The sequence below is a fragment of the Symbioplanes lichenis genome (assembly GCF_030709675.1).
Classification (GTDB): domain Bacteria; phylum Actinomycetota; class Actinomycetes; order Mycobacteriales; family Micromonosporaceae; genus Actinoplanes; species Actinoplanes lichenis.
The window spans coordinates 169,560-284,427 of record NZ_JAUZQD010000011.1 but is presented as its reverse complement, the minus strand read 5'-3'; the positions used below and the strand labels follow the sequence as shown (position 1 = coordinate 284,427).

Genomic DNA, 114,868 nt, shown 5'->3' with positions numbered 1-114,868 from the left:
GCGATGGCCCAGAACGGCCGCTTCTGCTCGAGCGACTTGACCAGCAGCTTGTCGTCGACGTCGGTGACGTTGCGGACGAAGGTGACCTCGTGGCCCGTGTGGGTCAGCCAGCGGCGCAGCACGTCATAGTTGACGGAGCTGCGCAGATGACCGATGTGGGGCACGGACTGCACGGTGAGCCCACAGAGGTAGACACCGACCTGACCGGGCGTCTTCGGGACGAAGTCCCGGACGGTTCGGGTCGCGGTGTCGTGCAGCCTCAGGGTCACCGTACAAGGGTACCGACCCCGGGAAGCGGAAAACCGCCCCGCCCGCACGAGCGGGTGAGACGGCTTTCCACAGGGTTGTCCACAGGCGCGGTCAGCGCCCGCCGACCGCCTTGTAGGCGTCGACGATGCCGTGCCCGTAGAAGCCGTTGAAGGACTTCGAGCCGGAGCAGTAGGCGTCGTACTCGGGGCCGTAGCCCTCCTGGGCATAGCTGCGCAGCCGGGGCGTCGGGCACGCCGTCTCCGCCGCGGTGCGGTAGAGCTGCGCCTCGACCAGCGCCGGGGTCATGGTGAGACCACCGCGCCACCAGTCGCGCCAGCCGTACTTGCTGACGATCAGCGCCGCGACGCCCGCCGCGTGGGGCGAGGCCATCGAGGTGCCGGCGAGGTAGACGTAGTAGCCGCACTTGCCGGCCGCCGTGCAGCTCTTGAACACGTTGGCCGCGGTCACGTTGCCGTCCGCGTCGACCCGGCCCTGCTCCTGCAGCACCTTGAGCGGGTAGGTGGACAGGATGTTGTTGGCCGTCTGGTTGTACTGCGGGGTGCCGAAGAAGTCCCGGGTGAAGCCGCCCGGCGCCGCCACACCGACCTGCTCGGTGCCGTAGTTGGAGTAGACGGCCTTCGCCTTCGACGGGCCCACCGACGAGACGCCGATGACGTGCGGGCCCTCGGCGGGCAGCGAGAAGCAGGTGTCGTTGTCGATCGGCCGGGTGTACGGGTCCGAGCCGTAGTCCGGGCTGGTGGTGTCCTCCTGCGGGTCGTTCAGGTTGTCGTACTGGTTGCCCAGCGCGCCGACCAGCGTCACCCCGCGGTGGTACGCGTAGTTGAGCGCCCGCTTCATGCCGGTGATGATGGCCCGCTGCTCCGCCTGCGCCTCGGGGGCGTCGGCCGGGTTCGCGGTGCAGTTGTAGAGCCACGGGTCGACATAGAACGACATGTTGACCACGTCGAGCCCGGCGTCGCCCGCGTACGTGAGCGCGTTGACGACCGGGTCGAGGAAGAAGTAGCCCGAGTCCTGGCCGCCCTTGAGCTCGACCAGGGTCACGTTCGGCGCGACGCCCGTGACGCCGGTGCCGTTGACCGACGCGGCGATCGTGCCCGCGACGTGCGTACCGTGGCCGCCGTCGTCCGTGCCGACCGGGTCGACGCAGCTCGCGACCTCGCAGGCACCGTCGATGTCGGCGATGTCGGGGGCGAAGTTGCGCGACAACTTGGTGCTGAAGTTGGGCGCCAGGTCGGGATGCGACGCGTCGAGGCCGGTGTCGAGGACGCCGACGGTGACGCCCCTCTCGCCCTTCTCGATCTTGTGCGCCTTGTCGGCCTTGACCATGGTCAGGCCCCAGAGCTTGTCGTCCAGAGGATCGGCCTTGACGGCGCCGTGCTTGACCGTGGCACTGCCGAGCCCGCCGACGACCGGCTCCTCCTTGGGCGCATGTCCGACGGGCTTGCGCGATGCGGCCCCGACGAGCTGGCCGGACCGAGCCGCCCGGGCCTTGAAGTCCGCGGCGGCCGACGACACCCGGTAGGTGCCGACGGCGGTGTTGCTGCTGATCACCGTGCCGCCGGCGGCCTTGATGGCGGCCACGGCGGCGGCATCGGACACGCCGTCGGCGGCGACCACTGTGTACTCAACGGTGGAACTGGCGGGAGCCGCGCCGGCCGACGTGGTCGGCAGGCCGGTCAAAAGCGCGAGACACGTCGCTGTGGCGACGGCCCCCGCCGTGAGGCGTCTTCTCATGCCCCGCATTCCATCGAACATCGTGATCATTCACAAGAGGTGATCAAGACATTACGAGGGGGCATTGTTCAGGGGCGCGTCATCCGAAGGACATCAAGTGCCGCATCCAGTTGCTCTTCGGTCAAAGTGCCGTTGGCGACATGTCCGCGTTCGATGACTACCGCCCGGATGGTCTTGTCTTCCTTGAGCGCCTGCTTGGCGATCGCGGCGGCCTCGTCGTAGCCGAGGTGCCGGTTGAGCGGCGTGACGATCGACGGCGAGCCCTCGGCATAGCCCCGGGCGACCTCCTCGTTGACCTCCAGCCCGTCGATGCACCGGTCGGCCAGCATGCGCGCGGCGGCGGCCACCAGCTTGATCGACTCGAGCAGGTTGCGGGCCAGCACCGGCAGCATGACGTTGAGCTCGAAGTCGCCCTGGGTGCCGGCGAAAGCCACGGCGGCGTCGTTACCGATGACCTGGGCGGCGACCTGGCGCACCGACTCGGGCACGACGGGGTTCACCTTGCCGGGCATGATCGACGAGCCCGGCTGCAGGTCGGGCAGGCGCAGCTCGCGCAGGCCGGCCCGGGGGCCCGAGCCCATCCAGCGGATGTCGTTGACGATCTTGTAGAGGCTGACCGCGACGACGCGCAGCTGCCCGGACGCCTCGACCAGGCCGTCGCGCGCGCCCTGGGCCTCGAAGTGGTTGCGCGCCTCGGACAGCGGCAGGCCGGTCATCTCGCGCAGCCGCTCGATCACCGCCGGGGCGAACCCGGGCGGCGTGTTGACGCCGGTGCCCACGGCCGTGCCGCCCAGCGGCAGCTCGGCCAGGCGCGGGATGACGCCGGTCACGCGGTCGATGCCGTAGCGGATCTGGGCCGCGTAACCGGAGAACTCCTGCCCGAGGGTCACCGGGGTCGCGTCCATGAGGTGCGTGCGGCCGGACTTCACGACCTCGGCCCACGCCTCCGCCTTGGCCTCGAGCGCCCCGGCGAGGTGGTCGAGGGCCGGGATGAGGTCGCCCGACACGGCCTCGGTCGCCGCGAGGTGGATCGAGGACGGGAAGACGTCGTTGCTGGACTGCGACGCGTTCACGTGGTCGTTGGGGTGCACCGGCCGGCCCAGCTCGCGCGCCGCCAGGGTGGCGATGACCTCGTTGGCGTTCATGTTGGACGACGTGCCCGAGCCGGTCTGGAAGACGTCGATCGGGAACTGGTCGTCGTAGCCGCCGTCGGCCACGTGCGCCGCGGCCGTCGCGATCGCTTTGGCCAGGTCGTCGTCCAGCACCCCGAGCGTCGCGTTGACCTGCGCCGCGGCGCCCTTGATCCGGGCCAGCGCCCGGATGTGGGCGGACTCGAGGCCCCGCCCCGAGATCGGAAAATTCTCCACAGCACGTTGCGTCTGCGCCCGCCACAGGGCATCGGCGGGAACCCGCACCTCGCCCATCGTGTCGCGCTCGATCCGGAAGCCGCTCTCGTCAGTCGTCGTCACGCCTCCATCCTGCCCCCGCTTCCGGTCAGGTGCAGTTGATCCGCGCCACTACGCCGTCGTGTTCGGGCGACTCGATCCCGGCGAAGATGGACACCGCCCGCTGCCAGTACCGGCGGGCCGCGGCGGGATCCCCGGCCGCCACGCAGTCACCGAGACCCCGCAACGCGCGAGCCTCCTCCCGCGCGAGCTCGCTCCGGCGGCTGATCTCCAGCGCCTTCGTGTGCAGCTCGAACGCCCCCGTCCCGTCCCCCATCGCGCGCAGCACGTCGCCGAGGCAGTTGGAGGCGGTCGCGATGACGGGCGCCATGCCGTCCCGGCGGGCCAGGTCGAGGCACGCCAGCAACCAGGGGACGGCCTCCTCGTGGCGTCCGCGGCGATGCTCGAGCAGCCCCAGGAGATAGAGAGCCTCGCCCTCGCTGCCGGAGAGGCGACGCGCCCGTAACAACGGCAGCGCGACTCGCAGGAGTCGTTCGGCCACGTCGAGCTGCCCCAGCTCGATGCGGCTCTGCGCGATCTCCGGCAGAGCCACGACGACGTACGTGTCCAGGCCCTCCTCCGCCGCGGTGATCATGCCGCGCCGGGCCCGTCGCAGCGCCTCCTCGTGCCGGCCGAGCGCCCGCAGATAGGTGCCGATCATGATGCTGCGCACCAGCAGCACCCGGGCCGGGGCGAAGCGCTGCTCCTCGCGGTAGGTCAGCTCCGCCTGGGCCAGCGCCTCGCCGACGCGGCCCAGCCGGAAGAGCACCGTGCACAGGTTGCCCCGGGCCCGGGCCGCCGCGGCGCGGTTGCCGGTGCGCTCCTGATAGTCGAGCATCACCGTCATGAGCCGGCGGGCCTCGTGCAGCCGGCCCGCGTGGACCATGCCCGAGGCCAGATAGTTGCTCATCAGAGCCTCGCCCCGGGCGTCGCCGGCGGCCCGGGCGGCGGTCAGGCCCGCGGTCTGCGCGGCGAGCAGCTCGTCGAGATAGTTGCCGTAGAAGAGGAACTGCCAGTTGACCCGGGCCAGCTGCCAGGCCTGCTCGGTGCGGCCCAGGTCGGCGGCGAGGCGGATCAGCGGGACGAGCAGCGGGCGTTGCTCCTCGCGCCACGCGGGGTCGGCGACGGCCACGGCCACCAGGTCGGGGCGTACGGGGGCGCCGTCCGGATAGTCCTCGGCCGCGCCGGAATCCTGCTCCCGGCCGAGCTCCGCGGAGGCGTGCAGGTGGACGTCGACCAGGGTGGTCAGGGCGGCCCGGCGCTCGGTCTCGGGGAGGGCGGCGGCGAGCGCGGCGGCGTACTGGCGGACCAGGTCGTGCAGCCGGTAGCGCTCGGGGTCCGGCTCCTCGATCAGGTGCACGTCGACGAGACTGTCCAGAATGTCCTGCGCCTCGGGCTCGGGCAGATCCGCGAGCGCCGCGGCGGACACGGCCCGGAACTGCTCGGCGGGGAAGAGCCCGAGCAGCCGGAACAGCCGTTGGGAGCGCTCCGGCAGCTGGCCGAAGGACAAGGCGAAAGCCCCGGCCACCGTACGGTCCTCCGCCGCGAGCTCCGGCAGCGCCGACTCGCGGAACCGGCGCACCAGGTCGCTCACCGCCCACCGCGGCCGGTGCACGAGCCGGGAGGCCGCCAGCCGGATCGCCAGGGGCAGCCGCCCGCAGGCCCGGACCAGCTCCCGGGCCGCCTCGGGTTCCGCCACCACCCGCTTGCCGACGATCCGCGTCAGCAGCGCGACGGCCTCCTCCTCGGTGAGCAGCTCGAGCACCTCGGCGTACGCGCCGTCGAGCCCGGCCAGCCGCCGCCGGCTCGTCACCAGGCACAGGCTCGTCGGCGAGGCCGGCAGCAGCCGGGTCACCTGGGCGCTGGAAGCGGCGTTGTCGAGGATCACCAGCGCCCGCCGCGACGCTGTCTCGGAACGCCAGAGCGCCGCCCGGCCCTCCTCGTCCTGCGGGATGCGGCCCGCCGGCACGCCCAGCTGCCGCAGGAGCAGCAGCAGCGCCGCCCCGGGGCCGAGCGGCTCCTGCTCGCTGTGCCCGTGCAGATCGAGGAAGATCTGAGCGTCCGGGTACGCCGCCCCGACCAGCGCCGCCATCCGCAGCGCCAGCGTGGTCTTCCCGCTGCCGGCCATGCCGTCGATCGTGAGGACCGACCACTCGGCCGCCGCCCCGGCGAGCCGCTGGACCGCCTCGTCCCGCCCGGTGAAGTCGCCGATCGTGCGCGGCAGGCTGCGGACGGGCGCGGCCGGCTCCCGGTCGTGGGCCGGCTCCGCCGCCTCGCCGGTCAGGATGGCCCGGTGCAGCTCGCGCAGCGGGCGGCCGGGCTCGACGCCCAGCTCGTCGCGGAGCAGCTCGTGGGTCCTGCGGTACTCCGCGAGGGCGTCGGCCTGGCGCCCGAGCCGGTGCAGGGCGAGCATCAGCTGGGCCCGCAGCCGCTCCCGCAGCGGGTGCCGCTCGACCAGCCCGACCAGCTCGGCCACGATCTCCTGCTCGTGCCCCGCGGCCAGCTCCAGGTCGATCCACTCCTCGGCGGCCGCGACGCGCTGCTCGTCCAGCACGGCCGCCTGCTGCCGGATCGGCGCGGGCTCCAGGCCGGCGAGGGCCGGGCCGCGCCACAGCTCGAGGGCCTGGCGGAACAGCTTCGCAGCCTCCGCGGGGGCGCTGCCGGCCGCGCGGGCCTCGCCGGTCAGCCGCAGGAAGGCCGTCAGGTCGAGGTCGTCCGTCAGCAGCGCGTAGCCGGCCGGGTCGGTGCGGATCACCTCGGCGGACAGCAGCCGCCGCAGCCGGGAGACGCAGGTCTGCAGCTGACCGCGCGCCGTCGCGGGCGGGCCGGCGCCCCAGACGGCGTCGACCAGGTCGTCCACGCCGACGACGCGGCCCGCGTGCAGGAGCAGCATCGCCAGGACGATCCGGTCGCGGCCCGCGGTGATGCGCAGCTCGCCGGCCGGGCCGGTCACCAGCAACGGCCCCAGGACGCCGAACCGCACCCCGCCACCCCGTCTCCGTCGCTGATCGACTTCCGACGATAACCGGTGAGAGTACTTCGAGAGCGGGACGAGAGCGGGCGGGCGCACAGTCCTTGACCAGGTTGTCCTCGCCCCGGTGGGCGAGGGCGGCCCAACGGGGGTGTTCAGCTCGTTCACGGCGCGGTGAGCGGGCTGTTCACATGTGCCCGGCCGGTACGGCTTCCGCACGGCGGCGGCCACGGGCGGGGCATGGCGGTTGGACGCTGTCCGGCTGCGGACGTATCGTCGCGGGGTTTGGACGTCCCCGACGAACAGGATCTTTGTCATGCGACGTGCCCTGGTTGCCGCCACGCTCGGTGGCCTGCTCCTGCTCGGAGCCGGCTGCTCCGGCGGCGATGAGTCGGACACCGCGAGCGAGACCCCGGTGGACACGCCCGCGACGGCGGCCACGACCACCAGCCCGCCGCCGGACTACTCGGCGAACACCAAGACGGTCTGCACCAAGCTCGACAAGATCTTCGACACCGAGATCAAGTCGCTGGGCAGCGAGCTGGGCAAGATGATCGCCTACAAGGAGGCCGATCAGGACGACAACGTCGAGACCGCCCGCAAGGCCGCCGCCAAGCAGCTCAAGGACATCGGCGCCCAGGTCCGTAAGGAGGCCGCGGCGGCCCAGGACCCGGACATCAAGCAGGCGGCGACGCAGTCGGCGAGCAAGTTCACGCAGAGCGCGGGCGACGAGAAGTTCTTCGCCAAGATCGAGACGATGAAGGACCTCGAGAAGGTGCTCAACACCCAGATGACCAACTGGCTCAACCCGGTGGTCGGGCTTTGCGCATAAGACAGCATATTTCGTAGCGGGGTGGGGCGTTCAGACCGTCGCTCCCGCCGAGGTGCCCGGCCCGGCATCGCTGGCCGCTGACGCGTCCAGACCGCGATGCCGCACCGGGCCACGTGCGTAAGTGGTTGCGCTCGAAAACCCGCGCGGGTCAGCCGCGGACGGCGGTGCCGGCGGTGACCGTGCCGACGCGGGTGCCCGAGAGGGTGCCACCGGTGTAGAGGCCGCCGCCGACAGCGGTGCCCGAGACCGTACCGCCGGTGTAGATCACGTAGGTCGTGCCCCGGGTGATGCCGGTGCCGGAGAAGACCACGCCCTTGAAGACCTTCGTGGGCTGGAACGACGCGATCTGGGTGCCCGCGCTGGTGGCGAGGTGGACCACCGTGCCGGCCGGCTGGTTGGCGGTGAAGGCGTACGAGATCCAGCCCTGGCCCGACGCCGGCAGCTGGCTGGTGCTGGCGCTCAGCCCGGTGGACAGGACCGTGCCGCCCGTGATGGTCAGAGCGCCGTTGGAGTCGAGACCGCCCTCGCCCCCGCCGCGCGTCGGCGAGCCGGCCACCACGACAGTGCCGCCGGAGAGCGCCAGGGTGCCGTTCGAGTCGAGCCCGTCAGTGCCCCCGCTGACGACCACCGTGCCGCCCGAGACCGCGATCGTGGCGTTCGGGGCGTTCTGCATCTCCGGCACGCCCTCCTCCGCCGCGTTGACGGCGTCGTCCGTGGCGGTGGCGTTGACCGTACCCCCACTGATCAGGACCTTGAGCCCCTCGAGACCCTCGTACGACTTGGTGACCGTGACCGTCCCCGCCGAGACCGCCAGGTTGCCCTCGGCGTGGACTCCGTCGTCCGCCGTGGCGACCGTCGTCGTGCCGCCGTCCACGGTCACCGTCGCGTTGGAGTGCACGCCGTCGTCGGAGGCGTCGACAGTCGTGCGTCCTTCACTGATGACCAGGGCGACGCCGGCCTTGAGTCCCTTGGTGGAGGCGTCGCCGGGAGTGACCGTGCTCCCGCCACCCGCCTTCGCCGTCAGCGTGCCGCCGGACACGATCACGTCGGTCTCCCCGGTCACCGCGTCGCCGGCCGCCGTGACTGATGCCGTCCCCGCCGCGAACGACACGTAGCCCCGCATGGCGTCCTCGGCGCTGTCCGACTTGAGGCCGTCGCCGCCCGCCGTCACCGTGGTGTTGCCGCCCTGCACCACGAGGTAGTCCTTGCCCCGGATCCCGTCGTCCGCGGCCGTCACCTGGATCGTGCCGCCGTTGACCACGAGCCCGTCGGCACTGGCGATCCCGTCGTACGCGTTCCCCGTAACGTTCAGCGTCCCGTTGCCCGTGATGGTCAGGTTGCTCGCGCTGTAGAGGGCGGCGTTGGCCGGGTCGGTGCTCGCATGCGTGGCGGCGTCGCTGATCCGGTTGGTGGTGCCGTCGGCCAGCACGATCATCACCTCGGGCGCGGCGACCACGTCGAGCGGCGCCGCGGTCGAGTTCGCGAGGGTGACGCCGTTGAGGATCAGGCGGACGATGCCGGTGCCGGTGCTGTTCACCACGATCCGGCCGTTGGTGAGCGAGCCGCTGAAGGAGTACGTGCCGGCCGCGCCGACGGTCACCGTGCTGCCCGCCACGGTGACGCCGGGCGCGGTGGTCGTCGCCGTGGAGCCGGTCAAGGTGACGGTTCGCACGTCGGCGCTGTTCCACACGTAGTCGGCGGCGTCGTCGTGATCGGGCGCGTTGGCCGCGAGGGCCTGGGCGGCGGCCGGTCCCGCGGCGAGCGCGGGTTGCGCGGGAACTGCGGCGAGCGCCAGAACAGCGGGAAGGAGAAGCGCGGATCGGTACACGGGTCAGTCCTGTCTGTTGTGGGTGGAGAGCCAGCTCGTTCCGGCCGGCGCGATGGGCGCCCCTGCGGCGGTGAAGTGGCGGCGCAACGTGCGGCGCCAAGGCGTACAGGGGAGGTCCGGTCGCAGGGCGGCCAGCCCGGTGGCGTACTTGGAGATCCGGACCGGGCGGTGACCCAGCGCCCACAGCAGGCGGTCCGCCGGGGACGGCACCGATCCGGTCTTCGTCTCGATCACGGCCAGGTGCGGCGTGCCGAGGCGGCGCCCGCCGGACTCCCAGGCCAGATCGACGTCGACGGTCACCCGGCTGCCGGTGGCGGGCAGGCAGAGCGTGGTCCGCCGATACCGGGTGACCAGCGTCGGCGCGAACGTCAGCTCGGTGTGCCCGGGTATCGCCAGCGGCTTGAGCCGGTCGTCCACGAAGGACCGGCCGGGCGCGACCGTGGCATGGTGATCCGTCCGGTACGGGCGCCGCTCCTTCACCGTGCCGCCGCGCGCGCCCTCCGTCTTCACTTCCAGCCAGCACGAGGCCGAGTCGAGGTAGGTCCGCGTCCGGATCTTGAACCGGCGCCGCCGCTGGTAGGCCGCCAGCCGATAGCTCGTCAGGTCGTCGGTGTCGAAGTACACCGAGTGGTAGCGGAACGACCGCAACCCGTCGATCTCCAGCACCCGCGCGGCGCCGGCCAGATGGTCGAGCAGGACGCCGACGGTGGCGCGCGGGACGGCGTACTTGCGGTCCACCCGGGTCTGCAGCTCGGCCAGCTCGATCAGCTCGGCCAGCCCGATCGCCGGCATCATCGCCGCACCCCGGCTCGTTCCGGCTCCCGCATGTGGGGGCGGCGCGCGAAGCGCACGTCCACCACGGTGGTGTCGTTGGCCAGATCGAGCCGTTCGACGTCCGCCTGGTGCACCCGGGCGCCGAGGACCCCTTCCAGGTACGCGACCAGCGCCACCTGGTCGGTGAACGCCCGGTCCAGCACGACGACCTGGTGCCGGTAGTCCCGGAACAGCCGCGGATGGTCGCCCGCGTAGACGACGAGAAGGATCAGCGCCATCAGGCTCGGGCCGAGCCACAGGACCGACTCGCTCAGCGGGCCCAGGATGCCAAGAGCGAGGGCGGAGAAGTAGTACGCGACCTCGTGCTGGCCCAGCTCCGTCGACCGCAGCCGGATGATCGACAGCACGCCGAAGAGCCCGAGCCCCAGCCCGGCGCCGACCGTGGCACTGCTCAGCGACCAGGTGACCGCGAGCACCCCGACGTTGACGCCCAGATAGGCCGCCACCAGGTCCCGCCGCCGGTGGCGGGGAAAATAGAGGCCGAAGACCAGGATCCCGGCCGCCAGCAGATCGGCACCGAACAACACGAGCCGCGCCATCACGTGCGGACCTCCCCGGGTGCCCGCCGGGTGTCGCCCGCGTGAACAGCGGCCGGCCCGGCGGTATCCAATCGATTAACGTCGATTAGTGACCCTAGAGCCCGGCGCCCGGCCTCAACCTCAAAGTTTCCTGTGAATCGATGCTCGTCGATGAATTATCGGGCGAGCGCCGCGACATCGCTGTCCTCGGGCAGCGTGGCGGCCAGAAGGGCGCCGCCGGCCTCCGCAGCCCGCAGCAGGTCGGCCGCCGCGCCGCCGTCGCTTGGCACGAGCTGCGTGACGCCTGGCCGGTGTCAGGAGGTGCGGACGTGGTCGACGATCAGCTCGGGGGTGGGGCCGGCCGGGCCGCGCTGCGGGAAGTCGAAGACGGCGAGCATGAGCTGCATCGGATAGTTGGGCGACTGGCCGATGCGTTTGACCACGCGGCCGTCGATCGTGAAGGTCGCCGTGCCGGGTTGCCAGTCGACGGCATAGACGTGGAAGTCGGCCGGGTCCAGCGGCTGCCGGTCGGCCACCCAGTCCTCGGTGAGGCCCGGGTCGCGGAAGCTGTGCAGGCCGACGCCGACTTCGCAGGTTGCCTCGCGTACGGATGATCCGAAGACCTCCATCACGCACAGCTCGCCGGAATGCTGGGGTTTGTCCTCGACCCCGGCCAGCCAGAACGCCGCCATCGACCGCGGCGACAGGATCGCGCGCAACCGGGCCTCGATCCGCCCGTAAAGCGGGGTGTGACCCCAAAAGCCGGGCTCCTCGGCGGTCACGAGCAGCCCCTCCTTGAAGGGCTGCCCGCCGATCGCGCTGCCCACCGGCCCGGACACGCAGGCGCTCTGCACCCCCGACACCCGCAGCGGCTCGGGATGCAGCCCCTCGCACCAGAGGCCCTGCTCGGGCGGGATGCTCAGCCGCAACTTCCCATCAGCGACGGCACACGTGGCAGCGGAGGCCGCCCGGGAGCTCCAGTGCGGCAGGTAGTGCGGCAACCACAGCTCGGTGTCCAGCTCGTCCCCGGCGAACGTGTCCTCCATGCCGAAAACGCTAGTAGCCGCGCGCCGGTACGCCTACCACCTCATGAAGCGGAAACCCGTCACTCGCGGGTGAGGCCGGGCGGGAGGGCGTCCTCGTCGGGCGTCACGCGGCGGGCGTTGAGCAGCGGCTCGCGGCGCAGGGCGTCGATCAGGTTCTCCGGGCCGCCGACGCAGGTCCAGGTGTCGTCCCACAGGGCTGAGGCGAGCCAGCTCCGGTCCTGCGGGAAGAACAGGTCCGGGAGGGCGCCGTCGCCGCGCATGTGGCCTCGGCGCCAGGTGAGGGCTTGGGCGGGGCCGGCTTCGACCAGGACGTAGGGCCAGCCGGCGTAGAGGGGGACGCGCGGGGCCTGGCTGAAGACGACGTCGTGGGCGCCGGTTTCCAGGTAGCCCAGCCACCACGGCTGGGCCTGGGGGTGGCGGGTCAGGGTGTCGATGACGGCGCGCTCGTGGGTGTCGATCGGCACGCTCTCGTCCCAGTGCAGGGTGGCGTACGCCGGGAAGACCGGCGGGATCGCGGACGTGACCGAGAAGCCGGCCCGGGTGCCGCCGGCGATCCAGGCCACGTCCGCTGCCGTGCCGAAGCGCGGGGTGTCCGTCAGAGGGCCTCTCCCGCGGCCTCGAGGAAGGTGTCGTTCTCCTCGGGGGTGCCGATGGTGACGCGGACGCCGTCGCCCTGGAAGGGGCGGACGATCACGCCGCGCTTCTCGCAGGCGGCGGCGAAGGCGGCGGAGCGGTCGGCGAGCGGGAGCCAGACGAAGTTGGCCTGGCTGGTGGGGACGTCGGCGCCCAGTTTGCGGAGCTCGGCGGTGACCCGGTCGCGTTCGGCGATGACGACGGCGCAGCGGCGGACGACCTCGGGCTCGGCGTCGAGGGCGGCGAGGGCGGCGGCCTGCGCGACCATGCTGGTCGAGAAGGGCGTGAGAACCTTGCGGATCGCGGCGGCGACGGCCGGCTGGGCGACCAAGTAGCCGACGCGGAGGCCGGCCAGGCCCCACGCCTTGCTCAGGGTGCGCAGGATGACGACGTTGGGCCGATCACCGTACGTGGCCAGGCCGTCCGGGACCTCGTCGTCCGTGACGAATTCGCGGTACGCCTCGTCGAGCACCACGAGCGTGTCGTCCGGCACGGCGTCGAGGAAGCGGTCGAGCTCGTCGCGGCGGACGCTCGTACCCGTGGGGTTGTTGGGGTTGCAGACGATGGCCAGGCGGGTCCGGTCCGTCACGGCGTCGGCCATCGCGCGCAGGTCGTGGCCGTGCTCCGGGGTGTTGGGGACCCGGATGCTGCTGGCGCCGACGCCGGTGGCGATGATCGGGTACGCCTCGAAGGAGCGCCACGAGTAGAGGATCTCGTCGCCCGGCAGGCAGGTCGCCTTGGCCAGGTGCTCGGCCAGCGCGACCGAGCCGCCGCCGGTGACGATGCGGCCGGGGTCGACGCCGAGCCGCTCGGCGAGCTTGGCCCGCAGCGCCAGCACCCCCATGTCGGGGTAGCGGTGCGACTGGGTGACCGCCTCCGCGATCGCCTCGGCCACGCCGGGCAGCGGCCCGAACGGCACCTCGTTGCTGGCCAGCTTGACCGCCTCGGCGATGCCGAGCTCGCGGGCCAGGTCGGCGACGTTGCGACCGGGCACGTACGCGGGCAGCGCGTCCAGGTCCGCGCGCGTCAGCCTGGTCATCGTCGTCCTCCTGAGATGTCGTTCTCACCGGCGGAGGGCTCCGCCGGCTGGAATTGCCGGGGCGGCACCGCGACCACGACGGTGCGCGCGGACTTGTCGTGCAGGGCCTGGTGCAGCTTCGGCTCGAAGAGCACCGAGCCCGCGTAGATCAGCTGGGCGATGAAGCCGATGTAGCAGCTCCACAGCGGCGTCCACATGCCCAGCCGGCTCCACCGGGCGAACGCGCGGCCGCCGCCGAGCGGGCCGGTGTCGTCGAGCTTCATGACCTTGATGCCCATGATCCGCTTGCCGAGGGTCTGCCCGCTCGCCGCGAGCGCCGGCACCTCGTACGCACACCAGAGCGCCGTGGCCACGACCAGCATCGCCAGGTAGATCCAGCTGGCCCGGGGCGACGCGGAGCCCGTCTCGGCGGTCAGCGGGTCGGCCATGATCGCGCGGTAGGTGGGCTCGATCTCGAGCCACAGCTGGTACGCGAGCCAGCCGTTGACGATGACGTTGAGCACGAGCACCACGGCGATGTCGATCAGCCGGGCGACCAGGCGGCGGCCGAGCCCGGCGAGCGCGAGGCCGTGCGGGCGGGCCTGCACCGGATAGGGGAACGGGAACGGCGGGTAGCCGGGCGGGGGCTGCCATCCGGGCGGCGGTCCCTGCCACCCCTGCGGCGGTGGTCCTTGCCAACCCTGCGGCGGCGGTCCCTGCCATCCCGGGGGCGGCGGCGGTTGCTGCCATCCGGGGGGCGGCGGTTGCCAGCCGGGCGGCGGCGCGCCCCAGCCCGGCGGCGGCCCCTGGATCGGGGGCGGGGCCTGCACGGGCGGCGCGCTCAGGACGGGCGGAGTGGCCGGCGTCACCGGCGCAACCGGTGCCGGTTCGGGCGCGGGCGCGGGCTCCTCGGCGGGCGGCGGGCCGTCGGGCGGTGTCTGGTCCGCCGGGAGCGGCTTGCCCAGCCAGCCCTCGCCGTCCCACCAGCGCTGGGTCGACGGGTCGGCCGGGTCCTTGTACCAACCGGCGGGTAGCGAACTCATGGCGAAACCTTTATCACGGCAGGCTGCGTGCCCTTCTCAGGCACGGTCGGGCGGCGGGACAAAACCGCAGCAACCGGGCCGACAGGCACGATTGCCACGGCTTCGCCCGCCGAGGTCACGGGGACAGTCTTACAGGTTCCCGCGCGCCTCCTGCTCCCGCTCGATGGCTTCGAAGAGCGCCTTGAAGTTGCCCTTGCCGAAACCGAGTGACCCGTGCCGCTCGATCAGCTCGAAGAAGACCGTCGGCCGGTCCTGCACGGGCTTGGTGAAGATCTGCAGCAGATAGCCGTCCTCGTCCCGGTCGACCAGGATGCCGCGCTTCTTGAGCTCCTCGATCGGCGCCCGGACCTCACCGATCCTCGCCCGCAGCTCAGGGTCGTCGTAGTACGAGTCCGGCGTCGTGAGGAACTCCAGGCCGGCCGCGCGCATGGCGTCGACCGACGCGATGATGTCGTTGGTCGCCACGGCCACGTGCTGGGCGCCCGGGCCGCCGTAGAACTCGAGGTACTCGTCGATCTGCGACTTGCGCTGCGAGACGGCCGGCTCGTTGAGCGGGAACTTGACCTTGCGCGTGCCGTCGGCGACGACTTTGCTCATCAGCGCCGAATAGTCGGTGGCGATGTCGTCCCCGATGAACTCGGCCATGTTGGTGAAGCCCATGACCCGGCGGTAGAACTCGACCCACTCGTCCATGCGGCCCAGCTCGACGTTGCCGACCACGTGGTCGACCGCCTGGAAGTAGCGCTTGGGCTGCAGGCCGGCCGCGACGGCGGCGCTCCGGTCGACGATCGGATCGCGGGTGACGAAGCCGGGCAGGAACGGCCCGTCGTACTGCGAGCGGTCGATGAGCGAGTGCAGCGTGTCCCCGTACGCCCCGATCGTCGCGATCCGGACCGTGCCGTGCTCGTCCTTCACGTCATGGGGATCGGTGACCGCGCGAGCACCGGCGGCAACGGCGTGCGCGTAGGCCTTGTCGACGTCCGGCACCTCGAGCGCGATGTCGGAGATGCCGTCGCTGTGCTTCGTCACGTGGTCGCTGCCCGGGGCGCCGGCGTGCACCGCACCCACGAGCACGAACCGGGCCGAGCCGCTGATCAGCACGTACTCGGCGTGGTCGCGGAAGCCCTGCTCGGGCCCGCGATAGGCCACGCAGCTCATGCCGAACGCGGTGGAGTAGTAGTGGGCGGCCTGCTTGGCGTTGCCCACGAGGAAGCGGAGGTGGTCGACGCCCTTGACGGGGAAGACGTCCCGGGTCGCCGTCGCTTGTGCCATCGTCTGCGTCATGCCGTGACGTTGACCTACGTCACACTGCTGGGCAACAGTCCAAATTTCAGCTGCGCACTCTGTGCATTTGGTAGAGTACGTACGCACTATGGCTGGACAAGATGCACACCTGGACGCACTCGACGGCCGGCTCCTCGCCCTGCTCGCGGAGGAGCCCCGGATCGGGGTGCTGGAGCTGAGCCGGCGACTGGCCGTGGCGCGCGGCACGGTGCAGGCCCGGCTCGACAAGCTGACAGCCCGCGGCACGATCCGGGGCTTCGGGCCCGACGTCGTGCCGGCCGCGATCGGCTTCACGGTGACCAGCTTCGTGACTCTGGAGATCTCCCAGCGCTACGGGCACACGGCCGTCACCGCGCACTTGGCGGAGATCCCCGAGGTGCTGGAGGCGCACACGATCACGGGCACGGGCGACCTCATGTGCCGCATCGTGGCCCGGTCCAATGCGGACCTGCAGCGGGTGATCGACCAGGTTCTCGCGTACGAGGGAATCCTGCGCGCCTCGACCATCATCGCCCTGGCCGAGCAGATCCCCTACCGGACGATGCCGTTGGTCCGCGCGGCGAGCGGGGCATAAACCATCGACACGGACGAATCGGGCTGATCTTGTGGACGGTCCGGCGTCGTTAAGTTGATCGTCGTGGCATCCAAGGCGGCGAAGGGTACGGCTCTCGCCGGCCTCGTGACCGTCATCGTGCTCGCCTCCACCGGGGTGTGGAACCCGTTCCCGCGGCTCTGGGCCTGGATCAGCGCCGGTGACCCGATCGCCGAGGGCGTGGCGACCTGGCAGACCGCGGCGGGCGGCTCGCCGGAGAGCATCACGATCACCGGCGGCTCGGCGGTCGTGGAGTACCGGACGTCCGTCGAGGCGTACGGGCTGACCGCCGGCGTGCGGCTCTGGAAGTCCGACGCCGACTGGGCCGGGGTCGCCGGCAAGGACGCCGACGCGGTCGTGGTCGTGGGGCGCCTGCTCACCAAGGGCTACGAGGTGCTCGATCCGGCCACCGGCGCCGTGCGGCGCAAGGACGACGGCGCCACGGCGGTGTGGACCTACTCCGACGCGATCCTCGACCTGCGCTGCGCCAAGGCGAGCTCGTGCCGGCTGAGCGCCTGGGAACCGCACGGCACCAAGCCGATGTGGACGGTCGAGACGCAGGGCATCGGCTTCGTGCTCGACGCGGCGAACCCCGATCTGCCCGACACCCAGCCGATCAGCTCACCGCGGGTGGACAAGCGCGCCGCCGGGCCCGTACGGCTGCCCGACCTCATCGGGCTGCCCGGCGACGGCAAGATCCAGATCGTCGACACGGCGCAGGGGCGGGCGGTCGAGACCCGGAAGCCCGCCGGGAACCAGCGCGTCGCCGTGGTCGGCAGCCGCGTGCTCACGGTCACCGGCGACGCCCGCGACGGCACCTGCTACTACGGCGTCACGGCGCACGATCCGCCGCACGCCCAGGCCGCGTGGCAACGCGACGGGCTCAACCTGCGCACGGCCGACAACGGCAACGACTGCGCCCAGGACAAGGATCCCGCCGGTGGCTCCGACGTGGTGCTCGGCGTCGACCCGTACGGCCGGCAGGAACTGATCGCCGCCCACGACGGCCGGACGCTCTGGCACGGCGACAAGGGGCAGAGCGTGCTGGCCGTCAACAACGCGTACGCGCTGATCCGCAGTGCCGATGGGGCAACTCTCAGTGCCCGCTCGTTCAGCCGGAGCGGGACGGCGTGGCGGCGGTCGATCGGGCGGGAGACGTCGGCGGCGCTGACCCCGTACGCGGGAATCATCGCCGACCCGGAACCCGGCCGCATCGTCGCGGTGAGCCCGCGCACCGGCAAGGTCCTGGTCGACGTGAAGACCGCGGCGAACGTCTTCGCGGCCGGTCCGGACGGGTTGATCCTGGTCGACGGCCGGGACCTCGCCTACGTCCCCTACGCCCCGTGATCGATCTTGGTGACGTGACTGTCACCATGGCGTGACCACGCTGGTTCGCACCGGCGGATGCCGCTGGCCTAAAGTTGCCCGTCATGAGCAGAGCCGCCGCTTTCTCGTACTCGCCGTTGTTGCCGACCGGCGAGGACACCACCGAGTACCGACTGCTCGCGGACGAGGGTGTCGACGTGGTGCACGGTCCCGGCGGCCGGCGCTTCCTGACCGTCGAGCCGGAGCTGCTCACCCTGCTCACGGCCGAGGCCATGCACGACATCGCGCACTTCCTGCGCCCGGCCCACCTCGCCCAGCTGCGCGCGATCATCGACGACCCCCGGGCCTCGCCCAACGACCGCTTCGTCGCCCTCGACCTGCTGCGCAACGCCAACATCGCGGCCGGCGGCGTGCTGCCGATGTGCCAGGACACCGGCACGGCGATCGTCATGGGCAAGCGCGGCCGTCACGTCCTGACCGACGGCACCGACGAGGAGGCCATCGCCCGGGGCGTCTACGAGGCGTACACCCGGTTGAACCTGCGCTACTCCCAGCTCGCGCCGCTGACGATGTGGGACGAGCGCAACACGGGGTCCAACCTCCCGGCCCAGATCGAGCTGTACGCCGAGGACCCGGGCGGGGCCCCGGACGCCTACAAGTTCCTCTTCATGGCCAAGGGCGGCGGCTCGGCCAACAAGTCGTACCTCTACCAGGAGACCAAGGCGCTGCTGAACCCGGCGCGCATGATGGAGTTCCTGGACGAGAAGCTCCGGCTCATCGGCACGTCCGCGTGCCCGCCCTACCACCTCGCCGTGGTCATCGGCGGCACGAGCGGCGAGCACGCCCTCAAGACCGCCAAGCTGGCCAGCGCGAAATACCTCGACAACCTCCCGCGCGCCGGCTCGATGACCGGCCACGGCTTCCGCGACGTCGAGCTCGAGGCCGCCGTGCTCGAGCTGACCCGCGACTTCGGCATCGGCGCCCAGTTCGGCGGCCGCTACTTCTGCCACGACGTCCGCGTCATCCGCCTGCCCCGGCACGGGGCCTCCTGCCCGGTCGCCATCGCCGTCTCCTGCTCGGCCGACCGCCAGGCCCTCGCCAAGATCACCCCCTCGGGCGTCTGGCTCGAGCGCCTCGAGCCCGACCCGGCCCGCTTCCTCCCCGACGTCGAGCTCACCGAGGGCGACGTCGTCCAGGTCGACCTCAACCGCCCGATGGCCGAGATCCGCGCCGAGCTGGCCAAATACCCGGTCAAGACGCGCCTGTCCCTGACCGGCCCGCTCGTCGTCGCCCGCGACATCGCCCACGCCAAGATCGCCGAACGCCTCGACGCCGGCGAGCCCATGCCGCAATATCTGCGCGACCACGCCGTCTATTACGCCGGCCCGGCCAAGACCCCGGAGGGCTACGCCTCGGGCTCCTTCGGCCCGACCACGGCCGGCCGCATGGACGCCTACGTCGAGAAGTTCCAGGCCGCCGGCGGCTCGCTGGTCATGCTGGCCAAGGGCAACCGCTCCGGCCAGGTCACCCGCGCGTGCCAAACCTACGGCGGCTTCTACCTGGGCTCCATCGGCGGCCCGGCGGCGCGGCTCGCCCAGGACTGCATCCGGCACGTCGAGGTGCTCGAATACCCCGAGTTGGGCATGGAAGCCGTCTGGCGCATCGAGGTCGAGGACTTCCCGGCCTTCATCGTCGTCGACGACAAGGGCAACGACTTCTTCGCCGAGGTCACCAAGCCGGTCCTGAGCATCGGCCGCCGCTGAGCCACCTCGACCGCGGCATGCTCCGCCAGCGACAGTGACTGGATGCCCGCGGTGCAGAGCAGGTGTGCCCACCCCGCCAGGCCGGCGCGCAGCCGCGTCTCGACGTCGGCGATGGCGACGGTGGGCAGGAACAGCTGGATCAGGCCCGCCTCGGCTTCGGCGAGCAGCGCTTCGACGCCGAGGTGGGCGAAGGGACATCTCGATCGCCGAGGCGTCGAAGACGTAGCGCGGCACCATCGTCAGGAGTAGAGCCGCTCGGCTGCCGCCTGGGCCTCGCGGTTGGCGCGCTCGTACTCCGCGCGCTGCTCGGCGGTCATGGCATGCCGGGTGATGCCGCGCTGTGCGTCGCGCAGGTCGAGCAGCGACACCCCTTGGCGCGCGAGAGCGGCCCGCACAGCGGCGCGGTCGAAGTCGGCGAGAGCGGCGACCAGAGCGGGAGCGGCAAGGTCAACTTGCTTGGTAGCAATGTCCATGGGTCAAGGCTGGTGCCGGGCACCTCCGGGAACACAACAGCGAGAAGGCACGATGTGAGCGGCTGGGCGCTACGGGGTGCGGTTCCAGGTCCAGGCGTAGCCCGTGTCCTCGACGGACAGTGCCGCCTCGCACAGGTCAAGGGGCCGGAACGTGTCGACCATCACGGCGAGTTCGTCGAAGGACGAGACGCCCAGGGAGCGTTCGACGGCGCCGGGCTGGGGGCCGTGGGTGAAGCCGGACGGGTGAAGGGACAGCGAGCCCTGTTCGATGCCCGAGCCGCGGCGGGCCTCGTAGTTGCCGCCGGTGTAGAACATCAGCTCGTCGGAGTCGACGTTGTGGTGGTTGTAGGGGACCGGCACGGCGAGCGGGTGGTAGTCGACCTTGCGGGGGACGAAGGAGCAGACGACGAAGTTCGGCCCCTCGAAGGTCTGGTGGACGGGCGGCGGCTGGTGGACGCGGCCGGTGATGGGCTCGAAGTCGTGGATCGAGAAGGCCCACGGGTAGAGGCAGCCGTCCCAGCCGGCCACGTCGAAGGGGTGGTGGGCGTACACGTGGCGGGTCCATCCGGCCCGATGCTTGACGTAGACCTCGACGTCCGTTTCGTCCCGGATGTCGGCAAAAGACGGCCCCCGCACGTCCCGCTCGCAGTAGGGGGCGTGCTCCAGGAACTGCCCCCGCACGGAAAGATAGCGGCGCGGCGGTCCAATGTGGCCGGTGGCCTCGATGGTCAGCAGCCGCACCGGCCCGGACGGCACGATGCGATGCACCACCGACGTCGGAATGATGACATAGTCGCCCGACGAAACGGACAGATTGCCGAACGTCGTCTCGATCGTCGCCGAGCCCTCCTCCACATAGAGGCACTCGTCGCCCACGGCGTCGCGGTAGAGCGGGGACGGCCGGTCCGCCACGACATAGCCGATGCGGACGTCGTTGTTGGCGAGCAACGGCTGGCGCCCCAGCACAGCGTCCGCCGGGCCGGCTGTCAGCTTGTGAGTGCGCAGGTGGCGGGGCACGAGCGGCAGGTTCGGGGTCCGGGCGACCACGGGTGGCTCATGCGTGGCGGCGGACACCAGCGCGGTCGGCGGATGCCGGTGATAGAGCAGGGACGAGTCGGAGGAGAAGCCCTCCTGGCCCATCAGCTCCTCGGCATAGAGGCCGCCGTCGGGCCGGCGGAACTGGGTGTGCCGCTTGCGGGGGATCTCCCCGGCAGTGCGGTAGTACGGCATCGTCGCCACCACCTAACAAGACATCACGGTCGGTGTTGTCCAGCTCTCGCAGCGTCCATTAGGTTCGGTGGCGTGTCAACGCTGGTGCCCCCGATCTTCCGCGGGCTCGTGGACGACGCGTCCGTGCTGCCGCCGGGCGCGCCGGGCTCCGATGCGGTCGGCTCCCACCGCAAGCACCGCGAGAGCTGGTACGCGCCCCTGCTCGGCGCGTTGCTCGTACCCTCGTCGGTTGCGGCCTTCAACATCTCCCCGCACGGCCTGAAGGTCGGCGTGGTGAGCGACACCGGCATCGCGGCGCTCCCGGCGACGGTCACGAAGCTGCGGGCCGGCGGCTCCCGGGTGGCGCAGGTGGAGGCGCTGGTCGCGCGGCGCGGCGAGGATCCCCAGCCCGGCGTGCGGGCCCTGCGCGAGTTCGCCGAGACCTTCTCCGACCTGCAGGTGTACGCCGAGATCCCGCTCAGCTGGGGCCTGCTCGCCGCCCTCGACTCCGTGGCCGCGACCCACTCGGGCGGAGGTCCCGCGCTGCGCCCGAAGTTCCGGGTGGGCGGGCTCGCGTCGGAGCTGTTCCCGACGCCGGTCGAGCTGGCCGCCGTGATCTGCGCCTGCCGCGACCGGGCCCTGCCGTTCAAGCTGGCCGCCGGGCTCCGCCACGCGCTGCGGCACACCGACCCGGAGACCGGCTTCACGCATCACGGCTTCCTCAACGTGCTGGTGGCGTCCGCGCTGGCGGCCGAGGGCGGCGAGGTGGCCGAGGTCGCGGAGGTGCTGGCGGCGACCCATCCGGTGCCGCTGGTCGAGCCGACCCGCGAACGCCGGGACGAGCCGCGCCCGCTCTGGGTCGGCTTCGGGACGGCCAACGTCCTCGAGCCCCTCACCGAGCTCGTCCGGCTGGGCCTGGTGAACGGCGGCTACGAGTGACGCTGTTCGGACCGGACAACCTGCCCTACGGCGTCTTCTCCGAGCCGGGCCACGAGCGTCGCATCGGAGTTCGGCTGGACGACGTCGTGCTCGATGTCTCCGAGCTTCTGCCGTGGCCGTCGCTCAACCCGTTCCTTGCCCTGGGCCGTCCGGAGTGGACACGCATTCGCGGCGAAATTCGCTCCGAACTCCGGCGATGGCGACAAATCGCCCTCGGCGCCGTCGAGCTGCACATGCCGTTCGAGGTGGCGGATTACACGGACTTCTACTCCTCCGAGCACCACGCCGTGAACGTCAGCCGCATCCTGCGCCCCGGCGAGCCCGGCCTCCCGCCGCAGTGGAAGCACCTGCCCATCGGCTACCACGGCCGCGCGGGCACGGTCGTCGTCTCCGGGACGCCGGTCCGCCGCCCGTACGGACAGCTGGGTCCCGGTCTCTTCGGCCCGGCGCAGCGCCTGGACATCGAGGCGGAGGTCGGCTTCGTCGTCGGGACGCCCGGCGCGAGGATCCCGACGACAGCCTGGCGAGATCACGTGTTCGGCGTGGTCCTCGTCAACGACTGGTCGGCGCGGGACATCCAGGCGTTCGAATACCGCCCGCTCGGCCCGTTCCTCGCCAAATCCTTCGCCACATCGATCTCGCCGTGGGTCACACCGCTCGAAGCGTTCGCCGACGGAAAGCCCCCGGAACAAGACCCGCAACCGCTGCCCTACTTGCTGCCGCCCGGCTCGGGGCTCGACGTCACGCTGCGCGTCGAGTGGAACGGCACCGAGGTGAGCCGGCCCTCCTACAACCACATGTACTGGACGGCCGCCCAGCAGCTCGCGCATCTCACCGTCAACGGGGCTGCCGTGCGTACCGGGGATCTCTTCGCGTCCGGGACGGTGTCCGGGCCCACCCAGACGGGGTCCTTCCTTGAGCTGACCGAGAACGGCACACGGCCGGTGCGGCTGGGCAACGGCGACGAGCGTGGCTTTCTCGAGGACGGCGACCAGGTGACGATCAGTGCCACGGCCGCGGGGGCGGAGGGCGGCACGATCGGCTTGGGACCGGTGTCGGGAACTGTCTGTCCCTGAGGGGCAACTTTCCGTACGGTGAGGGCATGTCCACGGTCGCGGTCACCCGCCTGGTCGAAGCGCCTGTCGCCGAGGTCTGGCGCGTCTTCACCGACCTGCCCCGGCGGCGCGACTGGCTCTCCACCGTCACGCGCGTCGACATGCTCACCCGCGGCCCCTTCGGCAAGGGCACGGTCTGGCGCGAGACCCGCGTAATGGTCGACGGCGGGGAGATCACCGAGGAGTTCCGCGTACGCGAATGCGCCGTCCCCGAGAAGTTCGTCGTCGCCTCGCCCGGGATCGGCGCCGACTACCGGATGACGTACACGTTCGTGCCCGTGATCGAGGGGCGGCACCGGGGCGGGACGATGGTGACCGTGATCCAGGACGGCAGCCCCACGGCCCCGGCCGGGCGGCTGCTGGCGCTCGTGTTCGGCGGGCTCGCGGCCCGTACGGTCGAGGGTGCTCTCCGTCGTGACCTCGACGATCTGGCCTCGGCCGCCTGAACTACTGTCGCGGGCGTGACCCGGAAACTGCTGCTCGCCCTCGCCGCGGTCGTCGTGCTCGCCGCGGCCGGCCTGACCGGGTGGCGGGTGCTCCGCCCGGCCGAGCTGTCCGAGCCGGCCACGACCCCCTACCCGGTGGCGCAGATCCGGCCGGCGGGTGTGACCGGCAAGCTGACCCAGGCGCCCCTGGTCGTCGACGGGACGATCCGCGTGTACGCCGGCCCGCGAGTGGTGAAGGCCGACGCGCCGGTCGGGGCGAAGACGATGTACACGCCCCGCTGGTCGTACCGGCGGTGGCCCCAGCAGCTGACCGGCATCGTCGCGGCCGGGACGACGGTCGTGAGCCGGTGGTCGGACGGGAAGCTGGTCGCGCTCGACGGGCGTACGGGGAAGGTGGTCTGGCGGTTCGACGGGCCCGCCGCGACGCCGGTCGAGGGGCGGACCGGGGCGGACGCGGTCTGGGCCCCCGCCGGTCTGTTCACACACGGAAACACGGTGATCATGTCGGACGGTCGCCGGGCCACCGCGGTCTCCGAAGGCACCGAACGGTGGAGCGCCGACTGTGCCGACGCCTTCGTCACCGCTGGCGGGGCTCTGGTCTGCAGCGGCGGGGCGTACGACGTGGCGACCGGGAAGAAGGTGGACTGGCCGGCGGGCCCCTACGCGGCGCTCGGCTGCGACGTGGCCCGCTCGGGCTGCGCGGGCCTGCGGGACAGCGCCGGACAGGGCTGGCTGGCGTCGGGCCGACTGGTCCGCGCCCCGGCGCTGGACTCCCCCACCGCCACGGCCGGCGGCGATCTCGTTCTCGACACCGCGGGCGGCATTGTGACCGCCTCCGGGGCCGCGACCTGGCGCTGGACCGGCACGGCGCAGGTGCTCGGCGTGCGCGCGGGCAAGGTCGTCCTGCTCACATCGGCCCAGCAGCTCGTCACCCTCGACGCGGCGACGGGCGCGGAGCTCACGGCCTTCCCGCTCTATGTCCGCGACGAGCGCAAGGAGCCCTGGAAGCCCCACCTGTGGCAGGTCACCGACTCCTTCGTCGCGATCGAGCGCCTGTGGCCGGAGGCGACCGGCGATCCGGACGAGGTGAAGCACTACTACGGCATCGACCCCGTCATCGCGGCCGCTTTCTAGACCAGCGTGGTGAGCAGTGCCGTCCAGGCCTCCTCGGCGGCACCAGCGAGCGGGCCGTCGTCGCCGAGGGCGGCGGCGAGGACCGGCGGCGGGTTCTCGCGGCGGAAGCCCATCAGGCCGGCGCGATAGGCCTCCTCGATCCGCTCCGGCGCGGCCAGCAGCAGGTCGAGGCCGAGACCGCCCAGTGTCACCAGGTCCGGGTCAAGCCCGTTGACCAGGCCCGCGATGCCCCGGCCGAGCGCGGTCGCGACGGTCGCCGTCGCGGCCGCCGGCTCGGGCTCGGGCGACGCGATGACGCGGCGGGCGTAGGAGATCGGGTCGCGGGGCGGCTCGTGGCCGAGCAGGCGGGCGAGCGCCGAGCCGTCGACGGCGGTTCCCCAGCATCCGTACGCCCCGCAGGGACACGCCACGGCCGGGTCCCCGAACGGCATGTGCCCGAACTCGCCCGCCGCGCCCACGGCCCCGACCAGCACCTTGCCCCCGTCGACCACGGCCCCGCCGAGCCCCGCCTCCACGCGCAGGTGGAGGGCGACCGAGGCGCCGACGGCCACGCCCCGATGGGACTCGGCGCTGGCCGCGAGGGTGGCGTCGTTGCCCGCCACGAAGATCTCCGCCTTGGGCCACACGGCGGCCAGGTCGACGCCCCGCCAGCCGAGGTTGCTGGCGTCGAGCAGGAGGTCGGGCGACACGATGCCCGGGGCGGCGAGGCCGATGCCGCGGATGCGGTCCCCGTACTGGCGGCGCAGCCCGGCCACCGCCGCACCGACCGCCGCGACCACCTCGTCGCCGCCGCGGCCGCCCAGCTCCTCGCGGACCGAGGCGAGCGTCCCGCCGCCGAGCTCGACCACGTCGGCCCGCCACTGCTCGTGCGTGATCGACGCGGCTGCGATCAGGGGCCCGCGCGGGTGCGGGATGAGCGCGGTGGTCGGCCGCCCGCGGGCCCCGCTCGGCGCGGCCGGCTCCTCGGCCAGCAGTCCGGCCTGCCCGAGCCGGCCGACCAGCTCGGTGGTGGCGCCGGTGCCGACCCCGATCAGCCGGGCCGCGTCCGCCCGGGTGACCCCGGGGCGGGCGTGCACCACCCGCAGCAGCTCGGTCGCACGCGTCGTCACACGTTCTCCTTCGGACGAGGATGTGAGGCTTTCGCCCTATCCTCGCCCCGACCCGCCCGATCCGCGTGCTGCCTCACGGCGTGTTTTGATCGACTACCTCTCCGTGGCGGTCATCCGATGTGGAAGCTGTCCCCGTAGACCGAGAAATCGAGCGGGGTGTTCAGGTCGAGGTTGCCGTTGCGCAGGAACACGCGCTGGGCGGTGTCGACCCGGGTGGTGTCGGAGTGGGCCTCCTCCTTCTTCATCTCGGCGACCCGCTCGTCGAGGAAGGCGTTCAGCCAGGCCGTCTCCGTCCCGCCCTGGGCCGGCGGCTTGGCCTTCCGCAGCGCGCGGGTGCGGATCGAGCGCATGCCCTCGTACCCGTGCATGACAGCGGCGTCGTAGTAGATGAACTGGCCGAGCGCACGTACGCCGTCGCTCTTGCCGTCGCGCACCGACGGGTTGAAGTAGACCCGGTCGCGCTCCGACTCCTGGGCGGCCTGGAAGACCGGGTCGGCCGCGGCCGTACGCCAATCGGCCGGGAAGTTGGGGTCGAGCCCGGCGTGCGAGTCGGTGCCGTCGACCGAGCGCAGCGCGGGCAGGTACTTGGCCAGCACGTTGCCGGGCTTGGTCGCCGTGTAGGCCTCGACCAGCTCCAGCATGTCGCCGGTGCCCGAGCAGAAGCCGATGATCCCGGCCGTGTAGCCGCGCCCGTCCTCGATGTCCTCGATGTAGCGGAACTGCGCCCGCCAGTCCAGCGACGAGTTCTCGGCGGCCGAGACGATCTGCATCGCCACGTCCTTCTTGGTGGGGTCGTCGAGGTTGACGGTGACGGCGGCGCCGGCCGGCAGCATGCCGTAGGCCGTAGCGGCCGTGGCGACCAGGACCGTGCTCAGGGCACAGAGCAGCCTTGTTCGAGCTCTCATGACGCTCCTCGTGAGGGGATCGAACGCCGGGGTGGGGGCCCCTTTGTTCGGAGATTGAAGGAAGCGAATGGAGACGATAGATCAGTTAAGGTACTTAATCAATAGCCTTGACTCCCGGGCGCCGCGGGCCTACCGTCGCGCTGACTGTTAAACACTTTGCCTATTGCCGAGGGGGCCCGGTGACTCGCCTGGCGGGGTCGTCCAAGCTGCTGCGGGCCATGAACGAGAGCGCCGCCCTGGCTCACCTGCTGGAGCCCGGCGGCCTCACCCGGGCCGATCTGCGCAAGCTCACCGAGCTCTCGACGCCGACCATCTCCGAGGTGCTGCGCCGGCTCACCGGGGCCGGGCTGGTGTCCGTGATCGGCCACGACAGCGGTCGCCCGGGGCCGAACGCCGAGATCTACGCGGCCAATCCCGACGCGGCGTACGCGGCCGCCGTCTCGATCCGCGACGTCGGCACCAGCCACGCGCCCGCGGTGACCGCCGCTCTCTGCGATCTGACCGGCACGGTTCGGGCCCGGCTGCAGACGCCCGTCGACTTCCTCGTGACCGACCCCGCGACGGCCGTGGTCGACGCGGTCGCCGCGCTCGTGGCCGAGGCCGGGGTGGCGACCGAGGCGGTGCGACACGTGCAGCTGGGCGTCGCGGGCTCGTACGACTCCCGGGCCGAGACGATCCGGCACGTCGACATCCCCGGATTCGCCCGCCCCGGCCTGGTCCCCGCGATCGCCGCCGCGCTGGGTACCCGGGTCGGCGTCGACAACGACGTCAACCTGGCCGCGGTGGCCGAGCGACGCCGGGGCGCCGGACGGGACGCGGACGGTTTCGCGCTGCTGTGGCTCGGGGCGGACGGCCTCGGTCTCGCCATCGACCTGGGCGGCACGCTGCTGCGCGGGGCCCGGGGCGGCGCGGGCGAGATCGGCTACATGCCGCTCTACGCGCCGGACTCCACCCATCGCAAGGTCGACCTGCAGGACCTCATCGGCGGCTCGGCCGTCCTGGCGCTCGGCCGCGAGCACGGGGTGCCGGGGGCCACGCCGGTCGAGGTGGCCACGGCGGGAGCCGCTTCCGCGGAGTTCCTGAGCGAGCTGGCCGACCGGATCTCGGTGGGTCTGGCCGCCGTGATCGCCGTGCTCGACCCCTCGCTCGTGGTGCTCGCGGGGCCGGTCGCCCAGGCCGCCGGCCGGCCGCTGCTCGACGCCGTCACCACCGCCCTGGGCCGGGCCGCGCCGCTCGAGAGCACGGTCGCCCTCACCACGCTGGACGACGACGCGGTGCTGCTGGGAGCGCTGGACGCCGGCCTCCACGCCGTCCGCGAGGCATTGATCGCCACCATCCGGGAGAGCCAGTGAAGATCGCAGTGGTCGGCGGCGGGTCGACCTACACGCCCGAGCTGGTGGACGGCTTCGCCCGGCTGCGCGACTCCGGGCTACGGGTCGACGAGCTGGTCCTCATCGACCCGGCCGCCGAGCGGCTGGAGATCGTGGGCGCCTTCGCCGCGCGGATCTTCGCCGCGTACGGGCACCCGGGCCGGGTGACGTGGACGACGGATCTGGACGCCGGGGTGACCGACGCCGACGTCGCCGTGATCCAGCTGCGGGTCGGCGGGCAGGCCGCGCGGATCGGGGACGAGACGTTCCCGCTGGACTGCGGCTGCGTGGGACAGGAGACCACCGGGGCGGGCGGGCTGGCCAAGGCGCTGCGTACGGTCCCCGTGGTCCTCGACGTCGCCGAGCGCGTCCGCCGCCGGGCCAAACCGGACGCGTGGATCGTCGACTTCACCAACCCGGTCGGCGTCGTCACCCGCGCCCTGCTCGACGCCGGCCACCGCGCGGTCGGGCTGTGCAACGTGGCCATCGGCTTCCAGCGGCGCTTCGCCCGGATGCTCGGCGTGGACCCGGCCGCGGTGGCGCTCGACCACGTCGGCCTCAACCACCTGACGTGGGAGCGGGCCGCCTGGGTGGACGGGGTGGACCGGCTGCCCGAGCTGCTCGACGGGCACCTGGCGGAGCTGGCGGCCGAGGTCGAGCTGGCGCCCGAGGTGCTCACGACGCTGGGCAACGTGCCGTCCTACTACTTGAGCTACTTCTACGCCCACGACGAGCACGTCCGGAACGCGCGCACTTCTCCGCCCCGGGGGCAGCGGGTGGCCGAGATCGAGGCGACGCTGCTTTCTCTTTACCAAGACCCGGCGTTGGACGAGAAGCCCGCGCTGCTCGGGGAGCGCGGCGGCGCGTTCTACTCCGAGGCCGCGGTCGGGCTCATCGCGGCGCTGCACGGGCTCGACCCCGAGGGCACGCACTCGGTCAACGTCCGCAACTACGGCACGCTGCCGTTCCTGAGCGACCAGGCCGTGATCGAGGTGTCGACCCGGGTCGGCGGGGACGGGCCGGTGCTGCAGCCGGTCGCGCCGCTGGCACCCGAGCTGGCCGGGCTGGTCGCGCACGTGTCGGCGTACGAGGAGCTCGCCCTGGAAGCCGCCCTGCGCGGCGGGCGGCAGCGGGTCTTCCGCGCGCTGCTCGCCCACCCCCTGGTCGGTCAGTACGAGCTCGCGGACCAGCTCACCGGCAAGCTGCTCGCCACGGGAGCGCAGCATCTCGCATGGGCTCGATGACAGCCCGGACACCCGCGCCGCGCGCGACGGCCCCGGCGACCTGGCTCGCCGTCGACGGGGGCAATTCCAAGACCGACCTCGTCTTCGGTACGGCCGATGGCCACGTCGCCGGCTACTTCCGCGGCCCGACCGTGTCGCCGCACGTCGTCGGGCTCGACGGCACAGTGCGCGGGCTCGGCGCGTTGATCGCCGCGGCGGGCCTCGGTCCGGTCGACGTCGCCGCCTTCTCCCTCGCCGGCGCCGACCTGCCCGCGGAGGTCGACCAGCTCCACGCCGCCCTCGGCGCGCAGGGCTGGGGCCGCAAGACGATCGTCGACAACGACTGCTTCGCCCTGCTTCGCGCGGGCACCGCCAGCCCCGACGCCGTCGCCGTGGTCTGCGGCGCGGGCACCAACTGCGTCGGGCGCCGGGCTGACGGGCAGACCGCGCGGTTCCTGGCCCTCGGCCCGATCTCCGGCGACTGGGGCGGGGGCCACGACCTCGCGGACCACACCTTGCGGCTGGCGGCTCGCGGCGAGGACGGCCGGGACGCGCCGACCGCGCTCTCGGCGGCTGTCGCGGCGCACTTCGGGCGGGCGACGGTCGAGGAGGTCAGCATCGGCCTCCACCTGGGCGACATCCCGGCTGACCGGCTCTTCTCGCTGCCGCCGGTGCTGTTCGCCACGGCGACGGCCGGGGACGAGGCCGCGCTTTCCCTGGTACGCCGGCAGGCCGACGAGATCCTCGCCCAGCACCGGGTGGCGGCCGGGCGGCTCGGGCTGCTCTCGCGGCCGCACGCGCTCGTGCTCGGCGGCGGCGTGCTGCACGCGCGACATCCGGTCCTGCACGACCTGATCGTGGCCGGTGCGGTCGCCCAGGCGCCCGCCGTCGAGATCACCGTCCTGGACACGCCGCCGGTGGTGGGTGCGGCCCTCCTGGCGGTGGACGCGCTGGGTGGAGACCCTTCCGCCGAGCCCTCGGTACGCACTCAGCTCGCCGCCGCCGGGCCCACCCCGGTCACGACCGCCGGTTCTTTGCCTCCGTCATGATCGCCGAGTCTTTGCTTCCGTCATGATCGCCGGGTCTTTCCCTTTGTCATGATCGCTGGGTCAGCACCAAGAGCTCGGCGACGGCGGCCAGGGCCAGGGCAATGATCAGCGGCACCACCCCGCCCACCGCGGCGAAGACGAGGAGCAGCGCCGGGGCGAGCAGGGTCGCGCCGAAGGCGAGCACCAGCCGCGGCCGCTCGCTCCGGACCCGTCCCAGCGCCGCGCCCAGTGGCTCGGGACGCACCTGCCGGCTGGTCCAGACCACGAGCGCCAGCAGCACCACGACGCCGATCATCGCGGCCCACGTGCGGGCGATGCCGGAGCTGGACAGCGTCATCACGGCGCTGAGCACCGCGGTGATCATGGTGCCGTTCGCGCCGTAGAGCACGGCCTGGCGCAGCGCCGCGGTCTCGACGGCCGAGTTGTCCAGCACCGGAACGCTCGGGCGGATGATGTCGAAGGCCGGCCCGGGCTCGGGGGCGGGGGCGGGCTCCCGGCTCTCGGTCTCGCCCGGGCTCGTCCCATCCGGGCTCGTCTCGCCCTCGCTCTGCTGGCCGGCTTCGAGCGTCGCCTCGTCCGCCAGGGCCTCGAGCGCCAGCGCCCAGCGGCGGCGCTCCAGCCGGACCACGCCGACGTCCTGCTGCGCGTCGGCGATCGTGGGCTCCAGGTCGAGGGCCTCGCTGTACGCCCGCTGGGCCAGGTCGAACAACCGCAGCCGCGCCGACACCACGGCCAGCACGAGATGCGCCTCGGCGTCGCGGGGCGCCATCCGCACCCCGTTCCAGGCGGCGTTGAGCGCCTCCTGTCCGTTACGGGACTCGCTGAGCAGGGCGGCCCCCGTACGCTGGGCGACCGCGTCCTGCGGCCACCGGGCCAGGATCTCGCCCGCCACCTGGGCCGCGTCGCCGTAGCGCCGCTCGTCGACGAGCGCCATCGCGCGGGCCACCAGCGGCTCGACCGTGCCGGGAGCCGAGGCCACGGCGCTGTCGGCGGCGGCCAGGGCGGCCCGGGGCTGAGCGGCGGCGACGTGCAGCCGGGCCAGGGTCGTGAGCAGGGCGGAATCAGCCGGCGCCGCGGCGAGCCCGGCCGCTATCTCGCCCGCGGCCTCGTCGTAGCGGCCGAGGTCGGCCAGGAGCAGGGCACGCTGCCGATACTCCTCGGGAGTGGTCTCGGGTTCGAACTGGGACGTGGGCTCGCTCGACACCCATCGAGAGTAGGCGCTGCGGGCCACTTCCACCCCACCCGCGGCCACAGCGGGTCACGCCCGAGTTGAAGCCCGAAGCACCACTATGGGCGACTGACCCGAAACGCCACGTTGCCCGGATGTCGCACCTTCGGACCGGCCGCACCAGCACAGCCCGTGATCGGGGCCGCCGTCACCAACCGTGGATCACGACCCCTATGTCCGATTTACGACCGCACGATCAAGGCCGTCGCGATGGCGGCGAGCCCCTCTCCCCGCCCCGTCAGACCCAGCCCGTCGGTGGTCGTGCCGGACACCGTGACGGGCGCGCCGACCGCCTCGGAAAGCACCTGCTGCGCCTCGTCCCGCCGCTTGCCGATCTTCGGCCGGTTGCCGATGACCTGAATCGCGACGTTCCCCACGCGCCAGCCCTCCGCCCGCACCCGCCGCACGGTCTCGGCCAGCAGGGCGACGCCGGCCGCCCCCGACCACTCCGGCTCGGCGGTGCCGAAATTGCTGCCCAGGTCCCCGAGCCCGGCCGCGCTGAACAGGGCGTCGCACGCGGCGTGGGCGGCGACGTCGGCGTCGGAGTGCCCGGCCAGCCCCGCCTCGCCCGGCCACATCAGCCCGGCGACCCAGCACACCCGATCCGGGTCGAAGGCATGCACATCAGTACCGATCCCGATCCGCTGATCCACGGCGCCAGGCTAGCGCGCCCATGATCCGCCGACGCCGGGCGGCTCACGGCCGAGCGGGCGCTGAGCTGCGGGGGTCGCGAGGTCAGCGAGGGCCGGACTGCTCGGCGGCGTGAGCCAGGAGAGCCTCGGCGAGCACCAGGTCGAGCGGGCGAGTGACCTTCAGCGCGAGGTCGGAGCCCGGGATGCAGACGACCGGCAGGCCCGCCTTCTCGACCATGCCGGCGTCGTCGGTGTGCGCGGCGACCGCTGCCGCGTGGACAGCGGCCAGCACGTCGCGCCGGAAGCCCTGCGGCGTCTGAACACTGCGCAGCACGGAACGATCAACCGTGCCCAGCACCCGCTCCGAGCCCACGTCGGCTCGGCCCGGGGGCGAGGATGCGGCGTCGACCTCTTTGATCGTGTCGACGACAGGCTGGGCGGGGATGACGGCGGGATGGCCGGAGCGGACCGCGGCGGCGACGGATTCGACCAGCTCGGGTGGCGTCAGGGCGCGCGCGGCGTCGTGGACCAGGACGATGCCGACGTCGGCGGGGACGGCGGCGAGGGCCGCGGCGACGGAGTCCTGCCGCTCGGCGCCGCCGGGGACCACGATCACCGGGGCGACGGGGGCGAGCAGCTCGCGGACGGCCTCGACCTCGGCGGCCGGCGCGGCGACCACGATGAGGCGGACCGAGGGGGCGGCGGCGACGCGGCGGATCGCGTGGACCAGCAGGGGCTCGCCGGCGAGGAGGCGCAGGGCCTTGGGCACACCCGGGCCGAGGCGGACCCCGGAGCCGGCGGCCGGAACAAGGACCGCGACGTCACCGCGAGCATGAAGCTGCGCGGTCACGTCGCGGTCCTCGGCCAGGTGATGAGGGTCATTCACGACCGGCCTCGCATCGCGCGCCGCGCGGGTGAGGCAGTCGATCGTCGCTGTCGTGAACGATTCTCATCGGTGCTGAGAGGTGGTGGTGTGTACGTCAGGCCTCGGTGAGCACCTTGTCGAGGAGAACCTCGGCCTCGTCCTTGGTGCTCTTCTCGGCGAGGGCCACCTCGCCGACGAGGATGTCGCGGGCCTTGGCGAGCATGCGCTTCTCCCCGGCCGAGAGACCACGCTCGCGCTCGCGACGCCACAGGTCACGAACAACCTCGGCGACCTTGAGCGGGTTGCCGGAGGCGAGCTTCTCGAGATTGGCCTTGTAACGCCGCGACCAGTTGGTCGGCTCCTCGGTGTGCGGAGCGCGGAGGACGTCGAAGACCTTGCCCAGGCCTTCCTCGCCGACCACTTCGCGCACGCCGACGATCTCGGCGTTCTCAGCGGGCACGCGGACCGTCAGGTCGCCCTGGGCGACCCGAAGGACGAGGTACTGCTTGTCCACGCCCTTGATAGTTCTAGTCTCGATTGCCTCGATGAGTGCGGCCCCGTGGTGGGGGTAAACAACGGTCTCGCCGACACTGAAAACCATAGGTTCGAAACCCCTTTCGCTGTGTCTAGGGTAACACGCTCAGCCGACGATGTCCCACCCTGGCCGTAACTGTTAGTGCAGCTCAGGGGGCATGTGAGGCGTCTTTCTACCGCTTGACATGCGGGCCGGAAACTGCCTCAGTAACCGAGAGTGATGAGGCCGTGACAACTGGACCCAGCGAGTCGGAAATTCCGGACGCGGTGGCTTTGTGAGGTCAAGCTTATCGCTAGTGACCGGAACGGCCCACCACTGGCGGCCGGTGGCCTGCTTGAGGGAGGCTGTGAACCAAGGTCCCCGCAGCACGTGAGACTCTGCGGCAGAGGGGAGGGTGGAGCATGGGCAACCGGAGCGACAACGGCAACGGCCTGCCGGGTGACAGCGGTTCCCCGGAGGGTCTGCCCGACCTCCCCGCGGAGTGGGGCGTCATCGTCGTCCCCGACGACCTGTCCGAGCTCGGCGACGAGGTCGACGAGGTCCGGGCCGAGCTGCGCCGCGAAGCCCAGCGCAGCCGCTGGGAGGGCCGGCCCGCTCTGCGTTTCCTCCACCGGCTGAGCGCCGCGGGCGTGCGCGCGCCCATGCTCATCATCTCGATGGCCGTGCTGGTCACCGTGGCCAGCCTCTTCGCCTCGGCCTGGCCCGGCCCGGCGCGCAATCCCGCGACCGAGCGCACGGCCAACGTCAGCGACGACGAGCCGCAGAGCTCGCTGCCCGCCCTGGAGCTGATCTCCCCGGACGGGGGAACGATGGCGCTGCGCGGGCATCTCCCGGCTGTGGTTCTCCTCACCGACCGCTGCGACTGCGACACGCTGGTCGCCGACACCGTCGCCGCCGTCCGCCCCGAGATCGCGGTCATCACGGTCACCACGGCCCCGCCGTCGCCGGCCGCCCAGACCCCGCCGACCAGCAACACCCCGCAGGCCCAGGGCAAGACGGTCCGGGCCCTGCGCGACCCCACCGGCGAGCTGCGCTCCAGCCTCGAGCTCGGCGCCCCCGACGGCACGGCCGCCGTCCTCCTCGTCAACCGCGACGGTGCCGTGGTCCGCCGCATCCCGCGCACCGCCTCGATCGACGACTACCAGCCCGACCTCGCCCGCCTCTGATAAAGCCGGCGTGAAGGCAGAGGCAGGTCAGAGCGGCCCGGCCCGGACCAGCCGCCACCGCAGCACGGTCTCCCCGTCGGCCTCCGACACCACCGACATGAAGAACATGCTGCCCAGCGCCGTGCCCAGCTCGACCGGCTCCGGGTCCTCGACGCACGGCACGGCCCGCCCCGAGTCCACGGTCGTCGTGCTGAGGCGGACCCGCACCTGGTCCTCGCCGGCGCCGGTGCAGGCCACCACCAGGACATAGGAGCCGCGGCTCACCGGCACGTTGCGCTCGGCCGTGGCGCCCCGGGCCAGGACGACGGTCTCGGCCTGGATCTGCCCGGCCACGTCGGGGACGACCAGTTCCAGCGCGCCGCGCCCCGCGACGGTCCGCGGGTCCTCGCCCATGCGCGGCGCGGACGCGAAGAACCACGCCGCGCCGGCGGCCGCGAGCACGGCCGTCAGCGCGTACAACGTGATCCCGCGCATCTGCCCCGGGTCACGCGTGAGGGGCGTCACCCGCTCAGGGTAGGACCCTTTCCAGCAGGACGCCGTAGAGCGTCAGGCCAGGACCGAAGGCCAACAGGGCGACCCGCTCGGGCGGCTCGGGCAGCTTGCGCAGCTCCTCCAGGACCAGCAGGACGGTGGGCGAGGAGCAGTTCCCGTACGCGGCGAGCACCTCCCGCGACGGCGCCATCGCCGCATCGTCCAGCCCGAGCTGCTCCTGCACCACGTCGAGGATCTTCGGGCCGCCCGGGTGCACCGCCCAGCCGTCCACGTCAGCCGTCGTGAGCCCGTTGCGTCCGAGCAGCTCCGACGTGAAGGACCGGACGTGCACCGACAGCACCTCGGGCACCTGCGGCGAGAGCCCCATGCGGAAGCCGAGATCCGTGACGTCCCACGTCATGTGACCCGCGGTGGTGCTGTCCGTGAGGGCGGCGACGTCGCGTACGGCGTACCCCGGCCGGTCGCCCGGCGTGACCACGACGGCGGCCGCGGCGTCCGAGAAGAGGGCGTGGGAGACGATCTGCTGGATGTCCGCGCGGGTGTCCGGCGGCTGGAGGTGCAGGCTGGTCAGCTCGGCGCAGAGCAGCAGCGCGGGGCGGCCGCGGGCGACGGCGAAGTCGGCGATCGTGCCCAGCCCGGGCAGCGCGGCATAACAGCCCATGTGCCCGATGAAGAGGCGCTGGACGCTCGGCGACATGCCCATGTCGCGCGCGAGCGTGATGTCGAGCCCCGGGGTGGCGTACCCGGTGCAGGAGCAGACGGCGAGCAATCCCAGCTCGTCCGCGTCGATCCCCGCGGCGGTGAGCGCGCGACCGACCGCCTCCTTGCCGAGCGGCACGGCCTCGACCTGGTAGCGCCGCATCCGCCGCTCGGTCGACCAGTCCGAGATGTCCTCGAGCAGCGGGCTGACCGCCGCCTGGCGGGTCGTGACGCCCGAGTTCGCGAAGATGCGCTTCGCGAGCCCGCGGCGGCCGCCCGCCGCGTAGTAGTCCGAGAAGTAGCCGTCCCACAGCTCCTGCTGAACCGCCGAGGGCGGCAGTGCCACACCGAGCCCGGCTATCACCGCCCGACCGTCTGCCCGCATGCGTGCCTCCTCTTGTCCGGCCTTCACCACCTCGGCCCGACGCCTTCGCTGTCCGGGTCGCCGCCGAGCGCCTCGACGCCGAGCCAGTCGGCACACACGTCGGAGGTGGCCGGCTGGAGCGACCCGGCGCGGGCGTCGCGGTAAAGACGTTCGAGGGGGTGGCCGCGGCGCATCGCGCTGGTGCCGGCGGCCTCCAGCATCGAGGCGGCGACCTCGGCGGCGGTCGTCCCGGCCAGCAGCTTCGCCCGCCACACCCAGCGGTTGGTCTCGGCGTCACCCGGCTCCTGGTCGACCCGGCGCGCGGCCTCCATGACGGCGAGGTGGGCGGCGGCCACGGCGGCGTCGGCCCGGCCGATCCTCGCGCGTACGGCCGGCAGGTGCCCGAGGTTGCGCGCGGTCACGTGCTCGACAGCCGCGTCCACGGCGGCCCGGGCCACGCCCACGTAGACGGCGGCATAGCTGGCGACCATCCAGTGCGGAGCGAGCTGGGCGATCAGCAGCGCCAGCCCCTCGACCCCGCCGAGCAGCGCTTCCTCCGGCACGACCACGTCCACGTGCACGTCGTGCGAGCCGGTCGCGCGCATGCCCAGCGCGTCCCAGGTCGGCTCGACGCTCAGACCCTCTCCCGCGGGCACCACGAACTGCGAGACCTGCGACGGGTCGTTCGCGCTGCGCGCCGCCACGAGGTACGCGTCCGCGTGTCCCGCCCCGGAACAGAACGTCTTCGCGCCCTTGATGTGCCAGCCACCGTCGACCTTCTCGTACGTGGTGGCCATCTTGGACAGTCGCGAGCCCGCACCGCGCTCGCTCATCGCCACGGCGTACCAGCTGCCGTCGGCCGCGGCGCGCAGCAGCCTGTCCCGGGCCTCGAGGGCCCTCGGCGGCAGTCCCAGGGCGTCGCCCAGCTCGTCGGTGACGCCGGCCAGGGCGCCGGTGACCGAGGCGTGCATGTTGAAGACGAGGGCGGTGGCGCCGTTGCCCCGGGCCAGCTCGTAGGCGACCGCGGCATAGTCCGCGAAGCCCGCACCCGCGCCGCCGAGCCGGGCCGGCGCCATCAGCCCGAAGAGCCCGGAGCGGCGCAGATCGGCGAAGTCGTCGACCGGGAAGGAGCCGCTGCGGTCGTGCTCCGCCGCGCGGGCCGCGAACCGGGGCGCCAGCCGCCGGGCCTCCTCGACGCTCATGCTGCCCCGTCCTCTCCCTTGCGCCCTCTGCCCTGATAGAGCACCTGCGTGGAGCGGGTCGGCAGCATCCGGCCGAGCGGCGCGCGCTTGCGCCCGGGCAGCACCAGCCACCGGACGAGCCCGATCACGCTCGGCCTGATCCCGCGCACTTCGAGGCGCACGCCGTGCTTGGCGCACAGCGTCGTGAGGTCACCGGGATCGACGAACAACTCCGGATCATGGATGCCCACGGGGGCCGCGCCAAACCTCTCGCCCAACGTGATCGACACAACACGACCGAGCCGGGTGGCATTGACGGTGTCGAGCACGAACAGGCCACCCGGCCGCAGCACCCGGCACAGCTCCGCCACCGCGGCGGGCAGGTCCGTCACGTGCTCGAGGATCTCCCCGGCCACCACCACGTCCGCGCTGGCCGAGGCGAGCGGCAGCGCCGTCACGTCCCCCGCGACCGGGGTCACACCGTGGCCGGCCGCCGTCGCCAGCCCGAGCCGCCCCAGATCCACACCGATGTGGACATATCCCAGCCCGGCGACGTGCGGCGCCAGCAGGCCGCCACCACAGCCCGCATCGACGAGTACGGCCCCCGGCCGCGACGCCCGGGGCACCAGCGCGCCCCGGGCCGCCGCCAGCCAGTGCAGCAGCTCGAAACCGCCGCCGGGACGCCACCACTCGGCGGCCAGGTCGTCGTACTGCCGCAGGTCGTTGCGCTCCAGCCGTCGCATGGGATCGAGCGTGGCATGGACGCGGTCCACCCGCCACACTGCTGGCATGCCCGATCCCCTCGCACTGCTCAAGGCGTCGCACCCCGAACCCGGTGGCGCTGTGACGCTCGCCATGGCCCTGCTCGCCGTCGGCGCCGGGCACAGCGCGTGGGGAGTGCTCGGGGTGGCCGCCGCGATCGGGGCCACGCAACTCTCGGTGGGCTGGGTCAACGACTGGCTCGACGCCGATCGCGACCGCGTCACCGGGCGTACGGACAAGCCTGTCGCCTCCGGTGCGGTCTCCCGGCGTACCGTGGGAATCGCGGGTCTGGTCGCCTCGCTGGCGGCGCCGCTCCTGGGTCTCCCCTTCGGCCCGGCCGCGACGGTCTGCATCACGTTGATCACCGTCTTCGCGCTCCTCTACGACTGGCCGCTCAAGTCGACGCCGCTGTCGGTGGTGCCCTATCTGGTGGCGTTCGGGCTGATGCCGGCGTTCGTGGTGATCGCGCTGCCCGGCCACCCCTGGCCGCCGGCCTGGCTCGTCGCGGCGGGAGCGCTGCTCGGCGGGGGCGCCCACTTCGCCAACGTGCTGCCCGACCTCGACGACGACGCGGCCACCGGCGTGGTCGGCCTGCCGCACCGGCTCGGCGCGACCGGTTCGCAGCTCGCCGCGGGCGCGTTGCTGCTGGCCGCAACGCTCACGCTGGTCCTCGGCCCGCCCGGGCCACCATCGTGGCCGGGCCTGAGCGCGGCCGGCGCGGCCGTCGTGGTCCTGCCCTGCGGCTGGTACGCGGCCCGGCGCGCGAACGGCCGCCGCGTGGCCATGTTCCGGGCGGTCATCGTGGTGGCGCTGATCGACGTCGTGCTGCTGGTTCTCAGCGGGCCGGTGACGTGAATGGACGGGTCGCCGTACACGCCGGATCTCCGCCCACTAGTCTGATCGGCGGAGGTTTCTCGTCTTGTCGTCTGGAGGACTGTGATGCGCTCGCTGGGGACCCGCCGCGTCGTACTGACCACGGGTGTAGCCGCGGCGACCGCGTTCGCGCTGGCCGCGTGCGGGGCTGGTCAGGTCGCCGAGACCGCGATCAAGAAGCCGTCGAACCCGGGGGTGAACGCGGACAACTCCAACCGCTCGGTGTTCATCCGCAACCTCTCGGTGCAATATCCGGGCTCGGAGGGCTACGAGGCCGGGGCCGACGCGCCGCTCGAGTTCGGCATCTACAACCAGACGCGCTCCACGATCACCGTGCTGGTCAGCAGCCAGCCGGCCGAGGGCAGCTCCGAGCAGGACGGCGTGGTCTCCGCCCGCCAGATCGGCATCGTCGGCGGCACTCCCGCCTCCGGGGGCGCCGAGGCGACCGTCTCCCCCGCGCCCGAGCCGTCCGGCAGCCGCAACTCCGGCGGCCAGGACGACCAGGACGACAACGACGAGCTGCCGACCCCGGACGCGAGCGTGCAGAGCGCGCAGCCCTCGGGCAGCGCCTCGGCCCGGCCGTCCAGCTCCTCGTCCGGCCGCGAGCGCGCCGTCTCCCCGGCCCGCATCGAGCTCGCCCCGCTGGGCGCCGCGACCTTCCTGCCGGGCGACGCCACCGAGCTGACCGCGCTCGACCTCACCGGCGAGCTGGTCCCGGGCAGCTCGCTCAACCTGGTCTTCGAGTTCAGCAACGGCGCCGAGCCGCTCGTGGTCAAGGCCCCGGTCAGCACCCCGCTCGCCCCGGCCTCCCGGGTGCCGGGCGAGAGCGACGAGCACGTCGCCGAGTAAGTCACCGCGCTTCGCCGCCGCAGGACCCCGGGCTTTCCCGGGGTCCTGCGGCGTTTCTTGTGATCTGCGGCCGTCCGGCGGCGGTTTGTCGTACCCTCCGGATAGCGTTGCGGGGTGACGACTTCCCGGACCAGGAGCGAGCCGCGCCCCGCCTATCAGTGCGACGCGTGCGGCCACCAGCCGCCCAAGTGGCTGGGGCGCTGCCCGGAGTGCAACGAGTGGGGCTCGATCATCGAGTCCACGACCACCAGTCCGGTGGTGGCCGGCCGCGTGGTGGCCTCGCGGCTGCCCGCCCAGCCCGCCCGTCCCATCAAGACGATCAGCGCCGCCCCGGCCCGGGCCGTCCCGACCGGCGTCAGCGAGCTCGACCGGGTCCTCGGCGGCGGGCTGGTGCCCGGCGCGGTGGTCCTGCTGGCCGGCGAGCCCGGCGTCGGCAAGTCCACCCTGCTCCTCGACGTGGCCCAGCAGTGGGCGGTCGGCGCGGGCACCCCGTCGCTCGTGGTCAGCGGCGAGGAGTCGGTGAGCCAGGTGCGGCTGCGGGCCGAGCGCCTGGGCGCCCTGCACGACAACCTCTATCTCGCCTCCGAGAGCGACCTCGGCACGGTCATCGGCCACCTCGACGCGGTCAAGCCGGGCCTGCTGATCGTCGACTCGGTGCAGACCATCTCCGCCCCCGGCACCGAGGGCGTCCCCGGCGGCGTCACCCAGGTCCGCGCGGTCACCGCGGCGCTGGTCGGCATCGCCAAGGAGCGCGGCGTCGCCACCGTCCTCGTCGGCCACGTCACCAAGGACGGCAACGTCGCCGGCCCCCGCGTCCTCGAGCACCTGGTCGACGTGGTCCTGCACTTCGAGGGCGACAAGCACTCGTCCCTGCGCCTGGTCCGCGGCGTCAAGAATCGGTTCGGCGCCGCCGACGAGGTGGGCTGCTTCGAGATGCACGAGACCGGCATCGTGAGCCTGGCCGACCCGTCCGGGCTGTTCCTCACCCGATACAACGAGCCTGTCCCCGGCACCTGCGTCACCGTGGCGATGGAGGGCCGGCGGGCCATGGTCACCGAGGTGCAGGCGCTGATCGGGGCGCAGGTCCAGGGCTCACCGAGGCGCACGGTCTCCGGCCTCGACAGCGCCCGCCTGGCCATGGTCCTGGCCGTCCTCCAGCGCCGCATGGAAAAGATCAAGCTGCACGACCGCGAGGTCTTCGCCGCCACCGTGGGCGGCATCAAGATCACCGAGCCGTCGGCCGACCTGGCCATGGCGCTGGCGGTGGCCTCCGGCGCGCTCAACCTGGCGATGGCCCCGCACCTGGTCGCGATCGGCGAGGTCGGGCTGACCGGCGAGGTCCGGCGGGTCGGGGCGGTCGGGCGGCGGCTGGCCGAGGCGGCGCGGCTGGGCTTCAAGGTCGCGCTGGTGCCGCCGGGGTGCGGGCCGGCCGAGGGCGACTCGCCGCCCAAGGGCATGCGTGTGGTCGAGGTGGGCGACCTGCAGTCGGCGGTGCAGTGGGCCGCGCGGGTGTCGGCCGAGTGAGCGGCGTTGACCCTTCGCCGCTTGCCGGGCGCTCTTCCTCCGGGCTTTCGGCGCTTTCCGGACGCTCTTCTTCCGGGGCATCAGCGCTTCCCGGACGCTTTTGCCCCGGGGCTTCGGCGCTTCCCGGACGCTTTTGCTCCGGGCTTTCGTCGGTTGCCGAGGGCTCGGGCGCGGGGGCTTGTCGATCACCGTGGGTGATTGATCATCACGCTGTGGAGCGGTCGGCGCACCGCGACTCGGGGAGCTGGATGACAGTCCGTAGAATGTCCAGGTGCCGCTCGACCGTGATGCCTCGATCAATCATCATGCCGACGGCGTTGCCCCCGGCCTCAACGGATCGGCAGCCCGTCCGGTGACGCCGCCGACGCCCGGCCCCGGCCTGACCGGTGGCGGGACAGGCGCCGACCCGCTGCGCGCCAACCTCGCCCTGATGGCCCCCGGCACGGCGCTGCGCGACGGCCTCGAGCGGATCCTGCGCGGGCGCACCGGCGCCCTGATCGTTCTCGGCCATGACGACGTCGTGGAGCAGATCTGCACGGGCGGCTTCCCGCTCGACGTCGAGTTCTCGGCGACCCGCCTCCGCGAGCTGTGCAAGATGGACGGCGCCGTGGTCCTCTCCAGCGACGGCACCCGCATCGTCCGGGCCGCCGTGCACCTGATGCCCGACCCCGGCATCCCGTCCGAGGAGTCCGGCACCCGTCACCGCACCGCCGAGCGCGTCGCCAAGCAGTCCGGCTTCCCGGTGATCTCGGTCAGCCAGTCGATGCGCATCATCGGGCTCTATGTGAACGGCCAGCGTCACGTCCTCGACGACTCCGCGGCCATCCTCTCCCGCGCCAACCAGGCCCTCGCCACCCTCGAGCGCTACAAGCTGCGCCTCGACGAGGTCTCCGGCACCCTGTCGGCGCTCGAGATCGAAGACCTGGTCACCGTCCGCGACGCCGTCGCCGTGGTCCAGCGGCTCGAGATGGTCCGCCGCATCGCCGACGAGATCTCCGGCTACGTGGTCGAGCTGGGCACCGACGGCCGCCTCCTCGCCCTCCAGCTCGACGAGCTCATGGCCGGCGTCGACTCCGACCGCACCCTGGTCATCCGCGACTACCTGCCGACCGGCCGCAAGGCCCGCACCCTCGACGAGGGCCTGGTCGAGCTCGACCTGCTCAGCGCCACCGAGATGATCGACCTCGTCGCCGTGGCCAAGGCCATCGGCTACGCGGGCGCCTCGGACGCCCTCGACGCCGCCGTCAGCCCGCGCGGCTACCGGCTGCTCGCCAAGGTCCCGCGCCTGCCCGCCCCGATCGTCGAGCGCCTGGTCGGCCACTTCGGCAGCCTCCAGCGCCTCCTCGGCGCGACGGTCGAGGATTTGCAGGCCGTCGACGGCGTGGGCGACGCCCGGGCTCGCGGGGTGCGCGAGGGCCTGTCCCGCCTGGCCGAGGCCTCCATCCTCGAACGCTACGTCTGACCGTCGGCCGGCCGCGCCCGACCACCGGCCCCCGGCCCCACCGGCCTCTGCCCGCCGCGCCCGACTGCTGACCCGTCCGGCCCTCCGCCCGTGCCCGACTCCCGCCGGCCCAGCCACCGCCCGCCGCGCCCGACTCCCGCCCGCCGCGCCCGACTGCCGACTCGTCCAGCCCTCCGCCGGCCGCGCCCAACTGCCGACTCGTCCAGCCCTCCGCCGGCCGCGCCTGACTGCCGACTCGTCCAGCCCTCCGCCGGCCGCGCCTGACATTCGCACGCCCGGTCTCCGCCCGCTGCGGCTCCGGCGGTGTCCCGCTCGTCTCGGGATGGTGGCGCGCAGCCCGGCCCGGCAACGCGAACGCCGGCGCCTCGGTGGCAGCGCGAACTCTCGAACAGCGAAACGGCCGACGCGCCCCGGCGAGGGGCGGCCGGCCGTCAGGCGGGACGGTGGGCGGTCAGCCGGTGATCGGGTGGGCGGTCAGCCGGTGATCGACAGGGCGACCGGATCGCTGATCTTGTCGCCGAGGCGGGCGCGGATCTGATATTGCCCGGCGCCCGGGGCCGGACCCGCGGCCTGGCCACCCGTGCACTTGGTCGCCTCGTTGCCGTTCCAGCGCACCTGGTATTCGCGCTCGCCCCCGGCGGGGAAGGGCTGCAGGTCGGTGCCGCTGTTGGTGCCGCACGTGTCGGAGGACCAGATCTTCTCGGCGCCCGACTCGATGTAGAGCTCCTGCAGGTCGGCGCCCACGTCGCGGCTGCAGGAACGGGTCGAGACGTTTTTGATGCGGATCCTTATGTCGACCGCGGCGCCGCTGCGGAGGGAGGTCGCGGACGGGATCGGGGTCACCGACATCTCGGCGTTGGTGCAGATGCTGCCGACCGGAACGTTGACGTTCGTGTCCGTGCCGCCCTCAGCCGTACCAGTACCAGTACCCGTGCCTGTGCCGGTCCCCGTGCCACCGTTGGCCCCCGCGCTGGCGCCCGGAACGGCGCCCGAGCCGCCGGACGGGCCGGCACCACCGTTCGTGGCGCCGCCGGACTGCAGGTCCTCGGGCGACGGAAGCGACGGGTTGCCCGCGCCGGGCGGCGGCTCGCCGAAGGACGGCTCGTCGTCCGGCGCCGCACTCGTCGAGGGAGCGGCCGGGGGCTGCGACGCCGCGCCGGAGCCCCGCTTGTCATCGTCGCCGTTGCCACCACAGGAGACGAACAACACGATGATGCCGAGCAGGATCGCGCCCAGCACGACCGCACGGCGCCGCCAGTACACAGCGGTGGGAAGGGGACCAACCGTCGTACGCATGATGGGAGCACGGTATCCCCGTGGCGCCACCAACGACGCAACGACGCGCCGGTTACGGGCCGAGGGCTCGCCACTTGATCTTCAGAGATAAGTTTTGCGCTGGTGGAGCGCGTGCGCCCCGGCGACCCGGTCCAGAAAAAGTTTTCCGGCGCAGTGGTCGACCTCGTGTTGCAGGGCCCGGGCCTCGAACGCGTCGGTGACCAGCCGGACCGCTTCGCCCGTACCCGGAAGCTCGGCCTCGACCACGACGCGGCCGGCCCGCTTGACGTCGCCGGTGAGATCAGGAACGGACATGCAGCCCTCCCGCCCGGGCCGCCACCGGCTCGCCTCGACGATGCGGGCGTTGCAGAGCACGAGCGTCCCGTGGCAGGTCGCCGTCTTGGGATGCTCGGTGACGTCCACGCAGAACACCTGCACGCCCACGCCGACCTGCGGCGCGGCCAGCCCCACGCAGCCCGGCGACACGCGCATGGTGGCGACCAGATCGGCGGCGAGTTGCACGACGGCAGGGTCGGCCGGCTCCACCGGGGCGCCGGGCCGGCTCAGGACTGCGGCGGGCGCCATCACCACCGGGCGCACGGCACCCGCGGTCACAGGACGTCCGGCTCAGCGCGCCGCAGGGTCACGTCGACGCCGAGGTCGCCGGCGGCGTGCTCCAGGCGTACGGACAAATTGCCGGCAGCGCCCGGCGGCAAGTCGACCTCCGCGACCAGCACGTAGAGCGGCCCGGTCAGCCGGGTCGTCAGATCGGTGATGTTCCCGCCGGCCGCCGCGACCTCCCGGGTGACCGCCGCGACGATGCCGAGCCGATCGGCGCCGTGCACACTCACGAGGTACGGCTCCCCGTCCGAAGCCACCGGCGACGGCTCGACGGCTCGCACCGTGGCCAGCACTCCTTCGAGCGGTTCCAACGCCGCCGACACCTCCGCCGCGTCCGCCCCGGTGCAGATGAGCGTCATCGTGAAATGCCCGCGCAGCCGGGTCATCGTGGAGTCGGACAGGTTCGCGCCCACCCCGGCCAGCGCCGCCGAGACCTCCGCGACGATGCCGGGCCGATCCGGGCCGATGACGGTGATGGCGAGCTCGGTCATCAGGGCATCGTAAGCTCGGACGCCTATGACTCTCGCCGACTCAGCCATCCGGTGGTACGAGGAGAACGCCCGCGACCTGCCCTGGCGCGTGCCTGGCACCAGTGCCTGGGCGGTCCTGGTGAGCGAGGTGATGCTCCAGCAGACCCCGGTCGTACGCGTGGAGCCCGCCTGGCGCTCCTGGATGACCCGCTGGCCCACCCCCGCCGACCTGGCCCAGGATCCCCCGTCCGAGGCGATCCGCATGTGGGGGCGCCTGGGCTACCCGCGCCGGGCCATGCGCCTGCACGCCTGCGCGGTCGCCATCGTGGAGCGTCACGGCGGTCAGGTCCCCGACGACCTCGACCAGCTCCTGGCCCTGCCCGGTGTCGGGACCTACACCGCCCGGGCGGTGGCCACCTTCGCGTACGGGCAGCGTCACCCGGTCGTGGACACCAATGTTCGCCGCGTCGTGTGCCGCGCGGTCGAGGGCAAGCCGGACGCCGGCCCGAACACCACCGCCGCCGACCTCACCGCCACCAAAGCGCTCCTGCCCGCGTCGCCATCGCGCGCGGCCAAGGCCAGCATCGCGTTCATGGAGCTCGGGGCGATCGTGTGCACCGCCCGGGCGCCGCGCTGCCCGGAGTGCCCGTTCGAGCAGGTCTGCCTGTTCCGCCAGTCCGGCGCAGTGGTCCCGGCCGGACCGAGCCGCAAACCGCAGCGGTACGCGGGCACCGACCGCCAGGTGCGCGGCCTGCTGCTCGAGGTGCTGCGCATGTCGACCGGTCCCGTGCCCCGTCAGCGGCTGGACGTGGTCTGGGACGACGAGATCCAGCGCGCCCGGGCCCTCGCCGGTCTCGTGGAGGACGGCCTCGTGGAGACGCTGGGCCTCGACGCGGACCGGTTCGTGCTGGCCGGCGACGCGCCCCGAGGGGACGTGCAGCAGCTTTAAGGTCTAGGTCGACACGCGGAGGGCGGCGGCGATCGGGGCCGGCAGCGGATAGGGCATCTCGTCCGGCAGCATCGCCTGCGCCCGGTGCTCGTCGCCCCGGCGGACCTGCTCGCCGATGCGCCGGGCCAGGTGCGTGACGTCGGTGATCCCGACCGTCCACTCCTGCACGAACTTGTCGATCACGTCGACGCCGAGACCGACCTGCAGCGCCCGGTACGGCAACGGGGTCAGCGCGAGCGACCGCTCCGGCTCCCACTGGATGCGGACCGGGCTGTCCTTGAGGGCGTTCGTCCAATGCTCGCGGTCGGTGTGGAACGTGTGGTCGTACTGGGCCAGGCAGGAGTGGCCGAGGGCCCACTCGAAGCCCTCGCGGGTCATCTCCACGGCGAGCACCCGGTCCTGGCCGTCGGCGGAGGCCCACCGGCAGCGGTACATCATCCACCGGAACGACGGCCGCAGCCAGCTCATCCGGTCCCGCTTGAACGGCGCCACAAACCGTCCCGCCCGTGCCGCCGCGAGCGCGATCGGCACTGGGTACGCCTGATAGACGGTGATCGTCTCGGGCGTGTACACGGCGCGCACCTGGCGGACGGGAACCTGCTCCACAGAGCGATGATCACGCCCCGGCCGCCCCGGGGCGGCGAAACCGCGGAAGAAAGCCCGATCGGGCGCCCCGGCGACGCCAAGAACCGCAAGACGGCGGCCGAAGCGACGAGGGCACGACCACCGAGCAGCGCCGCGACCGCAGGGCGAGGGCGCCACGACCGAGCAGCCCCGCGACCAAAGCCCGAGGCCGCGACGAAGAGGCGGCGGCGCGAGAAAAGGGAGCCGGCAAGCGAAACGGCCCGGTGCTTTTCGCACCAGGCCGTTCCGTTCACAGCATCAGGCGGGCCCAACAGCGCCCGTCAGCGCTCGCTCACTCCTCGGTGGCAGCCGCCCCGAGGTCCGCCGGCACGGCGTCCGGGACCACGGAGCCCCGGTCGGCGCCCTTGAACACGAGCTTGGACTTCTCGATGTTCTCGGGGTCGCCCTCGCAGTCGACGACGACGATCTGGCCGGGGCGCAGCTCGTTGAACAGGATCTGCTCGGACAGGGTGTCCTCGAGGTCGCGCTGGATGGTGCGGCGCAGCGGCCGGGCCCCCAGCACCGGGTCGAAGCCCTTCTTCGCCAGGTACTTCTTGGCGTTGTCGGTCAGCTCCAGACCCATGTCCTTGTTCTTGAGCTGGGTCTCGATCCGGCTGGTGAAGATGTCGACGATCTCGAGGATCTCGTTCTGCCGGAGCTGGTGGAAGACGATCGTGTCGTCGATGCGGTTGAGGAACTCCGGGCGGAAGTGCTGCTTCAGCTCGTCGTTGACCTTGACCTTCATCCGCTCGTAGTTGGACTCCTCGGCCTCGGAGGCCTGGAAGCCCAGCGACACCGCCTTGGCCACGTCGCGCGTGCCCAGGTTGGTGGTCAGGATGATCACCGTGTTCTTGAAGTCGACGATGCGACCCTGACCGTCGGTCAGCCGGCCGTCCTCCAGGATCTGGAGGAGGGTGTTGAAGACGTCCGGGTGGGCCTTCTCGATCTCGTCGAAGAGGACCACGGAGAACGGCTTGCGGCGCACCTTCTCGGTGAGCTGGCCGCCCTCGTCGTAGCCGACGTAGCCGGGAGGGGCACCGACGAGCCGCGACACCGTGTAGCGGTCGTGGAACTCGGACATGTCGAGCTGGATCAGCGCGTCCTCGGAGCCGAAGAGGAACTCGGCCAGCGCCTTCGAGAGCTCGGTCTTACCGACGCCGGACGGGCCGGCGAAGATGAACGAGCCGGAGGGGCGCTTCGGGTCCTTCAGACCCGCGCGGGTGCGCCGGATCGCCTTGGAGACGGCCTTGACCGCGTCCTCCTGGCCGATGACGCGCTTGTGCAGCTCGTCCTCCATGCGCAGCAGGCGCGAGGTCTCCTCCTCGGTCAGCTTGTAGACCGGGATGCCGGTCCAGTTGCCCAGGACCTCGGCGATCTGCTCGTCGTCGACCTCGGACACGACGTCGAGGTCGCCGGCCTTCCACTCCTTCTCCCGCTGCGCCTTCTGGCCCAGCAGCTGCTTCTCCTTGTCGCGCAGCTGCGCGGCCCGCTCGAAGTCCTGCGCGTCGATCGCGGACTCCTTGTCCCGGCGGACCTGGGCGATGCGCTCGTCGAAGTCGCGGAGGTCCGGCGGCGCGGTCATCCGGCGGATGCGCATCCGGGCGCCGGCCTCGTCGATCAGGTCGATCGCCTTGTCGGGCAGGAAGCGGTCGGAGATGTAGCGGTCGGCCAGCGTGGCCGCCGCGACCAGGGCCGCGTCGGTGATGCTGATCCGGTGGTGCGCCTCGTAGCGGTCGCGCAGGCCCTTGAGGATCTCGATGGTGTGCGCCAGCGACGGCTCGCCCACCTGGATCGGCTGGAAGCGGCGCTCCAGGGCGGCGTCCTTCTCGAGGTGCTTGCGGTACTCGTCGAGGGTCGTGGCGCCGATCGTCTGCAGCTCACCCCGGGCCAGCATGGGCTTGAGGATGCTCGCGGCGTCGATGGCGCCCTCGGCGGCACCCGCACCCACCAGGGTGTGGATCTCGTCGATGAACAGGATGATGTCGCCGCGGGTGCGGATCTCCTTGAGCACCTTCTTGAGGCGCTCCTCGAAGTCACCGCGGTAGCGGGAACCGGCGACCAGCGCGCCCAGGTCGAGGGTGTAGAGCTGCTTGTCCTTGAGCGTCTCGGGCACCTCGCCCTTGACGATGGACTGCGACAGCCCCTCGACGACGGCGGTCTTGCCGACGCCCGGCTCGCCGATCAGCACCGGGTTGTTCTTGGTGCGGCGGGACAGCACCTGCATGACCCGCTCGATTTCCTTCTCGCGCCCGATGACCGGGTCGAGCTTGCCCTCGCGGGCGGCCTGGGTCAGGTTGCGTCCGAACTGGTCGAGGACCAGCGAGGTGGACGGCGCGGCCTCGCCCGCCGCGGCACCGGCGGCGGCCGGCTCCTTGCCCGAATATCCGGAGAGCAGCTGGATGACCTGCTGGCGGACCCGGTTGAGGTCGGCGCCGAGCTTCACGAGGACCTGGGCGGCGACGCCCTCGCCCTCGCGGATCAGGCCCAGCAGGATGTGCTCCGTGCCGATGTAGTTGTGGCCGAGCTGCAGAGCCTCGCGCAGCGAGAGCTCCAGCACCTTCTTGGCCCGCGGCGTGAACGGGATGTGCCCGCTCGGCGCCTGCTGGCCCTGGCCGATGATCTCCTCGACCTGCTGCCGGACCCCCTCGAGGGAGATGCCCAGGCTCTCGAGGGCCTTGGCGGCGACGCCTTCACCCTCGTGGATCAGGCCGAGCAAGATGTGCTCTGTGCCGATGTAGTTGTGGTTGAGCATCCGGGCCTCTTCTTGGGCCAGGACGACAACCCGTCGCGCTCGGTCGGTGAACCGCTCGAACATGCCCTCGTGCTCCTCACGTGCCGTGCGCCAATATGAACTGGCGGGGCCAGCGCACGAGCATCGGTGATGCCCGTGCTGTCACTACTCTATCGCCGCCGGGTGACTCTGCTGGGCCGTCGAGCCCGGCCGGGACGTCCCGCACCGCTGATTTCCCCAACTTCGCACGCTCAACGGCTGTTCCCCACCCCCGTGGAGTACGCGCACAGCGAAATCCCGGCTCCCGAGCCGCTGGAAACAGCGCGACCCGGCCAACGTACGGCGCGATCCGGCTGACCGGCAGCCGTCGTCCACAGGCTGTGGACAACGCGGTCCGCCCCTGTGGATAACTTACGCACGGCGGCCGAAGGGTGAGCGAAAAGCGGCAGGGCCCGCGGCGCCGAAGCGCCACGGGCCCTGCTCGACGATCGAATCCAGGTCAGCGGCCGGGACCCTTGGCATGGAACTCGTCCACGATCTCCTGCGGGATGCGCCCGCGGTCGGAGATCTCCTTGCCGTTCTTCTTGGCCCACTCGCGGATGGCCTTGTTCTGCTCGCGGTCGGCGGTCGCGCCGCCGCGCCCCCGAGCGGCCCGGCCGCCCACGACCACCCCGCCGCGGGCGACCTTCGATCCGGCACCGACGTAGGGCGCGAAGACGTCGCGCAATTTCGCCGCGTTCTTGTCGGACAGGTCGATCTCATACTGAATGCCGTCGAGGGCGAACTTGACCGTCTCGTCGGCATCACCGCCGTCGAGGTCGTCGACCAGCTTGTGAATGATCTGCTTGGCCACGCGCCGTTATCCTTCCTGAAACCACGTTCACTCGTCTCACACACAATCCCCACCGCAAACAATAACGCCGGTCCGGCGTGATCCGTCAATGCGGGTCGCGATATCGATGCGCGACACGGCTCGGATCGGTCGATGGTTTCCCGAATACCCCGGCGCCGTTTCCCATTCCGGCGACCGGATCGGGGAGAAGACGACCGCGTGTCAGCGAGAACGCGGAGAGTCACAAAGGAAAATCATCCGGCCTGGCCGACATTCCGCTCATAAACCATCCGCAGCCCGATCAGGGTGATCATCGGTTCGTACGCGGTGATCGTGCGGCACTCGTCCTTGACCAGCCCGGCGAGCCCGCCCGTGGCGATCACGGCACTCACCTCGCCGCCCAGCTCGGCGGTCATCAGCTCGACGATCCGGTCCACCTGGCCGGCCACCCCGAAATAGAGGCCGGACTGCAGGCACTCGACCGTGTTCTTGCCGATGACCGAGCGCGGGGCGGCCGGTTCCACCTTGCGCAACTGGGCGGCCCGGGCGGCCAGGGCGTCGAACGAGATCTCGATGCCGGGCGCGAACGCACCGCCGAGAAACTCGCCGCGGGCACTGATGACGTCGAAATTGGTGGTCGTGCCGAAGTCGACGACGATCGACGGCCCGCCGTAGAGCGCGTGCGCGGCGAGCGTGTTCACGACCCGGTCCGCGCCGACCTCCTTGGGATTGTCGATCGCGAGCTGGACGCCGGTCTTCACGCCCGGCTCGACGATGACATTCGGCGTGCCCCGGTAGTAACGCCCCAGCATCGAGCGCAGCGTGCGCAACGCGGCGGGGACGGTGGAACAGGCGGCGACCCCGGTGATCTCGACCGCGTCCCCGGCGAGCAGGCCGCGGAACATCAGGCCCAGCTCGTCGGCGGTCGCCCGGGCATCGGTCTTGATGCGCCAGTTGTGCACCAATTTGTCGCCGTCGAAGGTCGCGAGAACCGTGTTCGTATTGCCGATGTCGATGCACAGAAGCACGAGACGACCTTAGTTCAGGAGCGGAGATCGAGGGCGATGTCGAGGATCGGCGAGGAATGCGTCAGCCCGCCGACCGACAGATAGTCGACACCGGTCGCGGCATAGTCGGCGGCGGTCTCAAGGGTCAGATTGCCCGTCGCCTCCAGCTCGACCCGGTCACCGACCGCCGCCACGACCTCGCGCAGCAGCTCGGGACGCATGTTGTCGCAGAGCAGGAAATCGGCCCCGGCGTCGACCGCCTCCCGCGCCTCGGCGAGCGTCGTGACCTCCACCTGCACGGGCACGTCGGGGAAACGCTCCCGAACGAACCGGTAGGCCGCCGTGATGCTCCCGGCCGCGAGTTTGTGGTTGTCCTTGATCATCGCTACGTCGTACAGGCCCATGCGCTTGTTGGTACCCCCGCCGGCGCGGACCGCGTATTTCTCCAGGACCCGCAGCCCCGGGGTGGTCTTGCGCGTGTCGAGCACCGTGGCCTTGGTGTCCGCGAGCTGGTCGGCCCACTTGCGGGTGTGCGTGGCGACGCCGGACATGCGGCAGAGCAGATTCAGCGCCGTACGCTCGGCCGTCAGCAGTGATCGCGTCGGCCCCGTGACGACGGCGAGCACGTCGCCGCGCTCGACCCGCGCCCCCTCCTCGACCCGCTGGTCGAAGGTGGCCGTCCCGCCCGACGTCACCGCGAAGACCTGCGCCGCCACGGGCAGCCCCGCGACCACGCCCGGCGCGCGGGCCACGATCTCGGCCGTGTCGATCTGGCCCGCGGGGATCGTCGCCTCGCTGGTCACGTCGCGGGGCGGGTCGCCCAGGTCCTCGGCCAGCGCCGTGTAGACGATCCGCTCCACCTGGGCCAGATCCAAGCCCTCACCGATCACTATGTCCCCCAGAACAAAGGCCGTCCACGCGGATCACTGCATCTCCTCGAAGCTCTGCGTCAGCTTGCCCGTCGCGGCGATCGCGTTGAGCAGGTGCCCCCGCCACTCGTCCAGCGCGCCCGGGTGATCCTCGCGCCAGTGACAGCCGCGGGTCTCGCGCCGCTCGAAGGCCGAGGCGACCAGCGCCGACGCGACGGTGAGCAGGTTCGTCGCCTCCCACGAGGCGTTGCGAGGCGTGTCGCGCTGCTCTCCGAGGCGGGTCAGCTCCTTGGCCGTGGCCGCGAGCGAGTCCGCCGAGCGGAGGACGCCGGCGCCCCGGGTCATCGCGCGCTGCAGCTCGGCGCGGACGGCGGGCGGCACCACCCAGCCCGGGTCGCCGGACGCGGGCCCGGGCTCGGCCTGCGGCGGCAGGTCACGGGCGATGTCGTCGGCGATGCGCCGGGCGAAGACGAGCCCCTCGAGCAGGGAATTGCTCGCGAGCCGGTTGGCGCCGTGGACCCCCGTGCAGGCGACCTCGCCGCACGCGTAGAGGCCCGCGATGGACGTACGCCCATGAAGGTCTGTCCGCACGCCGCCGGACGCGTAGTGCGCGGCCGGGGCCACCGGGATCAGCTCGGTCACGGGGTCGACGCCCGCCGACCGGGTCGACGCGATGATGGTCGGGAAACGCTGCTCCAGGAACTCGCGGCCGAGGTGACGCGCGTCGAGATAGACGTGGTCGGCGCCGGTCGCCTGCAGCACCCGGTGGATGCCCTTGGCGACCACGTCGCGCGGCGCCAGCTCGGCCAGCTCGTGCTGCCCGACCATGAAGCGCTCGCCGGACTCGTCGACCAGGTGGGCGCCCTCGCCGCGCAGCGCCTCGGAGATCAGCGGGCGCTGCACCGAGGTGACGCCGGCGGTCACGAAGGACGTCGGGTGGAACTGCACGAACTCCACGTCGGTGACGACCGCGCCGGCCCGCAGCGCGAGCGCCACGCCGTCGCCGGTGGACACCGAGGGGTTGGTGGTCGACGCGTAGATCTGGCCCATGCCGCCGGTGGCCAGCACCACAGCCCGGGCCAGGATCGCCCCGACGCCGTCCTCGCTGCCCTCGCCCAGCACGTGCAGGGTGATGCCGCAGGCCCGGCCGTCCGGCGCGCGCAGCAGGTCGAGCACCAGCGCGTGCTCGACGAGCCGGATCCAGGGGTCGCGGTGCACGGCGTCGTGCAGCGCGCGCTGCACCTCGGCGCCGGTCGCGTCGCCGCCCGCGTGCACGATGCGGTCGGCGCGGTGGCCGCCCTCGCGGGTCAGCATGAGCGACCCGTCGGCGTTGCGGTCGAACTCGGCCCCGAGCCGGATCAGCTCCCGGATCCGCGTGGGACCCTCCTCGACCAGCACCCGCACGGCGGCCGGGTCGCAGAGGCCCACGCCGGCGATCTCGGTGTCGAAGGCGTGCGCCTCGGGGGTGTCCAGCGGGTCGAGCACGGCGGCGATGCCGCCCTGCGCCCAGCGGGTCGACCCGTCGTCAATGTTGACCTTGGTGACCACGGTGACGTGCAGACCCTGCTCCCGCAGGTGCAGCGCGGCGGTCAGCCCGGCGACGCCGGACCCGACGACCACCACGTCGGTGGACTCGGTCCAGCCCGGCTCGGGCGCGGCCAGCCGGCGCGGGAGCACCGGGAGATCGGCGGAAGGCGACATCAGCCCAGTCAACCTTGTCCCGCGCGCGTTTCCCATCCGGGGTATCGGACGTCACTGATACTGGACGGGAAGCGCCTTGGCGCCCTTGCCGGCGAGCGAGGACGTGAGGGTCGTGTCGACCCACAGATAGCAGCGCACGCCCCGGTCGCCGAGCGCCCAGACGTCGTCGCCGCCCGGCAGGGACACGACCCCGGCGCGATACTGCAGGTCGGCGTCGTCGGGCACACCCACGAACTTCGCGATCACCGTACGGCACCCGGCGTGGAACGCGTCCCAGTCCTTCGCGGTCTCCGGGTAGCCGGTGCCCTTGCCCGCCGTCCACACGCCCGCGAACTCCGCGTTGTGCTCCGACACGCACGGCGCCGCGGGCATGGTGCTGATCTTGCCGTCCTTGTCGAGCCGCACCCCGTAACAGGTCAGCAGCAGCGGCGACTTGGGCTCCTCGAGCGCGTCCCGCAGCGTGCCGACTCGTTGCACCAGCCCGCCGTCGTCCTCCACCGAGCTGCTGACCAGCACCTCGCACCGGTACCAGCGGGCGCCCCCGGTCCACGCGGCCTTCGTCGGCTGGGTGATGCCGATCCACAGCCGGGCCGTACGCCACGGGCCGCCCACGTACGCCGTCGTCTTCTGGTCACACGTCTCGTACGCCGAGCGGGCGGCCGCCGAGTCGTCCGCGGGCGGGGCCGGCGCCTCGGCCGCCGGGTCCTCGTACTCGCCGACGTAGACCGTCTCGGTGCGGTGCTTGAGCGAGCAGTCGACCTCCTCGTAGTCGGCGCGGGCGCCGGCCGCGGAGAAGTTCGCCAGGTGACACGTCTCGGCGACCGGCGTGAACCCGGTCGGGACGGTCATCGCGGCCCAGCCGTTGATCAGGTTGCCGTCGACGCCCGCGGGCTTGCTGCAGCCGCCCACGAGCAGTGCCGCAGCAACCACGAGCCACCAGCGCCGCATGAGGATCCCCCGTCCGTTTCGCCCAGTCTAGGGCGATACGTCGGCTCAGGAAGCGGACAGCGTCAGGTCGCCCCGCACGAGGTCGTCGGCCATCCCCGGCACGGCGGCCGCGGGGTCCGTACCCAGTTCGATGATCTTGTTGTCGGCGTCCACGTGGACCACCCGCGGCCGACAAGCGCGCGCCTCGGCGTCGTCCATCTGCCCGTACGAGATCAGGATGACCAGGTCACCCGGGTGCACCAGGTGCGCGGCCGCGCCGTTGATGCCGATGACGCCGCTGCCGCGCTCGCCCGGGATCACGTACGTCTCGAGGCGCGCGCCGTTCGTCACGTCGACGATGGCGACCTGCTCGCCGGGCAGCAGGTCGGCGGCGTCGAGCAGGTCCTGGTCGATCGTCACCGAGCCCACGTAGTGCAGGTCGGCCTGGGTGACCGTGGCCCGATGGATCTTGGACTTGAGCATCGTGCGGAACATCAGGCGGCCTCTCCGAGCTGGACCGGAACGTTGTCGATGAGCCGGGTGGCGCCGACCTTCGCGGCGACCAGCAGGCGGGCCGGTCCGGCGGCCGGCGCGGGCCCGAGCAGCGGATCGGTCAGAGCGAGATAGTCGACGGCGACGCCGGGCTCGTCCTCGAGGATCTTGGTGGCCGCCTCGAGCACCCGCTGCGGGTCGTTCTGCGCGGCCCCCTCACGCAGGGCGTGCGACAGGGCCAGCGCGGCCCGCCGCTGGTCGGCGTCGAGATAGCGGTTGCGGCTGGACAGGGCGAGACCATCCTTCTCCCGTACGGTCGGGACGCCCACGATCTCCACGCCCAGCTCCACGTCGCGCACCATGAGCTTGATCAGCGCGAGCTGCTGATAGTCCTTCTCGCCGAACAGGGCGACGTCGGCCCGCGTGAGTCGGAGCAGCTTGGCGACGACCGTCAGCATCCCCGAGAAGTGCCCGGGGCGGCTGGCGCCCTCCAGCAACTCGCCGACCGGTCCCGCGTTCATGGTGATCGACGGCGTGCCGCCCGGGTACATCTCGTCGCGGTCCGGGGCGAAGACCACGTCGACGCCCTCGGCCGTGCAGGCCTCGACATCGGCGGCGAGGGTGCGCGGGTACTTGTCGAAGTCCTCGTTCGGCCCGAACTGCAGCGGGTTGACGAAGATCGTCGCGATGACGAAGCCGGCCCGCTTCCGGGCCTCGCGCATGAGCTGCCGGTGCCCCTCGTGCAGGGCGCCCATGGTCATGACGACGGCAACCCGGCCGGGCGCGGCGGCACGGGCGGCGGCCAGCTCGGCCCGGGTGTGGACGAGGGTGGTCATGCGGGGCTCCCGACGGTGAGGTGGGCCTGGGCCAGGACATCGAGCAGGGCGGCGGCTTCCCGAGGACGGAGGCGACCGGCGGCGACGGCCCGATCGGCCGTGCGGCGGGCCAGGGCGAGATAGGCCGGCGCCGACTCCGGGGGGAGGTGCCGCAGATGCTTGCGTACGGTGCCCGCGTCACCCCGCGACACCGGCCCGGTGAGGGCGGCGTCCCCGAGGGCGAGCGCGTTGTCGAGAGCGGCGTGCAGCAGGGGCGACAGGACCGTCGCCGGGTGCTCGACGCCGGCCGCCCGGAGCGTGTCCGCCGCCTCGTTGACCAGCGTGACCAGGTGATTCGCCCCGTGGGCGAGGGCCGCGTGGTAGAGCGGGCGGGACTCCTCGGCGACCCACTCCGGCACGCCGCCGAGATCGGTGACCAGGCGGGCGGCGAAGACCCGGTCGCGGGCCGTGATGCCCCAGGCGGTGCCGGGCAGCCGGTCGAGGTCGCCGGGCGTACCCGTGAAGGTCATCGCGGGGTGCAGGGCCAGGCCGTTGACCGGGCCGAGGACCGCCAGGCCATGGGCGCCGGAGGTGTGCGCCACGACCGTGCCGGCGCCGAGCGCACCGGTCGCCGTCAGGCCGGACACGACCGGGCCGAGCGCGTCGTCGGGAACGGCCAGCAGCAGAAGATCGGTGGCGGCCCGCGCGACCTCGTCGGCGGGCAGGATCGCGGCATCCGGCAGCAACTGCCGGGCGCGCTCGCGGGAAGCGGCGGACACCGCCGCGGCGGCGACGACGTGATGCCCGGCGGCGGCCAGAGCGGCGCCGACGACGGCACCCACCCGACCCGCGCCGACCACGCCGACGACCAGAGGGAACGCAGTATTCATGTGCGGATCCAGTCCTCGTGAAGGGGTACCGGTCGATCGCCAGTATGCGCCGCCGTAACACGCACGTGACAAGTACGTGTGGGGAACCGCACCCCCTAAGTTGGGCACGTGGAAAAGCTGGGGTGGGCCGCGGCGATGAAGAGTGCTCTGTACGGTCCTGCGGGCTTCTTCACGACCAGTGGGCCGGCCGATCACTTCCGGACCAGCGTGCACGCTTCGCCACTGTTCGCCGGCGCGTTGCTGCGGCTGGTGGAGGCTGTCGACGCCGCGCTCGGCCGTCCCCCGCTCCTCCAGGTGGTCGACGTGGGCGCGGGGCGGGGTGAGCTGCTCGCGGCATTGCACGCTTCCGCCGGCTCTTCGCGTGTCCGTTTTGTCGGAGTCGAAGTGGGGCCACGGCCGACCGGGCTGCCCGCGGAGATCGAGTGGCAGCGTGACCTGCCGGCTGGCTTCGACGGGCTGCTGCTCGCCACGGAATGGCTGGACAATGTGCCACTCGACATCGCCGAGGTGGGTGACGACGGGCGGGTACGGCAGGTGCTGGTCGACCGGGCCGGGAACGAGACGCTCGGCGGGGACATTGATCCGGCCGACCTTTCGTGGCTGGCGCAGTGGTGGCCGTCCGCCCGGGCCGGGGACCGCGTCGAACTGGGCCGGCCCCGGGATCAGAGCTGGGCGGAGGCCGTTGCCACGGTGCGCCGGGGAGCCGCGCTCGTCGTCGACTACGGACACATGCTGCGGGACCGGCCGGCGCTGGGGACGCTCACGGGGTTCCGGGACGGGCGGCAGGTAGTGCCTGTTCCGGACGGCTCGTGCGACCTGACGGCCCATGTGGCGCTGGACTCGGTCGCGGCGGCGGGCGGGGGGACGTACAGGATGGTCAGGCAGCGGGCCGCACTGCGAGCGCTCGGGGTCGACGGCGCCCGGCCACCGCTGTCCCTGGCCCGCACGGACCCGGCGGCCTATCTGCGGGCGCTGGGGGCCGCGGGGGCGGCGGCGGAGCTCACCGATCCGGACGGGCTGGGCGGGCACTGGTGGTTGCTGCACGAGATCGGTATCGAGCTTCGTGGGACGATCGCTCTGTGAGTGACGTCCGGGAGATGACGGTCGGGACCGGGGCCGGGCTCGACACCGCCGACATGGTGCTCAACATCGGGCCGCAGCACCCGTCCACCCATGGCGTGCTGCGCCTCAAGCTCACCCTCGACGGCGAGCGCGTGACCGCCTGCGAGCCGATCATCGGCTACATGCACCGGGGGGCGGAGAAACTCTTCGAGGTACGCGACTATCGCCAGATCCTCGTCCTGGCCAACCGGCACGACTGGCTGTCCGCCTTCTCCAACGAGCTCGGCGTGGCCCTGGCCGTCGAGCGCCTCATGGGCATCGAGGTGCCGGAGCGCGCGACGTGGCTCCGCATGGCCCTGGCCGAGCTGAACCGGGTGCTCAACCACCTGATGTTCCTCGGCTCCTACCCGCTGGAGATCGGCGCCATCACGCCGATGTTCTACGCGTTCCGCGAGCGGGAGACGCTGCAGGCGGTCATGGAGGAAGTCTCCGGCGGGCGCATCCACTACATGTTCAACCGGGTCGGCGGGCTCAAGGAGGAGGTCCCGGCCGGCTGGACCCGGCGCGCCCTCGAGGCGATCGCCCAGGTCCGCAAGCGGATGCCGGACCTCGACCGGATCATCCGGACCAACGACATCTTCCTCGCCCGTACGGTCGGCGTGGGCGTGCTCACCGCCGAGCAGGCCGCCGCGTACGGCGCCTCGGGTCCCGTCGCCCGCGCCAGCGGCCTCGACATGGACCTGCGCCGCGACGAGCCCTACCTCGCCTACGACGAGCTGGACGTGCCCGTCTTGACGCGCACCACGGGCGACTGCCACGCCCGCTTCGAGGTGCTGCTGGACCAGGTCTACGCGTCCCTCGACCTGGCCGAACAGTGCCTCGACCGCGTCGCCCGCCTCGGCGGCCCGGTCAACGTGCGGCTGCCCAAGGTCGTCAAGGCCCCCGAGGGTCACACGTACGCGTGGACCGAGAACCCGCTCGGCATCAACGGCTACTACCTGGTCTCCCGCGGCGAAAAGACCCCGTGGCGCCTGAAGCTCCGCACGGCTTCCTACGCCAACGTCCAGGCGCTGGCGACGCTGATCCCCGGCTGCCTGGTGCCCGACTTGATCGCCATCCTGGGCTCAATGTTCTTCGTCGTCGGCGACATCGACAAGTAGCCGGCTTCGGTGGCGGGGTGCCTCCTGCTTCGGCGCCGGGGCGCTTCTTGGTCGCCACCCGCTTCGGTGGCGGGGCGCTTCCTTGCCCGCGCCCGCTCCAGTGGCGGAGTGCTCCCTTGCCCGCGCCCGCTCCAGTGGCGGAGTGCTCCCTTGCCCGCGCCCGCTCCAGTGGCGGAGTGCTCCCTTGCCGGCGCCCTCGGTCGACCCGCCGCTCCTACCAGCGGCGAGGCGCTCCACTGCCGGCGTCCTCGTAGGTGCCGTGCCCGGCAGCGGCGTAGCTGTCGTCCGCGTAGCCGCCGTCGTATCCGGACTCGTGGTAGCCGGGCTCGCGGTGCCCCGGCTCGTTGTAGGCCGCCTCGGGGTGACCAGGCTCGTGGTAGGCAGCCTCGTTGTAAGCGGCCTCGTGCTGGACGGGCTTGTGGCGTCCAGGCTCCTCGTACCGAGGCTGCCCGTAGACGCCATCCCGCGCGCCGCCACCGTCGAAGCCGTGCCCACCGCTGTACCCGTGGTCGCCGAAGTCCGCCTCTCCCCCGAAGTCTCCTCCGCCGAAGCCGTTCGCCCCGTCGGAGCCGTTCCCTCCGTCGAAGCCGGATGCATCGTCGAAGCCGTTCGCTCCGTCGAACCCGTTGGCTTGCCCGAAGCCGTTCGCTCCGTCGAACCCGTTGGCTTGCCCGAAGCCGTTCGCTCCGTCGAACTCACTGGCTTGCCCGAAGCCGGATGCGTTGTCGAAGCCCGATGCCTCGTCGGCCTCGACCGGTCGGCCATAGGTCGCCGGACGGACGGCAGCCCGCGCAGAGCCCGAAGCACCACTTACCGAGGCCCGCGCCGCAGCAGGAGCAGCGCTGACCGAAGCCCGAGCCGGGCCGCCCACCCCTCGCGCGGCCGGAGCCGAGCCCGCAGAAGCCCGCCCGGAAGTCGGCGGCGCAGAAGCTCGTCCGGAAGTCGGAGCCGGACCCGCGGCAGCGCGCCCGGAGACCGGTGCGGCGCCCACGGAGGCCCGAGCCACAGCCGCCGAGCCGTTCGCAGTCCCGGGAGGAGTCACGGAGGCCCGAGCCGCGGCCGGAGCCCCGTCAACATCGGCGGCGCCGCGGTCGTAGCCGTAGCCGGTCGCGCCGTACTCGTAGCGGCCCGCCGAGACGAAGTCACTGCTGTCGTAGTTGTCGCCGGGGCCGTCCGACCACGAACGGTCGCCCCCCGAGTAGCCGCCGCTCACCTGACCGGCGGCGCTTCGGTGCACGCTGCCACCGGACCGGCTGTCGCCGCCGTAGCCGCTGCCGCCGGACTGGTTGTCGCCGCCGTAGCCGCTGCCGCTGGATTGGGCCGTGCCGCCTCGGTATTCACCGTCGGAGCCGCCGTAGGTGTTGCCTCGGGGCTGGCGGGTGTCGCTTACGAAGCCGCTGTCGTTTCCGTCGAGCCCGTAGCCGCGGTCATCGGCGTAGCCACCATCGCTCGCATAGCCACCGTCGCCCGCGTAGGAGCCGTCGCTGGCATAGGAGCCGCCGCCGTAGGGGCCGTCCGTGGCGTAGGAGCCGCCGTTGGCGTGGCCGGCATCGCTCGCGTAGCTGCTGTTGTCCGAGTGGCGGGTGTCGGCGACGTAGCCGCTGTCGTGCTCGTCCGTGGTCGCATAGCGGTGGGCGCGGCGGCCCCTGGACCGGGGTTCGCCGTAGGTGCCCGAGCGCGGCTGGTCGAACTCGCCGGAGCGCGGTCCATCGAACTCGCCGGAGGGCAGTCCATCGAACTCGCCGGAGCGCGGTTCGTCGAAGGAGCCGTTGCCGGGCTGGTCGAAGGCGCCCGAGTCGGGCTCGTCGAAGGAGCTTGCCGCCGGCTCGTCGTAGGCACCGAACAGAGGGTCACCGGCGTCGCGGGCAAGGTCGGTGCTCGTGTCGGGGGCGGCGTGACGGCGGGCGGCTCGGGGCTCGGCCGAGACCGGGGACGGGCTCGCGGCTGAGGCCGGGGACGAACTCGCGCTGCGCTGGCGGGGGGCGTAGGAGACCGGAGCGGGGCCCGGCGACCCGGAGGCCGACGCGACAGGGGCCGAGACACGGGCGGAGCCGGCGGGTCGTGGCACGGACGCGCTCACCGGGCGCGGGGCGGAAGCGCTCACCGGCCGCGGAGCGGGAGCGCTCACGGGGCGCGGGGCTGAGGCGCTTACTGGTCGCGGGGCGGAGACGCTCGCGGTGGCACGCGGAGCCGACACACTCGCCGCGGCACGTGGGGCCGACACACTTGCGGCTGCACGCGGGGGCGGCACGCTCGCGGCGGCGCGTGGGGCGGGGAAGGCGGCGTGCGGGTTCGGGGAGTCGGCCGGCTCGTCCGGGTAGTCGCCGCGGAGGTCGGAGAAGTCGGGGTGCTCGTCCGCGGCGCGCAGGTCGGAGAAGTCGGCGTGCGCATCGGCGGCGTCGGCGTGCGAGGAGGAGAAGTCGGCACGCGGATCGGCGTAGTCGCCGCGCGGGTCGGCATAGTCGCCGTGCGGAGAGGCGAAGTCGCCGTGCGGGGAGGGGAAGTCGGGGGCTTCGTCCGCTCCGATCGGTCCCGGGACAGAGGCGGGACCGATCGGTGCGGACACACTCGCCGTACCCCTCGGCGCGGACACACTGCCCGCGGGAGCGGGGGCTGAAACGCCGGACGGGTCGCGGAGGCGGTCGATCTCCTCCTCGAGGACCTGGACGCGGTGGCCGGTGGCGCGGGCGGCGGCCGCGATCTCGTCGCGGAGGTTGCCGCGCAGGGAGTCGACCTCGGCGGCGACGCGGTCCTCGACGGCGATGTCGGCGAGGACCGGGTCGTGCCGGATGAGCAGGGCGGCGCCGAGCAGAACGACGCAGGTGGCGACGATCAGCACCGCCAAGCGGACGGCCAGGGACGTGTCGGCGAGCAGGACGAGGAGGACCGCCACCGGGGCGAGGCCCAGGCCGGCCCAGATCAGCATCCTGAGGAGGCGGCTGCTGTGCTTCACCTCGGCCTGGTCGGACATGGGGCCAGATGCTACCGAGAGTGCTCGCGTCCCGAAACGGGGCAAAGGGCCACCGCGGGTGCCCGGATCGTCCCCCGGCGGGCGTTACAGCAGCTCGTCGCGGGGTCGCGAGAGGCGAAACCCATCCGGAAATTCTCGCTTCGCACTATCCGCACGCCGCGCGGAGTGAACCCTCCGCAAGATCATCGGCCGGGCCGCGCTCCAGGGGAACGCGACCCGGCCGAACGAAAGCGGATCAACAAGCCGCGAGCGCCCCGAGGGAACGCGACCCGGCCGGATCAGCCCGCCGCGAGCGCGCCGTCCGAGCTGAGGACCAGGCCGACGCTGATCGTGCCCTGCTTGAGGCCGGTCTTGGTGAGCGGACCGCCGGCGTCCAGGGAGCTGAACTTGCCGGCCTGGAAGTCGTACGTCTCGACCAGGCCCTGCTGGCACTTCGGCCGCTGCGGGCACTCGGGCGGCCCGCCGAGCACGGTGGCGGCCCCGGAGCACTTGGCGGCGAGGTCGGAGAGGGTCGTCACGCCGTACTTGGCGGCGAACGCCTGGGTGGTCGCGAAGGCGTTCTGGTCCTGGGCCGGTGACGCGGTGCCGAAGACCAGGCCGACCTTCTCGCCGAGCCCGGTGAGGGCGGTCATCGTGGTCTGCAGGTCGGCCGAGGACGGGTCCTTGGCGCTCTTGTCGGCCTTGCCCTGCAGGAACGTCGCCAGCGTGGCGGCATACTCCGGGACGACGTCGATCTCGCCCTTCTCCAGGGCCGGCTCGTAGAGCTCGCGGTTGCCGATCTGCTGCACCTTGACCGTGTAGCCCGCCGCGGTCAGCGCGATGCTGTAGAGCTCGCCGAGCGTGGCATTTTCGCTGAAGTTCGCCGCGCCGACCGTGATCTGGCCGCCGGGGCCCTTCTCGAGGCCGGCGGTCAGGTTGTTCGCGGTGGCGAACTCGGTCGCGGCGGCCTTGGACGACTTGCGGTCGATGTCGACGGCCTTGTTGAGCTCGATGAGCTTGGCCGTGTCGAGCGCCGCGGAGACCTTGTCGAGCGCCGCGATCAGCTGGGGCGAGGACGCCTTCTTGTTGATCGCCGGAACGACATTGTCGGTGTTCTGCAGCTTCTTGTCGTCGGTGAGCACGACCAGCTCGTCGCCCGCGACCGGGGCGCAGCCGGCGCCCGTGGCGGAGCTCGCGGGGGCTTCGGTGCCGGAGGAGCCGGACTCCCCGCAGCCGGTCAGGACGGCCGCGGCGACCACGAGGGTGCCGGCCGTCAGGAGCAGGTGTCGTCGCATGCTGCCGCCTTCTGTGTCCCGGCGCGCCCGGTGGCGGCGCCGCGTGTCCGACGGGCAACCGCGACGATGCCGGGCCGCCCACCCTCGTTCCTAACTTGGGGGTACGACAGCCTATGCCGCTCCGGCCGCTACGTTGCGGATTCGTTACGTGACCCGGCTGCGCTCAGCCACCGATGACGGCCCGGCGGCGAATCGAAGGGCGGGACCCGGCTGCGCTCAGCCACCGGTCACAGCCCGGCGGCGAATCGAGGGGCGGGACCAGGCAGCGAGCGGATCGTTCCGACACGGGACTTCTCTCCGTGCGTACTTAAAGGAAAAATCAGCCGGCCGGGGCCGCCGCAGTGGCGCGACCACGACGGGCGCGGCGCAGAGCCTTGGGGGTGACCAGGCGTTGCAGCAGCGCGAGCAGGCCCTCCACCAGCAGCGCGAGCAGCGCCACGGCGATGCCGCCGGCGACGATCTGACCGCCGCCGCCGTTGCTCATGCCGATGCCGAAGCCGGCCGAGATGATCTCCCCGAGCCCGCCGCCGTTGACGAACGCCGCCAGCGCCGCGGTTGCCACCACCTGCACCGCGGCCGTACGCAACCCCGCCGCGAGATAGGGCACCGACAGCGGCAGCTCCACCCGCCGCAGCACCTGGCCCCCGGACAGGCCCATGCCCCGCGCCGCCTCCCGCGTCTCGGGGTCGATCTGGCGCAGCCCGGTGTAGGCGTTGGCCAGCAGCGGCGGTACCGCGAAGACGGCCAGCGCCACCACGACCGGCGGCTTGCCGAAGCCCAGCGGCGTGAGCGGCAGGATGGTCAGCAGCGCGAGCGTCGGCAGCGCCAGCGTGAGGTTCGCCACGGTGACGACCGCCGCACCACCGCGGCCGCGGTGTCCGAGCCAGATGCCGAGCGGCCAGCCGACCAGGCAGCCGATCAGCACCGCCCACAGGCTGATGACCAGGTGCTCCTCGAGCCGGTCGAGCAGGCCGCCGGGGTTGGTCCAGTTCAGCGGGTCGTTGAGCCAGACGAAGCCCTCGTGGAAGTAGTTCACGCGCGCCGCTCCCGCGCCCAGGGCGTCAGCAGCCGGCCGGCCCCGGCGATCAGCAGGTCGAGCACCAGCGCCAGCGCCACGCACAGGACCGCGCCGGTCATGATCTCGGCCTTGTAGAAGTTGTTCCGGAAGCCGCCCAGGATCATGTCCCCGAGACCGCCCTGGCCGATCAGCGAGCCGACGGTGACAAGCGCCACGGTGGACACCGTCGCCAACCGCAACCCGGTGAGTACGCCCGGCAGCGCGAGCGGCAGCTCGATGCGCACCAGCCGTCCGAAGCGGCCGTAGCCCATGCCCGCCGCCGCGTCCCGCACCTCGGCGGGCACCTGGGTGAGCCCGGCCAGGATGTTGCGCACGAGCACGAGCAGCGCATACAGCACGAGGGCGATCAGCACCGACGTGTCGCGGGTGGTTCCCACCGCAGGAGCGACCAGGGCGAGCAGTGCCAGCGAAGGAATCGTGTAGAGAACGCCGGAGAGTGCAAGAATCGGCCCGGTCAGCGGACGCCACCAGTAGGCGACGATCGCGAGCGGCAGGGCGACGATCAGCGCGAAGATCACCGCACGGGCGGTGAGACCCGCGTGGAACTGCAGAGCGGTCAGGATCTCGTCGGCGTTGTCGTGGACATAGCGCCAGGAGAACCACGGATTTCCCGGCCCGTCAGCGGGGGCGGCCAGGGGCCACGCAGGCGCCGGGGCCCTCGACAGGAAGGACATACGTGGACGCTACCGCGATCACCAGCACCGCCGCTTCCATCACCCTGGAGAATCTGGGCAAGGTCTATCCCGACGGCACGGTCGCGGTCGGCGACATCAGCCTCGAGGTGCGCGCGGGCGAGCTCGTCGTCCTCATCGGCCCCTCCGGCTGCGGCAAGTCGACCATCCTGCGCATGCTCAACCGCCTCATCGAGCCGTCGAAGGGCCGCATCCTGCTCGACGGCGAGGACATCACCGCCCGCAACCCGGTGGAGCTGCGCCGCCACATCGGCTACGTGATCCAGAACGTCGGGCTCTTCCCGCACCAGAGCATCCGCACCAACGTCGGCACGGTGCCCCGGCTGCTCGGCTGGGACCGCAAGCGGACCCGGGCCCGCGCGGACGAGCTGCTCGACCTGGTCGGCCTCGACCCGGCGAAATACGGCGGGCGCTATCCGCACGAGCTCTCCGGCGGTCAGCGCCAGCGCGTCGGCGTGGCCCGGGCGCTCGCGGCGGACCCGCTGGTCCTGCTGATGGACGAGCCCTTCTCCGCCGTCGACCCGATCGTCCGGGGCCGGCTGCAGGAGGAGTTCCTCCGGCTGCAGGCCGCGGTGCGCAAGACCATCGTGCTGGTCACCCACGACATCGACGAGGCGGTCCGGCTGGGCGACCGCATCGCGGTGCTGGGTGAGGGCGGCCTGCTCCGCCAGTACGCGCCCCCGGCCGAGGTGCTCGGCAACCCAGCCTCCCCGGCGGTCAGCGACTTCGTCGGCCGGGATCGCGGAGTCCGGCGGCTGGCCGTGACGCCGGTGCGCGACGTGATGCGCCCGATCGGCCGGGTCGAGGACATCGAGCGCCTGCCGACCGTCGAGGCCTCCGGCACGCTCTACGACGCCCTGTCGGCGATGCTCACGAGCGACGCGCTCAACGTCGTCGTCATCGAGGGCGGTAAGCCGGTCGGGAGCGTGTCACGATCGGCGCTCTTCGACGTGCAGGCGGCCCAGGTCTCCTGACCCGGGCCGCCCGGTGCGGTCAGCGGGAGGTGCCGCGGCGGCCGCCGAGGGTGGCCAGGCCGACGATCCAGCCGACGAAGAGGCCGTACGCGGAGCCGGCGCCCGCCGCGGTGAACGCGTTGAGCAGCGACGGGTTGGCCAGGAAGAGCGTGGTCAGCAGCGCGGCGAAGCCGCCCGCGAAGATGTAGGAGCCCCAGCCCGCGAAGAACTGGCTGAGCGTCCCGCGGGCCCGGGCCAGCTGGGAGCCGGGCAGCAGATAGAGGAAGAGGGCCGTCAGGACCACCACGAGGATGGCCTTGAGATCGGCGACGAGGATCGACCGGAAGGTGTCGTCGGAGTCGAAGCGCCAGCGCGGCCAGGACAGCAGCTGCAGCCACCAGCCCAGGGCCGTGTCCGACCGGGTGTTGTCCGCGGCCCAGTCGGCGTACCAGGGGCTGCCGAAGACCAGGACCAGTATCAGCGCGGTCAGGGTCCCGGCCCCGACCGCGGACTTGTAACGATTGGTGAGAGCCATGGGCCGCTAGATTCCCAGCGGGCCCTCAGCTTCAAACGACAGCCGTATATGTCCTACTTCTGCAGGTAATCGATGAATGCTGCCCGCAGGAGCGGTTCCTGATCGCCGTAGCTGTGGCCGGTCAGCTCGCGCCACAGGGCGACGGCCTCGTCGACCGTCGGGCCGACCGTGTTGGGGGCGCCGTCGAGCACGGCGGCCTCGTCCGAGTCGGGCAGGTGCTTGAACACCGACCAGAAGAAGGCCAGGTCACGCTTCTCCCGGGCCTTCGCGAAGGCGCGCTCGCGCAGCTCCTCGGTGGGCAGGGCGTCCAGCTCGGCGAAGGTCGCGTCGGTCATGAGCCCAGCATATGTTTTCTATCTGCCGTTGCCCCACGGGCCCAGATCCCAGCGCTCCTGCTGCGGCGCCGGGGCGGGCATCTCCGGAGACCAGGCCACGCCCGAGGTGGGGGCGGCGTTCCAGTCCTGCTCGGCGCCGGTGGGGCGGAGCGGCTGCCCGTACGTCTCGACGAGCCGCGTGGCCAGGAGACCGATGCCGATCAGGACCCCGGCGACCGCGAAGAGGGCGATGTCGAAGTTGCGCCGGTCGGCGTAGTCGAGGAAGAGCACCACGCCGGTGACCGCGAGGAGGGTGCCGAAGATGCCGCCGCGGCGCCCGTACGCGCTCGTGCCCGCCAGCAGCGCGGCGCCGAACGCGAGGCCCGTCCACTCGAGTCCGGTGCCGGGGACGACCGGCACGTCCGGGGTGCGCGCCGCCAGCAGCACGCCCGCGCCGACCGCGAAGACCGACGAGACGACCAGGGCGGCGACGATCGGCAGCGCGGCCAGCCCGCCGCGCCGGTCCGCCGGGTCGCTGACCGGGCGCATCCGGCCGACCAGGCGCCGGACCGGGGTGATCGTGCCGAGCGCGCCGGCGAACACGGCCAGCAGCGCGAAGCCGCCGAAGAGCCAGAAGGCGTGGGCGGACGGGTCGTACGTGCCCTGAACCGCGACCGGGGCGGTGCGCAGCTGGTCGTACACGATCACGCCGCAGGCCGCGCCCAGCGACGCCGCCCAGGCGGGGATGTGCAGCATGAGGATCAGCAGCGCGACGACCAGCCCGCCGCCCGCCGCGATGCCCAGCGCCGGGACCGCGGAGGTGACCAGGCCCTGGTCGCCGTTCTCGGCGTAGTGCAGCGAGGCCGCGAGGGCGATCGGGCCGAGCGCCAGGTTGGGCACGCCGGCGCGCAGGCTCAGGCCGGCGCCCATCGCGAGCAGGCCGACGGCGGCGCCCATGATGAGCAGGCCGTCGAGATCGGGCCGGCGCAGGGCGGCGGAGTCCTGGTTGTAGAGCAGGAAGGCGATCGCGGCGACCGCCAGCAGCAGCACGATCTCCCAGCCGATGTGGACCCCGAGCCGGTCCCGGCCGTCCCACGCGGGCAGGCGGCCGGTGTCGAACGGCTCGGTGATCCGCGTGCCGCCGGTGTCGGTCAGGTCCGGCCGCCGGTGCCGGTGCTCGGCGGAGGCGACTCCGGCCCGGTACGCGGCCGGACCGCTGGGCACCTCGTCGTCGGTGTTGCGACGATATGCGGTCTCGTCGTAGGCCATCTCGTCACCTCCTCGCCGCGGCCCAGCATACGGTTGCGAGGGAAGCTCGGTTCAAGTCTTGCGCCGGGCTCCTGCTCCCGGCTCTTACGCCCGGCCCGCCCCGCCCCGGCTCTTACGCCCGGCCCGCCCCGCCCTTACGCGCGGCCTGCTCGGCGGTCGGGGTCGTCGCGCTGGTCGGGCTGCTGGGGGACGCGGCAGGCGCGCTCGAGCCACAGGGCCGCGCCGACCAGCGCGAGGGCCGAGACGACCCCGCCGACGGAGGCCGGCAGGTCCGCGTCGGCCGCCACCGTCTTCTGCAGCAGAAGATAGGCGAGCATGCCGATCGAATATCCGGCGTAGAGGGCTCCGGCGAGCGAGGAAGCCTTCGCCAGCACGACATAGCGGGCGACCGCGAGCGCGTTGATCCGCCCGGCGCCGGGCTTGTGCTGGATGCGGGCCCTGGTGTTCTGGGCGAGCAGGGCCTCGGCCACCGCCAGCGCGGCGAACACGAAGGTCGGCGCCCAGGGCACCTCGACGTTCGTGTCGTAGTAGAAGAGGCTGAGCAGGAGCACCGCCACGGCCGCGGCGGCCAGCCCCGCGACCACCAGCACCGACAGGCTGGTCGGCCGCATCGACGGGTCGGGAGCGCCGCCGCGGGGGTTGTTGCTCATCTCTGTGACTCTAGCGGCAGATCGGGGCGAGGGGTCATCGCGGCCGCATCGGCGCTCAGGGTCGCCTCCAGCAGGCTCTTGATCGGGCCATGACCAGGCAGAACGGCGCCGGGATCGCAGTCGGCCCAGGGCCGCAGCACAAAGGCGCGCAGGTGCGCCCGCGGATGCGGCAGGGTCAGCTCCGGGTCGTCGCTCAGCACCGGCGCGCCGTCGTCCTCCCAGACGGCGATCACGTCGACATCCAGCGTGCGCGGGCCGAACCGCCGCTGGGGGTCGCGCACCCGCTCCGCCGCCTGCTCCAGCGCCCGCGCGCGGTCGAGCCAGGTCCGTGCGGCGGCGGCCGGGTCGTGGGCGAGGACGACCGCGTTCAGGTACGCGGGCTGGTCCGCATCGCCCCACGGCGGCGTCTCGTAGACCCCGGAGACCCATTCCCTCCCACGCCCCAGGCCCGCGACCGCCGCCCGGAGGTAGGAGACGCGGTCCCCGAGATTGCTGCCCAGCGACAGCAGAGCCCGGCTCATCGGGATCTCCGGATGGTGACGGCGACGTCGGCGAACTCGTGGGGGATCGGGGCCTGCGGCTTGTGCACGGTGACCGTCGCGGCGGTCACCCGGGCGTCCGCCAGGCAGACGGCGGCCAGCCGGTCGGCCAGCGTCTCGATCAGGTTGACCGGCTCGCCCGCCACCACCTCGGCGAGCCGCCCGGCCAGCTCCCCGTAATGAACAGTGTCGGCGACGTCGTCGGTCGCGGCGGCCCGGCCGAGGTCGAGCTCCAGCTCCACGTCGATCACGAACTCCTGACCGTCGCGGCGCTCGAAGTCGAACACCCCGTGGTGGCCCCGGACGCGCAGACCGCGCAACTGGATCCGATCGGTCATCGGGCTCCCCCTCCCCATCGCGGGCTGCCGGTCGCTCGCCACACGGCGAAGGCGTCGACTGTTCCTTGCACATCATGAACACGGACGCCCCACGCGCCGGCCGCCACGGCGAGCAGCGACGTGGCGATCGTGGCCGCCTCCCGCTCCTGCACGGGCCGTGGCTCGCCGTCCGGGCCCGCGAGCAGCCGGCCCAGGTAGGTCTTGCGCGAGGCGGCGAACAGCACGGGGTAGCCGAGAGTGACCAGCTCGCCGAGGTGGGCGCTGAGGGCCCAGTTGTGCTCCGCCCGCTTGGCGAAGCCGAGCCCGGGGTCGAGGATCAGGCGGCCCGGGTCGACGCCGGCCGCCACGGCCTCGTCGGCGCGCGCGAGCAACTCGGTGCGCACTTCGGCCACGACGTCGCGATAAGTGGCCAGATCCGCCATCCGCCGGGAATGGCCCCGCCAGTGCATGAGGATCCACGGGCAGCCGGCGTCGGCGACCACCGCGGCCATGCCGGGATCGGCGAGGCCGCCGGAGACGTCGTTGACCACGACGGCGCCCGCCTCGAGGGCCGCCGCGGCCACGGCGGCCCGCGTGGTGTCGATGCTGACCGGCACTCCGGCCGAGGTCAGCTCCTTGATCACCGGCAGGACACGGGCGGCCTCGGTGGCGGCGCCGACCCGCTCGGCGCCCGGACGGGTGGATTCCCCGCCGATGTCGACGACGTCGGCCCCCGCCGCCCGGAGCGCCACACCGTGCCCGACGGCTGCCTCCAACCCGGCGTAGCGACCGCCGTCGGAGAAGGAATCCGGAGTCACGTTGAGGATGCCCATCACGACCGGGTGATCCCGGTGCGCGAGGAGGTCGGCGCTGACCTGCGCAGTCGTCACATCGGGGGTTGGCTCATCCACGTGGGAAACGCTACCGGGCGGCGCTCATCCGAACATACGTACGATGACTGGTGACTCATATTCAATCACGCCTGTACCTTGGGTAACGAATCAGGCAGCTTGTAGGGAGGAAGTACGGGCCGTACTCTTCGGAGCTAGGCATCATTATTGAACCGAAGAGAGCAGAGCGGTCGTGTGGAGGACAGCAGTGCCCTTACGGTCTCACTCGACGTGAGAAGCGGTAAGTAGCACCATATGGGCGTCGCCGTCAGGCTTCACAACTGCAGCGTGCCCGGCGCCCTCACGCCGGTCACCCGGGAGGTTTACCGATGATCGCCACCGAAATCGCGGCCCAGGTGGCCGCGGCTGTGCAGCACGGCGCCACCCTTGCCGCCCCCGAGGGGCCCAAGGGCATCGACACCGAGGGCGTCGTCACCTTCTTCGCCAGCAACATCGCCCCGATCCTGCTCGCCGTGCTCGGTGTCATCTTCATCGGCCGGGCCAGCCGGGGCGAGATCTCCAAGGTGCTGACCAGCTCCGCGATCGCCATCGTGGGCCTGGCCTTCATCGCCGGCGCCGCGACGCTCTTCTTCGTCGGCGACTTCCTCATCGACGTCATCTTCAACTGAGGTCCGACGTCCCATGCGCCTGCGCACCGACGACGACATCTACCGGGCTCGCCTGGTCTATCTGGGCCCGCCCGGATACACCCTGCCGATGCACCTGCCGTACGCGCAGTACGGGATGTTCGTCGTGCTGGTCCCGCTGTTCGTCTTCATCCACTACCTCTTCACGTGGGAGCTGGACGCCTTCCCCGCCTGGGAGATCGCGCTCGCCATGGTGACGACGTCCTACGTCTTCCGCCACGTGGACCCCGACCGGCCGGCCCGGATGGTCATCCGCACGGCCCTCACCGACTGGCGGCGCACCCGGGAGCCCGCCGTCGAGCAGCGGGACCCCCGGCTCGTCGCCACTCGCATCCGGGTCCGGGAGGAGCTGGTATGACCTGCATCGCCGCGCGTCGTGCCGCCCCTCCCCGCGCCACGCGCCCCTCCCTTGCCGCATGCCCCTCTTCTGCTGCATGCCTGAATGGGGTTCTCGCATGACCGCTTCCCCACCGCCCGGGCACTCCCGCGCGGACATGTCTCGCCAGGGCAGGAACGGTAACCCTCCGCGCTCAATCGATTACTCTTCGGAGGAGTCGATCGAGCAGGTGGCCGGGCCCGAGCACGGCGCCGTCGCCGTGTTCCAGAACCCGCAACCCGTCCGCCCGCGCGCCGCCGGCACCCCGCAGCCGGTCGACCCGCTGGACATCGACTCGCCGTTCCTCGACCTCTTCGGCGGCGCGCCGCCCCAGGCCCCGCCGCCCGCCGAGGAGCAGACGCCACCGCCGCCGGACGACCCCGACGCCGACTTCGACTTCGGGTTCGACTTCGAGGGCGAGGACGCGCGCCGGTCCGTGTCGCCGGCCGCCCCGCGGTCAGCGCCTCCGACTTCCCCCGCGGCTCCGCGGTCAGCGCCTCCGACTTCCCCCGCGGCTCCGCGGTCAGCGCCTCCTGCTTCTCCGGCGGCTCCGCGTTCCGTGTCGCCGGCGCCTGTCTCGGCGGCGCCTGTCTCGCCGCCCATGCCGGCGCCGGATACCCGGATCACCGAGCCGATCCCGGCGCGGCCCGCCCCGGCGCCTACCTTCGACGCGGCCGCCGTTTCCGGGCCCGCGACTCCCCCGGCGCCGGAGACGGCTCCCGGGGTGTACGCGGTCAACGGCGCGGGGGCGTACCCGGCGGTGGAACAGGAACCGGCCACCCGGCCGGAGCCGCACACCGAGCTGGCGCCGCTCCCGGAGAAGGCGCCCGCCCGCCGCCGCGAGAAGGCCCCCAAGCGCAAGAGGGACCGCGCCGAGGTTCCGGCCACACGCGCGCCGAAAGACGTCAAGCCGGCCCCGCTGCGACCCAACAAGATCAAGTTCAGCGACCGCGACCCGGCCCTCGAACTGGCCATCAGCGAGATCGCCGGCCACCTGACCTTCACGCAGAGCACGGTGACGGCCTGGTACTCGCTGCCCGAGGTGCGCTGGGCCTTCCGCCCCGACGCCGAGCGCGAGGCCCTGCTGTCGGCCATCTCCGAACAGTACGCGGGCCTGGCCGGCTTCCGGCTGCACCTGCGCCGCACCAACCGGCCCTTCCCGGCCGACGAATGGGCCCGCACGGTCGACTCGTTCACGGCCAAGCCGCTGCCCGACGTCGCCGGCGCCACCTCGTGGAGCGACCACCTCGTCGCCGCCCAGCGCCACCTGCTGTCCGTCAACCACGCGGAGGGGCAGACGTACCTGGGGGTCACCTTCGCCCGCCGGTCCCTGGGCGACACGTTCGCCGAGCGGGTCCTGCGCGTCTTCGGCAAGGGCACCTCCGACGGCGAACGGCGCAAACTCGGCCGTACGGTCGAGCAGTTCGACGAGGTCCTCAATGCATTCGGCATGCGTGGCCGCCGGGTCACGCCCCAGGAGCTCGAGTGGCTGCTCTTCCGCTCGGTCGCCCTGTGCATGGCCCCGCCCGGCCCGCTCTCCCCCGTCTCGCACGGCCACTGGGAGGCCGGCGACCTGCTGGCGCTGACCGAGCACGTCGAGCGCTACCGCACGCCGTACGGGTCGACGGTCAAGCTCGTCAACCGGATGACCGGCGAGGAAAGGCACGTCGCCGTCCTCTCCGTCGGCCGGATGGAACCCCTGGAGATCCCCGAGAAGCACGAGCCGTGGATGCACTTCCACGAGCGCCTGCCGTGGCCGATGGAGCTCTCCTCGCGCATCGACATCCTCGGCTCCACGAGCTCCTTCAAGAACCTCGAGCACCGGCTCCGGATGATCCGCTCGCAGCAGCTGGACTACGCCGAGCACGGCATCGACGCTCCCCCGGAGCTCGAGCGCCTCGCCAAGCGGGCCCTGGTGATCGGCGACGAGATGACCACGGGACTGCCGGTCGAGTCCGCCCGGGCGCACGGGTGGCACCGCATCGCGGTCGGGGGGCGTACCCGGGAAGAATGTCTCGAACGCGCCCGGCGGCTGATCCAGCTCTACTCCCGTGAGCTGCGCATCTCCCTCCAGCACCCGAAGAACCAGGACCAGCTGGCCCGCGAGTTCATCCCGGGCGAGCCCATCGCCAACACCGGCTACGTGCGCCGCATGCCGGTCAAGCTGCTCGCCGCGGCGCTGCCCCAGGCCGCGTCCACGGTGGGCGACCGGCGCGGCGACCTGATCGGGCGTACGGCCGGAACCTGCCGGCGGCCCGTCTTCCTCGACCTGCACTTCCCCATGGAGGTGCGCGAGCGCTCCGGCCTCGGCGTCTTCGTGGCCGAGCCCGGCGGTGGCAAGTCCACCCTCATGGGCGCCCTCGGCTACCTCAACGCCCGCCGCGGCGTCCAGGTCACGCTGCTCGACCCCTCGGGGCCGCTCGCCCGGCTGTGCCAGATGCCGGAGCTGCGCCCCTACTCCCGAGTCCTCAACCTGACCGGCTCCGAGCAGGGCACCCTCGCCCCGTACGCGCTGATCCCCACCCCGGTCCGCACCGAGTTCACGGCCGGACCGGCCGGCGACCGCGAGTACGAGATCGCGGTCTCCAACGCCCGCGCCGAGCGCCGCATGCTGGTCCAGGACATCTGCTCGATGCTCGTCCCGCCCCAGGTCGCCAAGGAAGCCTCCACGGCCACCCTGCTCCGGCACGCCGTCCGGCAGGTCCCCGCCGAGGAGACCTCCACCCTCGACGACGTCGTCGCCACCCTCCAAGGCCTGGACGACGACGAGGGCAAGGAGCTGGCCAACCTCCTGCTCGACACGGCCGAGATGCCCCTGGCCCTGCTCTTCTTCGGCCGCCCGCCCGAGCACCTCCTCGGCGCCGACTCGGCCCTCACGGTCATCACCATGGCCGGCCTGCGCCTGCCCGACCTCAAGATCGAGCGCGAGTACTGGTCGGCCGAGGAATCCCTCGCCCTCCCCATGCTCCACACGGCCCACCGCCTCGCCGTCCGCCGCTGCTACGGCGGCTCGATGTCCTCCCGCAAGATGGTCGGCCTGGACGAGGCCCACTTCATGGAGGGCTGGCGCTCCGGCCGCTCCTTCCTGGTCCGCCTCGCCCGCGACTCCCGCAAATGGAACCTCGCCGCCCTCGTCGCCTCCCAAAACCCGCGCGACATCCTCGGCCTCGACGTCCAGAACCTGGTGTCGACGGTCTTCGTCGGCCGCATCGCCGAGGACCAGGAAATCGCCTCCGAAGCGCTCCGGCTGCTGCGAGTCCCGGTCCACGACGGCTACGAGGCCACCCTGGCGTCGCTCTCCCAGGCCGACACCTCCTCCTCGGCCCGCCTCGGCTTCCGCGAGTTCGTCATGCGCGACGTCGACGGCCGGGTGCAGAAGGTCCGGGTCGACGTCTCGTACGTCGACGGGCTCCTCGAGCACCTGGACACCACGCCGGGCGCCAGAACCGCACCGCCGGCCGTACCCACCCTGTCCGACCTGGAGGTCTGAGATGCTCCGCCGGGCTTGCGCAATGGTCATCACGATGGCGGTCGCGCTGGTGGCCAGCCTGGCCTGGGCGGTGACCGCCCCGACCCCGGCGGCGGCCGCGCCGGGGCGGGCGCCGGGCGGGGCGTGCAGCACGGACGAGTGGAAGCAGGACTTCAAGTCGTGCGTGTCGCGGCTGACCGGCGACATCAGCGGCTCGGCGAAGTGCCTTGACCCGCCGGCCGCCGCGACGCCGGACTCAGGAGTGGCCGGCTGGTTCGCCGAACGCCCCGCCTCCGCCACCCAGCAGGGACCTCAAGGCATTTACAGCAAGTACGGGTACGGCGGCTACAACTACATCACGTATGACCAGAACGGCGGATGTTTCTCAACGTTTGTGGCACCTGAGAACAAGTTCGAAGTCACCATAGCCAACGGCGAATTCATGATTGCCACAGCAATCATCGGCGCTTCGAACGCCCTACGCGAAAGGGCCTGGAATCCTCAGTCGATGTGGGGATGGGCCGACCCGCTGGTGTCTCAGGCAACCAAGGCGGTGTACGAGAAAGTATTCAGCGTTTTCGGCGTCATCACGCTAGCCGTGGTAGGCCTGTATCTCATCTGGCGGTCGCAACAGGCAGACATGGGTGCGGCCACCACCACCGCCGGCTGGGCAATCATGATCATGATTGCGGTGACTGCGATTGCGGCATGGCCCGTCAAGTCAGCCAACATCGCCGACCAGAGCTTGGTCACTACCCTCGGCGTCGTTCATGATGCGGTCGGTCCGCGGCCCGCCGCCGGCGAAGCGACAGAGTGCAAGCTCGGTGACCCGGAGGCCTGCAAGGACAACCGGCCACCTGCGGTGCGCGCAAGTGACACAGTCACCGACACGATGCTCTATCGGAACTGGCTTCGTGGGCTTCTCGGATCCGCCGACAGCGTCACCGCACAGAAGTACGGGAGAGCTCTCTACGATGCTCGGTCGCTGACGTGGAGCGAGGCCGAACGGATCCGCCAGAACCCGGCAACTCGCGATTCGGTCCTCAATGCCAAGACCGAGCAGTGGAAGAGGGTTGCGAGCCTGGTCGAGGCGGAAGATCCCACTGCGTACGCCTATCTCAAGGGCGACAACGGGATGGACAGTATCGGCTCCGGCCTTATCGCCATGCTGGCAGCAGTGATGTTTGCCATGTTCGATCTGACAGCCTCACTGCTCGTGCTCCTCGGGTTCCTGCTGTTCCGTTGGGCGGTCATCGCAGCTCCGATTCTGGGTACCGTCGGCTTGATGCGACCTGCGAGTTCGGGGATCCGGCGGCTCGGGAACGCGGTCGTGGCGGCGATCTTCAACATTGCGATCTTCGGGACCGGGGCGGCGATCTACCTGTTCGCCGTGGATCTGATCATGAACACGGCGAGCCTGCCCGGCTGGCTCCAGGTTGTTCTCGTCTGGCTCTGCGGCGTGGTCGGCTGGCTGTTGCTGCGGCCCTACCGGCGGATCACGCAGCTCGGCGGCAAGGACAGCACCGCGGCCATCACCTCGGCCGGGTCGTGGCACCGTCGGTTCTTCCGGGACATGCGGGAGGCGGCGAAGCTCGAGGTGGCCGAGGGCGGCGGGACCAATGAGCCCCGGATCGGCAAGGGCCGGACCGTGTACGTCGAGCAGACGAACCTCCGCCCCGAAGCGCGGCTCGAGGATCCGGCGCATGCGGCGGGGTCGCGTACCGAGGTCGTCGCCGGCAGCGGTGGGCGGGCAGCGGCGCTGGCCACCCGGCCGGACGGGGCCGAGTCGGTGCGGGACGAGGCGCCGGTCGAGGATCGGCGTACGGCTCCGGTGAAGGCGGCCGGCCGGCAGCGACGGCCCGCCGGGTGGACCGAGCCGGACGTCGCGGAGGCCCCGGCCTCGTACGCCATCTATCGGCCGGAGACCGGAAGCACCACGCGGGAGCCGGCCCCGCAGCAGCCCCGGATCCGGACCGAGGCCCGGTGAGCCGTGGCGCCCCGGATCCTGGAACGCGGTCTCACCGGCCTCTTCCGCTCCCGGTGGGGGGTGGCCGTCGTGATCGTGCTGCTGGTACTCGCGGTGGTCGGGATCGGTCGCCTGCTGTCCGACGGTGACGACAGCGGGCAGTTGCTCGACCCCGTGACCCCGGATGCCACGGTGAGTGTCGACCCGAGCAAGGACAACGACAGCGTGGTGCAGAACGACGAGCCACCGAAGCCGGCGAAGACGAGTCGCGGGACGGCGGCGCCCGAGGCTGTCGCGTACGCGTTCGCGTCGGCTTGGGTGGATCATGAGGGCGTGTCCGCCGAGAAGTGGCACGACGGCATCGTGCCCAACGCGACCGAGGACCTGGCCGACGAGCTCGACGGCGTGGACCCCGCGGGCATTCCGGCCGACCGGGTCGTGGGGCGCCCTGAGCTCGTACCCGTGGGGGACGGCATCACCGACGCGGTGGTGACCACCGATTCGGGCACGCTGACGTTGCGCATGGTGGCTCCCGACGGGCGCTGGCTCGTCGACGGCATCGACTGGAAGCGCTCATGACGCGCTGGCGGCCCCGGCGGATCGCGCTGCTGGTCGCCCTGGTGGCGACGCTCGCCCTGCTCTGCTGCGGCGGCAGCGTGAGCGCGCTGCTGCTCGGCGGCTTCGACGCCGGCGACGACGAGGTCTCGACGCTGAGCGGCGGGTGCGGCGCGGGCGGTCCGATCGACCCCAACGGCAAACTTCCCAAGGTACGGGCGTACGGCGCGGATCAGATCAAGAACGCCGCGATCATCATCAACGTCGGCGCCGAGCTCAAGATGCCGCCGCGGGCGTGGACCATCGCGGTGGCGACCGCCATGCAGGAGTCCACGCTCCGGAACCTGGGGGATCTCGGGGCGGCCAACGACCACGACTCGCTGGGGCTGTTCCAGCAGCGGGAGAGTCAGGGCTGGGGGTCCCCGGACCAACTTCTCGATCCCGAGTACGCGGCCACGAAGTTCTACAAGAAGCTCAAGACGATCAAGGGCTGGGAGCGGCTGCCGCTCACCCGGGCGGCGCAGAAGGTGCAGATCAGCGCCTACCCGGACGCGTACGCGGATGATGAATTGACCGCGACCCAGATCGTCAACGCCCTCGCCGACGGAGCGGCCAACGCGGCCGGCGACTCCACGTCGATGGTGTGTGCCTCGGCCGCCGACATCGCGGCGTCCGGCTGGACGAATCCGCTGCCCGTGGCGGGCCTCAACGTGCACAAGTGGACGGTAGGCTCGGGGTTCCGTACCGCTGACCGCCCGACGCACCAGGGAGTCGACCTCATCGTGGACCGCAACACGCCCATCCGCTCGGTGGCGAGCGGAGTCGTGTCGCGGGTCAAGTGTGACGAGACCTTCTCCGGCGTCAAGGACTGCGACCACGACGGTTACCCGGGCAAGGGCGGCTGCGGCTGGATGGTCGAGGTCCAGCACCCCGGCAACATCATGACCCGCTACTGCCACATGGTGCAGCGCCCGTCCGTCAAAGCCGGCCAGAAGGTCGCGGCCGGCGAGACGCTCGGGCTGAGCGGCACGAGCGGCAACTCCTCCGGACCCCACCTGCACTTCGAGGTCCACCTGAACAACGACCGCTCCAGCGCCAGCGCCGTCGACCCGGTGCAGTTCATGGCCCAGCGCGGCTCGCCGCTGGGCGGCTCCCAGTGACGGGTGGCGCCCTGCCCGACCCGTTCGCCGGCCACCCGGACTGGACCCCCGGCCCCCCACGTCCCATCGCCCCGACCCCCGCCGTGATGGGCGGTCAACTCCGTGGTCGCCGCGTCCTCATCGGCCTCCCCGGCCACGGCTGGCGCTCGGACCTGCGCGCGGACGAGAAAGTCGTGCAGGGCAGCCGGACGTACGTGCCGGTGATCCCGGAAGCCGAGTGGTACCGCGCCGAGGCGGAACAAACCGAGGTCTTCGCCCCCCTGGTCCCGGTCGAACGCGTCTGGGTCGAAGAACTCGGCATGGCCGGCCTCCCCACCGGCAAGCCCGCCGACGTCATGTCCCGCCTCGTCTCCCTCGACGAACCACCCCGCCGCAACCCGGTCCCCGCCCTCGACGCCGACCGCCTCACCGGCCGCCGAGTGATCAACCTCCTCGACGACGGCGGCGAACGCCGAGACCTCCGAGCCGTCACCGAACTCCACACCAGCGACACCGGCGACATCTGCGCCCGCGTCACCACCGAGCTCGACTGGTACCGCTGGGCCTGGAGCGGTAAACCGCCGAGGACGCTGGAGGTTCCCGTTCACGTGCTGTGGATTGAATAACCTATCTGGGCTGTTCCGCACCGCCACAGACCCGCCATCCATCTTCGTCCACGACATTGAAGCGCCAGGGTCTGGTGACCTGCTCACTGTCATCAGCGAGCGTGCGGGTCAGATCGACGTCTACTGTTCCGGCGGAGCCCTGCGTAGCTACGGTCAAGCCCTCCCAGACCACCTGAATACTTATCGAGTATTGGCTTTCGCGCGCCTGAATATCGTTACGAAATGCCGCGACTTTGGACAGATCAAGTCCTGAGCGGCAGGTGTAGAGAGATGCCTCTTGGTCATTTCGATTCACCAAGTAGGCACGGAGGAAGTTGTCGACTACAGCGTCGGGGTTGGTGCGTTCGATTTTGGTGGCTTCGTCGTAGAAGGAGATGAAGACGCCGACGCCGCCGAGGCAGAGGATGGCCAGGATGCCGCCGACCATGGCGAGGATCAGGCGAGTCCGGCGCTTCTTGCCTTCCACCGGCGGAGCGATGCCAAGCGGCGAATCGACCTCGGGCGGGGGAACAACCCCAGGCGGAGGAACGAGCCCGGGCGGCGGAGGAACAAACCCCGGCGGCGGGGGAACGGGCCCGGGCGGCGGGGCGCCGGTGGCGGGCTGGTCCGGCGCGGCGGGAGGCAGCGGCCTGCCGGGTTGGATCGGCACGTAGCCACCGACTTCGGAGGGCGGCGGCCCCGGCGCTGCGGGGGATGGCGTGGGCGGCCGGTCGCCGGGGTCGGTGGGCTGCACGTCTTCGAGACTAGTGCGTTCCGCATTGGACCGGCCATGGCCGCCACGCCAGGTGGCCCGGTCGAACAGCCACGGCGCAGCCAAGAGCAGCGACGCAACCAAAGCCAGGAGCGCCGGCGCAACCAAAGCCAGGAGCCGCCAGCGCAACCAAAGCCAGGAGCGCCGGCGCAACCAAAGCCAGGAGCGAGGCCGCCGAATCGCCGCGCAGGGTGACCAGCCGTCAGCGCGCACAAGAAGCTGTGACCTGCGGCGTGCCGGGCGGCTTGGTGGGGTAGTACGCGGCGGGCAGTGATCGACGAACCCGCGCGTCACCCCCGCGCGCCCCGGCTGGGAAGATTGACCATCGGCCTTCGCAGGGTACGGTTTGAGCGCACATACGGAGGTGTGGCGGTGGATTCGACGGGGCGTACCGGTCAGGCCGCGGCCCTGCACCGCCAGGCTCAGGCGACCGTGGCGGCGGCCTCGGCCGCGCTCGAGGGGCCGGTCCAGCCGGGCGTGGATCCGGTGGAGCAGCAGCGGGTCGCCGAGCAGTTGCGGGCGGCCGCGGCGGAGGTGGCTCCGGGGTGGCTCGGGGCGCCGCTCGATGCGTTGTCGCCCAGCACGCCGCTCGGTGGGGAGCTGCCGCCTCGGTTCGTGCGGGTCGGCACGGCGCAGCCGCTGGACGATGTGCGTTTTCCCGCGATTGTGCCGCTGCTCGGGATCGGGCATCTGACGATCGACGCGGACGGGCGCGATCAGCGGGTGGCCGGCTTGTTGCGGTCTGTTCTGCTGCGCCTGCTGGCTGCGGCTCCTGCCGGTTCCCTTCTTGTACGCGGTGTCGACGGCGCGGGCGGCACGGTCTTCGCTCCGTTCGACGCGCTCGCCGACGCGGGACTGATGGCGCCACCGGCGACTGATCAGCAGGGCCTGCGTGAGGTGCTCAGCGAGGCGGAGAAGTGGCTGCGTCCGGCCCGGGGCGCGCGCGGGCGGCGGGACCGGTTGATGGTGCTGGTCATCGCCAACCTGCCCCAGCTCACCGACGCCGGTGATCTCGTACGCATAGCCGCCCTGGCCCAGCAGGGACCCGACGCCGGCCTGCATCTGATCGTGGCCGGCTGGCCTCCGCCGCCGCTCACCCCCGAGACGACGCAGCCGCCGTTGCCCCGCACGACGCAGCTCGCGCTCCGCAACCCGTACGCCATCATCGGTGACCCCCCGGGCGGCACCTTCGGGTCCGTGACCGAGGCCACCTGGTTGAACGCCCCGGTTTTCCTGGACGAGGATCCGCCGCCGCATCTGGTCGACGCCGTGTGCCGGGAGCTGGCGGCGCATTCGGGGGCCGCGACGCAGGCGACGCTGGCGGATCTGCTGCCGGAGACGGTGGAGGAGCAGTGGACCGGGGACGCCGGGGAGGGCCTGGGCACGACGGTCGGCTATGACGGGGACACGCCCGTCGTGCTGCGGTTCAACGACCTGACTCCACACTGGATGGTCGGCGGGCGGTCCGGAGCCGGCAAGACCGCGTTCCTCATCAATGTCCTCTACGGCCTCGGCACCCGCTACAGCCCCGACGAGCTCGGTCTCTACCTGCTCGACTTCAAGGAGGGCATCTCGTTCGCGGAGTTCGTGCCGACCGCGCGGGACAGGACCTGGCTGCCGCACGCCCGGGCCGTCGGGGTCGAGTCCGACCGTGAGTACGGGCTGGCCGTCCTGCGCGAGCTCGACGCCGAGATGACGCGGCGCTCCGTGGCGTACAAGCGCGCTGGCGTGACCCGGTTCGCGGACCTGCGGACCGTGGCCGCCGAGGAGGGCCGCGGGAAGCCGATGCCGCGGCTGCTCTGCGTCATCGACGAGTTCCAGGTGCTGCTGGCCGGGAACGACACGATGGCCGGGGAGGCCGTGCAGCTGCTCGAGTCCCTGGCGCGCAAGGGCCGCTCGTACGGCATCCATCTGATCCTCGCCAGCCAGACCGTCCTCGGCGTCGAGGCCCTGTACGCCAAGCGCGACTCGATCTTCGGCCAGTTCCCCGTCCGGATCGCGCTGCCGGGCGGCGGCGACGTGCTGGAGCCCACGAACGACTCGGCCGCCGGGCTCCCGCTGGGCACCGCGGTCGTCAACACGGCCGGCGGTCTGGGCGGCCCGCGCGGTGCGACCCGGGGCCACGAGCGGGTCGTACGCTTCCCCGACCCGCACGCCGACCGCGAAGCCCTCAGCGATCTGCGTCACCGCCTGTGGGGCCTGCGCGATCCCGAGGCCGCGCCGCCGCGCATCTTCGCCGGGTACGCCGACCAGCACCTCGCCGACGACCCCACCTACCGCGCGGCCCTCGCCGGCCGGGGCGGGCGCCCGGCGGCTCTCGTGGGCCGGGTCATCGACGTGGCCCTGTCCACCGCGGCGTTCCCGCTCGACGCGTCGCCGGGCCGGCACCTGGCCGTGTTCGGCTCGCAGCCGCGCGGCGCCGAGGTGCTCGCCGCGGCGGCCCGGAGTGTCGCCGCCTTCCACCCGCCGCGCACGGCCCGTTTCATCCTGTCGTCGCTCGTGGCCGAGGGCGACGAGTTGGTCAAGGAGCTGGCCGCCGAGATCGCCCACCGCCAGGAGGTGATCGTGGCGGACGCGGCGGCCCTCCCGGCGGAGCTCGACCCCGCCGAGCCCGGCTACCGCGTCGTCTTCGGGCTCGACGCGGCCGCCCCCGGCACGACGCCGAAGCTGCGCGCTCTCCTGCGCGAGGGCCCGGCTCGTGGCGCGCATCTGCTCTCCTGGTGGCGTGGCCTGCGCCGGTTCTCGGAGGAAACCGGGGGCAGCACGGGCCGCGAGGACGTGGCCGGCCTCGTCTTCCTCAACGTCCCCGGTCAGGAGGTGGCGCTCATGCTCGGCCGGCAGCTCGACTGGCAGCCCCGCGACAACCGCGCCCTCTTCCACGACCGCCACGCCGACCGCACGGTCACCGTCGTCCCCTTCGCCGAGCCGGACCCCGATGCGTGAACCAAGCAAATCGCGCAACCCGGGCGGACCCGCCAAGCGCGACCCGAACCGCCGACATGCTGCGAGACCCGAGGCTGAGCGATGAGTGACGAACCCGGCCCCTGGGCGGACTACCTCGCGGCGGCCCAACGCCTCGACGCCCTGCGCCGCGCGGCATCCTCGGCGGCGGGAGAGCAGGCGGCCACCCTGCAGACCGCGCAGCAGGAGCTGACCGCCGTGCAGGCCCGCCTGGCCCCCCAGCGTGCCCGCCTCATCGGCGATCTGGGCGTACCGGAACAGGATCTGATCCCCCAGCCGGCCGAGCAGGCCCTCGCGGCCCAGGCGGTCGCCGGCGGCCCGGCGGCGATCCTGGCCGCCGTCCGGCAGGCGTACGCGGCCGCCGACGCCGCCGACGCCGGCATGCTCGGCCCCGCCCCGGCCGTCGCTCTACGCCCTCTGGCCCGCAACCTGCTGATCTACGGCCCGTTCGCCGCCGCCGTCCTGATCATCCAGATCGTCCTCTACCTGGTGGCGCCCTCCGGCTCGCTGCCCACCTACGCCTTGCTGTGCGGCCTCAGCATGCCCGTCCTGGCCTTCGGCCTCGGCTGGCTCACCATCGGATTCGTCTACGGCGGCGGCGCCGGGGCCAAAGTGGACCGCACCCCGCTGGCCGGCGCGGTCATCTGCCTCACGCCCGTGTTGCTGACCTGCATGGGCGTCGGCCTGCTGGCGTTCATCCGCTAGGAAGGGAGCACCATGGCGAGTGTCGAGCAGGTCAAGGCCAACGTCGCGGCGAGCGTCGACGGCACCCAGCGCGCGATCACCGGCATCCAGCAGGTCAACGAGCAGCTGGACGAGGCTCTGGCCCGCCTGCGCATCACCGCGGTGGGCTCGCTGCACCCCTCGGTGGCGGCGGCGATCGCCCATCTCGAACAGGCCCGCACCCGCATGGACGAGGCCGCCAACCTGGCGCGCGCCGCCATCGACAGCGCCGACGCCTACCGGATGATCGTCTAGTCCAGGCTGGCGGTCAGGTCGACCTCGACGAGCTGTCCCTCATACCCGAGCGCCGTCACCCCGAGCAGCGTCGAGGCGGTGCTGAAGGCCGGCCCGAGCGACGAGTCTTGGAGCCGCCGCCACACGTCCGTGAGGTCGGCGGGGGAAGAGCTCACCACATAGACCACGGAGCGGACCACGTCCGCCGGCGTCGCACCCGCCGCGGAGAGCGCCGTCAGACAGTTGGCGATGACCTGATCCGTCTGGGCGAGAAGGCCACCCGGAACCACTTGGTCGGACGGGTCGACCGGGCATTGACCCGCCAGATGGGCCAGCCGCCCGGCCGGCGAGATCGTGACGTGGCTGTAGCCGTCGGGCGCATGCAGCGCCGGCGGGTTGAACCGGTCGAGCGGCATGGGTCACCTCGCGTTGATCAGGGCCATCGCCTCGGCGCGAACCTTGCCGTCGCGCTGGAACGCGCCCCGGACGGCGGAGGTGACTGTACGGGCCCCGGCCTTGCGGATGCCACGCATTTCCATGCACAGGTGCTCGCACTCGAGCACCACGATGACGCCCCGCGCACCGAGCTTCTCGGTGAGCAGGTCGGCGATCTGAGAGGTGAGGCGCTCCTGCACCTGGGGCCGCCGGGCGAACACCTCGACGAGCCGCGCCAGCTTCGACAGGCCGGTGATGCGCCCGTCGACGCCCGGGATGTAGCCGATGTGGGCCACGCCCTTGAACGGCAGCAGGTGGTGCTCGCAAAGGCTCATGACCTCGATGTCGCGGACGAGCACGAGCTCCTCGTGGTTCGCCTCGAACGTCGTGGTGAGCACCTTGGCGGGGTCGACACGCAGCCCCGCGAACAGCTCGGCATAGGCGCGGGCGACGCGGGACGGCGTGCGTTGCAGACCGTCACGGTCCGGGTCCTCACCGACCGCGATGAGGATCTCCCGGACCGCCTTCTCGATGCGCGCCAGATCGACGGCGTTCTCGACCGGGGTGCCGGTGAGCTTGCCGTCGATCAGACGCGCGGCGAGATAGTCCAGCTCGTCGTCGGAGTCCGCGGGCTCCGTCGCACTGGCGTCGGTGATCAGTGCCCCTCCACGTTGCCGTTCGGGTTGATGTCCGACGACGTCGCGTTGCCGCCGCCGACCGCGATCTGACCGTCCGCCTCGGCCTGTGCCTTGAGCTTCTCGCGCTCGGCCGGGGTGAGCACCGGGGGCGCCTCGGAGGGGAGGCGCTTGCCGAAGCCGTTGAAGGGCGACATGGGCGCGCGCTTCGCCACCCGGGCACAGATGCGGTCCATGTCCTCGCGGGTGATGGTTTCCTTCTCCATCAGCTCCAAGACCATGCTGTCGAGCACGTCACGGTACTCGACCAGGATCTCCCAGGCCTCGTCGTGGGCCAGCTCGATCAGCGCGCGCACCTCGGAGTCGATCTCGGCGGCCACGCTGTCGGAGTAATCCCGCTCGTGCCCCGCGGTGCGGCCCAGGAACGGCTCGTCGTTGTTGGTGCCGTACTTGACGGCGCCCAGCTTCGAGCTCATGCCGTACTGCGTGACCATGGACCGGGCCAGGCTCGACGCCTTCTCGATGTCGTTGCCGGCACCCGTGGTGGGCTCGTGGAAGACGAGCTCCTCGGCGGCGCGGCCACCCAGCGCGTAGGCCAGGGTGTCGATCATCTCGGCCCGGGTCTGCGTGTATTTGTCCTCGGTCGGGAGCACCAGCGTGTGGCCCAGCGAGCGGCCGCGCGGCAGGATCGTCACCTTGTGCACCGGGGCGGAGTGCGGCAGCGCGTAGGCGACCAGCGCGTGTCCACCCTCGTGGTAGGCGGTGATCTTCTTCTCGCTGTCGCTCATCGCCCGGGTGCGCCGCTCGGGGCCGGCGATGACGCGGTCGATCGCCTCCTCGAGGTACTCGTTGGAGATCGCGCGCTTGTCGTTGCGCGCGGTCAGCAGCGCGGCCTCGTTGATGACGTTGGCCAGGTCGGCGCCGGAGAAGCCGGGGGTGCGCCGGGCGACCGAGTCGAGGTCGACGTCGGGCGTGAACGGCTTGCCCTTGGCGTGCACCCGCAGGATCGCCTTGCGGCCCTCCATGTCCGGGTTGTCGACCGGGATCTGGCGGTCGAAGCGGCCCGGGCGCAGCAGCGCGGGGTCGAGGATGTCCGGCCGGTTGGTGGCGGCGATGAGGATGACGCCGCCCTTGGTGTCGAAGCCGTCCATCTCGACGAGCAGCTGGTTGAGCGTCTGCTCGCGCTCGTCGTGACCGCCGCCCATGCCGGCGCCGCGGTGGCGGCCGACGGCGTCGATCTCGTCGACGAAGACGATGGCGGGCGCGTTGGCCTTGGCCTGCTCGAAGAGGTCGCGGACGCGGCTGGCGCCGACACCCACGAACATCTCGACGAAGTCCGAGCCCGAGATGGAGTAGAACGGCACCCCGGCCTCGCCGGCGACGGCCCGGGCGAGCAGCGTCTTACCGGTACCGGGCTGGCCGAACAGCAGCACACCCTTGGGGATCTTGGCGCCGAGCGCCTGGTACTTCGCCGGGTTCTGCAGGAAGTCCTTGATCTCGTGCAGCTCCTGGACCGCCTCGTCGGCCCCCGCCACGTCGGCGAACGTCGTCTTGGGCATGTCCTTGGTGAGCATCTTGGCCTTGGACTTGCCGAAGTTGAGCACCCGCGAGCCGCCGCCCTGCATCTGCGACATGAACAGCAGCAGCAGGATCACGAGGATCGCGATGGGCAGCAGGTTGACGACGAGGCTGAGCAGGATGTTGTCACCCGAGACGGTCGCGTTGACCGTGCCGGTGATCCGGCCCGCGCTCTTGGCCTCCTGGACGTCGTTCCAGATCTCGTCCGTCAGCTCGTACGGATATTGAGTCTCGATCTTGTCCGTGGTCTTGCCGTCGAACCGCTCCGGAGAGGCCAGCTCGAGCTGGAGCGTCTGCTCCTTGTCCTCCTGGATGACCTTCTTGATCCCCGGCTGGTTGAGCCGCTCGAGAACCACCGAAGTATCGACACGCTGGTAGCTGGGACCACTGGTGAAGAAAGAGCTCAGCGCGATCGCACCGAGGATCACCAGAACGATCCAGACCACCGGGCGGCGGAAGAAACGCGTACGTTCCATACTGTTGTCGGGCCTGGAGTGCGCCCGAACCCTCCTGATCGGCGTCCTGGTCACCTGGGTTATGGATCCCCGCCGCCGGCCGCCGGAAGGGCGAACGAGCCGCGGAGACGCTGCCGGAACGAATAACCGCCGGGCCGCGAGGCAAACCCCCTGCAGCCCGGCTGGTCGACGCCCGGCGCCGTCGGCGCTCGTGACTCTGCGCCATCGGTCATTCGACGGTACACCGTGGGTGCCTTCCGCGACTCCGTGAGCCCGCCCGGTCGACACCCCACGAGCACCGGAAGTTCGCCCGAAAATTACCGCAAAGCCGGACAATACCGCTCGTCAGCGGGGCGGCGGGGCGAATTCTGAGAGTCCGCTGGGAAGACGTTCAGCTACGGGCGTAGACCTCGGGCTTGAGCACCCCGACGTACGGCAGCTCGCGGTAGCGCTCGGCGAAGTCGAGACCGTAGCCCACCACGAACTCGCTCGGGATGTCGAAGCCGACGTACTTGGTCGGGACCGGCACCTTGACCGCCTCGGGCTTGCGGAAGAGCGCGACGACCTCGACGCTCTCCGGCGAGCGCGACTGCAGGTAGCGCATCAGCCACGACAGGGTGAGCCCGGAGTCGACGATGTCCTCGACGATCACCACGTGCCGGCCGCTGATGTCGCTGTCCAGGTCCTTGAGGATGCGCACCACCCCGGAGGACGTGGTGCCCGAGCCGTAGGACGAGACGGCCATGAATTCCATCTCGCAGGGCGGGCCCTGCCGTCCGAGCGCGCGCGCGAAGTCCGCCATGAACATGACCGCGCCCTTGAGCACGCAGACCAGCAGCACGCCGCCCTCGGCGTCCGCATAGTCGGCTGCGACCTGCTTCGCGAGCTCTTCGGTCTTCTCGCGGATCTGCTCCTCGGAGATGATCACGCGGTCGATGTCGGCGTCGTACCAGGAGCCGTCTGCCATGCCGTCAAGCCTGCCGTATCAAGTGTGTCGCGCGCGGGCGGGGGCAGCACTCCGTGCCCGGACAAGCGCAGGTTATCGGGCGAAACACCCCGCAAGCGACCCGGCCGTGGCACAGACAGTGACAACTGTCACAGGGTCATCCGCACGAGATCACCCGCCCGCCGCGCAATGTGGATACCGCCCGGCAACGCGGCGTGACCTTGACCGTGCCAGTCGGTCACGAGAGCCTCCAGGGCGGCCACATGACGATGGGACAGCGCCGCCCCCGGCGCACCCAGCTCCAGCGCCCACGCGTGCAGCACCCGGCCGCGGATGGCGGGCGACAGATCCGACAGGTCCGAGACCGAAAGACCGGCGGACGACCGCGCGGCAGCGAGAGCCGCGACAGCCTGCCGGTCGAGCTCGGCGACATCGAGGGCCAGCAGCGATGCCGTCCGGGCCAGGTTCGCGACCACAGCCGGCCCGAGCGCGCCCTCCAGAGCGGGCAGCGCGGACGACCGCACGCGCGCCCGGGCGTACGCGGAAGAGGTGTTGTGCGGGTCCTCCCACGCGACCAGGCCGAGCGCCGCGCACGCCTTGCGCGTGTCGGCCCGCGACACGTCCAGCAGCGGACGGACGAAGATCCCCCGCCGGTACGGCATCCCCGCCATCCCGCGCGGCCCGGCGCCTCGCGCGAGCGCCAGCAGTACGGTCTCCGCCTGATCGTCGCGCGTGTGCCCGAGCAGCACATCGGCCTCGCCGGCGGCCGCGGACAGAGCCGCGTAGCGGGCCTCCCGGGCCGCCGCCTCCGGCCCGCCGGACGAGCCGACCGTCACGGTGGAGACCAGCACCGGATCGAGGCCGGCCGACCGGGCCCAGCCGGCCACGGAGGCGGCGCGCGCGGCGGAGCCCTCCTGCAGCTGATGGTCCACGGTGACGAGGCCGGCCGGCACGCCCATGCGCGGCGCCACGAACGCCACGGCCGCCGCCAGGGCGAGCGAGTCGGCGCCGCCCGAACAGGCGACCAGCACCGGCGAGCCCGGCGTCAGCGCCCGGCGGACCGCCGTGCGGATCGTGGCGACGGGCGCCGGGATGCGGGCCACGTCAGGAGGCGAGCCCCACCGGGCCGTGCACCCGCGCCACCCAGGCGTCGGGGTCGCCCAGCTCGTCGAGGCGCGGCAGGGTCAGCGGGGAGCTGAAGACCTTGTTGAAGCCGGCCATGCCGACCCGGTCGACGACCCCGTGGACGAACTTGCGGCCCTCCGCGTACTGCCGCATCTTGACCTCGATGCCCAGGACCCGGCGGATGGCCTTCTCCAGCGGGTTGCCGCTCTCGCGGCGCTGGTTGAACTTGGCCCGGATCGCGTCGACGGACGGCACGACGTCGGGGCCGACGCCGTCCATCACGAACTCGGCGTGCCCCTCGAGCAGCGTCATCAGCGCGGTGAGCCGGTCGAGCACCGCCTTCTGCGCGGGCGTCTGGACGATGTCGATCACCGAGGAGCGGCTGTCCGGGTCACGCAGCGCGTCCGACAGGGTGGCGACGCCGCGGCGCAGCCGCTCGAGGATGTGCTCGCCGCCCTGGGAGGCGTCGACGAAGGCCTGGACCTCGCCGAGGAAGTAGCCGCGCATCCACGGCACGGCCTGGAACTGGGTGAGGTGGGTCACCTCGTGCAGGCACACCCAGAGCCGGAAGTCGCGCGGGTCGGCGGCGAGCTTGCGCTCCACCTCGACGATGTTGGGCGCGTTGAGCAGCAGCTGGCCGGGCTCGGCCGAGAAGACCTCGTACTGCCCCAGGACCCGCCCGGACAGATAGGCCAGCACCGTGCCGGCTTGCACGCCGGTGACGCGGGAGCCGATCGCGTCGGCCACCGGGCCCGGCTGCTTGTCCCCGGAGAGCCGGCTGACCAGCGGGATCATGACTTCCTTGAGCCCGGCGAGGTTGACCGCGGCCCAGTCCTTGCGGTCGACGATCCGCACCGGCGGCCCCTCGGTCACCGGGGTCAGACCTGTGTAGGCCGCGACGTGCCGGCGGGCCTCGTCGGTGAGCTCGCGCAGCTGCGCGACCACCTGTGTGGCTTCTTCGTAGGACACCGCGGGGCCGGATTTGCTCAGCGCGCCCGCGGTGGCGGCGGCCAGATCCCAGTCGACGAACTGCGCCATGGACCCACCGTACCCGCGCACGACCAGCCGCCCACCCTGAGAATTCCCTTACTGGCAGCCGCAGCCCACCAGGGTGGTGGCGAGCTTGTCGAGGGTCGCCCGGGCCTCGATCGCGTTGGCGCCCGTGGCCATGAAGGCGAAGAGCAGCAGGCGCCCGTCCCGGGTCATGAGCTGCCCCGACATCGTGTTGACGCCGCTCAGCGAGCCGGTCTTGGCACGGACGATCCCCTGCCCGGCCTGGTTGGGCGCCGGCGTCGCGAAGCGGGTGCGCAGCGTCCCCGACCAGCCCGCCACCGGCAGCCCGCCGAGCATCGCGCTGACCTGAGGGTTCTTGCCGCCGGCGGCGAGCGAGAGCACGTCGGTCAGCAGCTCGGGGCTGATGCCGTTGTGGCGCGAGAGGCCGCTGGCGTCGTAGAGGTCGGCCTCCTCGCCCGGCAGGCCCAGCTCGTCCAGCTTGTCGCCCATCGCCCTGGCGGCGCCGTCGAAGGAGGCCGGCTGGCCGGCGGCCAGCGCCACCTGCCGGGCCATGGCCTCGGCCAGGACGTTGTCGCTCTGCTCGAGCATCCAGTCGACGATGTGCACCAGCGGCGGCGACTGTACCGCCCCCAACTGGGCGCCGGCGGGCGCCTTTCCCCTGGTCACCGCACTCTCCGGCAGGCCGAGCAGCTGGGCGAACGCCTTGCCCGCCGACAGCGCCGGATCGGTGAAGCGCCGGTCGCCGCCGCGCTCGTTGTGCACCGGCTTCACCCGCCCGGCGTTGGTCATCAGCGCCTGGATCCGCGCGACCTGGCCGCCCGAGATCAGGCCGCCGTCCCATCCGGCGCCCATCTCGGGGCCGGTGAAGAGAGAGGTGTCGACGATCACGCGGGTCGGTGGCTGAGCGCCGAGGGCCTTCTTGACCTGGGCGGCGAGCTTGTCGAGGCGGGCGGCCCCGGGGAACTGGTCGTCGGCGTCGACCGCGAGCGTGGGGTCACCGCCGCCGATCAGCACGACCTCGCCCGGCTTCGCCCCGGCGACGGCCCGGGTGGTCAGGCGGTAGGCCGGTCCGCGCGCGGCCAGCACGGTCGCCGCGGTCAGGAGCTTGGTGGTGGAGGCGGGCGTGGTCATCGTGCCGGCGTTCTTCGCGAAGAGGACGTCGCCGGTCACGCCGTCGACCACGGAGATGTTGGCCGTGCCCAGGGACTTCGCGGAGACCAGCGGGCCGATCGCGGCCGTCACGCCGGCGGCTGTCGGGGCGGTGGCGGCGGCTGCGGCCGCCACGAGCACCGGCGTCGGGGTCGGGTCCGGCGTGGGGACGAAGCTGGGCCGCGCGGACGGCTCGGCCGAGAGCCAGCCGTCGACCGGTCCCGGCCGCACGACCAGCGCCGCCCCGGCAAGGACGATCAAGATCACCACAACCGACAAACCCGACACCAGGAGCGTACGCCGGGAGCGCTGCCCGCCTCGCGCGGCCGCCGTGCCGTACGTGCCACCTTCCGGGGCACTCTGTCCGGAATCAGCTTTTTGCCCGTCCGGGGGCGTGTCCGCGGCGTACTGTCCAGAGAACTGTGGAGCCGGCACCGCCGCGCGTCCGTAGGTTCCGCTCGCGGGCCGCGGGAAATCCGGGGCATCCCGGACATTTCTGGCGCCTTCTACCGGAGACCGGCCCTGCTTCGACTCCGACACGCCGTCGTACTCGGGAGTGTTCTGTGAATCTTGCCTCCCCACACGCCCCTCCTCCGTACGGACCGGCAGACTTAGGAGACACTACAAACATCCGGCACACCGGTGCGCGCGGATCTGGTGGGGCCGAGTCCCCCGCCCCGCCGCACGGATCATCAGCCGGTGACCAGGCCGGGCGAACAAGGGAGCGAACTATGGATTTCGACATTCTCGTTGAGATCCCGAAGGGCCACCGAAACAAGTACGAGGTCGACCACAAGACCGGTCGCATCCGGCTCGACAGGACGCTCTTCACCTCGACGCAGTACCCGGCCGACTACGGCTACATCGAGGGCACGCTGGGCCAGGACGGCGACCCGCTGGACGCGCTCGTGATCATCCCCGAGCCGACCTTCCCGGGCTGCCTGGTGCGCGCCCGCGCCATCGGCATGTACCGGATGACCGACGAGAAGGGCCGCGACGACAAGGTCCTGTGCGTCCCGTTCGAGGACCCGCGCCAGGAGCACCTGCGCGACATCCACCACGTGTCCGAGTTCGACCGCATGGAGATTCAGCACTTCTTCACGGTCTACAAGGACCTCGAGCCGGGCAAGTCCGTCGAGGGCGCCACCTGGGTCGGCCGCATGGAGGCCGAGGAGGAGATCCGCGCGTCGTTCAAGCGCGCCGAGGCGGCCGAGGCCGAGCACGGCGAGCACGACGAGCACTGATCCGGCTGCTTCTCCGGGCGTCCACCGGCCTGGGCGAACGCCTGCCGGGCGGGCACCGTCCCGCCCACCCGCACGACCACCGCACGGGCCGGTGGCCGGCTTCCGAGCCGAGCCGCCGGCCCGCCGCGTTACCTGGTTCTTACAGGCTGATCGTCGAGACCAGGCCGTACAGACCCACCACCGCACACGCCACCGGGATCACCGCGATCACCGCGAGGTTGTCCAGCAGGTCCGCCGCCCGGCCCAGATAGGGCGACGGCGGCCGCCGCGACCACGCCACCCCGGCGGCGACGACCACCACGGCCAGCACCACCACGGCCGCGGCCGCCACGAGCAGCACGGTCGAGCCGGCGTCACGCACGAGACCTGTGCCCAGGGCGAACAGTCCGGTCAGCCCGCCCGCGAGGAGGGGCACCCGCTGCCGTACGGTCACGAACAACCGCGACCGCAGCAGCAGGGCGGCCACCGCCAGAGCGGCCAGGATCCGCGCCGCCGTCCCGCCCGCGGCCAGCACCACGAAGGCCCCCGCCGCCGCGACGGCGTGCCCGATCAGCATCCCCACCAGCATTTCCTCGGTACGCCCGACCGCCGCCCCCACCCGCGCCCGGTCCGGCCGCTCGTCCGCCCCGGACCGGTCGTCCCGCGAAGCCGCGGGAACAAAAGCCACGGGCATCGCCCCGGGCACGCCACCGAACCGGATCGCCAGCACCGGCAGCAGCCCGATCCCGCACACCAGCACACACATCAGCACCGCCGCCGCCCCCGCCGCCGAGGTCCACAGCCCGGCCAGCGCCGCGAGCGCCCCGAGCAGCCCCGCCGTCACGCCGGCGGCGAAGATCCGGGGCAGTGTGGCGACCCCGGCCCCGGCGAGCACGGCGAAGAGGAGCAGCGCGACCGAGCCCGTCAGCAGCCCGGGCCCGCCGAGCCAGGCCAGCCCGGGCACGGCCCCGGCCGCTTCCGGCTGCGAGATCAGGACGGATCCGCCCGCGAAGGCGTACGGCAGAGCCGCCCCGCCCAGCACCGCCCCGGCCGCCGCGTCCCCGTACGCCCGGGAAGCCGTCGTCCCGGCCAGCGCGAGCAGCACCGCGCCGCCCAGCCCGACGCCCACGCCCGCTCCCCAGCTCGGACCCGCCGCCAGCACCGCGAGCGCGCCCACCGCGAGCAGCACGCCCGCCCCGGCCAGCGTCGCCATCCGGGTCGCGGCCGGCGTCCACGTCACGCTCCGCCTCCGGGCCTCGTCGGCGATCGCCTCGACCACGTCGTCGTACTCGAGCTCCGGCCAGCCCGACCGCGCCGGCCGCAGGTAGAGCACCTCGCCGTCGCGGACGCCCTGCGCGGCGAGCGCCTCGGCGGGGGTGAGGGGCACCCCGTCCGTACGCCGCAGGATCCAGCCGCCGTGCCGTTCGCCGTCGTCGGCCAGCTCCTCGCCGGCGTGCCGCAGCACCTCGGGCAGCAGCTCGGCGAGGGGAACGTGCTCGGGCAGGGCGACGTCGAGGCGGCGCCGCGGCGCGCTGATCGTGACTCGGGCGAGGCCCAGGTTCACGGCACCTCCCATCGACGGACCTGAGGCTATCATGAGCGCTGTGTAACGCATTGAGTGCTCTGAGTTTCTGAAATCAGGGAGGCGGGCGTGGGAACAGTGGTGGTCAAGCGGGCCGCCCGCCGCCCGGCGCCCGAGATCCCCACCGGCGACCTGGTGATCGATCCGCCGCCGGAGGTGCCCGCGGCGGCCGGGAGCCGGTGGCAGCAGGCGTTCATGACGCTGCCCATGCTCGGCGGCTCGGTCGCGATGGCGATGCTCATGGGTCAGGGCCGCGGCGGCGCCCTGTCCTATGTGATCGGCGGCCTCTTCGGGATCTCGTCGCTCGCCATGCTGGCCACCTCGTTCGGCGGCAGCGGGACGCCACGCAAGGCCGAGATGCTGACCGCCCGCCGCGAATACCTGCGCCACCTCGCCGGCCTGCGCCGACGCGTCCGCGACACGGTCGCCCGGCAACGCGCCGGCCTCTACTACCGCCATCCCGACCCGGCCCGGCTGTGGTCGACCGTGGACAGTCACCGGGTGTGGGAACGGCGGCCCGCCGACTCGGACTTCGCGGTCATCCGGGTCGCCGTCGGCCCGCAGACGCTGGCCACACCGCTCGTTGCCCCGGTCACCCAGCCGGTCGAGGACCTCGAGCCGCTGACCGCCGGGGCGCTGCGGCGCTTCCTGGACACGTACTCGGTCGTGCCGGACCTGCCCGTGGCCGTCTCGCTGCGCGCCTTCGCCCGGGTCCACCTGCGCGGGCCCGGCGCGGCGGGCCTGGCGCGGGCGATGCTGACGCAGCTCGCGGTGTTCCATGCCCCGGACGACCTGGTCATCGCCGTCTGCACCGGTGACGAGCAGCGCGCCGCGTGGGACTGGATCAAGTGGCTCCCGCACGCCCGGCACCCCGTCCGCAGCGACCGGACCGGGCCGTTGCGCCTGGCCGCCGGCTCGGCGACGGAGCTCGACCAGCTGCTGGAGGACGTGCTCGGCGATCGGCCCCGCTTCGACCCGGCCGGCGTGGAGCCGACCGGCCCGCACGTCGTGATCGTGCTCGACGGCGCCGGCCCGGACGCGCTCGACGAGGGCATCGACGGGGTGACCTTCCTGGACCTGCACCACGCGCCGCCACGCCTGCTCGACCGCGGGATGCTGGTGCTGGACACCAGCGACGACCAGGCCCTGCACACGTACGCGATGGAGCACGCCGCCCAAGTCGGCCGGCCGGACCACCTCAGCGTCGCCGAGGCCGAAGCCGTGGCCCGGAGGCTGGCGCCCCTGCGGCTCGGCGTGGTCACCACCGCGACGGACGCGCCGGCGCCCACCGGGGCGGGACTGGCCGACCTGCTCGCGCTCGGCGACCCGGCCGCCCTCGACGTGGCCGCGGTGTGGCAGGAGCCCCGGCCGGACCGCGACTGGCTCCGGGTGCCGATCGGGCTGAGCGGGGACGGTTCACCCGTCGACCTCGACCTCAAGGAGTCCGCCCAGGACGGCATGGGCCCGCACGGGCTGCTCATCGGCGCCACCGGGTCCGGCAAGTCCGAGCTGCTGCGCACGATCGTGCTCGCCCTGGCGACCACCCACTCGTCCGAGACGCTCAACTTCGTGCTCGTCGACTTCAAGGGCGGGGCCACCTTCGCCTCGCTCGACCGGCTGCCGCACACCGCCGCGGTGATCACCAACCTCGCCGACGAGCTGGTCCTGGTCGACCGGATGGTGGACGCCGTCGACGGGGAGCTGGTCCGGCGGCAGGAGGTGCTGCGCCGGGCGGGCAACTACGCGAGCCGGCGCGACTACGAGCGGGCGCGTGCCTCCGGCGCCGACCTGCCGCCCCTGCCCAGCCTGCTGATCATCTGCGACGAGTTCTCCGAGCTGCTCTCGGCCAAGCCGGATTTCATCGACCTGTTCGTCCAGATCGGACGGCTGGGCCGGTCGCTCGGCGTGCACCTGCTGCTGGCGTCGCAGCGCTTGGAGGAGGGCCGGTTGCGGGGGCTGGACACCCATCTGTCGTACCGGATCGGTCTCCGGACCTTCTCGGCGCTGGAGTCGCGGACGGTGCTGGGCGTGCCCGACGCGTACGAGCTGCCGCGCGCGCCCGGCCACGGCTACCTGCGGTTCGGGACCGAGCCGCTGGTGCGCTTCCGGGCGGCGTACGTCTCGGGTCCCTATCGTCCGACCGGCCGCGTCGCCGGACCCCGCCGGGCCGGGGAACCGCTGGTCCTGCCCTTCTCGACCACACCCCACCTTCCGCCCGTACGCCCGGCCGGCGCGACCCGCGAGGTGACCCCGGCGCTCGGGGCGACGCTGCTGGACGTGCTTGTCGACCGGCTCGACGGCGAGGGGCCGCCCGCCCACCGGGTGTGGCTGCCGCCGCTGGAGGACTCGCCGACCCTCGACGACCTGCTCGGGCCGTTGAGCACCGATCCGGCGCGCGGGTTGTCCGCCTCCCGGCCCGAGCTGCACGGCGCGTTGCGCGTACCGGTGGCTCTCATCGACAAACCCCGTGACCAGGTACGCGACGTGCTGTGGCTGCACCTCGCCGGCGGCTCGGGCCATGTGGCGATCGCCGGCGGCACGCAGTCCGGCAAGTCGACGCTGCTGAGGTCATTGATCCTCGGGCTGGCGCTCACGCACACGCCGGCCGAGGCGCAGATCTACTGCCTCGACTTCGGTGGCGGCGCCCTGGGCCTGATCCGGGACGTGCCGCACGTCGGCGGGGTCGTGCAGCGCCTCGACCCGGTGGGCGTGCGCCGCACGGTCGGCGAGATCACCGCCCTGCTGGCCGAGCGCGAGCGCCGCTTCGCCGACCTGGGCCTCGACATCGCGACCTATCGGGCGCAGCGGGCGGCGGGTGAGCACGCGGACGACCCGTTCGGCGACGTGTTCCTGGTCGTGGACGGCTGGTCGACGCTGCGCAACGAGTTCGACGACCTCGAGAACGCGATCACCGACATCGCCACGCGCGGCCTCTCCTACGGCATCCACATCGTGGCCGCGGCGCCGCGGTGGATGGACTATCGTCCGGCGCTGCGCGACATGTTCGGCACGCGGGTGGAACTGCGCCTCGGCGACCCCACCGACTCGGCGGTCCATCGCCGGGCCGCGGGCGAGGTGCCCGACCGGCCCGGCCGCGGCATCGTCGGCGACGGGCTGCACTTCTTGACCGTACGACCGGAGCTGCACGACACCACGGGACCGGGCCTCGCCACCCGGCTCGCCGCGGCGTGGAGCGGCCCGGTGGCGCCCAGGGTCCGGATGCTGCCGGGCTCCCTGGCGTACGAGGAAGTGCGGGCCGGCGCCGGTCTGCACCTGCCGATCGGCATCGCGGAAGCCGACCTGCGCCCGGTGACGATCGACTTCGCGAGCGACCCGCACTTCGTCCTCTTCGGCGACGCCGAGTGCGGCAAGACCTCGTTCCTGCGCGCGCTCGCCACCACCGTGACCGGCCGCTTCGACCCCAAGCAGGCGCGGATCATCCTGATCGACTATCGGCGCGGCCTCATGGACCTGCCGGAGAGCGACCACCGCATCGGATACGGCATCCAGCCCCAGCAGACCCTCGAGCTCATGCAGAACGTGGCCGGCTACATGGACCGCCGCCTGCCCGGTCCCGACGTCAACCGGCAACAACTGCGCGACCGGTCCTGGTGGAGCGGCCCGGAGCTCTTCGTCCTCGTCGACGACTACGACCTCGTGACGGCGGGCAGCACCAACCCGCTGCAGCCGATCCTCGACCACCTGCTCCAGGCCCGCGACATCGGCCTGCACCTGATCATCGCGCGCCGGGCCGGGGGCGCCGCGCGGGCGATGTTCGACCCGGTGATCCAGCGCCTGCGTGAGCTGTCCTCGCCCGGTCTGGTGATGGCCGGGCCGCCGGACGAGGGTGCCCTCATCGGTCCCGCCCGCCCCGGCCCGCTGCCGCCCGGCCGGGGGCGGCTGGTCACCCGGCGCGAGGGGTTGCGGCTGGTGCAGCTCGCCTATCTGCCGCCCTTCCCGCCGTCATGACCGCCGGCCTCCCCCGCCCGCGGCCGGTCTCATGACCGCCGGCTTCCCTCGCCCGCGGCCGGTCTCGTGACCGGCGGCCTCCCCCGCTGGGGGTCGGTCCCGGGTGGGCGTCCGTCCGCCCTTCCGGGTCGACGAGCGGGATGAACGGACAAGTCGTGCGATCGGCCTTCACGGATACGGGCAACGATGCGCCGATTCGGAGTAATCTCCGTGCATCAGTGTCCATCATCAGAACGGCCCGCTGACCAGTGAGAGCTCGAAGCGAAGCACCGTGCGCGTCCCGCCGACGGCGACGTGACGCCGACGCGCCGCACCCGGCCCCCGGCGGTGCCCGTTGGTGAGACTGCCCGCCCGCGTCGCCGCTGCGACCTCCGCTGCCTGTCTCTGCGCCGGCCTCACCGGCGCGCCCGCCCTCGCTGCCCCCGGTCCCGCCGCTGACCGCTCCGGAGGCGGCGTGGCCGCGGCCGGACCGCTCGCCGAGCCGCTGCGCGGTGACTCGATCCGGGCCGACCAGTGGCAGCTGCAGACGCTGCGGGTCGCCGGCGCCTGGACCTATTCGACCGGCGCGGGCGTGACAGTCGCCGTCGTCGACTCGGGCGTGGACGCCGATCACCCGGACCTGAAAGGTCAGGTGCTCAAGGGGCTGGACCTCGTCGACACCGGCGGCGACGGCGACACCGACCTCGTGGGGCACGGCACCACGGTCTCGGCGCTGATCGCCGGGCGCAACGACGACGACGAGGGCGTGGTGGGCATCGCCCCGAACGCCAAGATCCTGCCGGTGCGCGTCCTCGACCGCGAGAACAGATACGACGACGCCATGATCGTGGCCAAGGGCGTGCGCTGGGCGGTCGACAACGGCGCCCGGGTGATCAACCTGTCGCTGGGCGGCAACGGCACGAGCGCGGCCCTCGCCGCCGCCCTCGACTACGCGTTCGCCAAGGACGTCGTCGTGGTCGCGTGCACGGGCAACGCCGGCGCCTCCACGTCGCCCGGCGTCTGGTACCCGGCCCGCGAGCCCGGCGTCATCGCCGTCGCCGGCATGGAGAAGGACGGCACCGAGCTGTGGTCCGGCTCGATCACGGGCAAGGAAACCGTGGTCACGGCCCCCTCCACGCACCTGGTCGGCGCCCGCCCCGAGGGCTACTGGCAGGTCCAGGGCACGAGCTTCGCGGCCCCGATGGTCTCGGCCACGGCCGCCCTGATCCGCTCCCGCTGGCCCACCATGTCCGCGGGCGAGGTGGTCAACCGCATCATCAAGACCGCCCACGACCTGGGCCCCCAGGGCCGCGACGACGAGTACGGCTACGGCATGGTCGACCCCACGGCCGCCCTCACCGCCGAGCTGCCCGCGGTCGCCCGCAACCCGCTCGACACGACGGCGTCGCCGGGCATCTCCCGCATCGGCAGCGCCCCGAGCGCCGGCCAGGCCCAGTCCGCCCCCGACACGACCGGCTCCGGCACGGTCGGCGCCCGCGTCCCGGGCTCCAACGCCGGCAGCGCCATCGCCGGCGCCGACCTCCCCGCCCCGGGCCACTCCCCCGGCTGGTGGGCCACCGCCGCCCTCTTCCTCGTCACCCTGCTGGCCACGGCCCTCGCCATCCGCCGCTTCGCCGCGGCCTGAGCCCCGCGCCGCTCCGCCACCGCCTGAGCCCCGCGCCGCTCTCCGCCGCCGCCTGAGCCCCGCGCCGCTCCGCCGCCGTCTGAGCGCCACGAGCGAGCGTGCCCAAGCGCCCGGCCTCCGCGCCACGAGCGCCCCCGACGCGATGGGCGTCGGGAGGACGCCCCCTACGCGCAGTCCCCGGTCTTCACCCCGCGCGTCCGCTGCGTCCCGAGCCGCGCCGTGCTCGCGGCCTCGTTGGCGGTCAGCGCGAAGCCCACGTTCCGATCGTCCGCGGCCGCGGCGAAGATGACGCCGAGCACGTCGCCGTTCTGCGAGACCAGCGGCCCGCCCGAGTTGCCGCTCTGAACGAGCGCCCGGATCGTATAGATCTCGCGGGTCACGTTGCCCGCGTCGTAGATGTCGGGGCCGGTGATGTTGCTGACCTCGCGGACGCGGGCGCTCTCCGCGCGGTAGGGGCCGTCCAGCGGGAAGCCGAGCACGACCGCGTTGGCCCCGGTGCCGGCCGGGCGCTCCACGAAGGGCATGACCGGCGCCTTGAGGCCGGGCACGTAGACGACCGCGAGGTCACGCTCCGGGTCGTAGACGACGACCTTGCCGTCGAGGCGGTCGTCCTGCGTTTCCACCTGGACGTTCTTGGTGCCCGCGACCACGTGCGCGTTGGTCATGATGCGCTCGTCGGCGTAGACGAAGCCGGAGCCCTCGATGCGGCGGGAACAGCTGGGGGCCGTACCGAGGACCTTGATGACCGACTTGCGGGAGTCGACGACGACCTGAGACTTGGCCAGGGTCGGGTCCGGCGGGTCCACCTGGCGGGCGTTGGTCCTGGTCAGGCCGCCGAAGACGTCGGGGAAGCCGTCGGTGTTGAGCGACTCGCGCAGCCCGGAGGAGAGCGCCTGGGCCTCCTCGGGGAGGAGCTGGTTGACCCCGTTGAGGATCGCACTGTCCCGCACCGCCGCGTTGAGGGCGGGGAACGGCGTCGAGCCCATGGGCACGGCGATGAGCCACGCGACGAGCAGCACCGCCGCCACGGAGACGGCCGCGCCGCCCGCGTCGTCGAGGCGCTGCAGCGGGCGGCTCGCGATCGCGCGGCGGACCCGGGTGCCGAGCCAGCCGGCCAGGGTCTGCCCGAGCACGGCCAGCGCGAAGATCGTCACCAGCGAGACGATCAGCCGGGTGGTGGGGCTGTCGAACTGGTTCGCGAGCAGCGGGCCGACCTGCAGGCCGATCAGCAGGCCGCTGAAGAACCCGCCGAACGACAACGCCCCGATGACGAAACCCTGCCGATAGCCGCTGACCGCGAAGATCAGCATGAGCACGATCAGGAGTACATCGACCACAAGCACTCGCCCAGGGTAGAAGTGACAGTCACGGGACCACCTCGCCGGTCGCCGCCGGAGCCGATGCAGTCGCCTGAGCAGCGTCGGTCTCCGCCGCGGGCGTCCCGCGGAAGGCGGCCGGCACCTGCGAGTCGGGCAGCGTCACGAGCCGGCCCGGCTCCCACGGCTTGCTCCACCCGGCCAGGTCGAGCAGGGTCGCGATGACCCCGGCGGTGAAGCCCCACACGAGCATGTCGCTCACCTGGAACGCCGGGCCCACCCAGCCACTACGGTGCTGGACCCGCACGCGGTTCACCGGATTCACCAGATCGGCGACGGGCAGCCGGGCGACCCGGTCGACCTCGTCCGGGTGTCCGGGCCGCACCGGGTGCGGCGCGTGCCACCAGGCGAGCACCGGCGTCACCACGAACCGGCTCACCGGGATGTAGAGCTCGGGCAGCGTCATCAGCACGGTCGCCGAGGCCGGGTCGAGGCCGACCTCCTCGTGCGCCTCGCGCAACGCGGTCGCTGCCGGGTCCTTGTCCTCCGGGTCGGCCGCGCCGCCGGGAAAGGCCGGCTGACCGGCATGGGTACGCATGGTGCCCGCCCGTTGCAGCAGCAACAGATCCGGCTCCCCGGGCCGCTCCTCGCCGAAGAGCACGAGCACAGCGCTCGCCCGCCCCCCGCTCGCCGGGGGCGCCAAGGTCGTGAAATCGCTGGTACGCGCGGCGGCCGCCCGGCTCAGCAGGGGCTCCCACCAGCTCGGCCGGCCCGCCGCGGCGCTCATCAGGCGACCGTCACGCCGGTGTGCTCCCGCACCAGCCGGCCCAGGGTGGGTTTGTCGAGCGCCTGGCCGGTGTAGACGAAGGTCTCGCCGGCCGGATCGACGAAGACGGTGACCGGCAGCGTGCTGCGGCCCAGCGCGGTGAGCAGCTTGGTCTCCCGGTCGTAGAGCGTCGGCATCGACACCATGTGCTCCGCGGCGAAGGAGGCGCCGGCGTCCTTCTGGTCGCGGGTGTCCACGCCCAGCACCCGCAGCCGCCCGGCCGTCACGTCGGACAGCTCCTGCATGAGGGGCAGCTCCTCCCGGCACGGTCCGCACCAGGAGCCCCAGAGGTTGATGACGGCGGGCCCGGGCAGGTCGGCGACCCGGATCTGCTCGCCGCCGGTGAAGCAAGGCAGCGACACGTCGGGCAACCGCGAGTCGTCACTGTCGGTGACAGCAGAAGAATCAGCGGAAATGCTCGAAGGGGCGGGCGACGCCGCCTGTGAGGGCAACGGATCGGTCAGGCCGGCGCAGGCGGCGAAGGGTGCGACCGTCTTCTCGCTCTTCTCCTCCGGCGCCACCCGGCCGGCCGTGCAGCCCCCGAGCACCAGCACCATCGGCGCCGCGACCCAGGTCGCGGCCCGCAGAGAGACGGAAGCAGCGGCGGGACGGAGAGGCCTCACGGCGCCTCCGGGGTGACCACCGCGGCGGCCGGCACCAGCTCGGGGTCGACGCCCGCCTGCACCGCGAGCTCCCGGGCGCGCGGGCCCTTGAGCAGCTTGGCCGCGGGCGCCGCCTCGGTCGGCCCGGTGCCGTAGGACGGGCACATGCTCGCCAGCGTGCAGGCCCCGCAGGCGGGCTTGCGGGCGTGGCAGACCCGGCGCCCGTGGAAGATGATGCGGTGCGACAGCATGGTCCAGTCGCGCTTCTCGATCAGGTCGGCGACCAGAAACTCGATTTTGACCGGGTCGTCCTCCTGCACCCAGCCGAAGCGGTTGACCAGGCGGCGGAAGTGGGTGTCGACGGTGATGCCCGGCACGTCGAAGGCGTTGCCCAGGATCACGTTGGCCGTCTTGCGGCCGATGCCCGGCAGCGCGACCAGCTCGTCGAGCGTGTGCGGCAGGACGCCCTCGTGCCGCTCCTCCAGGGCCTGACCCAGCTTGATCAGCGAGTCGGTCTTCGCCCGGAAGAAGCCGGTCGGCCGCAGGATCTCCTCGAGCTGCCCCCGGTCGGCGGCGGCATAGTCGGCCGCGGTCCGATAGCGCGCGAAGACGGTCGGCGTGACCTCGTTGACCTTCTTGTCGGTGCACTGGGCGGACAGGATGGTCGCGACGGCGAGCTGCAGCGGCGTCTGGAAATCGAGCTCGCAGTGCGCGTCGGGATGGGTCTCCGCCAGCGCCTTGGCCATCTTGCGGGCCCGGCGCTTGCGCCCGATCGGCGTCTCGTTGGCGAACCGCTTGGCTGACCGGACGAGCACGGCCGCGCCGGCGGACGCGGCGACGAGGGGACGACTCACGGAAGCAAGAGTACGTCGCCCGTACGACAGTCACTTCGGGGCCGCGATCGCTCCGTCCTGGCCGATGACCGCCGCCGAGTCGCCGAAGTCCGCCTTCGAGAGCTCGCGCACCCGCGCCAGCCCCTTCTCCTCCGAGCTGTCCCGCGTCGGCTTCCCGGCCGGGTTGATGGCCGTGGAGAGGAACTTGCCGCCGGTGAAGGTGCCGTCCTTGGTGAGGGTCACGTGCAGGATGCCGCCGTAGCCGAGCACCCCGTCCCGCTTGAGCGTCTTGCCGCCGGCGGCGAAGTTCCCGAGGCTGTACGCGATCAGCTTCCCCTGATAGAACTCCATGCCCCGCAGCACGTGGGGCCCGTGCCCGACCACCACGTCGGCGCCCGCGTCGATGACCGCCCGGGAGAACTTCATCGGGTCGCCCCTGTTCTCTCCGGCGAACAGCTCGCTGCCCGGCCGCACGTGCACCTTCTCCGAGCCCTCGGCGCCCATGTGCACCTGCACCACGACCACGTCGGCCTGCGCGGCGGCCTCCTCGACGATCGCCTTGGCCGCCGGAAGGTCGTTGACGTTGTTCGCCGTGGCGTAGGGCGAGAACCCGAGCACCGCGACCTTCACGCCCTTGACCTCGACGACCGTGATCTCGCCCTGGGCGCCGGTGTGCTCGAGCCCGGCACCCTCCAGGGCCTCGACCGTGCTCGTGTAGCCCTGCGGCCCGAAGTCGCTGGAGTGGTTGTTGGCCGTGTTGAGGAGCTCGAAGCCGGCTTCCTTGAGGTGCTTCGCGTACTTCGGCGGGGACCGGAAGGCGAAGCAGCTGTCCCGGGGCGGGGAGCCGCATTTGCTGGTGCCCGTGTCCTCGGTCAGCGGCTGCTCGAGGTTGCCCATGACGAGATCGGACTTGAGCCCCGGCGCCACCGAGTCGAAGAACCCGGCGCCGTCGTTGGCCGGCAGCCGGCCCGGGACGCTGCCCATGATGATGTCGCCGGTGGCCGAGAAGGTGAAGGAGTCGGGCGAATCAGGCGTTTCGGCTGCGGCGGGGGCGGCGCTGGTCGTACCCTTCGAGGGTGCGTCCTGCCACCGGGCCTGCGATGTCTCCGGGCTCCGGTCGGCGAGGGCCATGCCGCCGACCCCGGCGCCCAGAAGGGCCGCGACGACGATCGTCGCGGTGAGGACGGGGCGGCCGAAGAGGCCCCGGCGCTGGTTCGGGGGCTGGGCATTCATCGACCGGGACGATACCGTCGGGCGACAAGGGGCCACGACGGTCGAACGGACAGCCTTCGCTCACCGAGAGCGACGGTTTTCCGGCGCGTCCGGGGGTGGCGGTTACGCTCAGAGATCCAGTTCGAGGGGTGCCCGCCCGTTTACGGCCCGCGTGCGCCTAGACTGATCGTGCGCGGCGAAGGCGCGTAGTCGGAGGTACAGCGATGGATGAGGTACTGGCTCGCAGCGGGATCTTCCAGGGCGTTGACCCGGAGGCTGCCGAGGCGCTCGCCAAGGAGATGGAGACGATCGAGTTCCGGAAGGGCGACATCGTCTTCAATGAGGGCGAGGCGGGCGACAGCCTTTACATCGTTCTCTCCGGCAAGATCAAGCTCGGCCGGCGGGCGGCCGACGGCCGGCAGAACCTGGTCTCGATCATGGGCCCGTCGGACATGCTGGGCGAGCTCGCCCTGTTCGACCCGGGTCCCCGGACGGCCACCGCGACCGCGGTGACCGACACGCGGCTCGCGCGGCTGAAGAAGTCGTCGCTCCGCCCGTGGCTCAACAACCGCCCCGAGATCGCGGAGCAGCTGCTCCGGGTGCTCGCGCGGCGGCTGCGGCGCACCAACGACGCGCTGGCGGACCTGATCTTCACGGACGTCCCCGGTCGTGTCGCGAAGAACCTGCTCCAGATGGCGGGCCGCTTCGGCACCCGCGACGGTGGTGTGCTGCGGGTCACGCACGACCTGACGCAGGAGGAGCTGGCGCAGCTCGTCGGCGCCTCCCGCGAGACCGTCAACAAGGCCCTCGCGGACTTCGCGTCCCGCGCCTGGCTGCGGCTCGACGGCAAGAGCGTCATCATCCTGGACCCGGAGCGGCTGGCCCGGCGCGCCCGCGTCTGACCCACCGCCCGGCACCACGATCGGCCCCGAAGGCCGTCTCCCCGGAGGGAGGCGGCCTTCGAGTCGTGCCCCGGTGAAGGCCACTGAATCGGACAAACGGTGCATAACTCTCCCTGATCGAGGGCAAGAGCGTCCGTGTCGCAGCCGCCTACCTAGTCGTTAGCGGAATGGTCGATACGACGGTCGAGAGGGCGCGGTCTTGAACGAGGTGGCGGGCGTGCAGTGCAGCGGGGTGAGGACGTGACCGTGCTGGACACCGCGATCGACCCGCGGACGCCCGCGTACCTGGCGAACCGGAGCGCGATGCTGGAGCGCCTCGCGGAGCTGGAGTCCGCCCTCGAGGCGGCCAAGGCGGGCGGCGGCGAGAAGTGGGTCACGCGGCATCACGCCCGGGGCAAGCTGCTGCCCCGCGAGCGCGTCGAGATGCTGCTCGACCAGGACAGCCCGTTCCTCGAGCTGTCCCCGGTCGCGGCCTGGGGCTCGCAGTTCCCGGTCGGTGCGAGCGTCGTCACGGGCATCGGCGTCGTCGAAGGCGTCGAGTGCGTCGTCATCGCGAACGATCCGACGGTGGACAGCGGCGCGGTGAACCCGTACACGGTGGAAAAGATCCGGCGGGCCGCGCGCATCGCCGCGGTCAACCGGCTGCCGCTGGTCAACCTGGTCGAGTCGACCGGGGCCGCGGCCCCGACGGGCCCACCGCCGGGCGGCGCGATCGCCCGGGACCTCAGCCAGCTCACCGCGGACCGGGTGCCGACCGTCTGCGTCGTCTTCGGCGCCACGACCGGTGACGCGGCCTATCTGCCGGCGCTGTCCGACTACACGATCATGGTGCGCGGGCACGCCAAGATGCTCACGATCCACCCCCAGCCGGTACGCGCGGCCGGCGCCAACGGCCGCCCGGTCCCCGAGGTCCGCAGTGCGCCGACCGTCCCCGCGGGCGTGACCGGCCCCGCCGACCAGTTGGCCGAGGACGAGCGGGACGGCCTCCGGCTGGCCCGGCAGTGCGTCCGCCGGTTCAACTGGCGCAAGCGCGGCCCGCACCCCCGCACGTCGCCGCCGCCCCCGCCCCGCTACGACGCCGAGGACCTGCTCACCATGGCCGGGCCCGACGCGCAGTCGGTCTTCGACCCGCGCGAGGTGCTGGCCCGGGTCCTCGACGACAGCGACTTCGACGAGTTCAAGCCGGCCACCGGCACCGGCCTGGTCACCGGCTGGGGCGAGCTGCACGGCTACCCGATCGGCGTGGTCGCCAACCTGGGCAACCCGTTCTCGCCGGCCGAGACGCAGAAGGCCGTCCACTTCATCCAGCTCGCCAACGCGACCTCGACCACGCTGCTGTTCGTGCAGTACACGGGGACGCCGGCCGCCGAGCCCAACGAGGCCGCCGACGTCCGGCACGGCGCGCCCCTGGTGCACGCCGTGGCCAAGTCGACCGTGCCGCATCTCACGCTGATGATCGGCGCCGCGCCGCCCGACGAGGCCGGCGGCATCTACGGCCGGGCGTACGAGCCCCGCTTCCTGTTCAGCTGGCCGGTCGAGCGGCCGGTGGACGGCCCGCTCGGCAAGCTGCCGGACGACGGGGTCATCGACCCCCGCGACACCCGTACGGTGCTCGGCCTCTGCCTTTCCGCCGTGCACAGCGCGTCCGTGGAAGGCGCCGAACACGTAGGCGTCTTCCGACCGTAGGAGAGGTGGAGCAGAGCAGTGATCCGACGTCTACTGGTGGCTGACCGGGGTGAGATCGCCCGCCGGGTCTTCGCCACCTGCCGCCTCGTCGGCATCGAGACGGTCGCCGTCTACTCCGATGCCGACGCCGACGCCCCCCACGTCACCGAGGCGGACTACGCGGTACGGCTGGCCGGTGGCACCGCGCCGGCGTCGACGTACCTGCGCGGCGATCTCATCATCGCCGCGGCGCAGCGGGCCGGGGCCAACGCCATCCATCCCGGCAACGGCGCCCTGGCCGAGGACCCCGAGTTCGCCGCCGAGGTCACCGGCGCGGGCATGATCTGGGTCGGCCCGCCCGCCAAGACGCTCGGCACGCTGCACAGCAAGGCCGGGACGAAGGAGATCGTGGCCGAGGCGGGCGTGCCCGTGCTGCCGACCTTCGGCGACCCGGAGGACGTCGCGGGCTTCCCGGTGCTGCTCAAGCCCGCGGGCGGCGCCGGCGGGGCGGGGCTGCGCGTGGTGCGCGACCCGGCGACGCTGGCCGAGGCGGTGGCCTCGACCCGGCAAGAGACCGGCGACGAGGTCTTCTGCGAGCCCTACCTGGAGAACGTCCGGCACATCGAGGTGCCGATCATCGCCGACACGCACGGCGCGGTGGTGCCCTTCGGCGAGCGCGAGTGCTCGGTCCAGCGCCGCTATCAGAAGATCATCGAGGAGACGCCGTCTCCCGCCGTCGATCCCGCCCTGCGTGAGCAGCTGTGCCGGGCAGCCATCATCGCCGTCCGCGCGGTGGGCTACGTCGGCGTCGGCGCGGTCGAGTTCCTGCTCGACGACGAGGGCGACTTCTGGTTCCTGGAGCTCACGCCGAGCCTGCAGGTGGAGCACGCGATCACCGAGTGCGTCTCCGGATACGACCTCGTCCGGCTGCAGCTGCTCGTCTCCGAGGGCGGTCACCTGCCCATGCCCGGACCGCCGCCGATCCGCGGGCACGCCATCGAGGTGCGGATCTGCGCGGAGGACCCGGCGTACGCGTGGCTGCCCGCCGCCGGCACGCTGCACCGCTTCCGCGTACCGGACGTGGGCGGGTCGTTCCGTCCCCTCCCGCAGCCCGGCCTGCGGCTCGACGCCGGGGTGGTCGACGGCTCGGTGGTCGGCGCCGAGTACGACACCATGCTCGCCAAGCTCGTCGCGTGGGCCCCGACCCGGCAGGAGGCCGCCCGGATGCTCGCCTCCGCGCTGACCCGCTCGGAGATGCACGGCGTGGTGACCAACCGTGACCTGCTCGTCCGGGTGTTGCGCCACGGCGCGTTCCGGGCCGGGGACGTCGACACGGGCTTCCTCGACCGGCATCCCGAGGTGTTCGCGCCGTTGCTGTCCTCGGTGGACGCCGTACGCATCTCGTGTCTGGCCGCCGCCCTGGCCGGGGCCGCCGCCCGCCGGTCCGCCGCCCCCGTGCTGCGCTCGTTGCCGTCCGGCTGGCGCAACGTCCCGTCCGGCTCGCAGACGGCCGTGTACGACGGCCCGGCCGGCCCGGTCGAGGTCGGCTACCGGATGAACCGCCACGGCGAGCTGGCCGGCTGGTGGGTGCGCTCGGTGGACCCGGAGGAGCTCGACCTCGCCGGGCTCGGCCAGGCCCCGACGCTCGACGACCACCCGCCGACGGTCGTGGTGCACGCCGACGGCTCGCGGGTCGATCTCGACGTCAACGGCATCCGGCTCACGCTGCGGGTGCATCGGGTCGGCGAGGTGTCATATGTGGACAGTCCCGAGGGCTCGGTGGCGCTGCGGGAGTTGTCGCGCTTCCCGTTGCCCGCGCCCGAGGCGACCGAGGGGTCATTGATCGCGCCGCTGCCGGGTGCTGTGCGGCGCGTGCTGGTCGTTCCCGGTCAGCGGGTACGCGCCGGCGAGCTCCTGCTCACCCTCGAGGCGATGAAGCTCGAGCATCCGGTGCACGCGCCGTCCGCGGGCGTGGTCGCCTCGTTGCCCGTACACCCGGGGGCCGAAGTGGACACCGGCGAGCTGCTCGCCGTGCTCGACCCGGAGTGATCACCCGCGGGCCAGCACCGCACCCCGCAGGCTGCCCGGGCCCTGACCGGCCAGGCAGCGGAAGGTCCGCTCGTCCCCGACCGGAGGCAGCACCGACAGCGACCACTGCGCGCTGTCGGTGCGGGTGGTCGTGCGGTGGAACGTCTTGCGGCTGCAGACCTCGAGCACCGCGGGATCGGTAGTGACCGCGGCGCGGTCCCGCGGGTCGAGCCCGTCCCGCAACGCCCCCACCGCGAAGACTTCCCAGCTGTGGTGCGCGGAGCAGGCAACCCGGTGGGCCACAGCGCTGCCCGCGCGGGGCGTGAAGCACTCGACCTCGTCGGGACAATGGTCACTCGAAGCCGGGCAACCCGGCAGCTGCGACATGGCCACCGGCACGGTGGGAGTGGTGCCGCCGGGCGTGACCCAGAGCCCACCGACCGTCAGCAGCAACGCCCCGAAGCCGCCCAGGAACCACTTGCGCTTGCTGCGCTTGGCCGGGTTCTCGGTGTTGACGGTCGGCGTCTCGTCGGGCGCCGAGGAGTCCCGCGTGGGCGTCACCGGCGGCACGGGCCGCGGCTGCCTCTCGAAGGGCTGCGGCGCCGCGGTGGACCGGTAGACGGAGGCGGTCTCGAAGCGCAGCCGGCTCAGCATCTCGCGCAGCTGCTCGGCGGTCGGCCGGGCGCGCGGGTCGTTCGCCATGCCGTACCGCAGCACCTCGGTCAGCGCGTGCGGCACGCCGTCGAGGTCCGGGATCGGCCGGTTGAACAGGTCCATCAGGGTGATCAGGCTCGGACTGCGGTCGCTCTCCCAGCGCGGCGGGCGCCCGGCCATCACCGCGTAGAGCGTGGCGCACAGCGCGTAGACGTCCACGGCGCCCGAGGGGTTGGCGTGGGAGAACATCTCCGGCGGCGCGTACGCGGGGGTCAGCACCTCCAGCGTCACCGACGAGTCCCGCATCTCACCCAGCACGGCCAGCCCGAAGTCGGCCAGCACCGCCGGGTTGAAGTGCGAGTAGAGGATGTTGGCCGGCTTCACGTCGCGGTGCAGCACCCCGTTGGCGTGCGAGTGCACCAGCGCGTCGGCGATCTTCTCGCCCAGGTCGCGGGCCTCGGCGGCGCCCAGCGGCGACACCCGCATGCGGTCCAGGTACGACCCGTCGCACAGCTCCATGATCAGGTACGGGTGCTGGTCCACCGTGACGCCGACGTCGAAGAGGTCGACCACGTGCGGGTGCGACGACATCCGCCCGGCGGCCTTGGCCTCGCGCAGGAACCGGGCCTGGTCGCGCGGGTTGTCGAGGGTCCTGTTCTCGACCTTGATCGCGACCTCGCGGCCCACGGAGTCCTGGGTGGCCCGGTACACGGTGGCGTATCCGCCGCGGGCCATGACCGACAAGCCGGACATGCCAGGCACGTAGGGCACGGGCAGGCGGCCAGGCGGGGTATCCGTCACGGCCATAAAAATACGCGACCCGCGTACCGGATCATCCCGGCACGTCAGACGCGTACGCGACAGATTCCGGCGGATCCACGATGGAGAGACTCAGCGCGTCCCGGACCTCCTCGGCGGCGACCCGCTCGCTGAGCTGCTCGGTCGAGCGGGCGAGCAGCACGGCCTCCTCCGCGGCGGCGCGCGCCTCGGCCAGGTTTCCGGCGGCCGCCTCGACCCGGGCCAGCACCAGGGCGGCGAGCACCCCGCTGCGGACGTCCTCGGCCCTGACCTCGCGGGCCCGGCGCACCCAGGTGCCGGCGGTGTCGACCCGGCCGTCGGCGAGCAGGGCCGACGCGTACGAAGCCAGCGCGTGCCGCCGCGAGAACAGCAGCGACGCCCCGGTGTCGCTGGCGATCGGCGCGAGCAGCCCGACCGCCGTCCCCGGGTCGCCGGCGCGCATCCGGGCCTCTGCCAGCAGCACCCGCGGCCCGACCTGCGCCGGCGCGAGCGGATTGTGCGGCTCGACGGCGCTCATCACCCGCCGGGCATCCGCCTCGGCCGCCTCCACGTCGCCCCGGCGCAGCGCCACGAAGCCGCGCAGGACCCCGGCCATGCCCAGCAGCAGCGGGTGCCCGGTGCGGTCGGCATAGCCGAGGGCGTCGGTGAGGAGGTCGTACGCATGGTCGGGCTCGTCCAGCCCGCGCGCGATCACGCCCCGGACCACCAGCGCCAGCCCGCGGCCCCAGTCGTCCTGGACCGCGTCGAAGTCCCGGAACGCCCGGCGCGCCTCGCCGTCCGCCGACGCCAGATCGCCCAGCTCGGCCGCGGCGTAGGCCTCGACGGCCCGCAGCGTGCCGACCGCCCAGCCCTCGCCGACCCGGTCGCCGAACGGCAGGAAGATCCGGGCCAGCCGGCGCGACTCGTGGAGCCGGCCCGCGAGCAGCCGGGCGAAGGCCGTGGTGCCGCGCAGCCACGAGCGGCCCACCGGGTCGCCCAGCTCGGCGAAGAGGCGGGCGGCCCGCCCAAGGACGGCGTCCGTCCCGGCGAAGTCGCCGCGGGTGGTGGTCACCCAGGCCAGATTCTGCAGCGCCCAGGCCTGGCCGTGGCGGTCTCCCGCGGCCAGCGTCACCTGGTAGGCGGCCGCGAACCGGCTGCTGGCCCGGCTCAGCTTGCCGGCCAGGAAGTCGGCCATACCGAGACGGCGCATCGCGTTGGCGCGCTCCGGGGCCAGCTCGGCCTCCGTCGCCACGTCCAGCGCCTCCTGCCACGCCTCGACCGCCTGCGACTGATCGCCGAGCGCCTCCTGGGCGCGCCCGATCACGAGCAGCGCCTCCGCGCGGGAGACCGGGTCGGGCGTACCGCTGTGGGCAATCTTCTCGCCGGCCTCCAGCGCCTCCTTGGCCCGGCCCAGGCGCAGCAGCGCGCGGGCGTGCACGAGCTGGTCGGAGAGCGGCAGGCCGTCGCGGGCGATGGCGGCGGCCCGCTCGGCGTACGTGATCGAGGCCGCCGGCTCGATGTTGGCCAGCGCCCGCCGGGCCATCCGGCCGAGCGCCGCGACCCCGAGCGGCGCGACCTCCCGGACCGTGGCGTCGGGGCGCAGGCTGACCGCGTCGGCCAGCTCGACCGCGCACTCGGCGTGGGAGGCGACGAACGCGTCCCGCTCGTTCTCGCCGAGGCTCAGCCGCGACGCCGCGTCGTAGCCCAGCGCGTCGATCGTCTCCGGGGCGGCCCAGCGGGCCAGGAAGGCGTGCCGCTCGGCGAGGTCCGCCCGGCCGATGCCCGCGTACGCCGCCTCGCGCATCAGGGGTGTGCTGAAGGCATAGCCGCCGCGGACCCGGTGCAGCATGCGGCGCTGGAGCAGCTCGTCGACCGCGCGCTCGAGGTCGGCCTCGGCGACCGCCCCCGGCCCCGCACCCGTCGGCTCCCGCCGCTCGCGCAGGGCCTCGATCACGCCGGTGGGCACGCTGTCGCCGCCGACGGCCGCGTCCCGCAGCACCGCGCGCGGCTCGCTCGGCAGCGCGTCGATGCGGGCGGCGAGGACCGCGGCGAGGTCGCGGGAGAGCAGCTGACTGCCCATCGAGCCGGCCGCGAGCTGCCACATGCCGGCCGCGTTGGCGCCCACCGCGGGCATCAGCGCGCCCCGCTCGAGGAGCAGCGTGACCAGCTCGGCCAGATAGAACGGGTTGCCCTGCGCGGTGGCGAGCAGGCGGTCCGCGTCCGGCTGCGGGAGCTTGCCCCCATTGAGGTACGACGTCAGCAGGCGCGACGCGTCGGCCCCGCGCAGTGGCGGCAGGCTGTGGATCTCGGCGTCCGCGAGCCCGGTCAGCGCGCCGGCCGTGCGCACCAGCTCGGGGCGGCCGAGCAGCAGCAGCACCACCGGGCCGTCGAGCCGCGACAGCACGCCGCCGAGCGCCTCGATCGTCTCCGCGCTGGCGTCGTGCAGGTCGTCGACGATGACCACCAGCGGCGCCTCCTTGGCCAGCGCCGTGAGCAGGCCCGCCACCGCCGCCGGGATCGTCTCCGTCTCGGGCAGCGAGCTCGTCGGCTGCCACTCGGCGACGGCGTTCGGCCCGACCGGGTTCGCGGGCGCCTCGCCATAGCCGAGCAGGGCGAGCAGCCGGTCGATGTCGACGTCCGGCGCCTCGCCGTCGCGAGTCAGCCGGGCCACGACCTTGCGCAGCCGCTCCTCGACCACCGCGCGGGTCATCGCCGTGGCGACGTCCTTGGGCAGGCCCACGGCCTTGCGGACCAGGTCGGCCAGGGGGGCGAAGCGGCGCCGCTCGCCGAACGCGCGGCAGCGGGCGCGCAGCACCCGGGCACCGGTGTGCGAGGCGAAACGATCCGGCCCGACGTCGTAGCCCGCGGCCAGCCGCTTGACCTCGCCCGCGAACCGGGTCTTGCCGATGCCGGCCTCCGCGGTCATCACCATGACGCGCGGGCTGCCGGTGTCGATGACCTCGGCGAGACGGCCGGCGACGCGGCCCAGCTCGGCCTCGCGGCCCACGAAAGGGGCCTCGTCGCCGAGGCCCGAGCGGGTGCCGGGAGCGTCGCGGAGACCCAGCAGCTCGTACGCCGGAACGGGCTCCCGCTTGCCCTTGAGCCGTAACGCGCGCAGCTGTCGCCACGCCGCGATGTGTCTCGTGCCGGCCGACGTGCGCGTGCCCGCGTAGACCGCGCCGACCGCGGCGGCGTCGGCCAGCCGGGCGGCGGTGTTCACGGTGTCGCCGATCACGGTGTATTCGATCGAGGCCTGGATGCCGGCGACCACCTCGCCGGTGTTGAGGCCGACGCGCAGGCCGGTCGGGGCCCCGCCGCCGCGCTCGTCGTCGAGGACCCGGCGCACGGCGCGCTGCATGCTCAGGGCGGCCCGCACGGCCCGCTCGGCGTCGTCCTCGTGGGCCACGGGCGCGCCGAAGACGGCCATGATGCCGTCGCCGGTGAGCTTGTCGACGTGCCCGCCGAAGGTCTTGACCGCGCCCGCGAGCGCCGCGAGCACCCGGTCGGTGACCGCACCGACCCGCTCCGGGTCGAGGTCCTCCGACCAGGACGTGAAGTCCGAGAGGTCGCCGAAGAGCACCGTCACGATGCGCCGCTCGGCCGCCGGCAACGTGGCCGCGGCGGGCAGCGCGGCACCACAGTTGTGGCAGAAACGGGCATGGGGAACAGCGACGGTCCCGCAGACTGGACAGGTCACAGCGGGTCCAACTCTTCCGGGCCGGGCTGTGATTCCCGCCTCAGATGCTCGAGCTGCGCGCGGGCGCTCCACTCCGCCGCGAAGCGCACGGCGGGGTCGATGTCCGGATAGACGACGTCGACCACGGCCTCGGGAGTCTCCGCCCCGCCCGCCAGCGCGGCCCGGACCTGATCGAGCCGCTCACGCCGGTGGGCGAGATATTCCAGCGCCAGCTCGGCGCAGTCGGACCGCGCCGGGCCGTGGCCCGGCAGCATGAGCATCGGGTACGCCGTCAGCAGCTCGAGGCTCGTGAGATAGGCCCCGAGATCGCCGTCGGGCCAGGCCACCACGGTCGTGCCCCGCCCGAGGATCGTGTCGCCGGTGAAGATGCCGGCCGTGTGCCCGTCGGTGGCCGTGAAGCAGACGCTGTCGGCGGTGTGCCCGGGCGTGGCCAGCACCTGAAGATCAAGGCCCGCCAGGGCCAGCGAGGCGGGGAACGGGTCGCCGAGCTTCGGGTCCGCCGTCAGCACCGGCACCCCGCCGAGCA

At 72.4% G+C, this 114,868-nt stretch carries 101 protein-coding genes (2 of these 101 only partly in view); 36 read left to right on the top strand and 65 right to left on the bottom strand.

Annotated features, from left to right (window positions below; genetic code table 11):
- From cysS to RAN62_RS26815, 4 genes are all read right to left on the bottom strand, one after another.
- Positions 1-269: the start of a cysteine--tRNA ligase gene (gene cysS / locus RAN62_RS26830; protein WP_305787534.1), read on the bottom strand. Its footprint begins 1,147 nt before the window's first position; only the first 269 of its 1,416 coding nucleotides appear in the window; its start codon is at positions 267-269; its stop codon lies beyond the left edge, outside the window.
- A 91-nt stretch (positions 270-360) separates the two neighbouring features.
- The gene (locus tag RAN62_RS26825) at positions 361-2,004 is read right to left on the bottom strand and encodes a S8 family serine peptidase (protein WP_305787533.1); all 1,644 of its coding nucleotides are present in this window, start codon (positions 2,002-2,004) and stop codon (positions 361-363) included.
- Between the two features lie 68 nt (positions 2,005-2,072).
- Positions 2,073-3,473 carry a class II fumarate hydratase gene (locus RAN62_RS26820; protein ID WP_305787532.1) on the bottom strand — a complete coding sequence of 467 codons (1,401 nt, stop codon included), beginning with the start codon at positions 3,471-3,473 and terminating at the stop codon, positions 2,073-2,075.
- A gap of 25 nt (positions 3,474-3,498) precedes the next feature.
- Positions 3,499-6,432 (bottom strand): AfsR/SARP family transcriptional regulator, encoded by a 2,934-nt coding sequence (locus RAN62_RS26815; protein ID WP_305787531.1) that lies wholly within the window; start codon positions 6,430-6,432, stop codon positions 3,499-3,501.
- A 304-nt stretch (positions 6,433-6,736) separates the two neighbouring features.
- Here RAN62_RS26815 and RAN62_RS26810 point away from each other — a divergent pair, with 304 nt between their 5' ends.
- Entirely contained in the window at positions 6,737-7,252 is a 516-nt protein-coding gene (locus tag RAN62_RS26810) for a hypothetical protein (RefSeq protein ID WP_305787530.1), read from the top strand.
- A gap of 148 nt (positions 7,253-7,400) precedes the next feature.
- On the opposite strand, the gene RAN62_RS26805 is transcribed toward RAN62_RS26810, so the two are convergent.
- The 8 genes from RAN62_RS26805 to hppD form a co-directional block, all read right to left on the bottom strand.
- Entirely contained in the window at positions 7,401-9,080 is a 1,680-nt protein-coding gene (locus tag RAN62_RS26805; protein ID WP_305787529.1) for a carbohydrate-binding domain-containing protein, read from the bottom strand.
- Positions 9,081-9,083: 3 nt separating this feature from the next.
- Entirely contained in the window at positions 9,084-9,875 is a 792-nt protein-coding gene (locus RAN62_RS26800; RefSeq protein ID WP_305787528.1) for a polyphosphate polymerase domain-containing protein, read from the bottom strand.
- Positions 9,872-10,453: a DUF4956 domain-containing protein gene (locus RAN62_RS26795; protein WP_305787527.1), complete on the bottom strand. Its 582-nt coding sequence runs from the start codon at positions 10,451-10,453 to the stop codon at positions 9,872-9,874. The genes RAN62_RS26800 and RAN62_RS26795 overlap by 4 nt, the downstream gene beginning before the upstream one ends.
- A gap of 293 nt (positions 10,454-10,746) precedes the next feature.
- Positions 10,747-11,478: a glycoside hydrolase family 16 protein gene (locus tag RAN62_RS26790; protein WP_305787526.1), complete on the bottom strand. Its 732-nt coding sequence runs from the start codon at positions 11,476-11,478 to the stop codon at positions 10,747-10,749.
- A gap of 59 nt (positions 11,479-11,537) precedes the next feature.
- Positions 11,538-12,077: a hypothetical protein gene (locus RAN62_RS26785; protein WP_438874554.1), complete on the bottom strand. Its 540-nt coding sequence runs from the start codon at positions 12,075-12,077 to the stop codon at positions 11,538-11,540.
- Complete coding sequence (gene hisC / locus RAN62_RS26780; protein ID WP_305787524.1) at positions 12,074-13,150, bottom strand: histidinol-phosphate transaminase; 1,077 nt, start codon at positions 13,148-13,150, stop codon at positions 12,074-12,076. The genes RAN62_RS26785 and hisC overlap by 4 nt, the downstream gene beginning before the upstream one ends.
- Entirely contained in the window at positions 13,147-14,172 is a 1,026-nt protein-coding gene (locus RAN62_RS26775; RefSeq protein WP_305787523.1) for an RDD family protein, read from the bottom strand. Before RAN62_RS26775 ends, hisC begins: the two co-directional genes overlap by 4 nt.
- 129 nt (positions 14,173-14,301) lie before the next feature.
- Positions 14,302-15,456: a 4-hydroxyphenylpyruvate dioxygenase gene (gene hppD, locus RAN62_RS26770; RefSeq protein WP_305787522.1), complete on the bottom strand. Its 1,155-nt coding sequence runs from the start codon at positions 15,454-15,456 to the stop codon at positions 14,302-14,304.
- Positions 15,457-15,544: 88 nt separating this feature from the next.
- On the opposite strand from hppD, the gene RAN62_RS26765 reads away from it, so the two are divergent.
- From RAN62_RS26765 to RAN62_RS26755, 3 genes are all read left to right on the top strand, one after another.
- Positions 15,545-16,030 carry an Lrp/AsnC family transcriptional regulator gene (locus RAN62_RS26765; RefSeq protein ID WP_305787521.1) on the top strand — a complete coding sequence of 162 codons (486 nt, stop codon included), beginning with the start codon at positions 15,545-15,547 and terminating at the stop codon, positions 16,028-16,030.
- Between the two features lie 63 nt (positions 16,031-16,093).
- Entirely contained in the window at positions 16,094-17,395 is a 1,302-nt protein-coding gene (locus RAN62_RS26760; RefSeq protein WP_305787520.1) for a hypothetical protein, read from the top strand.
- A gap of 83 nt (positions 17,396-17,478) precedes the next feature.
- Positions 17,479-19,137, top strand: a complete 1,659-nt coding sequence (locus RAN62_RS26755; RefSeq protein WP_305787519.1) for a fumarate hydratase — start codon at positions 17,479-17,481, stop codon at positions 19,135-19,137.
- A gap of 239 nt (positions 19,138-19,376) precedes the next feature.
- On the opposite strand, the gene RAN62_RS26750 is transcribed toward RAN62_RS26755, so the two are convergent.
- Entirely contained in the window at positions 19,377-19,610 is a 234-nt protein-coding gene (locus RAN62_RS26750; RefSeq protein ID WP_305787518.1) for a hypothetical protein, read from the bottom strand.
- Positions 19,611-19,679: 69 nt separating this feature from the next.
- Positions 19,680-20,840, bottom strand: a complete 1,161-nt coding sequence (locus RAN62_RS26745) for a homogentisate 1,2-dioxygenase (protein WP_305787517.1) — start codon at positions 20,838-20,840, stop codon at positions 19,680-19,682.
- Positions 20,841-20,912: 72 nt separating this feature from the next.
- Here RAN62_RS26745 and RAN62_RS26740 point away from each other — a divergent pair, with 72 nt between their 5' ends.
- From RAN62_RS26740 to RAN62_RS26725, 4 genes are read left to right on the top strand one after another with little or no spacing between them, the layout of a single operon-like run.
- Positions 20,913-21,758 carry a hypothetical protein gene (locus RAN62_RS26740; protein ID WP_305787516.1) on the top strand — a complete coding sequence of 282 codons (846 nt, stop codon included), beginning with the start codon at positions 20,913-20,915 and terminating at the stop codon, positions 21,756-21,758.
- Positions 21,755-22,834 (top strand): fumarylacetoacetate hydrolase family protein, encoded by a 1,080-nt coding sequence (locus RAN62_RS26735; protein ID WP_305787515.1) that lies wholly within the window; start codon positions 21,755-21,757, stop codon positions 22,832-22,834. The genes RAN62_RS26740 and RAN62_RS26735 overlap by 4 nt, the downstream gene beginning before the upstream one ends.
- A 26-nt stretch (positions 22,835-22,860) precedes the next feature.
- The gene (locus RAN62_RS26730) at positions 22,861-23,319 is read left to right on the top strand and encodes an SRPBCC family protein (protein WP_305787514.1); all 459 of its coding nucleotides are present in this window, start codon (positions 22,861-22,863) and stop codon (positions 23,317-23,319) included.
- 15 nt (positions 23,320-23,334) lie between these two features.
- Entirely contained in the window at positions 23,335-24,453 is a 1,119-nt protein-coding gene (locus RAN62_RS26725) for an outer membrane protein assembly factor BamB family protein (RefSeq protein WP_305787513.1), read from the top strand.
- On the opposite strand, the gene RAN62_RS26720 is transcribed toward RAN62_RS26725, so the two are convergent.
- Both RAN62_RS26720 and RAN62_RS26715 read right to left on the bottom strand, forming a co-directional pair.
- Positions 24,450-25,562 carry an ROK family transcriptional regulator gene (locus tag RAN62_RS26720; protein ID WP_305787512.1) on the bottom strand — a complete coding sequence of 371 codons (1,113 nt, stop codon included), beginning with the start codon at positions 25,560-25,562 and terminating at the stop codon, positions 24,450-24,452. The two genes, RAN62_RS26725 and RAN62_RS26720, sit on opposite strands and share 4 nt — an antisense overlap.
- Positions 25,563-25,672: 110 nt before the next feature.
- A complete protein-coding gene (locus tag RAN62_RS26715; RefSeq protein WP_305787511.1) occupies positions 25,673-26,467 on the bottom strand; it encodes a chitosanase in 795 nt (264 codons plus the stop codon).
- 179 nt (positions 26,468-26,646) lie between these two features.
- On the opposite strand from RAN62_RS26715, the gene RAN62_RS26710 reads away from it, so the two are divergent.
- The 3 genes from RAN62_RS26710 to RAN62_RS26700 are packed head-to-tail and all read left to right on the top strand — an operon-like array spanning position 26,647 to position 30,109.
- On the top strand, positions 26,647-27,819 hold the full coding sequence (locus tag RAN62_RS26710; protein ID WP_305787510.1) for an ROK family transcriptional regulator: 1,173 nt from the start codon (positions 26,647-26,649) through the stop codon (positions 27,817-27,819).
- Entirely contained in the window at positions 27,816-29,081 is a 1,266-nt protein-coding gene (locus RAN62_RS26705; RefSeq protein ID WP_305787509.1) for a 6-phospho-beta-glucosidase, read from the top strand. The genes RAN62_RS26710 and RAN62_RS26705 overlap by 4 nt, the downstream gene beginning before the upstream one ends.
- Positions 29,078-30,109 (top strand): N-acetylglucosamine kinase, encoded by a 1,032-nt coding sequence (locus tag RAN62_RS26700; protein WP_305787508.1) that lies wholly within the window; start codon positions 29,078-29,080, stop codon positions 30,107-30,109. The genes RAN62_RS26705 and RAN62_RS26700 overlap by 4 nt, the downstream gene beginning before the upstream one ends.
- Before the next feature lie 46 nt (positions 30,110-30,155).
- On the opposite strand, the gene RAN62_RS26695 is transcribed toward RAN62_RS26700, so the two are convergent.
- From RAN62_RS26695 to RAN62_RS26680, 4 genes are all read right to left on the bottom strand, one after another.
- A complete protein-coding gene (locus tag RAN62_RS26695) occupies positions 30,156-31,313 on the bottom strand; it encodes a tetratricopeptide repeat protein (RefSeq protein WP_305787507.1) in 1,158 nt (385 codons plus the stop codon).
- 206 nt (positions 31,314-31,519) lie between these two features.
- Entirely contained in the window at positions 31,520-31,990 is a 471-nt protein-coding gene (ispF, locus tag RAN62_RS26690; protein ID WP_305787506.1) for a 2-C-methyl-D-erythritol 2,4-cyclodiphosphate synthase, read from the bottom strand.
- 82 nt (positions 31,991-32,072) lie between these two features.
- Positions 32,073-32,819, bottom strand: a complete 747-nt coding sequence (gene ispD / locus RAN62_RS26685; RefSeq protein ID WP_305787594.1) for a 2-C-methyl-D-erythritol 4-phosphate cytidylyltransferase — start codon at positions 32,817-32,819, stop codon at positions 32,073-32,075.
- A 130-nt stretch (positions 32,820-32,949) separates the two neighbouring features.
- The gene (locus RAN62_RS26680; protein WP_305787505.1) at positions 32,950-33,435 is read right to left on the bottom strand and encodes a CarD family transcriptional regulator; all 486 of its coding nucleotides are present in this window, start codon (positions 33,433-33,435) and stop codon (positions 32,950-32,952) included.
- A 335-nt stretch (positions 33,436-33,770) separates the two neighbouring features.
- Between RAN62_RS26680 and RAN62_RS26675 the strand changes: the two genes are divergently transcribed.
- A complete protein-coding gene (locus tag RAN62_RS26675) occupies positions 33,771-34,535 on the top strand; it encodes a hypothetical protein (RefSeq protein WP_305787504.1) in 765 nt (254 codons plus the stop codon).
- Positions 34,536-34,562: 27 nt separating this feature from the next.
- Here RAN62_RS26675 and RAN62_RS26670 read toward each other — a convergent pair whose 3' ends face one another.
- From RAN62_RS26670 to RAN62_RS26655, 4 genes are read right to left on the bottom strand one after another with little or no spacing between them, the layout of a single operon-like run.
- Positions 34,563-35,039, bottom strand: a complete 477-nt coding sequence (locus RAN62_RS26670; protein WP_305787503.1) for a DUF6023 family protein — start codon at positions 35,037-35,039, stop codon at positions 34,563-34,565.
- 4 nt (positions 35,040-35,043) lie between these two features.
- Entirely contained in the window at positions 35,044-36,111 is a 1,068-nt protein-coding gene (locus tag RAN62_RS26665; RefSeq protein ID WP_305787502.1) for a type III polyketide synthase, read from the bottom strand.
- A gap of 23 nt (positions 36,112-36,134) precedes the next feature.
- The gene (locus tag RAN62_RS26660; RefSeq protein WP_305787501.1) at positions 36,135-37,292 is read right to left on the bottom strand and encodes an acyl-CoA dehydrogenase family protein; all 1,158 of its coding nucleotides are present in this window, start codon (positions 37,290-37,292) and stop codon (positions 36,135-36,137) included.
- Positions 37,289-38,014, bottom strand: coding sequence for a methyltransferase domain-containing protein (locus RAN62_RS26655; RefSeq protein ID WP_305787500.1), 726 nt, complete (start codon positions 38,012-38,014; stop codon positions 37,289-37,291). The genes RAN62_RS26660 and RAN62_RS26655 overlap by 4 nt, the downstream gene beginning before the upstream one ends.
- On the opposite strand from RAN62_RS26655, the gene RAN62_RS26650 reads away from it, so the two are divergent.
- The 4 genes from RAN62_RS26650 (at position 38,013) to disA (ending at position 42,741) form a co-directional block, all read left to right on the top strand.
- A complete protein-coding gene (locus RAN62_RS26650; protein ID WP_438874551.1) occupies positions 38,013-38,888 on the top strand; it encodes a UbiA family prenyltransferase in 876 nt (291 codons plus the stop codon). The two genes, RAN62_RS26655 and RAN62_RS26650, sit on opposite strands and share 2 nt — an antisense overlap.
- 84 nt (positions 38,889-38,972) lie before the next feature.
- Entirely contained in the window at positions 38,973-39,755 is a 783-nt protein-coding gene (locus tag RAN62_RS26645; RefSeq protein ID WP_305787498.1) for a hypothetical protein, read from the top strand.
- Positions 39,756-39,869: 114 nt separating this feature from the next.
- Positions 39,870-41,279: a DNA repair protein RadA gene (gene radA / locus RAN62_RS26640; protein ID WP_305787497.1), complete on the top strand. Its 1,410-nt coding sequence runs from the start codon at positions 39,870-39,872 to the stop codon at positions 41,277-41,279.
- A gap of 271 nt (positions 41,280-41,550) precedes the next feature.
- Positions 41,551-42,741 carry a DNA integrity scanning diadenylate cyclase DisA gene (gene disA, locus RAN62_RS26635; RefSeq protein ID WP_438874550.1) on the top strand — a complete coding sequence of 397 codons (1,191 nt, stop codon included), beginning with the start codon at positions 41,551-41,553 and terminating at the stop codon, positions 42,739-42,741.
- A gap of 474 nt (positions 42,742-43,215) precedes the next feature.
- Here disA and RAN62_RS26630 read toward each other — a convergent pair whose 3' ends face one another.
- The 3 genes from RAN62_RS26630 to RAN62_RS26620 form a co-directional block, all read right to left on the bottom strand.
- Complete coding sequence (locus RAN62_RS26630) at positions 43,216-44,037, bottom strand: adhesin (protein ID WP_305787496.1); 822 nt, start codon at positions 44,035-44,037, stop codon at positions 43,216-43,218.
- 81 nt (positions 44,038-44,118) lie between these two features.
- Entirely contained in the window at positions 44,119-44,601 is a 483-nt protein-coding gene (locus tag RAN62_RS26625) for a peptide deformylase (RefSeq protein WP_305787592.1), read from the bottom strand.
- A 26-nt stretch (positions 44,602-44,627) separates the two neighbouring features.
- Positions 44,628-45,128, bottom strand: a complete 501-nt coding sequence (locus RAN62_RS26620) for a glycine cleavage system transcriptional repressor (protein WP_305787495.1) — start codon at positions 45,126-45,128, stop codon at positions 44,628-44,630.
- Between the two features lie 25 nt (positions 45,129-45,153).
- On the opposite strand from RAN62_RS26620, the gene RAN62_RS26615 reads away from it, so the two are divergent.
- Complete coding sequence (locus RAN62_RS26615) at positions 45,154-46,056, top strand: HhH-GPD family protein (protein WP_305787494.1); 903 nt, start codon at positions 45,154-45,156, stop codon at positions 46,054-46,056.
- Positions 46,057-46,059: 3 nt separating this feature from the next.
- Here the strand turns inward: RAN62_RS26615 and RAN62_RS26610 are convergent, their stop codons facing one another.
- From RAN62_RS26610 to RAN62_RS26565, 10 genes are all read right to left on the bottom strand, one after another.
- On the bottom strand, positions 46,060-46,662 hold the full coding sequence (locus RAN62_RS26610; protein WP_305787493.1) for a DUF4291 domain-containing protein: 603 nt from the start codon (positions 46,660-46,662) through the stop codon (positions 46,060-46,062).
- Between the two features lie 310 nt (positions 46,663-46,972).
- Positions 46,973-49,495 carry an ATP-dependent Clp protease ATP-binding subunit gene (locus RAN62_RS26605; protein WP_305787492.1) on the bottom strand — a complete coding sequence of 841 codons (2,523 nt, stop codon included), beginning with the start codon at positions 49,493-49,495 and terminating at the stop codon, positions 46,973-46,975.
- A gap of 415 nt (positions 49,496-49,910) precedes the next feature.
- Complete coding sequence (locus RAN62_RS26600) at positions 49,911-50,264, bottom strand: histone-like nucleoid-structuring protein Lsr2 (RefSeq protein WP_305787491.1); 354 nt, start codon at positions 50,262-50,264, stop codon at positions 49,911-49,913.
- 233 nt (positions 50,265-50,497) lie between these two features.
- On the bottom strand, positions 50,498-51,271 hold the full coding sequence (locus RAN62_RS26595) for a type III pantothenate kinase (protein ID WP_305787490.1): 774 nt from the start codon (positions 51,269-51,271) through the stop codon (positions 50,498-50,500).
- A 14-nt stretch (positions 51,272-51,285) separates the two neighbouring features.
- Positions 51,286-52,140 (bottom strand): carboxylating nicotinate-nucleotide diphosphorylase, encoded by an 855-nt coding sequence (gene nadC, locus RAN62_RS26590; protein WP_305787489.1) that lies wholly within the window; start codon positions 52,138-52,140, stop codon positions 51,286-51,288.
- A gap of 33 nt (positions 52,141-52,173) precedes the next feature.
- Positions 52,174-53,820 carry an L-aspartate oxidase gene (locus tag RAN62_RS26585; protein WP_305787488.1) on the bottom strand — a complete coding sequence of 549 codons (1,647 nt, stop codon included), beginning with the start codon at positions 53,818-53,820 and terminating at the stop codon, positions 52,174-52,176.
- Between the two features lie 51 nt (positions 53,821-53,871).
- On the bottom strand, positions 53,872-54,768 hold the full coding sequence (locus RAN62_RS26580) for a septum formation family protein (RefSeq protein WP_305787487.1): 897 nt from the start codon (positions 54,766-54,768) through the stop codon (positions 53,872-53,874).
- 45 nt (positions 54,769-54,813) lie between these two features.
- Positions 54,814-55,242 (bottom strand): aspartate 1-decarboxylase, encoded by a 429-nt coding sequence (gene panD / locus RAN62_RS26575; RefSeq protein WP_305787486.1) that lies wholly within the window; start codon positions 55,240-55,242, stop codon positions 54,814-54,816.
- Positions 55,242-56,075 carry a pantoate--beta-alanine ligase gene (gene panC / locus RAN62_RS26570; protein ID WP_305787485.1) on the bottom strand — a complete coding sequence of 278 codons (834 nt, stop codon included), beginning with the start codon at positions 56,073-56,075 and terminating at the stop codon, positions 55,242-55,244. The genes panD and panC overlap by 1 nt, the downstream gene beginning before the upstream one ends.
- On the bottom strand, positions 56,072-56,944 hold the full coding sequence (locus RAN62_RS26565; protein ID WP_305787484.1) for a Rossmann-like and DUF2520 domain-containing protein: 873 nt from the start codon (positions 56,942-56,944) through the stop codon (positions 56,072-56,074). The genes panC and RAN62_RS26565 overlap by 4 nt, the downstream gene beginning before the upstream one ends.
- Before the next feature lie 135 nt (positions 56,945-57,079).
- On the opposite strand from RAN62_RS26565, the gene RAN62_RS26560 reads away from it, so the two are divergent.
- Complete coding sequence (locus RAN62_RS26560) at positions 57,080-58,027, top strand: SAM-dependent methyltransferase (RefSeq protein WP_305787591.1); 948 nt, start codon at positions 57,080-57,082, stop codon at positions 58,025-58,027.
- A 14-nt stretch (positions 58,028-58,041) separates the two neighbouring features.
- Positions 58,042-59,166: an NADH-quinone oxidoreductase subunit D gene (locus RAN62_RS26555; protein WP_305787590.1), complete on the top strand. Its 1,125-nt coding sequence runs from the start codon at positions 58,042-58,044 to the stop codon at positions 59,164-59,166.
- 214 nt (positions 59,167-59,380) lie between these two features.
- Here the strand turns inward: RAN62_RS26555 and RAN62_RS26550 are convergent, their stop codons facing one another.
- From RAN62_RS26550 to RAN62_RS26535, 4 genes are all read right to left on the bottom strand, one after another.
- Complete coding sequence (locus RAN62_RS26550) at positions 59,381-62,137, bottom strand: hypothetical protein (RefSeq protein WP_305787483.1); 2,757 nt, start codon at positions 62,135-62,137, stop codon at positions 59,381-59,383.
- A 278-nt stretch (positions 62,138-62,415) separates the two neighbouring features.
- Complete coding sequence (locus tag RAN62_RS26545; RefSeq protein ID WP_305787482.1) at positions 62,416-63,411, bottom strand: glycine betaine ABC transporter substrate-binding protein; 996 nt, start codon at positions 63,409-63,411, stop codon at positions 62,416-62,418.
- Positions 63,412-63,730: 319 nt separating this feature from the next.
- On the bottom strand, positions 63,731-64,447 hold the full coding sequence (locus RAN62_RS26540) for an ABC transporter permease (RefSeq protein WP_305787481.1): 717 nt from the start codon (positions 64,445-64,447) through the stop codon (positions 63,731-63,733).
- Complete coding sequence (locus RAN62_RS26535; protein WP_305787480.1) at positions 64,444-65,163, bottom strand: ABC transporter permease; 720 nt, start codon at positions 65,161-65,163, stop codon at positions 64,444-64,446. Before RAN62_RS26535 ends, RAN62_RS26540 begins: the two co-directional genes overlap by 4 nt.
- Before the next feature lie 2 nt (positions 65,164-65,165).
- Between RAN62_RS26535 and RAN62_RS26530 the strand changes: the two genes are divergently transcribed.
- The gene (locus RAN62_RS26530; RefSeq protein WP_305787479.1) at positions 65,166-66,155 is read left to right on the top strand and encodes an ABC transporter ATP-binding protein; all 990 of its coding nucleotides are present in this window, start codon (positions 65,166-65,168) and stop codon (positions 66,153-66,155) included.
- A 19-nt stretch (positions 66,156-66,174) separates the two neighbouring features.
- Here RAN62_RS26530 and RAN62_RS26525 read toward each other — a convergent pair whose 3' ends face one another.
- From RAN62_RS26525 to folP, 7 genes are all read right to left on the bottom strand, one after another.
- Entirely contained in the window at positions 66,175-66,669 is a 495-nt protein-coding gene (locus RAN62_RS26525) for a hypothetical protein (protein WP_305787478.1), read from the bottom strand.
- 53 nt (positions 66,670-66,722) lie between these two features.
- Entirely contained in the window at positions 66,723-67,004 is a 282-nt protein-coding gene (locus tag RAN62_RS26520; RefSeq protein WP_305787477.1) for a hypothetical protein, read from the bottom strand.
- A gap of 18 nt (positions 67,005-67,022) precedes the next feature.
- Positions 67,023-68,252 carry an ABC transporter permease gene (locus RAN62_RS26515; protein ID WP_305787476.1) on the bottom strand — a complete coding sequence of 410 codons (1,230 nt, stop codon included), beginning with the start codon at positions 68,250-68,252 and terminating at the stop codon, positions 67,023-67,025.
- Positions 68,253-68,386: 134 nt separating this feature from the next.
- A complete protein-coding gene (locus RAN62_RS26510) occupies positions 68,387-68,902 on the bottom strand; it encodes a DUF3180 domain-containing protein (protein ID WP_305787475.1) in 516 nt (171 codons plus the stop codon).
- Positions 68,899-69,423 carry a 2-amino-4-hydroxy-6-hydroxymethyldihydropteridine diphosphokinase gene (gene folK / locus RAN62_RS26505; RefSeq protein WP_305787474.1) on the bottom strand — a complete coding sequence of 175 codons (525 nt, stop codon included), beginning with the start codon at positions 69,421-69,423 and terminating at the stop codon, positions 68,899-68,901. Before folK ends, RAN62_RS26510 begins: the two co-directional genes overlap by 4 nt.
- Positions 69,420-69,779: a dihydroneopterin aldolase gene (gene folB, locus RAN62_RS26500; protein ID WP_305787473.1), complete on the bottom strand. Its 360-nt coding sequence runs from the start codon at positions 69,777-69,779 to the stop codon at positions 69,420-69,422. Before folB ends, folK begins: the two co-directional genes overlap by 4 nt.
- On the bottom strand, positions 69,776-70,591 hold the full coding sequence (gene folP / locus RAN62_RS26495) for a dihydropteroate synthase (RefSeq protein WP_305787589.1): 816 nt from the start codon (positions 70,589-70,591) through the stop codon (positions 69,776-69,778). Before folP ends, folB begins: the two co-directional genes overlap by 4 nt.
- 386 nt (positions 70,592-70,977) lie before the next feature.
- Between folP and RAN62_RS26490 the strand changes: the two genes are divergently transcribed.
- The 7 genes from RAN62_RS26490 to RAN62_RS26460 all read left to right on the top strand — a co-directional run bounded on the left by RAN62_RS26490 (position 70,978) and on the right by RAN62_RS26460 (position 79,426).
- A complete protein-coding gene (locus tag RAN62_RS26490; protein ID WP_305787472.1) occupies positions 70,978-71,277 on the top strand; it encodes a hypothetical protein in 300 nt (99 codons plus the stop codon).
- Positions 71,278-71,290: 13 nt separating this feature from the next.
- Positions 71,291-71,653, top strand: a complete 363-nt coding sequence (locus tag RAN62_RS26485) for a hypothetical protein (protein ID WP_305787471.1) — start codon at positions 71,291-71,293, stop codon at positions 71,651-71,653.
- A 97-nt stretch (positions 71,654-71,750) separates the two neighbouring features.
- Positions 71,751-75,161: an ATP-binding protein gene (locus RAN62_RS26480; RefSeq protein ID WP_305787470.1), complete on the top strand. Its 3,411-nt coding sequence runs from the start codon at positions 71,751-71,753 to the stop codon at positions 75,159-75,161.
- A gap of 1 nt (position 75,162) precedes the next feature.
- Positions 75,163-77,127, top strand: a complete 1,965-nt coding sequence (locus RAN62_RS26475) for an MFS transporter (protein ID WP_305787469.1) — start codon at positions 75,163-75,165, stop codon at positions 77,125-77,127.
- A 69-nt stretch (positions 77,128-77,196) separates the two neighbouring features.
- A complete protein-coding gene (locus RAN62_RS26470; RefSeq protein ID WP_305787468.1) occupies positions 77,197-77,685 on the top strand; it encodes a hypothetical protein in 489 nt (162 codons plus the stop codon).
- The gene (locus RAN62_RS26465) at positions 77,682-78,821 is read left to right on the top strand and encodes a M23 family metallopeptidase (protein ID WP_305787467.1); all 1,140 of its coding nucleotides are present in this window, start codon (positions 77,682-77,684) and stop codon (positions 78,819-78,821) included. Before RAN62_RS26470 ends, RAN62_RS26465 begins: the two co-directional genes overlap by 4 nt.
- Positions 78,818-79,426, top strand: a complete 609-nt coding sequence (locus RAN62_RS26460; RefSeq protein WP_438874549.1) for a hypothetical protein — start codon at positions 78,818-78,820, stop codon at positions 79,424-79,426. Before RAN62_RS26465 ends, RAN62_RS26460 begins: the two co-directional genes overlap by 4 nt.
- 1 nt (position 79,427) lies before the next feature.
- Here RAN62_RS26460 and RAN62_RS26455 read toward each other — a convergent pair whose 3' ends face one another.
- Positions 79,428-80,159, bottom strand: a complete 732-nt coding sequence (locus RAN62_RS26455) for an Rv0361 family membrane protein (protein ID WP_305787465.1) — start codon at positions 80,157-80,159, stop codon at positions 79,428-79,430.
- Positions 80,160-80,549: 390 nt separating this feature from the next.
- Between RAN62_RS26455 and RAN62_RS26450 the strand changes: the two genes are divergently transcribed.
- The 3 genes from RAN62_RS26450 (at position 80,550) to RAN62_RS26440 (ending at position 84,116) form a co-directional block, all read left to right on the top strand.
- Positions 80,550-83,120, top strand: a complete 2,571-nt coding sequence (locus tag RAN62_RS26450; RefSeq protein WP_305787464.1) for an FtsK/SpoIIIE domain-containing protein — start codon at positions 80,550-80,552, stop codon at positions 83,118-83,120.
- Between the two features lie 81 nt (positions 83,121-83,201).
- Positions 83,202-83,843, top strand: a complete 642-nt coding sequence (locus tag RAN62_RS26445; RefSeq protein ID WP_305787463.1) for a hypothetical protein — start codon at positions 83,202-83,204, stop codon at positions 83,841-83,843.
- A gap of 12 nt (positions 83,844-83,855) precedes the next feature.
- Entirely contained in the window at positions 83,856-84,116 is a 261-nt protein-coding gene (locus RAN62_RS26440) for a hypothetical protein (RefSeq protein ID WP_305787462.1), read from the top strand.
- Here RAN62_RS26440 and RAN62_RS26435 read toward each other — a convergent pair.
- The 7 genes from RAN62_RS26435 to dacB all read right to left on the bottom strand — a co-directional run bounded on the left by RAN62_RS26435 (position 84,113) and on the right by dacB (position 91,702).
- Positions 84,113-84,511, bottom strand: a complete 399-nt coding sequence (locus RAN62_RS26435) for a RidA family protein (RefSeq protein WP_305787461.1) — start codon at positions 84,509-84,511, stop codon at positions 84,113-84,115. The genes RAN62_RS26440 and RAN62_RS26435 overlap by 4 nt on opposite strands.
- Positions 84,512-84,514: 3 nt before the next feature.
- Complete coding sequence (folE, locus tag RAN62_RS26430; protein WP_372338970.1) at positions 84,515-85,189, bottom strand: GTP cyclohydrolase I FolE; 675 nt, start codon at positions 85,187-85,189, stop codon at positions 84,515-84,517.
- Positions 85,186-87,219, bottom strand: coding sequence for an ATP-dependent zinc metalloprotease FtsH (gene ftsH, locus RAN62_RS26425; protein WP_305787460.1), 2,034 nt, complete (start codon positions 87,217-87,219; stop codon positions 85,186-85,188). The genes folE and ftsH overlap by 4 nt, the downstream gene beginning before the upstream one ends.
- Before the next feature lie 370 nt (positions 87,220-87,589).
- Positions 87,590-88,165, bottom strand: coding sequence for a hypoxanthine phosphoribosyltransferase (gene hpt / locus RAN62_RS26420; protein ID WP_305787459.1), 576 nt, complete (start codon positions 88,163-88,165; stop codon positions 87,590-87,592).
- A gap of 128 nt (positions 88,166-88,293) precedes the next feature.
- On the bottom strand, positions 88,294-89,247 hold the full coding sequence (gene tilS / locus RAN62_RS26415; protein ID WP_305787458.1) for a tRNA lysidine(34) synthetase TilS: 954 nt from the start codon (positions 89,245-89,247) through the stop codon (positions 88,294-88,296).
- A 1-nt stretch (position 89,248) separates the two neighbouring features.
- Entirely contained in the window at positions 89,249-90,307 is a 1,059-nt protein-coding gene (locus RAN62_RS26410; protein WP_305787457.1) for a zinc-dependent metalloprotease, read from the bottom strand.
- Positions 90,308-90,355: 48 nt separating this feature from the next.
- A complete protein-coding gene (dacB, locus tag RAN62_RS26405) occupies positions 90,356-91,702 on the bottom strand; it encodes a D-alanyl-D-alanine carboxypeptidase/D-alanyl-D-alanine endopeptidase (RefSeq protein WP_438874548.1) in 1,347 nt (448 codons plus the stop codon).
- A 461-nt stretch (positions 91,703-92,163) separates the two neighbouring features.
- On the opposite strand from dacB, the gene RAN62_RS26400 reads away from it, so the two are divergent.
- Positions 92,164-92,676, top strand: a complete 513-nt coding sequence (locus RAN62_RS26400) for an inorganic diphosphatase (protein ID WP_305787455.1) — start codon at positions 92,164-92,166, stop codon at positions 92,674-92,676.
- A 139-nt stretch (positions 92,677-92,815) separates the two neighbouring features.
- Here the strand turns inward: RAN62_RS26400 and eccD are convergent, their stop codons facing one another.
- Positions 92,816-94,219: a type VII secretion integral membrane protein EccD gene (eccD, locus tag RAN62_RS26395; RefSeq protein ID WP_305787587.1), complete on the bottom strand. Its 1,404-nt coding sequence runs from the start codon at positions 94,217-94,219 to the stop codon at positions 92,816-92,818.
- Positions 94,220-94,306: 87 nt separating this feature from the next.
- On the opposite strand from eccD, the gene eccCa reads away from it, so the two are divergent.
- Both eccCa and mycP read left to right on the top strand, forming a co-directional pair.
- Positions 94,307-98,206 (top strand): type VII secretion protein EccCa, encoded by a 3,900-nt coding sequence (eccCa, locus tag RAN62_RS26390; protein ID WP_305787454.1) that lies wholly within the window; start codon positions 94,307-94,309, stop codon positions 98,204-98,206.
- 334 nt (positions 98,207-98,540) lie between these two features.
- Positions 98,541-99,830, top strand: a complete 1,290-nt coding sequence (gene mycP / locus RAN62_RS26385) for a type VII secretion-associated serine protease mycosin (RefSeq protein ID WP_438874547.1) — start codon at positions 98,541-98,543, stop codon at positions 99,828-99,830.
- Positions 99,831-99,994: 164 nt separating this feature from the next.
- Here mycP and RAN62_RS26380 read toward each other — a convergent pair whose 3' ends face one another.
- The 5 genes from RAN62_RS26380 to RAN62_RS26360 form a co-directional block, all read right to left on the bottom strand.
- The gene (locus RAN62_RS26380) at positions 99,995-101,173 is read right to left on the bottom strand and encodes a MarP family serine protease (protein ID WP_305787452.1); all 1,179 of its coding nucleotides are present in this window, start codon (positions 101,171-101,173) and stop codon (positions 99,995-99,997) included.
- 22 nt (positions 101,174-101,195) lie between these two features.
- Complete coding sequence (locus RAN62_RS26375; RefSeq protein ID WP_305787451.1) at positions 101,196-101,933, bottom strand: NUDIX hydrolase; 738 nt, start codon at positions 101,931-101,933, stop codon at positions 101,196-101,198.
- Positions 101,933-102,595, bottom strand: a complete 663-nt coding sequence (locus RAN62_RS26370) for a TlpA family protein disulfide reductase (RefSeq protein ID WP_305787450.1) — start codon at positions 102,593-102,595, stop codon at positions 101,933-101,935. Before RAN62_RS26370 ends, RAN62_RS26375 begins: the two co-directional genes overlap by 1 nt.
- Entirely contained in the window at positions 102,592-103,389 is a 798-nt protein-coding gene (gene nth, locus RAN62_RS26365; RefSeq protein ID WP_305787586.1) for an endonuclease III, read from the bottom strand. Before nth ends, RAN62_RS26370 begins: the two co-directional genes overlap by 4 nt.
- 69 nt (positions 103,390-103,458) lie before the next feature.
- Positions 103,459-104,640: a CapA family protein gene (locus RAN62_RS26360; protein ID WP_305787449.1), complete on the bottom strand. Its 1,182-nt coding sequence runs from the start codon at positions 104,638-104,640 to the stop codon at positions 103,459-103,461.
- 203 nt (positions 104,641-104,843) lie between these two features.
- Between RAN62_RS26360 and RAN62_RS26355 the strand changes: the two genes are divergently transcribed.
- The 3 genes from RAN62_RS26355 (at position 104,844) to RAN62_RS26345 (ending at position 109,235) form a co-directional block, all read left to right on the top strand.
- A complete protein-coding gene (locus RAN62_RS26355; protein ID WP_067509198.1) occupies positions 104,844-105,521 on the top strand; it encodes a Crp/Fnr family transcriptional regulator in 678 nt (225 codons plus the stop codon).
- Positions 105,522-105,761: 240 nt separating this feature from the next.
- Positions 105,762-107,207, top strand: coding sequence for a carboxyl transferase domain-containing protein (locus RAN62_RS26350; protein ID WP_305787448.1), 1,446 nt, complete (start codon positions 105,762-105,764; stop codon positions 107,205-107,207).
- Between the two features lie 18 nt (positions 107,208-107,225).
- The gene (locus RAN62_RS26345) at positions 107,226-109,235 is read left to right on the top strand and encodes an ATP-binding protein (protein WP_305787447.1); all 2,010 of its coding nucleotides are present in this window, start codon (positions 107,226-107,228) and stop codon (positions 109,233-109,235) included.
- Here the strand turns inward: RAN62_RS26345 and RAN62_RS26340 are convergent, their stop codons facing one another.
- The 3 genes in view from RAN62_RS26340 to RAN62_RS26330 are tightly spaced (at most 31 nt apart) and all read right to left on the bottom strand, a layout consistent with a single transcriptional unit that may run on beyond the window.
- A complete protein-coding gene (locus RAN62_RS26340; RefSeq protein WP_305787446.1) occupies positions 109,236-110,669 on the bottom strand; it encodes a serine/threonine-protein kinase in 1,434 nt (477 codons plus the stop codon).
- Between the two features lie 31 nt (positions 110,670-110,700).
- Positions 110,701-114,342, bottom strand: coding sequence for an adenylate/guanylate cyclase domain-containing protein (locus RAN62_RS26335; protein WP_305787445.1), 3,642 nt, complete (start codon positions 114,340-114,342; stop codon positions 110,701-110,703).
- Positions 114,339-114,868, bottom strand: the 3' portion of a protein-coding gene (locus tag RAN62_RS26330; RefSeq protein ID WP_305787444.1) for an MBL fold metallo-hydrolase. Its footprint extends 253 nt past the window's final position; the window shows 530 of its 783 coding nt (coding positions 254-783); the start codon falls outside the window, past its right edge — the gene reads right to left on this strand; the stop codon is at positions 114,339-114,341. The genes RAN62_RS26335 and RAN62_RS26330 overlap by 4 nt, the downstream gene beginning before the upstream one ends.

Excerpts from the sequence above, each read along its gene's own strand:
- RAN62_RS26825 (WP_305787533.1), bottom strand. The coding sequence starts at position 2,004 with ATGAGAAGACGCCTCACGGCGGGGGCCGTCGCCACAGCGACGTGTCTC.
- RAN62_RS26810 (WP_305787530.1), top strand. The coding sequence starts at position 6,737 with ATGCGACGTGCCCTGGTTGCCGCCACGCTCGGTGGCCTGCTCCTGCTC.
- RAN62_RS26800 (WP_305787528.1), bottom strand. The coding sequence starts at position 9,875 with ATGATGCCGGCGATCGGGCTGGCCGAGCTGATCGAGCTGGCCGAGCTG.
- RAN62_RS26795 (WP_305787527.1), bottom strand. The coding sequence starts at position 10,453 with ATGGCGCGGCTCGTGTTGTTCGGTGCCGATCTGCTGGCGGCCGGGATC.
- RAN62_RS26790 (WP_305787526.1), bottom strand. The coding sequence starts at position 11,478 with ATGGAGGACACGTTCGCCGGGGACGAGCTGGACACCGAGCTGTGGTTG.
- hisC (WP_305787524.1), bottom strand. The coding sequence starts at position 13,150 with ATGACCAGGCTGACGCGCGCGGACCTGGACGCGCTGCCCGCGTACGTG.
- RAN62_RS26775 (WP_305787523.1), bottom strand. The coding sequence starts at position 14,172 with ATGAGTTCGCTACCCGCCGGTTGGTACAAGGACCCGGCCGACCCGTCG.
- hppD (WP_305787522.1), bottom strand. The coding sequence starts at position 15,456 with ATGACGCAGACGATGGCACAAGCGACGGCGACCCGGGACGTCTTCCCC.
- RAN62_RS26765 (WP_305787521.1), top strand. The coding sequence starts at position 15,545 with ATGGCTGGACAAGATGCACACCTGGACGCACTCGACGGCCGGCTCCTC.
- RAN62_RS26755 (WP_305787519.1), top strand. The coding sequence starts at position 17,479 with ATGAGCAGAGCCGCCGCTTTCTCGTACTCGCCGTTGTTGCCGACCGGC.
- RAN62_RS26750 (WP_305787518.1), bottom strand. The coding sequence starts at position 19,610 with ATGGACATTGCTACCAAGCAAGTTGACCTTGCCGCTCCCGCTCTGGTC.
- RAN62_RS26745 (WP_305787517.1), bottom strand. The coding sequence starts at position 20,840 with ATGCCGTACTACCGCACTGCCGGGGAGATCCCCCGCAAGCGGCACACC.
- RAN62_RS26730 (WP_305787514.1), top strand. The coding sequence starts at position 22,861 with ATGTCCACGGTCGCGGTCACCCGCCTGGTCGAAGCGCCTGTCGCCGAG.
- RAN62_RS26715 (WP_305787511.1), bottom strand. The coding sequence starts at position 26,467 with ATGAGAGCTCGAACAAGGCTGCTCTGTGCCCTGAGCACGGTCCTGGTC.
- RAN62_RS26700 (WP_305787508.1), top strand. The coding sequence starts at position 29,078 with ATGACAGCCCGGACACCCGCGCCGCGCGCGACGGCCCCGGCGACCTGG.
- RAN62_RS26680 (WP_305787505.1), bottom strand. The coding sequence starts at position 33,435 with ATGGTTTTCAGTGTCGGCGAGACCGTTGTTTACCCCCACCACGGGGCC.
- RAN62_RS26675 (WP_305787504.1), top strand. The coding sequence starts at position 33,771 with ATGGGCAACCGGAGCGACAACGGCAACGGCCTGCCGGGTGACAGCGGT.
- RAN62_RS26665 (WP_305787502.1), bottom strand. The coding sequence starts at position 36,111 with ATGCGGGCAGACGGTCGGGCGGTGATAGCCGGGCTCGGTGTGGCACTG.
- RAN62_RS26660 (WP_305787501.1), bottom strand. The coding sequence starts at position 37,292 with ATGAGCGTCGAGGAGGCCCGGCGGCTGGCGCCCCGGTTCGCGGCCCGC.
- RAN62_RS26650 (WP_438874551.1), top strand. The coding sequence starts at position 38,013 with ATGGGATCGAGCGTGGCATGGACGCGGTCCACCCGCCACACTGCTGGC.
- RAN62_RS26655 (WP_305787500.1), bottom strand. The coding sequence starts at position 38,014 with ATGCGACGGCTGGAGCGCAACGACCTGCGGCAGTACGACGACCTGGCC.
- RAN62_RS26645 (WP_305787498.1), top strand. The coding sequence starts at position 38,973 with ATGCGCTCGCTGGGGACCCGCCGCGTCGTACTGACCACGGGTGTAGCC.
- RAN62_RS26630 (WP_305787496.1), bottom strand. The coding sequence starts at position 44,037 with ATGCGTACGACGGTTGGTCCCCTTCCCACCGCTGTGTACTGGCGGCGC.
- RAN62_RS26625 (WP_305787592.1), bottom strand. The coding sequence starts at position 44,601 with ATGGCGCCCGCCGCAGTCCTGAGCCGGCCCGGCGCCCCGGTGGAGCCG.
- RAN62_RS26620 (WP_305787495.1), bottom strand. The coding sequence starts at position 45,128 with ATGACCGAGCTCGCCATCACCGTCATCGGCCCGGATCGGCCCGGCATC.
- RAN62_RS26615 (WP_305787494.1), top strand. The coding sequence starts at position 45,154 with ATGACTCTCGCCGACTCAGCCATCCGGTGGTACGAGGAGAACGCCCGC.
- RAN62_RS26605 (WP_305787492.1), bottom strand. The coding sequence starts at position 49,495 with ATGTTCGAGCGGTTCACCGACCGAGCGCGACGGGTTGTCGTCCTGGCC.
- RAN62_RS26585 (WP_305787488.1), bottom strand. The coding sequence starts at position 53,820 with ATGTCGCCTTCCGCCGATCTCCCGGTGCTCCCGCGCCGGCTGGCCGCG.
- RAN62_RS26580 (WP_305787487.1), bottom strand. The coding sequence starts at position 54,768 with ATGCGGCGCTGGTGGCTCGTGGTTGCTGCGGCACTGCTCGTGGGCGGC.
- panD (WP_305787486.1), bottom strand. The coding sequence starts at position 55,242 with ATGTTCCGCACGATGCTCAAGTCCAAGATCCATCGGGCCACGGTCACC.
- panC (WP_305787485.1), bottom strand. The coding sequence starts at position 56,075 with ATGACCACCCTCGTCCACACCCGGGCCGAGCTGGCCGCCGCCCGTGCC.
- RAN62_RS26565 (WP_305787484.1), bottom strand. The coding sequence starts at position 56,944 with ATGAATACTGCGTTCCCTCTGGTCGTCGGCGTGGTCGGCGCGGGTCGG.
- RAN62_RS26560 (WP_305787591.1), top strand. The coding sequence starts at position 57,080 with ATGAAGAGTGCTCTGTACGGTCCTGCGGGCTTCTTCACGACCAGTGGG.
- RAN62_RS26555 (WP_305787590.1), top strand. The coding sequence starts at position 58,042 with ATGACGGTCGGGACCGGGGCCGGGCTCGACACCGCCGACATGGTGCTC.
- RAN62_RS26550 (WP_305787483.1), bottom strand. The coding sequence starts at position 62,137 with ATGTCCGACCAGGCCGAGGTGAAGCACAGCAGCCGCCTCCTCAGGATG.
- RAN62_RS26545 (WP_305787482.1), bottom strand. The coding sequence starts at position 63,411 with ATGCGACGACACCTGCTCCTGACGGCCGGCACCCTCGTGGTCGCCGCG.
- RAN62_RS26535 (WP_305787480.1), bottom strand. The coding sequence starts at position 65,163 with ATGTCCTTCCTGTCGAGGGCCCCGGCGCCTGCGTGGCCCCTGGCCGCC.
- RAN62_RS26525 (WP_305787478.1), bottom strand. The coding sequence starts at position 66,669 with ATGGCTCTCACCAATCGTTACAAGTCCGCGGTCGGGGCCGGGACCCTG.
- RAN62_RS26520 (WP_305787477.1), bottom strand. The coding sequence starts at position 67,004 with ATGACCGACGCGACCTTCGCCGAGCTGGACGCCCTGCCCACCGAGGAG.
- RAN62_RS26515 (WP_305787476.1), bottom strand. The coding sequence starts at position 68,252 with ATGGCCTACGACGAGACCGCATATCGTCGCAACACCGACGACGAGGTG.
- RAN62_RS26510 (WP_305787475.1), bottom strand. The coding sequence starts at position 68,902 with ATGAGCAACAACCCCCGCGGCGGCGCTCCCGACCCGTCGATGCGGCCG.
- folK (WP_305787474.1), bottom strand. The coding sequence starts at position 69,423 with ATGAGCCGGGCTCTGCTGTCGCTGGGCAGCAATCTCGGGGACCGCGTC.
- folB (WP_305787473.1), bottom strand. The coding sequence starts at position 69,779 with ATGACCGATCGGATCCAGTTGCGCGGTCTGCGCGTCCGGGGCCACCAC.
- folP (WP_305787589.1), bottom strand. The coding sequence starts at position 70,591 with ATGGGCATCCTCAACGTGACTCCGGATTCCTTCTCCGACGGCGGTCGC.
- RAN62_RS26490 (WP_305787472.1), top strand. The coding sequence starts at position 70,978 with ATGATCGCCACCGAAATCGCGGCCCAGGTGGCCGCGGCTGTGCAGCAC.
- RAN62_RS26485 (WP_305787471.1), top strand. The coding sequence starts at position 71,291 with ATGCGCCTGCGCACCGACGACGACATCTACCGGGCTCGCCTGGTCTAT.
- RAN62_RS26480 (WP_305787470.1), top strand. The coding sequence starts at position 71,751 with ATGACCGCTTCCCCACCGCCCGGGCACTCCCGCGCGGACATGTCTCGC.
- RAN62_RS26475 (WP_305787469.1), top strand. The coding sequence starts at position 75,163 with ATGCTCCGCCGGGCTTGCGCAATGGTCATCACGATGGCGGTCGCGCTG.
- RAN62_RS26465 (WP_305787467.1), top strand. The coding sequence starts at position 77,682 with ATGACGCGCTGGCGGCCCCGGCGGATCGCGCTGCTGGTCGCCCTGGTG.
- RAN62_RS26445 (WP_305787463.1), top strand. The coding sequence starts at position 83,202 with ATGAGTGACGAACCCGGCCCCTGGGCGGACTACCTCGCGGCGGCCCAA.
- RAN62_RS26440 (WP_305787462.1), top strand. The coding sequence starts at position 83,856 with ATGGCGAGTGTCGAGCAGGTCAAGGCCAACGTCGCGGCGAGCGTCGAC.
- RAN62_RS26435 (WP_305787461.1), bottom strand. The coding sequence starts at position 84,511 with ATGCCGCTCGACCGGTTCAACCCGCCGGCGCTGCATGCGCCCGACGGC.
- ftsH (WP_305787460.1), bottom strand. The coding sequence starts at position 87,219 with ATGGAACGTACGCGTTTCTTCCGCCGCCCGGTGGTCTGGATCGTTCTG.
- hpt (WP_305787459.1), bottom strand. The coding sequence starts at position 88,165 with ATGGCAGACGGCTCCTGGTACGACGCCGACATCGACCGCGTGATCATC.
- RAN62_RS26410 (WP_305787457.1), bottom strand. The coding sequence starts at position 90,307 with ATGGCGCAGTTCGTCGACTGGGATCTGGCCGCCGCCACCGCGGGCGCG.
- RAN62_RS26400 (WP_305787455.1), top strand. The coding sequence starts at position 92,164 with ATGGATTTCGACATTCTCGTTGAGATCCCGAAGGGCCACCGAAACAAG.
- RAN62_RS26375 (WP_305787451.1), bottom strand. The coding sequence starts at position 101,933 with ATGAGCGCCGCGGCGGGCCGGCCGAGCTGGTGGGAGCCCCTGCTGAGC.
- RAN62_RS26360 (WP_305787449.1), bottom strand. The coding sequence starts at position 104,640 with ATGAATGCCCAGCCCCCGAACCAGCGCCGGGGCCTCTTCGGCCGCCCC.
- RAN62_RS26355 (WP_067509198.1), top strand. The coding sequence starts at position 104,844 with ATGGATGAGGTACTGGCTCGCAGCGGGATCTTCCAGGGCGTTGACCCG.